This is a genomic window from Sphingomonas naasensis, assembly GCF_004792695.1.
In the GTDB taxonomy this organism is placed as follows: Bacteria; Pseudomonadota; Alphaproteobacteria; order Sphingomonadales; family Sphingomonadaceae; genus Sphingomonas; species Sphingomonas naasensis.
The window spans coordinates 228252-343594 of the sequence record NZ_SRXU01000003.1 but is presented as its reverse complement, the minus strand read 5'-3'; the positions used below and the strand labels follow the sequence as shown (position 1 = coordinate 343594).

Sequence of the window (115343 nt, the reverse complement as noted above, 5' to 3'; positions counted from 1 at the left end):
AGGGCGCGCGCAGCGGCGAGAACAGCGGGTTGGCGCGGACGCGCGTCGACGTCTCCGTGCGTCGCGCGGGATCGAGCTCTTCGCGCGTGGGCAGGGGATTGCGCGGGAAGTCCTGCGCCAGCGCAGCATCCGCACCGACGCAGCTCCAGAACAACATAGGCGCCAGCAACGCACCTGAACCGAGCGCGCGCGCTTGCTTGCATGAGCCGGCCACCGAAATCCCCCGAATATTCCAAACAATGCGCCGCCGAGCCTGAGTTCCTCGAATCGGCCGCACCGGCCTACGCGCCTCGGGGTCGGTCGCTTCGCGGCTTTCGACCGAAGTGGTTTTCCCATCGACGGAAGCGAATTGCGGAGCGTCCGGAACGTGAAGTCCGCACAAAGTCTTGGGAGCTGAAAGACTTGGCGAGTGCACGGCCGAGACTGCCCGCATTTTGGCAATGACGGGACCTTGCGGGCCCCGCGCCATTGTCGGAAACCGCTTTCAGCAATAATCGATCGGATGGTTCGTGGACCGGAGGAATGTTGCGGTGAAGACAATGGCCCGAGCCCGGACGATGGGCATATTGCTGCTGCTTGCCGTTTCGTCGGGAAGCGCCGCCGCTTACGCGCAGACGGGTGCTGCTCAAGCACCCGACCCGTCTGGCTTCGCGAGCGGCGCGGATGTCCAACGCCAGGTCGTCCAGATGCTCGGCGAAATGAAAGCCGATCAGGGGTTCATGTGGAGGCCGTTGGTCCGCGACGGCGCGACCGTGGCGGCGATCGAGATATGGAGGAAGCCGGGCCGCCCCGCGCTTCACCCGGCCGAGGCCGAATACGCGATCGTGCTGGAGGGCTCCGGCACGCTGGTTTCCGGGGGCACGATGGCCGATCCAAAGGCCAGCAAACCCAATTTGGTGGAGGGAAGCCGGATCGAGGGCGGCAACTCACGGACACTGGGTCCGGGCGACGTCATCCTGATCCCCGCGGGTGTGCCGCATTTTTTCGACATCACGGGCGATCGGCTGGTGCTGCTCGGAATCAAATTGCCCGGCGCGAAATGACCGATCCGGCGCCGGCGCCTTGATGATGGGGCCGGAGGGACAATCCGGGGTCGCGTCGGCGCTCAGCGCTGGGCGAGCGCGGCGTCGCTGGCGAGCTTGTCGGCGCGCTCGTTGTCGGGGTGGCCGGCATGGCCCTTGACCCAGACCCATTCGACCCGGTGCGGCTTCGCTGCGGCGAGCAGCCCCTGCCACAAATCGGCATTCTTGACCGGCTTTCTGTCCGAGGTCCTCCAGCCGTTCTTCAGCCAGCCATGGATCCACTTGGTCAGGCCGTCCATCACGTAGCGGCTGTCGGTCGACAGCGTGACGCGGCAGGGCCGCTTGAGCGCGTTGAGGCCCTGGATCGCGGCCATCAGCTCCATGCGGTTGTTGGTGGTGTGCGGCTCGCCGCCCGACAATTCCTTCTCGGTGCCGCCCATCCGCAGGACCGCCCCCCAGCCGCCGCGTCCCGGATTACCCTTGCACGCGCCATCAGTGGCGATCTCGACATGTTGCAGTTCGGTCATGCGAAAAGCGCGTTGCCGTTCGCTGCGTAGAAGTCCAGCCGGCGCAGATAGGCGAGCGGATCTTTCCTGGTGACGAGCGCGTCGGCGGGGGTGTTGAGCCAGTCCCAGGCGCGCGTGAGGAAGAAGCGCAGCGCCGCGCCCTCGGCGAGGATCGGCAGCGCGGCGCGCTCGGCATCGGTCAGCCCGAAGCTGGCGGCATAGCCTTCGACCAGGGCGGTGCCGACCGCGGGATCGAATGTCTCGCCCTTCGCGTCGAATGCCCAGGCGCCGTGCATCACCGCGAGGTCATAGGCGCGGATGTCGGTGCAGGCGAAATAGAAGTCGATCAGCCCGGTCACGCGATTGCCCAGCATCAGAACATTGTCGGGGAACAGATCGGCGTGGATCGCGCCGCGCGGCAGGTCGCTCGGCCAGCCGGCGAGAATCGTGTCGAGCGCCTTGCCGGCACGGTCGTAGAGCCCGGGCGCGATCGTATCGAGATCGCGGCCGCACCGCTCGAACAGCGGGCGCCATGCCGCGACTCCCATCGAGTTGGGTCGATCGCGCGCGAAATCGGCGCTCGCCTTGTGCATCTTGCCCATCGCCTCGGCGGCGGCGCGCGCCTGCAGCGGAGTCGGATGCGAGACCGAGACGCCCGAGAGGAACTGGATCAGACAGGCCGGCCGGCCTTCGAGCGCGTGGATCAGCGTGCCGTCGCGATCGGGGACCGCCGGCGGCACCGGCAGGCCGCGCTCGGCGAGATGATCGAGCAGCGCCATGAAATAAGGCAGGTCGTCCGCCGCGACGCGCTTCTCGTAGAGCGTCAGGATGAAGCGGCTCTTGCTGGTGTCGACGAGATAGTTGGAGTTCTCCACGCCCTCGGCGATGCCCTTGGCGGATACCAGTTCGCCGACGTCGAACTTCGCGAGGAAATCCGAAAGCGCCTCGGCCGAAACCTGTGTGTAGACCGCCAACCAAACCCCCTCTTCGTCATCCCCGCGAACGCAGCGACCCATCCCCTGGACGCGCCACGCTTACAAGCGCAGTTGTACTTGAGGCCGCCATAGCGGGCAGCGGGACGCGGGTCAGGCCGCCTCGAGGCCGCGCGGCAGCTTGAAGGCGATGTTCTCGGCGATCGTCTCGACTTCGCGCTCGGCGACCGCGAAGCGCGTGCCGAGCCGATCGACGACTTCGCGCACCAGCAGTTCGGGGGCCGAGGCGCCGGCGGTGAGCCCCACCCTGGTAACGCCCTCGAACCACGCGAAATCGATGTCGTCGGCGCGCTGGATCAGCGTCGCGCAGGTGCCCTCGCGCACCGCGACCTCGACCAGCCGCATCGAGTTGGACGATTTGGGCGAGCCGATCACCAGCACCAGATCGACCTGGCCGGACAGCGCCTTCACAGCGCTCTGGCGATTCGAGGTGGCGTAGCAGATGTCGTCGGCGCCGGGGGCGAGGATTGTCGGAAAGCGCCGCTTGAGCACCGCGAGCACCGCGGCGGTATCGTCGACCGACAGCGTCGTCTGGGTGAGGAAGGCAAGGTTGCCGGCGTCGGCGACCGCGACCTGCTCGGCATCGGGGACCGTCTCGATCAGCGTCATCGCGCCTGCGGGCACCTGCCCGAACGTGCCGATCACCTCGGGATGGCCGGCATGGCCGATGAAGAGGATGTGCCGCCCGGCGGCGACCAGCCGCTCGGCCTGGCGGTGGACCTTGGAGACGAGCGGGCAGGTGGCGTCGAGATAGGAGAGGCCGCGCTCGGCCGCCTTGGCGGGGACGGCCTTGGGAACGCCATGCGCAGAGAACACCACCGGCACGCCGTCGGGCACCTGATCGAGCTCCTCGACGAAGATCGCGCCCTTCGCCTTGAGGCTGTCGACGACATATTTGTTGTGGACGATCTCGTGCCGCACATAGACCGGCGCGCCGTATTTCTCGATCGCCAGCTCGACGATGCGGATGGCGCGATCGACTCCGGCGCAGAAGCCGCGCGGCGCGGCGATGAGCAGTTCGAGCGGCGGTTTGGCGGGCGCTTCCATGACAGGCCGCGCTCTACGCGATTGCTTGCGCGCGCGAAAGGCGGTTCCTATGGTGCGCGCCGTTTCCGGGCCACGCGCATGCGCGGCCCGTTGTTCCGTCTGAAAGGTGTACCGCCCGTGTCGCTCGCCAAGCTCGCCGTCCCCGCCCTGATCCTGCTGGCCGCCGGCGGCTGCTCCCGCACCGGCGAGATCGCCGAGGGCGGCATCACCGCGGTGCGCTCGGCCTGTCCGCATATCGGCGTCCCCGCCGGCACCGGCGACGTCACGTTGTTCAACCCGGCGAACAGCCGCGAGGCGAGCGCGATCGACGTGACCGCCGCGCTCACCAACCTCCAGTCGACCTGCGACGAGACCGGCGCGCAGGTGCTGAGCACCGTCAGCTTCGACGTGCTCGCCCGCCGCGCCCAGCCGGGCGCCGCCCGCGACGTGACCTTCCCCTATTTCGTCACGGTGGTGCGCGGCGGCACCTCGGTGACCGCCAAGCGGATCGGCCAGGTGACCGTGCACTTCGCCGAGGGACAGATCCGCGCCCAGGCGCATGCGCAGGGCAGCGCCAATATCGATCGCAGCGCGGCGACCCTACCCGAGGAGGTGCGCCGGCGGCTGACCGAGAAGCGCAAGGCGGGCGATCAGGCTGCGGCGATGGACCCGCTCGCCGATCCGTCGGTGCGCTCGGCGGTGCTCGCATCGACCTTCGAGGTGTTGGTCGGCTTCCAGCTCACCGAGGATCAGCTCAAGTACAACGTCACGCGCTAAGCATCCGATTCCCCTCCCGTGCAGGGAGGGGCGCAGGGAATGGCCGGTAGTTTCGCGATTGACTCGAATCATCCCCCCGGCCAAGGCTCGCCGCGTCGATTCCGGGCAACCGGTTTGGGCACGCGCGGGAGAGTGACGGTCCTTCGAGGGCCGTCCGCCGAAGGAGCAACCGCCCCGGAATCTCTCAGGCATCAGGGACCGCGCGTGCTGTGACACTCTGGAAAGCGCTGCCGAGGAGGCGGCCACCGAAGGGGTAACCCCGGGCGCGATCCCGGGGGAAAGCTCTCAGGTTCCGTGACAGAGGGGGCGAGCGATTGGCCGCACGCGTGCGGAGCAATGTCTCGTTTACCCCGCGCGGAGTGCACCGGAATGAGCGACCATCAGATCGAAGACGGCGAAGAGACGCTGGAGCTGCAGCAGCTTCCGCTCGACAGCTGGCACCGCGCGCGCGGCGGGCGGATGGTGCCGTTCGCGGGCTATGAGATGCCCGTCCAATATGAAGGCATCATGGCCGAGCATCTGTGGACGCGCGATCATGCCGGGTTGTTCGACGTCAGCCATATGGGCCAGCTGCTCTTCTCGGGCCCGCAAGTCGACGCGCAGCTGGAGACGCTGCTGCCGGGCGACATCAAGGGGTTGGGCGAGGGGCGGATGCGCTATTCGCTGCTGCTCGCCGAGAATGGCGGCATCCATGACGATCTGATGGTCACCCGGCTGCCTGGCGGGAACGGCTTCGAGACCGAGGCGGGCGACCTCTACATGGTCGTCAACGGCGCGTGCAAATGGGACGATATCGGCGTGTTCCGCGAGCTGCTGCCCGACGAGGTCGGCATCAGCCATCTCGACGAGCAGGCGCTGCTCGCGCTGCAGGGCCCCGAGGCGGTGAATGCCCTCGAGCGCATCGTTCCGGGTGTCGCGAGCCTCGTCGTCATGACCGCCGCGGCGTTCGAGTGGAACGGCAATCCGCTCTGGGTCAGCCGATCGGGCTATACTGGCGAGGACGGCTTTGAAATCTCGCTTCCGGGTGAGGCGGCCGAAGCCTTCGCCGAGGCGCTCTGCGCGCAGCCCGAGGTCAAGCCGATCGGGCTCGGCGCGCGCGATTCGCTGCGGCTCGAGGCGGGCCTGCCGCTCTACGGGCACGATCTCGATCTCGAGACCACGCCGGTCGCCGCCGATCTCGGCTTCGCGCTGTCGAAGCGTCGCCGCGAGGAAGGCGGCTTCCCCGGCCATGCCCGGATCATCGCCGAGCGCGAGGGCGCCGCGATCGTCAAGCGCGTCGGGCTGATCGTCGAGGGCCGCCAGCCGGTACGCGAGGGCGCGGCGGTGGTCGATGCCGACGGCACCGAGGTCGGCAAGGTGACCAGCGGCGGGTTCGCGCCGTCGGTCCAGAAGCCGATCGCGATGGCCTATGTCCCGGTCGCGCTCGCCGCGCCCGGCACCCGCATCACGCTCGCCCAGCGCGGCAAAGTCCATCACGCGGAGGTCGTCCCGATGCCCTTCGTCCCCCATCGCTACGTCAGAAAGGGAAACTGACCCATGAGCCGTTATTTCACTGAAGATCATGAGTGGATCCAGGTCGACGGCGAAGTCGCGACCGTGGGCATCACCGATTACGCGCAGAGCCAGCTGGGCGACATCGTGTTCGTCGAGACTCCCGAAGCGGGCAAGACCGTCTCCAAGGGAGACGACGCCGCGGTGGTCGAGAGCGTCAAGGCCGCGTCGGACGTCTACGCGCCGGTCGCCGGCACGGTGATCGAAGGCAATGCCGCGCTCGCCGACAACCCCGCGCTGGTCAACGAAGACCCCGAGGGCGAGGGCTGGTTCTTCAAGCTGACGCTCGCCGATGCCGGCGAAGTGAGCAGCCTGATGGACGAGGCCGCGTACAAGGACTTCGTGAGCAAGCTCTGACTTCTGCTCCCCTCCCTGCAAGGGAGGGGCCGGGGTTGGGTGCGAGCGAAGCGAGCCCTTCCTGCACCATCCCCAAAAAGCGACGCCGGAGGCATCGAGCCTCCGTCGCCGCTACCCACCCCCGACCCCTCCCTGAAAGGGAGGGGGGAGACGTTTCGATGCGCTACCTTCCCCTTACCCAGTCCGACCGTCAGGCGATGCTCGCCACGATCGGCGCCAAGTCGGTCGACGACCTGTTCGTCGACGTGCCCGCCGCGGCGCAGCTCGACGGCCCGATCCATGGCCTGCCGCTCCACGCGAGCGAGCTCGCCGTCGAGCGCCACATGTCGGCGCTGGCGAAGAAGAACCTCGCCGCGGGCGACGTGCCGTTCTTCCTCGGGGCAGGGGCTTATCGGCACCATGTGCCGGCGTCGGTGGATCACATCATCCAGCGCGGCGAGTTCCTGACCGCGTACACGCCGTACCAGCCCGAGATCGCTCAGGGCACGCTGCAGGTGATGTTCGAGTTCCAGACCCAGGTCGCACGGCTGCTCGGCTGCGACGTGGCGAACGCGTCGATGTACGACGGCTCGACCGCGTGCTGGGAAGCGATCGTGATGGCGCGTCGTGTGACCAAGCGCGGCAAGGCGATCCTCTCGGGCGGGCTCCACCCGCATTACGTGTCGGTCGCCAACACGATGGCGAAGTTCACCGGCGATCAGCTGGTCACCTCGCTGCCGACCTTCTCGCCCGAGCCCGACACGCTCGACCTGATCAACCAGATCGACGACGACACCAGCTGCGTCGTGGTCCAATATCCCGACATCCTCGGCCGGATCGAGGACATGAGCGCGCTCGCCGAGGCGTGCCGCGCGAAGAAGGCGCTGCTGATCGCGGTGGTCACCGAGCCGGTGGCGCTGGGGGCGATCAAGTCACCCGGCGAGATGGGCGCCGACATCGTCGTCGGCGAGGGCCAGTCGATTGGCGTCGGGCTCCAGTTCGGCGGGCCCTATGTCGGGCTGTTCGCCTGTTCGGACAAATTGGTTCGCCAGATGCCGGGCCGGCTCTGCGGCGAGACCGTCGATGCCGAGGGCAAGCGCGGCTTCGTGCTGACGCTGTCGACGCGCGAGCAACATATCCGTCGCGAGAAGGCGACGTCGAACATCTGCACCAGCTCGGTGCTCTGCGCGCTGGCGATGTCGGCGCACATGACCCTGCTGGGCGAAGCCGGCCTGCGCCGCCTTGCCGAGATCAATCATGTCGCGGCGAGCGCCGCTGCCGACCGGCTGGCCGAAGTCGATGGCGTCGAGCTGGTCACCGATCGCTTCTTCAACGAGTTCACGCTGAAGCTGTCGAAGGAAGCGCGCCCGGTCGTCCGTGCGCTCGCGGACAAGGGCATCCTTGCGGGCGTGTCGCTCGGCCGGCTCTATCCGGGTGCGGCCGAACTCCAGAACGGCCTGATCGTCGCAGTCACCGAAACCACCACTGAGGAGGACGTCGAGACGCTTGCCTCCGCGCTCGAGGAGGCGCTGGCATGAGCAACATCAACCAGTCGGGCTGGCGCCCCACCACCCCGCAGGCAGGCGAAGCTTCGGGCGGGACCTTCACCGGCAACCGTGCGCTGATGCTCGAAGAGCCGCTGATCTTCGAGATCGGATCGACCGAGACGACTGGGGTGGATTTCGGCGAGGCGCCGTCGGGCAAGTCGCGGCTGGGCGGGCTCGAGCGTTCGCGCACGATCGGGCTTCCCGGCCTGTCCGAGCCCGAGGCGGTGCGGCATTACACCCGCCTCAGCCGCCAGAATTACGCGATCGACCTCGGGCTGTTCCCGCTCGGCTCGTGCACGATGAAGCATAACCCGCGGCTCAACGAGCGGATGGCGCGGCTTCCCGGTTTCGCCGATCTCCACCCGCTCACGCCGGTCGATGCCTGCCAGGGCGCGTTCGAAGTGATCCACCAGCTCGCGCACTGGCTGGTGACGCTGACCGGCATGCATTCGGTGGCGATGAGCCCCAAGGCCGGCGCGCATGGCGAGCTGTGCGGCGTGCTGGCGATTCGCGCGGCGCTCGACGCCAAGGGGCAGCAGGCGCGGAAAGTGCTGCTGGTTCCCGAGAGCGCGCACGGCACCAACCCGGCCACCGCGGCATTCGCGGGCTTCTCGGTCGAGGACATTCCGGCGACCGAGGCCGGCCGGGTGAACCTCGAAGCGCTCAAGGCGCGGCTGGGGCCGGACGTGGCGGGGGTGATGATCACCAACCCGAACACCTGCGGGCTGTTCGAGCCCGACATGCGCGAGATTTCCGAGGCGGTCCACGCGGCGGGCGGCTTCGTCTATTGCGACGGGGCGAACTTCAACGCGATCGTCGGCCGGGTGCGCCCGGGCGATCTCGGCATCGATGCGATGCACATCAATTTGCACAAGACCTTCTCGACTCCGCATGGCGGCGGCGGGCCGGGCTCGGGGCCGGTGGTGTTCTCGGAAGCGCTGACGCCCTATGCGCCGCTGCCGTTCGTCGAGAAGCAGGGCGAGCAGTTCGTGCTGGTCGAGGAAGAGACCGCGGGCGAGCATCACGCGTCGAGCTTCGGCCGGATGGTCGCGTTCCACGGCCAGATGGGGATGTTCACCCGGGCGCTGACCTATATCCTCAGCCACGGCGCGGACGGGCTGCGCCAGGTCGCCGAGGATTCGGTGCTCAACGCCAATTACATCCTGCGCTCGATGGAGGATGTGCTCGACGCGCCTTTCGCCAAATCGGGTCCGTGCATGCACGAGGCGATCTTCAGCGATAAGGGATTGCCCGAGGGATTCTCGACGATCGACGTGGCCAAGGGGCTGATCGACGAGGGCTTCCATCCGATGACGGTATATTTCCCCCTCGTCGTACATGGTGCAATGCTGGTAGAGCCCACCGAAACCGAATCGAAGGCGACGCTGGATCAGTTCATCGGCGCCTTCCGTTCGGTTGCAGCGCGGGCGCGGAACGGCGACCCGACGGTCAAGACCGCGCCGCATCATGCGCCGCGCCGGCGTCTCGACGAGACGCTTGCGGCGCGCAAGCCGGTCCTTGTCTGGAAAGCGCCCGTACGGGCAGAGGCGGCCGAGTGAGCCGCTGAGGAGTTTTGAGTAGAGAATGAGTTACAACGATACGTTCAACGATCGCGCCAATCGCTCGGCTGAGGCCAAGAAGAAGGCGCTCGAGATGCTCAAGGCGAAGCCCAAGCTGAGCGAGGCCGAACTGGCCGAGCGCAAGGCCGCACGCCTCGCCCGCGAAAAGGCCGAGGCCGATGCCCGCGCGGCGAAGCTGGCATCGATCGAGGCCGACAAGGCTGCGGTCGAAAAGGCCAAGGCCGATGCCGAGGCGGCGAAGCTCGCCGCCGAGCGCGAAGCCGCCAACAAGGCTGCAGCCGAGAAGGCCGAAAAGGCCGCCGCGGCCGAAGCGGCGCGCGCCAAGCTGGCGGCGTCCTTCATGCTGGGTGGCAACGACAGCCGCTATCCGGCGCGCAAGGGCAAGAGCAAGGCCTGAGCCCGGGCTTGCACGGCCCGCCGCTTTCGGGAAGATCATGGGCATGAACCCCGCCCATGCTCCCTCCGATTGGGTTCGCTATGCGATTCCCGTCGCCGTCATCGCTGTGGTCATGGCGTTTCGCCTGCGCAGCGTCGGACGCGCGCGTCCGCTCAAGATCGAGCGGCTCTGGATCGTCCCCGCACTCTATATCGTGATCGCGACCGTGACCTTCCAGGCGCACCCGCCGATCGGGCTGGCCTGGCTCTGGTGCCTCGCCGCGCTCGCCGCCGGGATCGGACTGGGCTGGCAGCGCGGACGGATGATGCGGATCGAGGTCGATCCCGAGACGCATGCGATCTCGCAACGCACCTCGCCGGCGGCGTTGCTGCTGATCCTCGGGCTGATCGTGGTGCGCAGCGCCGCGCGCAACACCGCGCAATTCGGCGGCCCGGCGCTCGACGTGATGACCGTCACCGACGTGCTGATCGCGTTCGCGCTGGGGCTGCTCGCGACGCAGCGGCTCGAAATGTGGCTGCGCGCCCGCCGGCTGCTCGCAGCGGCGCGCGCGCTGTGAGCGCGCGGCGCCACGCCCCCGCGACCGCGCGCAACCGCGAGCCGATCGCCGCCGTCCTCGCCGAGGCGCTGCCGGCGCACGGCACCGTGCTCGAAATAGCGAGCGGCAGCGGCGAGCATTGCGCCTTCTTCGCCGAACGCTTCTCCGGATTGCGCTGGCAGCCGAGCGATCCTGATGCGGATGCGCTCGCCTCGATCGCCGATTGGTGCGCCGGGCTGGCCAATGTGGCGCCGCCGGTGGCGCTCGATGCGGCGCAGCCCGACTGGCCGATCGCCGCTGCCGACGCGATCCTCTGCGTCAACATGGTTCATATCAGCCCATGGGAGGCGACTCTCGGGCTGATGGCGGGGGCAGGGCGGCTGCTCGCACCGGGCGCGCCGTTGATCCTCTACGGCCCCTATCGTCAGCAGGGCGTGCCGACCGCCGAATCGAACGAGGCGTTCGACGTCTCGCTCAAGGGGCGCAACCCTGCCTGGGGGCTGCGCCATGTCGCGGACGTCTCCGCCGCCGCGCTGGCGCAGGGGCTCCGGCTCGAGCGGATCGTGCCGATGCCGGCGAACAATCTCAGCCTCGTGCTGCGGCGCTCATGAGGTCGCCGCGTCGGTGACGCTCTCGGTCTGGCGCAGATGGAGCACGCGCTCGCGCCAGACGATGTAGAGCCCGCTCGCGATGATGATCGGCGCGCCGATCCACGTCCAGGGCGTCGGCCATGCGCCGAAGATCAGCCACCCGTAGAAGGTGCCCCAGATCAGGCTCGAATAGTCCATCGGAATCACGGTGGCGACGGGCGCGAAGCGCACCGAGGCGGTGAGCGCGAGCTGGGCGACGCCGCCGACCAGCCCGATCGCGACGAGGTTCGCCCAGGTCAACCAGTCGTGCGACTGGAGCTGGAAGCTGTAGACGAGGCCGAGCGGCGGCAGCGACAGCACCGAGAACCAGAACACCGTGGTGCCGGCGCTCTCGGTCTTGCCGATCTGCCTGAGCGTGATCGCGACGATCGCGACGAACAGCGCCGCCATCAGCCCGACAAAGGCGCCGAACAGCGGGAATTGGCCGCTGCCCGGCTGGGCGACGACGAGCACGCCGACGAACCCGACGACCACCGCGCCCCAGCGGTGCCAGCCAGTCTTCTCGCGCAGCACCAGCGCGCCGAGCAGCGTCGCGAAAATCGGCACGGTGAAGTTGAGCGTCGTCGCCTCGGCGAGCGGCAGCAGCAGCACCGCGCCGAAGGTGAACACCATCCCGGTAAGCCCGATCGCGGTGCGCGTGACATGCGCGCCGAAACGCTGCGTGCGGATCGAGCCGAGCCCGGGCCCGATCATGATCCACGCCGTGACGATCGGCACGGCCCAGAGCTGGCGGTGGAACATCGTCTCGGCCAGCGTCGCGCCGCGCGTCTCGGCGAGCTTGATCAGCGCAGACATGGTCGACAGGCAGGCAACCGCGAAGAGGCGCAGCGCAAGGCCGGCGAAGATGCGTTCGTCTCTGGCGGGCATCGCGTTGCGCTAGGCGTTGCGGGAAGCGTTCACAAGCAGGGAATGGCCCTTATTTCAGACGCTTCTGGAGGATAAGCCATGCCGCGACGCGGTCCGACTGCTCGGCCGGCAATGTGCCGATCGCGTCGATCAGCCATTTGCCGACGGCGCATTGCTGCGCAGGTGCTGCACGCACCCAGAGCCCGGGTGTGCTGAAAACCTCGAGATCCCTGTCGTCCATACCCTGTTTTCGCATCGCGGCGACCAGCGCTTCCGCATCGCGCGGCGCGAGCGCGGCCCCCACCTTGCGCTTCACCGGCTGATCGCGCCCCGCGGCGGCGCCCCGCCACTGGGCGACGCCCATTTCGGCGAGCGCGATCCGGGCCTCCGGCGAAAGGACTTCGCCCGGCCCGAAACCGCGCATGATGTAGCGGGCGCAGAGCGTCAGATCGTCGGTCTCGAGGGCCGCGAGCATGCGCGATTCGGCGGCGGTGTACGCCGCGAGCTCGGCATGCGGCGCCTGGGCGAGCTCAGGGAGATGCGCGAGCGCGGCGTTGCGCATCAACTGGAAGGTCTCGACGTGCAGCGATGCCGGCGCCGCGCCGCGGCGGGCGCTCTCCGAGACGGCGATCCGGATCTTCGCATAATCCTCGGGATAGCTTTCCTGCATCGCCTCGATCATCGCGGCCGAATCGGGGTCCGCGGTCAGCGCCGTGTCGACCGCCTCGGGCGAGGTGCGCTTCGCGAAGCCGGTTTTGGCGAAATAGACCGCTGCGGTCACGCCGCCCGCGGTCAGCGCCAGAAACAGCAGAATCCCGAGCGCCACTGCCCAGAGCGGGTCTCCCCCGCGCGATCGTTCTGTCATGTGAATTCCCCCTCGAACCGCGGGTTAGACCATCGCCGACGCGGCCGCGCAAGCGCGCCGCCTTGACCGGCGGGGCATTGGCGCTAGTGCCCGGAGCATGATCAAGCACGCTCTCAACGTCACCCGCGAAGCCGATTTCGCGGCATGGTACCAAGCCGTCATCTCGGAGGCCGATCTGGCCGAGGAGAGCGGCGTGCGCGGATGCATGGTCATCCGGCCATGGGGTTACGGCATCTGGGAGCGCATCCAGCGCCTGCTCGACGATCGCATCAAGGCGACCGGCCATGAGAATTGTTATTTCCCGCTGTTCATTCCGCTCTCCTATTTCGAGAAGGAGGCCGAGCATGTCGACGGCTTCGCCAAGGAGATGGCGGTCGTCACGCATCACCGGCTGGTCCAGAAGGACGGCAAGCTCGTCCCCGATCCCGAGGCGAAGCTCGAAGAGCCGCTCGTCGTGCGCCCGACCTCGGAGACGGTGATCGGCGCGGCCTTCTCACGCTGGGTCCAGAGCTGGCGCGACTTGCCGGTGCTGATCAACCAATGGGCGAACGTGGTGCGCTGGGAGATGCGCACGCGGATGTTCCTGCGCACCAGCGAGTTCCTCTGGCAGGAAGGCCATACCGCGCACGCCAGCGAGGCCGAGGCGCGCGAAGAGACGCTCAAGATGCTCGAAGTCTATCGCAGCTTCGCCGAGGACTGCCTCGCGATGCCGGTGGTCGCGGGCGAGAAGCCCGAGAATGAGCGCTTCCCGGGCGCGGTCTCGACCTACAGCATCGAGGCGATGATGCAGGACGGCAAGGCGCTCCAGGCGGGCACCAGCCACTTCCTCGGCACCACGTTCAGCAGCGCGCAGAACATCCGCTTCCAGAACGCCGAGGGCGAGCTTGAGCTGGCCCAGACGACGAGCTGGGGCGTCTCGACCCGGATGATCGGCGGCGTGATCATGGTCCATGGCGACGATGACGGGCTGCGCGTGCCGCCGCGGATCGCGCCGTGGCAGATCGTGATCGTGCCGATGCTGCGCGATCAGCCCGAGGATCAGGCGATCGTCGATTATTGCAAGAACCTCCAGCAGCAGCTGTCGGTGCTCAGCGTGTTCGGCGAGCCGGTGCGCGCGCTGCTCGATCTGCGTCCCGCCAAGGCGGCGACCAAGCGCTGGGGCTGGGTCAAGAAGGGCGCGCCGATCGTGATCGAGGTCGGCGGGCGCGACGTCGCCGGCGCGAACGTCTCGGTGATCCGCCGCGACCGGCTCTATCGCGAGGACGGCAAGCTCGACAGCGCGATCGTCGCGCAGGCGCAGTTCGTCGACGAGGCGACGCAGATGCTGGAGAGCATCCAGCACGCGCTGCACAGCCAGGCGCGCGAGCGGATGGATGCCAACATCACACGCGGCATCACCGATTTCGCCGACCTGGAAAAGGCGTTCGACGGCGCGAAGCCGGGCTGGGTCGAAGTCAATTGGTCGAAGCCGGGCGGGGCCGAGCTCGACAAGGTCGTCGAGCGGCTCAAGGCATTGAAGCTCACCTTCCGCAACGTGCCGGGCGATGCTGCGGCGGCGGAAGGCGCGTGCATTTTCACCGGCGCGCCCGCGGTCGAGCGGATTTTGGTCGCGCGTGCATATTGAGGGGCACCACTTTACACCAGCATCGTCACCCCGGTCTTGTACCGGGGTCCACTGCGCCGCGCAGGCTGACTTCGCACCTCTTGACCACCGCTCGCCTCGCGGTGGACCCCGGCACAAGGCCGGGGTGACGGAGTAGGGAAGATGCGCACGCTCTTCTCCACCCTGCTCTATGAGCAGCCGCTCGGCGACGCCGCGCTGATCGAGGAGCTCGAGGCCTCGTGCCTCCAGCTCGCCGAGGACGATGTGGCGGGGCGGCGCTGGGCGAAGGCGCATGGCTATCCGGGCTATACCAGCTACGCCTCGCTCGACGATCTGCCGATCCGCGATCCGGCGTTCGCCGATCTCAAGCGGCTGCTCGACCGGCATGTCGCGTCGTTCGCTGCGGCCTGCGGGTTCGAGCTCGGCGGCAAGAAGCTCAAGCTCGACAGCCTCTGGGCGAACGTGCTCGACGGCAAGGGCGGGCACAGCGCGCACATCCATCCGCACAGCGTGGTCTCGGGCACCGCCTACATCGCGCTGCCGCCGGGATCGCGCGGGCTCAAGCTCGAGGATCCGCGCCACGCGATGATGATGGCGGCGCCGCCGCGGCGCCCCGACGCGCCGGAAAGCCTGCAGAGCTTCATCGAGGTCGTGCCCGAGCCGGGCACGGTGCTGCTCTGGGAAAGCTGGCTGCGTCACGAAGTTCCGGCGGGATCGGGCAAGGGCAAAAGGATCAGCGTGAGCTTCAATTATCGCTGGTAGCGGGGAGGGGTGATGATCGATCGACGGACGGTGCTCGCTGGCGCGCTGGTGCTTCCCGTCGCCGCGCGAGCGCAGAACGAACGCTGGGACGCGATCGTCGATCCGCGCACCGGCACGCTCGGCAAGGCGCTCGAAGCCGCCGCCGCGGCGGGCGGGCGGCCCTTCCGCATCCTCGTCCGCGAAGGCGTGCTGATCGAGAAGCTGACGATCGCCGTGCCCAATGTCACGATCGTCGGCAGCGGGCGCGGCACGGTGCTCAGCTTCGGCACCTATGCCGGTCTCAAGCATCCCGACGGCAACAATTGGGGCACCGGCCGCACCGGCACGCTGACCGTCTCGGCGCCCGGCGCGACGCTGCGCAACCTCACCATCCGCAACAGCTTCGACTATGTCGGCGCGAAGCGCGACAATGCCGGCAACGGCGCGCAGGCAGTGGCGCTGGTGATCGGGCGCGAGGCCGATCGAACGCTGGTCGAGCGTTGCTGGCTCGAAGGCTATCAGGACACGCTCTACGTCCAGGCGCGCGCGCGCATCGCCGATTGCCGGATCGTCGGCGGCGTCGATTTCATCTTCGGCGGCGCGCCGGCGTGGTTCGAGCGCTGCGAGATCGTGACGCGCTATGTGCCGGGCGCCGGGGAGTTCGGCTTCCTCACCGCGCCGAGCACGCCGCTGGCGCAGCAATTCGGGCTCGTCTTCTCCCGCTGCCGCCTGACCCGCGAGCCCGGCGTGCCGGCGCGTTCGACCTGGCTCGGACGGCCGTGGCGTGCCGGCGGCAACATGGACCTGACCGGGCAATCGGTGTTCCTCGATTGCTGGATGGATGCGCACATCAAGCGCGAGGGCTGGACGTGGATGGGCTATAAGGGCCCCGACGGCGAGCGCCGCCAGCTGACCCCGCAAGAGGCGCGGCTGTTCGAACATGCCAGCCGCGGGCCCGGCGCGGGCCCGGCCTCGCCGATGCGGCGGATGCTGAGCGCGGCCGACGCGGCGCGCTTCACGCGCGCGAACGTGCTTGGCGACTGGGACGGATCGGGCGGCTGAGGCTCGGAGGGCTCAGCAGATCACGAGAGTCAGCGAGCGCATCAGGCTGCGCTCGATCGGCGCATCGAAGCGGCAGCCGATGTGATCGCCATTGTTCCACACCACGGTGGCCGGGATCGGCAGGCTGTCCTTGAGGCGCAGCCAGACGCGCTCGCCTTCGGGATGCTCGGCGGTACAGGCGAGGCGGCAGCCATAGACCGAGAGATCGCGCAGGATCGCCTCGACCGAGCCATTGCCCTGCTTGCGGACGGTGGCGCGGGTGACGGTGATGCGATGCCGCGGCTCGCTGCGCTGCTCGACGAGCGCAGGCCCCACTGTCCGGAATTGCGATAGCCGCGTCGCCATAACCCTCCTGCCCCCGCAGAACTGCTAGGGGCGGAGTTATCAACAAATGGTTAAGCGAATGTTGCGGTCCACCACCGGGCAAAGGCGTCGCGCTCGGCCGCGTCCAGATGCAGCCCCAATTTGGAGCGGCGGAACAGCGCGTCCTCGGGGGTGCGCGCCCATTCGCGATCGTGCATCCAGCGCGCCTCGACTTCGGTCAGCCCCGCGCCGAACGCCGCGCCCATGCCCGCCTCGTCACGCACGTCGCGGAGCATCTCGCCGAGCAACGTGCCATAGCCATGCGCCATCCGCCGCGCGCGGTCGGCGCCGAGAAAGGGCCAGCGGGCCAGCACATGCGCGCAATGCAGCTCGAAATCGGCGATCATCCCGCCAGGAAAGGCGCGCGCCCTTGTCCGGCAGCGCGGTTCGATGCCGAGCAGCGAACTCATCTTCTCCATCGCCTCTTCGGCGAGCGCGCGCGCGGTGGTGATCTTGCCGCCGAAGACCGAGAGCAAAGGCGGTCCTTCGGTGTCGAGCTCGAGGACATAGTCGCGGGTCACCGCCTGCGCCTTGGCCGCGCCGTCGTCATGGAGCGGGCGCACGCCGGACCAGTTCCACACGACGTCGCCGGGCGCGATCTGGCGGGTGAAATAGCGGTTCACCGCGTCGCAGAGATATTGGACTTCCTCTTGCGAACAATTCGCATCTTCGGGGCGCTCGACCGGAACGTCGGTGGTGCCGATCTCGGTGAAACCGCCCTCATAGGGGATGGCGAAGACGATGCGGCGGTCGGGTTGCTGCAGGATATAGGCGTGCTCGCCCTCGAACAGCCTGGGCACGACGATATGGCTGCCTTTGACCAGACGGACCTGCGAATGAGTCGCAACAGGCGTGTTATCGATAATCGTTCGCACCCATGGACCGGCCGCGTTGACCAGCGCGCGCGCCTCGACGGTGCGTCCGTCGGACAGGTCGACTTGCCACATGTCGCCGGTTCGCCTCGCGGCGCGAAATTCGGTGCGCGTGGCGATCTCGGCATCGTGCGCGGCGGCGTCGAGCGCGTTGGCGAGGGTCAGCCGCGAATCGTCGACCCACGCGTCCGAATAGACGAAGCCGCGATGATCTCCCGCGAGCGGATCGGTGAACGCGGTGTCGCTGGCGTGCAGGCTGCGCGAGCGTGGCAGCGCGGATTTGCCGGCGAGCCGATCGTAGAGCCACAGCCCGGCGCGGACCACCCACCACGGGCGCAGCGCATGCGCGTGCGGCAGCACGAAGGTCATCGGGCGGATCAGATGCGGCGCGGCGGTCAGCAGCCGCTCGCGTTCGTGCAGCCCCTCATGGACGAGGCGGAACTCGTAAGTCTCGAGATAGCGCAGCCCGCCATGGATCAGCTTGGTCGAGGCAGAGGAGGTATGGCTGGCGAGATCGTCCTTCTCGACGAGCAGGACCTTGAGGCCGGCGAGCGACGCCTCGCGGGCGATGGCGCAACCGTTGATGCCGCCGCCGATGATCAGAAGGTCGTAAGGCACGATGCCAGTTACGCAGTTGGACAAGCCGCCGCGAGTCCCTATCTTCGGATTCAATGACAAAACCAAAACGAAGAGCAGGTCTGCCCACGCGTGAGCAGATCCTCGATTTCATTTCCACATCCACTACCCCCGCCGGCAAGCGCGAGATCGCCAAGGCTTTCGGGCTTTCGGCGCAGGACAAGATTGCGCTCAAGGCGCTTCTCAGGGACATGGCCGACGAGGGGCTGATCGACAGCGCCCCCGGCCGCGCCTTCCACAAGATGGGCGGGGTGCCCAAGGTGACCGTGCTGCGGATCACCGACGCCGATGGCGACACGATTTGGGCGGTGCCCGAGCGCTGGGAGGCCGAGGGCATCCCGGTACCGCGGCTGCGCGTGCGCGAGCAACGCGGCAAGCGCTCGGCGCTCGGCATCGGCGATCGCATCCTCGCGCGCACCGAAGAGGCCGGCAACGGTTGGATCGCGCACCCGATGAAGAAGCTCGCCGGCGGCGAGGAGCAGATGCTCGGCGTCGTCCACGAAGAGGGCGGGCGGCTCTATCTCCACGGCGTCGAGAAGAAGGAACGACGCAGCTATCCGATCTCCGAGCGCAACGGCGCCGAGCCGGGCGATCTCGTCCTCGCCAACAAGGCGGGCAAGCCGCCGCGGATCTTCGCGCATGTCGTCCAGCGGCTCGGCGATCCGTTCGCCCCGCGCAGCTTCTCGCTGATCGCGATCCATCGTCACGGCATCCCCAATGTCTTTTCCGACGAGCTGCTCGCCGAGGCCGAGCGCATCGCGAAGCAGCCGCTCGGCGAGCGCGAGGATTTGCGCCACCTTCCGATCGTCGCGATCGATCCCGCCGATGCGCGCGACCATGACGACGCGGTCTGGGCCGCGCCCGACGACGATGCCGGCAACGAAGGCGGCTGGAAGGCCGTGGTCGCGATCGCCGATGTCAGCTTCTACGTTCGCCCCGGCTCGCAGCTCGATCGCGAGGCGCGCAAGCGCGGCAACTCGGTCTATTTCCCCGATCGCGTCGTGCCGATGCTGCCCGAGATCCTCTCGGCCGAGGTCTGCTCGCTCAAGGAAGGCGAGGACCGTGCGGCGCTGGCCTGCCACCTGCAGGTCGGCAAGCATGGCGAGCTCAAGAGCTGGCGGTTCAGCCGCGCGGTGGTCAGCCTCGCGGCGAACATCGCCTATGACGACGCGCAGACGATCATCGACGGGCCGGAAAGCGCGCGCGCATTGCTCGACGATCGCTTCGCCCCGGGCGGCGAGAAGCGCGATGCGATCGAGCCGGCGCTTCGCCACCTCTGGGACTGCTGGCGCGCGCTCAACAAGGCGCGCGCCAAGCGCGAGCCGCTCGACCTCGACTTGCCCGAGCGGCGGATCATGCTCGACGAGATGGGTCGGATCCTCTCGGTCGCGCCGCGCGAGCGGCTCGACGCGCACAAGCTGATCGAGGATTACATGATCGCGGCCAATGTCGCCGCGGCCAAGGCGCTCGAGGCGAAGAAGGCGCCGGTGATGTACCGCGTCCACGAGCCGCCGGCGCGCGAGAAGCTCGTCGCGCTCAAGGAATATCTCAAGACCTTCGATCTCGAATTCGCGCTGGGTCAGGTGATCCGGCCGGCGACGTTCAACCATATCCTCGAGCGGGTCGGCGAGGCGGACTTCCGCGACGAAGTGATGCAGCAGGTGCTGCGCAGCCAGACCCAGGCCTATTACGGCCCCGAAAATGCCGGGCATTTCGGTCTGTCGCTCGGCAGCTACGCGCATTTCACCTCGCCGATCCGCCGCTATGCCGATCTGATCGTGCACCGTTCGCTGGTCGACGCGTACCGGCTCGGGCCGGGCGGGCTCACCCCCGAGGAGGCGGGGTCGATGGACCGGATCGGCGAGAGCATCAGCCAGCTGGAGCGCCGTGCGATGGAGGCCGAGCGCGAGACGATCGACCGCTATGTCGCCGCCTATCTCGCCAATCATGTCGGCGAAGTGATGGAGGCGCGGATCACCGGCGTGCAGAATTTCGGCTTCTTCGCGACGATCGAAGGCATCGGCGGCGACGGGCTGGTGCCGGTGCGCGATCTCGGCACCGAATATTTCCGCTACGACGAGGCGAGCCAGCAGCTGATCGGCGACGATACGGGGACGAGCTTCGCGCTCGGCCAGCGCCTGCCGTTGCGCCTCGTCGAGGCCAATCCGGTGTCGGGCGCGCTGCGCTACGAGCTGCCCGACGGCAAGGGCTCGGGGTCGAGCGGCGGCGCCCGCGACGAACGCCGCGGCCCGGGAGGCCCGCGCGGGCCGAAGCGCGAGATCAAGCGCCGCGGCCGCCCGGCCAACATCCGGCATCAAGGGCGCAAGCGATAAGCCGTTGAGCGTGCGCCGATTCCGTGCCAGCCTGTGGGCAGGCTAGGGGGAGCACGCCATGATCGCAGCGTCACCGGTTCCATCCATCGTCGCGGGTCTCGTCATGCGCGCCCGGCGCAGGATCGCCTCGCATTTCTTCGTGCATCACGCGACCAGCGCGGAGGACGCGGTCGCCTATGCGCCGCAAAACCATATCGAGCAGCGCCAGTTCGAGAAGATGCAGGGCAGGGGCGTGGTTCGCGAGGCCGGTGCGGGGCGCTACTGGCTGGACACCGCCGCCTGGCAGGCCGAGAGCGACGCGCGCCGGCGCCGGCTGATCCCGATCATCCTGCTGCTCGTGCTGATCGGCGCGGCGATCCCGCTGTTCTTCTACAAGGGCTGATCCCACGTCGTCATCCCCGCAAGCGGGGATGACGAGACGCGCTATTCGATCGCGAAGGTCAGCCCGGCATGCGCCTCGAGCCGCTTCTTGAGCGGCTCGGCCATCAGCGCGCCGGGAGTCCAGATGCCGCCTTCGCCCTGAACGTCGCGGATCAGGCAGAGCGCGCTCTCGGCGATCATCTTGCAGGTCGAGCCATAGCCGGGGTCGCGATCGCCCTTCACCGATGCGGTCAGCCGCTCGCCCGAGGGCATCTCGGCAATGAAGGCGATGTCGTAGAAGCCGGTGTCGCGCTCCTCCTTGCTCGGGCCTTCGCCGGGGGCGGGGCCCTTGTCCGAATTCATCGGGTTCATCTTCGCGATCGCCTCGGCGGCGGCCTTGCCCATCTCGCCGAGCCCCGGCGCGACCATCATCTCGTCATATTGGAAGTCCGCGCCATAGGGATGGCCGGCGAGGAAGTTGGTGCGGTGGACGTTCTTGGTGTTGATCACCGCCATCATGAACGGCGCGACCCAGCCGCCCACCGCCTCGTCATATTCGGGCAGCACGCCCTTGGGCTGGCTCGGCCCCGCGAAACCCGGGGTCAGCGCGAACGGATCGATCAGCGCCTTGAACACCGCCGGATCCTTCATCGCCGCAGCGGCGGTCGCCTTGCCGCTGGCGAAGGTGCCGCCCGAGAAGGTGCCCTTCATCGCGCGGACGCGGCCCTTCACCCGCGGCGCGGGCTTGCCGAACTTCGCGATCGCCGCCTGCTGCACGGTCCAGACGCCGAGATCGAACGGGATCGAATCGAACCCGCACGAGAAGACGATCCGCGCGCCGCTCGCCTTGGCCGCGTCCTGATATTTGCCGATCATGTCGCGCATGAAATTGGGCTCGCCGCACAGGTCGACATAAGCGGTGCCGGTCTCGACACAGGCCGCGAGCAGGGGCTCGCCGTGGAGCGTGTAGGGGCCGACCGTGGTGATCATCACGCGCGCCCGGGCCACCAGCGCGGCGAGCGCGGCGGGATCGTCGGCATTGGCGGTGAGCAGGGGCGTATCGGCGGGCGCGCCGATCGCGTCGCGGACTTCCTGCAGCTTGGTCAGCGAGCGGCCGGCCATCGCCCATGCGACGTCCGGATAGTGCGCCGCGAGATATTCGGCGACCAGCCGGCCGGTGAAGCCGGTCGCGCCATAGACGATGATATCGAACTCGCGGTCGGCCATTTCTCTCTCCATAGCGTCGGCTTGCCGCAGCACCCCGGCGCTGCCGCTTTGACCATACCCGATATTCTGAAATTTAGCGGAGCGCCAGCCCGTGCGCGCGCCGGACGCGGCGAGGGCGCGAAGCCTCTATAAAGGAGTGAACGCCAGAGATCCCCCGCGGCGACCGGAACAGCAGCAATATGAGCTTCGGAACCTTCATCGCGCCGTACGAGACCGCGCAGGACATCGCCGCGCTCGAGGCGCGGCTGCAGGGTCATATCGGCTGCGGCTATCGTGCGGTCTGGGGAAGCCGGGCGTTTCTCGGCCAGAACCGCATCTACGACCGCATCGTCGCGAAGATCGAGAGCCTCGACCTCGCCTATGAGGATCAGTGCTCGACCGAATATTATTTCGACCTCGTGCGCACGCTGCGCGACTTCAACGGCCAGTTCGATCGCGTCGTCGAAGTGGGCGTGTTCATGGGCGGCTCGACCGCCTATCTCGCCGGCTGCGCCGAGCCATTCGACTTCGACATCGATCTCGTCGACGTCAGCGCCTCCTATCTGCGCTTCGCCTACGAGCGCGCGCGGCGGATGTACCCCGAAGCCGCGAAGCGCATCCGCCTGTTCCACGGCGACTTGCCGACCTATGTCCGCGAAGTGATGCTCGCGGAGACCGATCGCCGCTCGATCGTCCATCACGATGGCTGCCACGAGTTCAACCAGGTCGTGAAGGACATGGGCGCGCTCTCCTATGTCCAGCAGAGCCTGCTCGCGGTGATCGCGCAGGACACGCATCTGCGCGGCTCGGCGAAATATCTGAACTTCGTCGATCTGGCGCTCTATGCGGTGTTCGGCACCGATCTCAAATTCGCGCCGATCGGTAAGGTTCTCGGCGAGCATGATCCGCTGACGCGGCCCGACCAGTATCACGGCAATTTCTTCATGGCCGGCGCGCCCGAGGGGTTGGTGCTGCCGATGGCGGCGAACCGCTTCGTCTATCCGCACCCCGCGCACAAGCTCGAGGATCTGCTGCCGAGCGAAGCGGAAATCGCCAAGGTCCTGGCCTTTTACGGCGACGACAATGCGGAGCATTGGACCGCCGCCGACGCCGCCTGACCGCGATCGTCCTGCCGCGAGGCGCCGGCCGATGCCCGGCGGAGGCGCTGCTCAGGCCTCGTTGAACTGCAGCGCGGCGAGCCGTGCGTAGAGACCGTTGGCGCCGACCAACTCGGCATGGTTGCCGGTCTCGACGATGCGGCCTTCGTCCATCACGATGATCCGGTCCGCCGCGCGCACGGTGGCGAGCCGGTGCGCGATCACCAAAGTGGTGCGGTTCGCCATCAGCCGCTCGAGCGCGTCCTGGACGAGCCGCTCGCTCTCGGCGTCGAGCGCCGAGGTCGCCTCGTCGAGCAACAGGATCGGGGCGTCGCGGAGCAGCGCGCGCGCGATCGCGATGCGCTGGCGCTGGCCGCCCGAAAGGCGCGCGCCGCCTTCGCCGAGAAAGGTCTCGAGCCCCTGCGGCAGCTCGCGCAGAAACTCGGCGGCGTTGGCCGCCTCGGCTGCGGCCCAGATCGCCGCGTCGCTCGCGTCCCACGCGCCGTAACGCAGATTGTCGCGCGCGCTGGCGGCGAAGATCACCGTCTCCTGCGGCACGATCGCCATGCGGCCGCGGATCTCGGCGGGATCGGCCTGGCGGATGTCGATGCCGTCGACACGGACGCAGCCCGTGTCGGGATCGTAGAAGCGCTGCAGCAGCTGGAAGAGCGTCGATTTGCCCGCGCCGGAAGGGCCGACCACCGCGACGGTCTCGCCCGGGCGCACGTCGAGCGAGAAGTCGGCCAACGCCGATACTTCGGGGCGCGTCGGGTAGCGGAAGGTCACGCTCTCGAACCCCACTGCGCCCTGCGGCGGCTGGGGCAACGGCACCGGGTTCGCCGGCGCGGCGATGTCGGGCTCCTCGCGCAGCAGCTCGGCGAGCCGGCTGGCGGCGCCCGAGCCGCGCAGCAGCTCGCCATAGACTTCGGTGAGCGCGCCGAACGATCCGGTGACGAGCCCGGCGGTGATCACGAACGCCGTGATCGCACCGCCCGAAATGCGGCCCTCGGCGACGCCGTACACCGCGTCCCACATGATCAGCGTGATCGCGGTGAAGAGCAGCCCGATCACCGCGGCGGTCATCACCGCGCGCAGGCCGAAGCGGCGCTGCGCCGCGGCGAAGCTGCGCGAGACCGCGCCTTCGAAGCGCTGGGCCTCGCGCTTCTCCTGCCCGAAAGCCTGGACGATGCGCATCGCGCCGAGCGTCTCGGAGGCGATCGCGCCGATATCGGCGACCCGGTCCTGGCTCGAGCGCGACAGCGAACGCACCCGGCCGCCCAGCCAGACGATCGGCAGCACGATCAGCGGGATTCCGACGATCAGATAGGCGGCGATCTTGGGCGCGAGCGTGAACAGATAGATGATCCCGCCCACGCCGGTGAGCAGGTTCCTCAGCGCAGTCGAGACGGTGTTGCCGACCACCATCTCGACGATCGCGGTATCCGAGGTCAGCCGCGAGGCGATCTCTGACGGGCGGTTTTCCTCGAACCATTTGGGCGGGAGGCGCAGCAGGTTGCGATGCACCGCCATGCGCATGTCGGCGACGGTGCGCTCGCCGACCCACGAGACGAAGAAGAAGCGCACCGCGGTGGCCACCGCGAGCGCGAGGACGACGAGCAGCAGCCCCTGGAAATAGACGCCGATCTTGCTGGTGTCGGCGCCCTGGGCGAAACCGTTGTCGACGATCTGCTTGAAGGTCCGCGGGATCCACAGCGTCGCCAGCGACGAGGCGACCAGCGCCAGCGTCGCCACCGCGAGCTGGAGCGGATAGCGGCGGGTGAAGCTCCAGATGACGAGCAGATTGCTGAGCTTGCGCCGCGGTTGCGGAACGGGCGCAGGCGGTACGGTTTCGGCCATGGCGCGCGGACTAGCGTGAATGGGCGGGGAGGGGAACCTCTCTTGCTCCCGCTCCCGCCGGGAGCGGGAAGGGGCCGGCTTGCGAAGCGAGTGGGAAGGGTGAGGGCAGCTTGCTCAAGTTTCTGCCCTCACCCTTCCGCCGGCTGCGCCGGTTCCCTCCCTCTCCCGACGGGAGAGGGAGTTGGGAACTCGTCTCATATTTGGAAGATTTGGTATGACAACGTTGCACCGCCCCGGGGCGCGCTATATTGATAAGACAAGTCGCCGCCGTTCCAACGGGTGACGGTGGAAGGAATGCAATGCTCTACGACGCCTACGAGATTCAGCGCTCCCTGCTTGCCGGCGCCAGTGCCTGGGCCAATTTCTCGGCCGGGCTGCTCAACAATCCGGCCAATCCCTTCGCCTATTTCGGCGGCGGTCCGGTGCTCGCCTCGGCGCTCGAGGTGTTCGCCCATGCCGCCGCGCCGCGCGGCAAGCCGAATTTCGGGCTCGATTTCACCACGATCGACGGCAAGCAGGTCGAGGTCCGCGAGGAGATCGTGCTGCGCAAGCCGTTCGGCCAGCTCAAGCGCTTCGTGCGGCAGGGCGTGGAGGGCGGCCCCAGGCTGCTGATCGTGGCCCCGATGTCGGGTCACTACGCCACGCTGCTGCGCGGCACGGTCGAGCGGATGCTGCCGGTCGCCGATGTCTACATCACCGATTGGCGCGACGCGAAGCTGGTCCCGCTCGCCGACGGCCGCTTCGACCTCGACGACTATATCGACTATCTAACCGAGTTTCTCGCCTTTATCGGCAAGGACGGCGATCCGCGCGCGCATGTGCTCGCAGTGTGCCAGCCTTCGGTGCCGGCCTTCGCGACCGCGGCGCTGATGAGCGCCGACAAGCATCCCAACCGCCCGAAGACGCTCACCATGATGGGCGGCCCGATCGACACGCGCGAGGCGCCGACCGCGGTCAACACGCTGGCGACCGAACGGCCGCACGCCTGGTTCGAGCAGAACGTCATCGCGACGATCCCGGTCACCTATCCGGGCGCGGGCCGGAAAGTCTATCCCGGCTTCCTGCAGCTTGCGGGGTTCATGACGATGAACCTCGGCAGCCACATGATCAGCCATTGGGAGATGTTCAAGCATCTCGTCCAGGGCGATGACGAGGGCGCTGAATCGACGATGTCCTTCTACGAGGAATATCGCTCGGTCTGCGACATGACCGCCGAATTCTACCTCCAGACGATCGACGTGGTGTTCCAGAGCCACGCGCTCCCGAAGGGCGAGATGCTCCATCGCGGCCGCCGGGTCGATCCTTCGGCGATCACCGACGTCGCGATCCTCGCGATCGAGGGCGAGCGCGACGACATCTCGGGGCTCGGCCAGACCAGGGCCGCGCTGACCATCGCCGACAAGCTGCCGGCGAAGCTCAAGCAATATCACATGGCGCCGGCCGTGGGCCATTACGGCATCTTCAACGGCTCGAAATGGCGGACGAAGATCGCGCCGGTGCTCGAGCAGTGGATCGCCGCGCACGATTGAGCCGCGGCGCGCTGCTCAGCCGTGCTGATAGCCGAGCGCGGTGAAGGTGCTGCTCAGCCAGAACCACGAAAGGCCGGCGCTGATCGCGACCACCGCCATCAGCGCCCAGCCCGCCGGAGTCAGCGTCTGCCGCGCGACGTCGCGGTAGGGCCAGCGCGCGCCGCCGATCAGCAGGAACAGCCCGAAGACGATCAGCAGCGGCACGATCGCGAAGATCGTCGTCTGGTAGCGCACCTCGGGCGCGTGCGCCCGCGCCGCCTCGAGCGGCAGCCAGATCTCGTGCCACGCCATGGCAACGCCCAGCACAAGCGCCAACAGCCCGCCAAGGCGGTTCCGCAGATCGTGACTCATCGTTCGCAAGGCTCCCTTTTGCGCCCGTTCGTGAAGCCGCAACATGACAGGATCGAGAATAGCCGCAACCCGGCGGCCGGTCAGTCGTAGGCCGTGACCAGCGCGCTCCACGCAAGCAGCGCGAGCAGTCCCCAGATCGTCAGCACGATCAGCACGCCGCCCCAGCTCACCGGCCGGCGCGTGGCGATCTCGGCCGCCGCTCTATGCTCGGCGAACTGGCCGGCGGGGATCATCTTCTCGAACAGCCAGATGCCGATCGGGATCAGGATCACGTCGTCGAGCAGTCCGATCACGGGGATGAAATCGGGGATGAGGTCGATCGGCGACAGCGCATAGGCGGCGACGAACAGGCCGAACAGCTTGGCATAAAGCGGTGTCCGCGGGTCGCGTACCGCGAGGTAGACGGCGTGCGCCTCGGTGCGGATGCGGTGCGCGAGCGATGGCCCCATGACCGATGGATCGCGCCCCGGGCGCACCCTGACAAGCCCTTATCGTCATTCCCGCGAAAGCGAGGACCCATCTCGTGCACGCGCAACGGGCACCGCCGGTGTATTCGCGTGCCGCGCGCCGTGGAGAGGGGGCTCCGCTTTCGCGGCGGTGACGGCATCATATCCGGGGGTCACGACTCCGCAGTGGTGCCCACCACGGCATGGCTGCCTTCCTCGCCGCCCTTGATCGTGCCGCCGAACAGCAGCTTGAGCTTGCCCGATACCGACATGTCGGTCTCCCACAGCTCGGCGGTGTCGATGTCGAAGCGCAGCAGCGCGAGGTTGGGATCGTCCTTGCCGCCCGGAAACCACGCCTCGACATGGCGGTTCCACAATTTCTCGATCATGCCGAAGTCGTTGTCGATCTTCGCGGTGCCGTCGAAGCAGGCGAAATAATCATGCCCCTTCGAGACGAAATGCGCCATCGCGCGCCCGCCCGGGGCGAGGCGATTGTCCTTGCCGATGAAGAAGAACAGCGTGTCGACCTGGTCGGGATCGAGCTGCGCGGTCAGCGGGATATGATGCTCGGGGCTGTCCATCAGCCCGATCATCACGAACGGGCTGTCGGCCAGCTTCTTCCACAGGTCCTGCTTGAGTTCGGCGGCGTCGGCCATGATTCACTCCCGGATTGCGTTCGGGAGAGTAACGGCGCGGGCGTTCAGGCGTTCCCCAGCGCAGCGGCGGCGCCGAGCAGCTCGAGGTCGGTCCGGTTGACCAGCGCGACGGGCACCTCGGAGAGCTGGCGGCGGAACGCGGCCTTGCCCTCCAGCCGGCGCCGGAAGCCGGGATCCATCAGCTGCGGATGCAGCGCGCGGGCGATCGCCCCGGTCAGGAACACCCCGTCCCACGCACCATAGGCCAGCGCGAGATCGCCGGCAAAGCTGCCGAGATGCTCGACGAACATCCGCACCACCGCAGTGCTCACCGGATCGCGCCCGACATTGCGCGTGACGTCCTCGGGCTTGTCGAGCTTCCTGCCGCCCGACAGCGCCTCATAGGCGAGCAGAAGCCCGGGGGCGCTCAGCAGCGTCTCGACATCGAACGGCAGGCCGCGCGCGGTGCAATGATCGGCGAATTTACGCTCGTCAGCGGTGCTCGCCGCGAACGACATGTGCCCCGCCTCGGTCTGGATCGCGCCGAGTCGGCCGTTGCTCGTCACCAGCGCCGCGACGCCGAGCCCGGTGCCGGTGCCGATCACGAGATAATTGCCGCCCGTCTCGACCAGCCGCGGCGTGGGTCCCTGCAGCGGTGTGAAGGCCGAAACCGGCAGCATGGTGAGCGCGAGCGCGTTGGCGGCGCATTCGTTGAGCGCGCGCGGGCGCGAGCGCAGCACCGCCTCGACGCCTGAAAGCGAGATGTACCAGCGGCTGCCGGTGAGGTTGATCAGGTCGCCGCGGACCGCACCGGCTACGGCGAGGACGCTCGGCAGCCGCGCTTCCTGCATGCCGACGCCGCTCAGATAGGCGACCAGCGCGCTGGTGAAGGTCGGGTGTTCGGCGGTCATGTATTTGCGCACGTCGCGCGGCATCATCCCCGCATCGCCGCCGGTCAGCCCGAATCGAACCGATTGGCGGCCGATATCGGCCACCAACGCCACGTCACCCGCCATTGCGGCCCCTCCTGTACGGCCCCCTTTTGGCGGAGGCTCCGGCACTGATATCGCTAACAGTCGTTACGGAAACAACAACGCCAGGCGATGGCAGCGTTGTCAAAGGCTAAAGAATGCAGCTTTGTTATGCAAGCCGTTGGGCAAACGACGGATTATTGCGCTGTCTGCAGACCGCCCGGCTGCGAGGGCAGGCGAGGATCGGGGCCATAGCGCAAGCCGCGTCCGGACGGCGGGAGAAAAACGATCGCGTAAAGGATGAGCACCGATGCGATCTGGAGCCGGCTTGCCCAGAGCGGCAGATCCGGGACGGTCGGCGACAGGAACGTCAGATGATGCCAATAGCTGAGAAACAGTGTGGCGGGCACCAGCGGCAGCGCGGGGAGACCCGGCAGCCCCGCATCATGCAGCCTCCGCGCAAGCAGCGTCGCGACCGGCGCGCAGGCGATCAGCTGGGCAGCGAACCGTGCGATGGTGATATCCCGGCCGGCCCCGAGCGGGTCGCGCAGATCCGCGGCCGGAAGCATCGCGACGACGCCCCCGCCAAAGTGACGACGATGAGCAAGCCAACAAAGGCGTTCGTGCGCGTCTCACGCCCGTGAAAGTCGAAGGCCTTGCGATAGGGCAAGGGTGATGGCGCCGAGAAACGCAACGCCCCGATTTGGCATGATCTCCATCCGGAGAGGGTGCCGCCGAGCGGCACCCTCGTCAACGCCTCAGAGAACCTCGAACAGTCCGGCCGCGCCCATGCCGCCGCCGATGCACATCGTCACGACGACGTACTTCGCGCCGCGGCGCTTGCCTTCGATCAGCGCATGGCCGGTCATCCGCGCGCCGCTCATGCCATAGGGGTGGCCGATCGAGATCGCGCCGCCATTGACGTTGAGCAGCTCGCCCGGGATGCCGAGCTTGTCCTGGCAATAGAGCACCTGCACCGCGAACGCCTCGTTGAGCTCCCACAGGCCGATATCGTCCATCTTGAGGTTGTAGCGCTCGAGCAGCTTCGGGATCGCGAAGACCGGGCCGATGCCCATCTCGTCGGGCTTGGTGCCGGCGACGGCCATGCCGACATAGCGGCCGAGCGGGGTGAGCCCGCGCTTGGAAGCGAGCGATTCCTCCATCAGCACGCTGGCCGAGCTGCCGTCCGAGAGCTGCGAGGCATTGCCGGCGGTGACGGTGCCGTTGGGCAGAACGGGATTGAGCCCCTTCAGGCCCTCCAGCGTGGTGTCGGCGCGGTTACCCTCGTCCTTTGCGAGCGTGACTTCCTTCTGGCTGACTTCCTTGGTCTCCTTGTTGACGACGTTCATCGTCGCGGTGACCGCGACGATCTCGTCGTCGAACTTGCCCGCGGCCTGCGCGGCGGCGGTGCGCTGCTGCGACTGAAGGGCATATTCGTCGCAGCGGTCGCGGCCGATGCCGTAGCGCGCGGCGACCACTTCGGCGGTCTGCAGCATCGGCATGTAGATGTCGCCGTGCATCGCGAGCAGCTCCCTGTCGGGCTCGACGCGCATCGCCGGAGTCTGGACGAGCGAGATGGACTCGACGCCGCCGCCGATCGCGATGTCCATATTGTCGACCACGATCTCCTTGGCGGCGGTGGCGATCGCCATCAGCCCCGAGGCGCACTGGCGATCGACCGACATGCCGGCCACCGAGACCGGCAGGCCCGCGCGAAGCAGTGCGGTGCGCGCGATATTGGCGGCCTGGCTGCCCTGCTGGAGCGCGGCGCCGAACACCACGTCCTGCACCTCGGCGGGATCGATCCCGGCCCGCTCGACCGCGGCGCGGATCGAGGCGGCGCCCAGCGTGGGGGCGGGAAGCGCATTGAACGCGCCGCGATAGGCGCGGCCGATCGGGGTGCGGGCGGTGGAGACGATGACTGCGGAGCGAGGCATGGGTTCTTCTCTCTTCTGCTCCCCTCCCTGCAAGGGAGGGGCTGGGGGTGGGTGCCGACGCGTCAGCGTCGGCTTCTTCTTCAGCGGAGGGAGGCTCGCCTGCGGCTCGCACCCACCCCCAACCCCTCCCCGGAAGGGGAGCGGCTTGTTGATCTCAAACGTAAACCAGCGCGATCCATTCGGCGATCAGCGCGGGCTTTTCCTCGCCCTCGATCTCGAGGACATATTGCTGGACCTGTTCCCAGACGCCGGGCTTGCGCTCGGTGAATTTCAGCAATGTGAAACGGCCGCGCACGCGCTTGCCGGAGCGGACCGGGGTCAGGAAACGAACTTCGTTGCCGCCGTAATTGACCCCCATCGTGGCGCCCGCGATCGACGGCGCGCCGGTCCTCGCGGCGAGCATCGGCATCAGCGAGAGCGACAGGAAGCCATGCGCGATCGTTCCGCCGAACGGCGTCTGCGCGGCGCGTTCGGGATCGACATGGATGAACTGGTGGTCGCCGGTCGCCTCGGCGAACTGGTCGATCATGCCCTGGGTGACCTCGACCCAGTCGGAGACGCGCTCGGTTCCGACGCTTTCGGCCATCTGCTGGACGCTGATCGTTTCCACCGAGACTATTCTCCCGCGCAATTTTCTTACATAGCCCGACCCCATCTAATGACCCCGGTGGGGCTCTCGCAAGCCTCACCCGACCGAGAATTTGAAAATGGCGACTGACGTAGCGTCCTCTCCTCGTGCAACCATGGCGAAGCTGCACCGCGCGGCCGAACCCGATGTTCTAAAGCCGCTGATCGAGCGCGCGCGGCTCACCCCCGAGTCGCGCGGACGGGTGATGGATCACGCGCTGGCGCTGCTCGCCGATCTGCGCGCGGCGCAGAATCGCGGCTGGGTGAACCAGTTCCTCCAGGAGTATCGGCTCAACTCGTCCGAGGGCGTCGCGCTGCTCAGCCTCGCCGAGGCGTTCCTGCGCGTTCCCGATCCCGAGACCGCCGACCTGCTGATCGCCGACAAATTGGGCGACGCCGACTGGAAGGCGCATGCTGGCCGGTCGAACTCGGCGCTGGTCAATTCGGCGACCTGGGGGCTGATGCTCGGCCGCGCGGTGGTCGGCGACAAGGAAGGCGCGCTGCGCCGGCTGATCAGCCGCGCCGGCGAGCCTTTCGTGCGCCAGGCGGTGGGCGCGGCGATGAAGATGATGGGCGAGGTCTTCGTGATGGGCCGCACCATCGACGAGGCGATGAAGCGGATGAAGAAACCCGAGCATCAGGGCTTCACCGCGAGCTTCGACATGCTCGGCGAGGCGGCGCGGACCAAGGCCGATGCCGAACGGTATTTCGAGGCCTATTTCGAGGCGATCCGCGCGGTCGGGCGCGATCCCAAGGCGGGGCATTCGATCTCGGTCAAGCTCAGCGCGCTCCACCCGCGCTACGAAGTCGCCCAATACGATAAATGCGTCCCCGAGCTCATCGACATGCTGGCGCAACTCGCTTCGGAGGCGTGCAGCCAGCGGATTCCGCTGACGGTCGATGCCGAGGAGAGCGAGCGGCTCGAGATGAGCCTCGACATCATCGGCGCAGTGGCGAAGCGGCCCGAATTGAAGGGCTGGGACGGGTTCGGCATGGCGGTGCAGGCCTATGGCAAGCGCGCCCGCGCGGTGATCGGCTGGGCCGATCAGCTCGGCCGGCCGATGCACGTCCGCCTCGTCAAGGGCGCCTATTGGGACAGTGAGATCAAGCGCACCCAGGTCGAGGGCCTGCCCGACTATCCGCTGTTCACCCGCAAGGCGGCGACCGACGTCTCGTACCTCGCCTGCGCGCGCGACATGCTCGACGCGAAGAACATCGTTCCCGCTTTCGCGAGCCACAATGCGCTCACCGTCGCGACGATCCTCGAATGGGCGGGCGAGAGCCGCGATTTCGAGTTCCAGCGGCTCCACGGCATGGGCGAGGGGCTGTATGAGCGGCTGGTCCGCGAGGAAGGCTATCATTGCCGGATCTACGCGCCGGTCGGCGGGCACCGGGATCTGCTCGCCTATCTCGTCCGTCGGCTGCTCGAGAACGGCGCCAATTCGAGCTTCGTCCACCAGCTCGCCGACGAGCATCTGAGCGAGGCCGAGCTGCTCGCCGATCCGGCCGAGAAGATCGCCGCGCTGGGCGGTTCGCGGCATCCGAGCATCCCGCTGCCGGTCGATCTGTTCGGTACGTGGAAGAACAGCGGCGGGATCGACTTGCAGGAGCGGGGCACGCTGCGCGACACCGCCGCGGCGATCGACATCACGCCGACCACGCTCACGGTCGCCAGTGCGAGCGCTGCGGATGCGAAGGCCGCGATCGATCGCGCAGCCGCGGCGGTCCCCGAATGGTCGGCCACGTCAATCGAACACCGCGCCGCGATCCTCGAGCGCCTTGCCGACAGCCTCGAGCACAATCGCATCGAGCTGATGGCGCTGGCGGTGAAAGAAGCGTTCAAGACGATCCCCGACGCGCTGGGCGAAGTGCGCGAGGCCGCCGATTTCTGCCGCTATTACGCCGCCCGCGCCCGCGCCGATCTGGCGACGGTGACGCTGCCGGGGCCGACCGGCGAGCGCAACGAGCTGCGGATGGAGGGCCGCGGCGTCTGGGCCACGATCGCGCCGTGGAACTTCCCGCTGGCGATCTTCCTCGGGCAGACAGTCGCGGCGCTGGTGACGGGCAACACCGTGGTCGCCAAGCCCGCCCCGCAGACTCCCCAGATCGCGGCGCTCGCGGTCAAGCTGGCTTGGGAAGCCGGCGTGCCCGAGGACGCGCTGATTCTCGTCCCCGGCGGGCCCGAGGTCGGTGCAGCGATCACCGCCGATCCGCGCATCGCCGGCGTCGCCTTCACCGGCTCGACCCCGACTGCGAAGAAGATCGCGCGCGCGCTGCTCGAAGGCGAGGATCGCCCGATCGTGCCGCTGATCGCCGAGACCGGCGGGATCAACGCGATGATCGTCGACTCGACCGCGCTGCCCGAACAGGTCGTCGCCGATGTGCTGACCTCGTCGTTCCGCTCGGCCGGTCAGCGCTGCTCGGCGCTGCGTCTGCTGCTCCTGCAGGAGGAGATCGCCGACACGGTGATTGCGATGTTGCGCGGCGCGATGGAGACGCTGGTGATCGGCGATCCCGGCGATCCCGCCACCGACGTCGGCCCGGTGATCGACCAGCCGGCCTATGACAGGCTGATGGCCTATCGCGAGAGCAGCAAGGGCAAGTGGCTCAAGACCCTGCCGGTGCCGGCCCAAGGCTTGTTCGTACCGCCAACGATGCTCCGGCTCGACTCGCTGGAGGCGCTGGACCGCGAATGGTTCGGCCCGATCCTCCATGTCGCGACGTGGAAAGCCGGCCAACTCGAGGAGACGATTGCCCGGGTCAATGCCAAGGGCTTCGGCCTGACGATGGGGCTGCACAGCCGCATCGCCCGCTCGGGCGAGATCGCCGAGGCGCGCGCGCGGGTGGGCAATCTCTATATCAACCGCTCGATGATCGGTGCGGTGGTTGGCTCGCAGCCCTTCGGCGGCGAGGGCCTGTCGGGCACCGGCCCCAAGGCCGGCGGCCCGCACTATCTCCAGCGCTTCTGCGCCGAGCGCTCGGTCTCGGTCGACACGACCAGCGCCGGCGGCAATGCGACGCTGCTTTCGCTTGACGAAGGCGGCATCTGACGTGCCAAATTCCCCCCGGGGCCGATTCCCGGCCCAAGGGGGAAGGGCATGGTGAAATGGGGGAGCAGCGCGGCGGCGCTGGCATTGATGTGCGTCGCGGTGCCGCTGGCCGCGAAGGACACGCCGAAAGGCGAGGCAGCCGCGGCGTCGCCCGGGCTGCCGCCGGCGATGGTGGCGCTCGAGAAGAGCCTGCATCCGCAGAGCGGCGACGTGCGCATCCCCGAGGCCAAGGCGGTGCTGCACCTCGGCGATCGCTATTATTTCCTGCCCGCCGCCGAGGCGAAGCGCGTGCTGGTCGAGGCGTGGCACAATCCGCCCGAGACCGGGGACGGCGTGCTCGGGCTCGTGCTCGCGAAGGACACGACGATCTTCGACAATGTCTGGGGGGCGGTGATCAGCTATGAGGACACCGGCCATGTCGACGATGCCGATGCGCGGAGCCAGGATTACGGCACCGTGCTCAAGGGCATGCAGGACGGCACCGAGCAGCAGAACGCCGATCGCAAACAGGCCGGCTATCCCGCGATGCACCTCGTCGGCTGGGCGCAGCCGCCCTCCTATGACGGCGTCAACCATTCGCTGATCTGGGCGCGCGAGCTCGCCGTCGAGGGCGATCCGGCCAACGGCCTCAACTACGACGTCCGCCTGCTCGGCCGCACCGGGGTGCTCAGCCTCAACATGCTCGCCTCGATGAAGGATATCGGCGACGTCCGTTCGGCGGCGCAGAGCTTCGGGCGTTCGGTGAGCTTCGAGCCGGGCGGCGGCTATAGCGACTTCAACGCGTCGACCGACAAGGCCGCCGAATACGGCCTTGCCGGGCTCGTCGCCGGCGGTGTCGCGGTCGGCGTCGCCAAGAAGGTCGGGCTGCTCGCGATCTTCCTCAAATTCGGCAAGGTGATCCTGCTCGGCGTCGCCGCGTTCGGTGCCGCCGCATGGGGCGCGGTGCGCAAATTCTTCGGCCGCAAGGACGAAGAGACGATCTAGGCCGGCCCCTCCGCGAGCGGCTTGTCGCCGCGCGCTGCGAGGTCGGCGAGCAGCGCGCGGATCGCCCAGTCGCAGGTGCGGGCGATATCGCCTCCGGAAAGGCCCCATTGGTCGCGCATCTCGAGCCATGCCGAGGTGTGGAGGAATTGCAGCATCGCGGTCGCGCGCACCCGATCCTCCTCGGGCAGCGCCGCGACCGCGTCGCGCGTGGCGGCGGCATAGGCAGCGACCCGCGCCTCGCGGTCGGCGAGCCGGGCGGCGCGGCCCTGCGGAGTCGAGCGGATCACCGTGGCGACCGGCGCGATCCGGTCGAACCCCTCGTAGATCGCGGGCAGAGTGGCGAGCAGTTCGTCGGTCGAGCCAGGATAATGGACGCCCGGCCCGGCCAGCGCGGTCACCCGTTCGCGCAACGCGCGCAGCAGCGATTCCTGATCGGGATAATAGCGGTAGACGGTGCGGCGCGACACTCCGGAGCGCGTCGCGACCGCGTCATGATTCACCCGCACATCCTCCGCCAGCAGCGCCACCAGCGCATCGCCGATCTTCGCGCGGGTATGGGCATTGTCCGGGCCCTCGGGCTTTGCCGGGTCGGCGAGCAGGAATTTCCGTTTGTGCATGGGACTCCCAATAGATGCGACACAAAATGTGTCAAATGCGAATTGACACGATTTGTGCCATGCGTATTAGCGGCGCCATACACGCAACAGGGAGTGTGCAATGCTGTTTCATCTTTCGATCGATGCCGATGATCCGCGACGCGTGGCACAAGTGATCGCCGAGCTGTGGGGTGGAGTCGCCAGTCCGTTTCCGCCCGTGATCGACGGCAGCTGGATCGCGATGGCGGGCGACGATCGCAACACCGCGGTCGAGGTCTACCCGCGCGGCACCGAGCTGGTCGAAGCCGAGGGAGACGCCGATGCGGTCGGCGCGATCGGAGGCAATGGCCGCCATTCGTCGACGCACTTCGCGATGGCGACCGCGATGGGCGTCGAGCAGGTGCTGGCGATTGCGAAGCGCGAGGGCTGGCCCGCCAAGTACCGCAAGCGCGGCGGCGCGTTCGGGGTGCTCGAGCTGTGGATCGAGGGCAGCCGGATGATCGAGGTGCTCACCCCCGAGATGCAGGCCGAATATCGCGCGACGATGACCGTCGCCGGCTGGAACGGTTTCCTCGCCTCGGTCGGGATGGCGAACGCGTGAGGCTCAGCCGCCGCCGTTGACGTGGAGGATGTTGCCGTCGGGATCCTTGAACCAGATCGCGCGGAAATCGCCCTTCACATGCACGCCGTCGCGGACCGCGTCGAACCCGTCGGGATATTCGTCGAGCGTCACTCCGGCGCCGCGCAGCTCGGCGGCGATCGCTTCGACATCTCCGCCGGCGCCCCATACCGCCGCATTGGCCTTGTTGGTGCCGGCGAAGTCGCTGCGATAGATGTTGAGCAGGCTCTCGCCGGTAGTGACGGTGAACACGTCGCCATGATCGGCGGCGAGCGGCAGGCCGAGCGTCTCCGTGTAGAAGCGCTTTGCCGCATCGATGTCGCTGCACGCGACGATCGCGGCCGAGGTCTTGTCCTTGAGCACGGCTATTCCTCCTTCTCCTGGATCGGCGGGAACGGGCGTTCGGGCGCGATCATGTTGAGCTGGGTCGGATAGGCGAAAGTGATCTTGTGATCGCGGAACCGCGCGAGGATCGCCGCGGCGACCTTGTCGCGGGCGTCGGCGGGGAAATCGATGCCGTTCGATTCGAACTCGACGTCATAATCGAGGCCGCTCGCGCTGAACCCGGTGATCCCGCCATGATTGAGCTTGTAGCCTTGGCCCTCGACGGCGTCGCGGAGCAGCCCGGGAAGCGAATCCACCACTTCGGGCGGCGTATCGAAGCCGAGGTTGAAGACGAATTTGAAGCGGTTGCGGATGCGATCGCTGGTGTTGAGGATCTCGTTGTCGAGCAGCTTGCGGTTCGAGACGATGCGCAGCTCGCCGGCGGCGCCGCGCAGCCGGGTCGATTTGAGCCCGATCTGCTCGACCACGCCTTCGCTCGGTCCGAACTTGATGTTGTCGCCGAGCCGGAACGGCCGGTCGAAGATGATCGACAGCGCCGCGATCAGGTCGCCGAAGATGCCCTGCGCGGCAAGGCCGATCGCGATGCCGCCGATGCCGAGGCCGGCGACGAGGCCGGTGACGTTCACGCCGAGATTGCTCAGCACCATCACCAGCGCGATCGCGAACAGCACGATGGTGACGAGCAGGCGGATGATGCCGAGCGCGCTGGCGAGGCCGGTCCCGGCATCGTCGCCATGGGTGCGGTGCTCGACCAGTCCGAAGATCACCTCGCGCACCCAGATCGCCGCCTGGAACACCGCGGCGATGGTGAAGAGGAACTGGATCGTGCTCTCGACGATCGGCGGCGCCCCCGAATATTTGGAGACCAGCCGCAGCGCGACCATGATGATGAAGAAGGTGCCGGTCTTGGCCACCGCGCGGCCGAAGATCGAATACCAGTTGGCGACGCCTTCGCCGCGCTTGCACAGCCGCAGGCCCCAGCTGCGCGCCGCATAGAGCGCGAGGATGATCGCGGTGGCGATGCCGGCCGCGATCAGGATATTGAGCCAGTGCGACTGGACCCAGATCGACGAATCCCGAACCAGAACCTCGGTCTGCGTCTGGAGATCATAGTCGGGGAGAAGCGGGGAGGTCTTGTTGGTCATGCGGTACTCAGGCTGCCTTGGCTCGGGGGGCGGCGACGTCCTCTTCGAGAAAGGCGATCAGACCGCGTTCGTAACGATTGAGGTAGCGGGTGGCGCGCGGCAGGTGCAAGCGATCGCGGAATTCGGCCTGCGCCGCCTTGTCCTTGGCCAGCTCGATCAGCCGCGGATGGACATAGGATTTGCGCGCGATCGAGGGCGTGTTGCCCAGCGCCTCGGTCACCGGCTCGAGCATCGTCTTGATGCCGAGATATTCGTCGGCGCTGGCGAGCGCGGCGAAGGCGATCACGCTGGCGCCCCAGGTGCGGAAGTGCTTGGCGGTGAAATCGTCCGCCATCGCCTCGCGGATATAGGCGTTGACGTCGGTCGAGGTGACCGGATGCGCCTCGCCGGCCTCGTCGAGCCAGCGGAAGAGATGCTGGCCGGGCAGGTCCTGGCAGCGCTTGACGAAGCGGGACAGCGACCGGTCGGTGATCGTCATCACCCGCAGCTTGCCCGATTTGGCGCGGAACTGGAGCTTGAGCGTCTGCCCCCGCACCTTGGCGTGGCGCTTGCGCAGCGTGGTGGCGCCGAAGCTCTTGTTCTCCTGCGCATAGGCTTCGTTGCCGACGCGGATCGTGCCGAGATCGAGCAGCCGCACCACCGCCGCGACCGCCTTGGCCTTGCACAGCCCGCGGAGCTTGAGATCGGCCTCGACCTGCGCGCGCAGCTTCGGCAGCTTGTGCCCGAAGCCGGCGCAGCGATCATATTTCGCCGCTTCCTGCGCCTCGCGGAATTCGGTGTGATAGCGATATTGCTTCCGCCCGCGATCGTCCCAGCCCACCGCCTGGATATGGCCATGGGGATCGGGACAGAACCAGGCGTCGCGATAGGCGGGGGGAAGGCCGATCTTGTTCAGCCGGTCGATCTCGTCGCGATCGGTGATCCGCGCGCCGTCCGGGCCCCAATAGCCCCAGCCGTGGCGCACCTTGCGCCGCGTGATTCCTGCTTCCTGATCATCGACATAGACGATGGCGTCGCGCGACATCCGGCCTCCTCGCTCGCCCCGCTGAATGCGCGGCCCGCCGCTTCGTTCCGGAACCTGCGAGGGGGTGAAGATGTTTGGCGGCGAACTCCCCCGGGAAAAAGAGGAACCCCTCGATGGTCGACTTGTCCAAGGCGCGTGTGCTGATGCTTGCCACCAACGGTTTCGAACAGTCCGAGCTGTTCGAGCCACGCCAGGCGTTGCGCGATGCGGGCGCGGAGGTGACGCTGGCATCGCTCACGCCCGATCCGATCACCGGCGAGAAAGGCGGGGAGAAAGGTGAGAGCATCACCCCCGACACGGTGATCGATCGGGTCGATACCGGCGACTATCAGGCGCTGGTGCTGCCCGGCGGCGTCGCCAATCCCGACAAGCTCCGCATGAACAAGCGCGCGGTGGAGATCGTCCGCGAGTTCGTCGATGCCGACAAGATCGTCGCGGCGATCTGCCATGCGCCGTGGCTGCTGGTCGAGGCCGATGTCGTCGACGGCAAGCGCGCGACGAGCTGGCCGTCGCTGCGCACCGATCTCGCCAACGCCGGGGCGAGCGTGCTCGACGAGGCCGTGGTGGTCGACGGCAAGCTGATCACCAGCCGCAAGCCCGACGACATCCCGATGTTCAACCGGGCGCTGATCCAGTGCCTCGAGAGCGAGTTGGTGACCGCCTGAACGCCAGCCCGTTCAGCCAGCGCTGCGCCGGCCGCTCGACCAAATGGTAGAGTGCCGCCGAGCCGGCGAGAACGAGCGCGCAATAGAGCGCGACGAACGGCCAGCCGATGCGGTGGCTGGCGTCGACAAAGGCGAGCTTGAAGGCGACCCACAGCAGGAAGTGGCCGAGATAGGTCGCGTAGCTGATCTCGCCGAGATAATGGAGCGGCGCAGCCTCGAGCGGGTTGCGGGCACGACCGGCGCTCAGCGCGAGCGCCAGCAGCAGCGCGGCGAAGGCGACGGGCACCGCCAGCGTTTCGGGCGCGCCCGCGGTCCAGCCGGCGAACGCGAGCGCCGCGATACCCGCGGCGGCCAGCGCTGGCACGCGCCACCGCGCGCGCCAGCGCAGCCACAGCGCGCCGATCGCGGTGCCGCAGGCGAATTCGAGGATGCAGCGGATCAGCCCGAGCCGCGGAATCTGCGCGCCGAGCGTCGCCGCGCCGAAGCGGTCGAAGATGAAATGGAGCAGCACCAGCAGCGCGGCGATCGCCCCGAGCACGGCTGCCGTCGGCACCCGCCGCCAGTCGATCGTCAGCACCAGCAGCGGGAACAGCAGATAGGCGGCGAGCTCGCACGAGATCGACCAGGCGGGGTCGTTCCATGCGAGCGTCCGGGTGAAGCCCCAATTCTGGAGCAGCGCAACGTGCAGCGGCAGCTCGGCGAGCGGGAATTGCGGCGTCTCGCGCCCGGTCGCGCGTAGCGCCAGCGCCAGTGCCAGCGCGACGCCGAGCATGAACAGATGCAGCGGCCAGATCCGCGCGACGCGCCGCCGGAGGAATTCGGGGATCGCGGCCATCCCGCCGCCGCGCACCCGCGCGGACCAGCTCATCCAGATCACGAAGCCCGAAAGCAGGAAGAAGAAGTCGACCGCCAGATAACCCTTGGCGAGCACCGCCTCGGCCGCGGGCGGCAGCCCGGCGATCGACAGGCGGACATGGTAGAGCACCACCAGCCACGCCGCGATACCGCGGACCGAGGTCAGCGCCCTGAGCTCGCTCTTCACGCGATCGCCGTCCGCGCCTTGCGCAGCGGCCGCCACGCGCTCTCGGCCCGCTTGCGCGCGCAATAGGTGTCGAGCCCGATCTGCGCGCCGATCAGCATGTAGACGAAGGGCTGGAAGGCGATCGCGATGAAGGTCGCGCCGAGCATGTAGACGAAATGCGCGTTCTGCAGCGCCGAGGCGAGCGGCGCGATCCATTCCTGCCCGGGCTCGGGCTTGCGATAGCGCCGGCGCAGCACTTCCATGCGGAACAGCCCGGCAAGGTTGATCAGCAGCCAGATCGCCAGCCCCGGATAGCCCTGCTCGCCGAGCATCTCGAAATAGGCGCTGTGATAGGCGCGGGCCTTGTCGACCTCGAGGTTGCGCTCGACCTTGGCGACGCCGCCGCCTTCGCCTTCCACCGCCACCTTCTCGTAGCGGATGCGGTTCTGGCGATAGGCCTCGAAGCCGCCGCCCATCGGGTGGGTCTTCACATAGTCCATCGTCCACTGCCAGACGGCGATACGGGTCGAGGCCGAGGCATCGGCCTGATAGGTCTTGATCGTCCCCATCCGCTCGGTGAACGACGAGGGGAGGAGGGGGATCGCCGCGAGCCCGAGGCAGCCGAGCGCGGTGAGGTAGACGAACTTGCGCCTGGTATCGCGGATCATCAGCAGCGCGAGCAGCCCGATGCAGAGCAGCCCGGTGCGCGTCGAGGTGCCGACCGGGATCAGCAGGCAGGCGAAGATCAGCGCATAGCTGAAGCCCTTCACGCGCCAGTCGGGGGCGAAGATCGTGCCGAAGCGGGTGAACCAGACGATCAGCGGGATGATCGCGATCGCCACGGTCGAGATCGTCGAGCCTTCGTAGAGCCCCGAATTGTTGGTCACCATCAGGTTGAGCTCGCCATATCCGCCGCCCGAGCCGAGCGTCTTGATCCCGCCGACGATGATGATCGACGCGGCCGAGAGGATCATGAACAGCAGCAGCGATTCGATGCGCAGGCGGGTGCGCAAGGTCAGCGGCAGGAAGGCGGCGAAGACCAGCGCTTTCCACACCCATTCCCATTTATCCCTCGCCTCGATCGGGAAATCGGCGTGGAGCGTGGTGTAGAAGCAATAGCCGAGCAGCAGCAGGATCAGGAATTGGCGCGGCGCGACGCGGACGTCGCGCTTGTCGTCGAAGGCGAGCCAGCCGAGCACCGCCAGCGCCACCGCGATCATCGAGATCGGCACCGAGTTGAGCAGCAGATAGGTCAGCCGCTGCGGCGAGACGATGTCGATATAGGCATAGGCGAGCACGAACAGGAACGGCCGGCGAAAGCCGGTGGCGAGCAACGCCGCGAGGAAGGCGATGAAGGCGAGATCACGCACCGGGCTTGCCCCAGCGGCGCTTCTTCGGATTGCCCGCCTGATCGCGCGGCCCGGGCTCGTGGTCGAGATCCGGCCGGCGCAGCAGCAGCAACGCGGCGAGCAGCATCAGCCCATGCGAGAGCCCGAGCGCAAAATTGTCGATCATGTTCGCCCGCGCGCTCCTTCCGGTGGCGGTGTAGCGCGGGTCCGGTTGACGCGGCGTAAACCGGAATTCGAAGATCGATAGTCGATCCGATTACCGACAGAATCGGCCGCTACGCCTATTTTCTCCGAGAGCCCAACAGCAGCGAGAAATGGACATGGCCCTGGCCGTCGATAGCGCCGGAACGCGAACCGCGCCGCCGCCTCCGCCGCCGACGACGCAGGCGCAGCGCCCGGCGCAGCTCGCCCAGGCGCCCGCGCAGGTTCCCGCCACGCCGGGCGGCCTCACGCCGCAGGCGCAGGCCGCGCGCGCCGAGATCGATCGCCGCCTCGACGGCACCGGGACGTTCGGGGTCCAGACGCATGGCGACGATCAGGCGATCGCCAGCACGCTCGCCGGGCTTTCGCCGAGCGACGCCAATGCGGTGATCGCCGACCTCCAGGCCGCCGGCAAGCTCGACGACCTCGCCGATACCGTCACCTCGGGCAGCCTGTTCACCGGCGCGCTCTCCGCCGACGAGCGCAAGCAGTTCTTCACCGATATGGCCGGCAAGCTCGATGGCACCAATCTCGCCCATCTCAGCCGCGCCTTCGATACGATCGGCGGCGACAATGGCCGCGAAGGCGCCGGCTATGTCCAGGATCTCGCCAATGCGGTGGCGGCGCATTCGAGCGCGCAGACCAAGATCGACTTCGTTCGCGCGCTCGCGCCCGACACCGTCGCGGCGGGCAAGGACTCGCAGTTCGACAACGGCCTGCTCAGCCGCACCAGCTACTACGGCAATCCGCAGGCGGTCGCGGTCGGCGAGGTGCTCAGCTCGCTGCGCGGCGCGCAGGCGCAGGAGGCGTTCAACGCGCTCGACAGTAACCAGCAGCGCGCGGTGTTCCAGGCCGCGATCGGCGAGACCTCGACGCATTATACCGGCCAGCAATCGGCCAATTGGACGCCGGGTTACGATACCCGCCTGTTCGGCGAGATCACCACCGCGCTGGCGACGATGCCCGACGCGCACCAGAAGGCGCAGGCCTTCGCGGTCGGCGCCGAGGTGATGCGCGGCGAGCGTCCGGGGAACGCCGCGGTGCTCACCGGCCAGAACACCAGCGAGCCCCAGCGCGCGATGCAGGAAATGGCGGCGGCGCTCGGCACCATCCTCGACAGCGATCCGAGCGGAATCGTCAACGATCTCTCGCAATTCCGCCAGCCGCCGGCCGGCTCGGGCGACGTCGCCACCGCCAATGGCAACGCGCTTTCCAGCTATGCGCGGGTGATGCTCGAAAGCGGCGAGGGGCCGCAGGGCCGGCTCGGCGCGCAGATGGCGCTGGTCGCCGCCGGCAGCGAGGGCCAGCCGACGCGCGACGCCGCCTTCGATCATGCCGTGGATGGCCAGTATCGCACCGCCACCGGGCTCGGCTATTTCATCGGCGCGGCCTCCGCCGCGGCCCGGCAGATCAAGACCGACAATGCCGAACAGAACCAGCTGATCGGCAACACGCTGGCATCGGGGCTGACCCTGCTCGACAAGTTCGGCATCGCCGCCAAGGTCGCCGCGGTCGCCAAGGACTGGGTCCGCACCGCGACGACCTCGCTCAACGGCGCCGGTGCGACCGATCCCACCCAGGCCTTGACCGACGCGGCGCTTCCGACCGACGCTGCCGGCAATGACTCCTCGCTCTCCAATTCGCGCTCGGCCTTCCTGTCGACGCTCAACTTCGTCTCGGCCAACGCCAAGCCGTAGCGCCATCGCGGCGCTCGGCCTGGCACTGATCGGCGCGGCATGCTCCCAGGCCGCGCCGATCGCCTCTCCGCGCGATCCGCCCGGCGCGGTGGCCGACGCGCGGATCCCTTTCGCCGATCCCTATCGTACCGATCTGGTGCAGAGCGCCGATCATTTGCTGCGCGCCGCGCGGGCACAGGGCGCCGAATGCGTCGAGGCGCGTTTCCTGCGCGTGCCCGCAGCCGATGCCGGCGACGCCCTTTCGCGCTATCGGACGCAGCTTGAGGCGGGCTGGAAGCCGGTCGAGTCCGCCGCGCCGCCTTTGACGCGCGCCGGCGCGTGGCGGAACGGCGATGCCTGGTTCGCCGCGGCGATCGCCGATCGTCCGCAAGGCGCGTGGACCGGCATGGTGATCGTCACCAACAGCTATTGGGACGCCCCGTCGCGTGATGCGCTTCTCCGCTGCCGCGCCGCGCAGGGGCGCTGAAACCCGCCTGCTCAACCCGGGTTGACTCTTAAATCTACATATGTTGCATTAGTCCCATGGTGCGAAAGCGGCAACCCTCGACGCAGATGCGTGTCCTCCTCGAGGCGATGTCGGCGCAGCGCCAGCAATGGCGGCACGGCTATGATCTCATGAAGGAGACCGGCCTGTTGTCGGGCACGCTCTATCCGCTGTTGATGCGGATGACCGATCAGGGGCTGGTCGAGGCGGAATGGCACGAGCCGGCGCAGCCCGGCCGGCCGGCGCGGCACGCCTATCGGCTGACCGCCGCCGGCTTCGCGCTCGCCCTCGGGCTGGCGCAGGGGCGCGGCGATCTTCCGTCCGACGGAGCCTTCGCATGAAGGCCGGCGTGGCGCGCGCGGTGATGGCGTTGGCAGTCTGCTGCTTTGGCGAGAGTCGCCGCGAATGGGCGCGCGCGATGCGGGCCGAGTTCGAGGCGGCGGCGGCGGACGGCCGGCCGTTGTTGTTCGCGCTCGGCTGCCTCGCGGCCGCTTGGCGCGAGCTGCTGACCCGCGAGGAGGGGCGCTTTGTCCTCACCAGCTACGCGCTGGCCCTGGGGCTGATGCTCCCGATGGCCGCGCTGCAGATCGGCTGCGCGGTGCTCGGCCTGCCTTATCTCTATGCGGGGCAGAACGGGCTTCGCGGCGCGCTGCTCGACGGCGGTACGCAGGAGCTTCTATTGCGCGGCGTCTATCAGGCGGCGGTGCCGTCGCTGTCGGTTCTGCTGCTGCTCGTCGGGGTGGGGCATCTCCGCATCGCCTGGGCGATGCTCGAGCGCGATTGGTCGCGGGTCACGCGCATGGGATCGCTCAGTCTCGCCGCCGCGGCGACGCTGATCCTGTTCATGGCCGCGCTGTTCCTCGACGGCAGCCAGGCGCTGTTGCAGGCGATGATCCTCGCGATCGAGCTGGCGACCGTATCGGTCGTGGCGCGCTGGCACGCCCAGCTTTTCCCGCCCCGCGCCGAAGAACCCGCCCGCTAGCCCCGCGCGCCCGCACCGAACCTTTCCCCTGCGACAACAGGAGTGACAACGCATGTCCAAGGCACATCCGCGCCGCCGCGCGCTATTGGGCGGATTGGCCGCCGCCGCGGCCCTGCTGGCCGGCGGCGCCGCCGCGCAGCCCGCCGGTCAGCGCTGCGCGACGCCGCCTGCCGCGGCCGGAGGACCGAGCAATGCGCATACGCGCCTTGTCGAAACCCAATTGCGCCCGCCGGTGATCCAGCACGGAGGGAGGCCTTACACCCTCGCCGAACGGATGCGAAGCTACGACGTGCCGGGCGTCGGCGTCGCGGTGATCCACCGCGGCAAGCTCGATTGGGCGCGCGGCTGGGGGCTGCGCGACGCCGCGACCTGCGCGCCGGTCACGCCCGACACCGCCTTTCAGGCCGCCTCGATCAGCAAGGTCGCCACGGCGATGGTCGCGCTGCGGCTGGTCGAGCAGGGAAAGCTCGCGCTCGATCGCGACATCAACGCGTTCCTGCGTTCGTGGCAGCTCCCGCGCGACGCGAAGCTGGCGCCCGACGGCGTGACGCTCCGCCAGCTGCTGAGCCACACCGCCGGGCTCGGCGTCCATGGCTTTGCCGGCTATCGCCCCGATGCCCCGCTGCCGACGCCCGCCCAAATTCTCGATGGCACGCCACCGGCCAACAGCGCCGCGGTTCGCAGCACCGGGGCGGCGGGCGCGCAATGGGTCTATTCGGGCGGCGGCTATGTGCTGGTCCAGCTCGCGCTGTCCGATGTCAGCGGGCTACCCTTCGCTGCGCTGGCGGAGCGCGAATTGCTGCGGCCGCTGGGGATGACGCGCAGCGGCTACGCCCAGCCGCCGTCGCCGGCGCTCGGCGCCGACATCGCTTTCGCCCATGCCCAAGGCGCGCCGATCCCCGGAAACTATCATGTCTATCCCGAGCTCGGCCCCGCGGGGCTGTGGACGAGCGCCGCCGATCTCGCGCGGCTGCTGATCGACGTGCAGGGCGCCGTTGCGGGCCGGCCCGGCCACCGCCTGTCGCCGGCGATGGCGCGCGCGATGCTCGCGCCGGTCAAGGGCAATTGGGGCCTCGGACCCGCGGTCTACCCGGACGGTGCCCGCCGCTTCGGGCATGACGGGCTGAACGAAGGCTTCCAGTCCTACATGATGGCCTATGCCGACAGGGGCGAAGGCATCGTCGTGCTCGTCAATGGCGGGCAGGGCCGGCGGCTGATCGACGAGATCGTCCGCGCCGTCGCCACCGACTATGGCTGGACCGATATCGCCGCGCCGGCCGTCGAGGAGCAGCTGCTGTCTCCCGCCCAGCGCGCCCGCGCCGCCGGTGCCTTCGAGGCCGACGGCCTCGCGGTCACGCTCGAAGCGCGACCCGACGGGCTCTTCGCCGAGACCGGCGATCCGCGTCCCGAGCGGCTGCTGGCGCTCTCCGCCACGCGCTTCGCCAGCGAGGCGCGCGGCATCGTCGTGCAATTCGCGCCCGACTTTGCCAGCTTCGACATCGTCGAGGGCGGTCCGCCGCTCCACTTCGTCCGCGCGAAGCCGCCCGGCCCGGCCCGGCCCTGACGCCCCGGAACCTCGGTTGACGCGCCTTTAACCGCTCGGGTGGCAGGGGAGGGGGATGCGGATCCTCCACATCCTCGATCACGGCCTGCCGCTGCACAGCGGCTATACCTTCCGAACCCGGGCGATCCTCACCGCGCAGATGGCGCGCGGCTGGGAGGTGGCGGCGGTGACGGGGTGTCGGCATGGCAAGTTCGACGCCGACGAGGAGACGATCGACGGCATCCGCTTCTATCGCACCCCGCGCGTCAATTCGGGCCCGCCGGTGATCGGTGAGCTGCGCGAGGTCGCCGCCTTTGCCCGCCGGATCGAGGCGGTGGCGCGGGCCTGGCGCCCCGACATCCTCCACGCCCATTCGCCGGTGCTCGACGCGATGGCGGCGCAGCGCGTCGCCGATCGGCTCGGCCTGCCGCTGCTCTACGAGATCCGCGCCTTCTGGGAAGACGCCGCGGTCGGCAACGGGACCGGGCGCGAGGGCAGCCTCAAATACCGCGCCATCCGCGCACTCGAGACCCGTGCGGTGCGCAAGGCCAATGCCGTCGCGGTGATCTGCGAGGGGCTGAAGCGCGATCTCGTCGCGCGCGGCGCCGATGCGGACAAGATCCTGATCTCGCCCAACGGCGTCGATCTGGGCCTGTTCGGCGAGCCGCTGCCGTACGATATGGCGCTCGCCGAACAGCTCGGCATCGCCGGCGCCGAGACGATGGGCTTCATCGGCAGCTTCTACGATTATGAGGGCCTCGACGTGCTGATCGAGGCGATGCCGGCGCTGATCGCCGCGCGACCCGCGCTCCATCTCGTCCTCGTCGGCGGCGGCCCGATGGAGGCGGCGCTGCGCGCGCAGGCCGCGGCCTCGCCGGTCGCCGAGTGCATCCATTTCGTCGGCCGCGTGCCGCACCAGCTGGTCGAGCGCTACTACAGCGTGATCGACGTGCTGGTCTATCCGCGCAAGCATATGCGCCTCACCGATCTGGTCACCCCGCTCAAACCGCTCGAGGCGATGGCGCAGCGCCGGCTGGTCGCCGCATCGGACGTCGGCGGACATCGCGAGCTGATCCGCGACGGCGACACCGGCACCCTGTTCGCGCCCGACGATCCCGCGGCGCTCGCCGCTGCCTTGGCGCGGCTCTTCGCCGATCGCGCGCAATGGGAGGCGCGGCGCGCGCGCGGCCGCGCGTTCGTCGAGGAAGAACGCAACTGGGCGGTCAACGTCGCGCGCTATCAATCTGTTTACCAACATCTGGCAGGGTCACGCGCCATGAAGGACTCGCGGTCGCACGCCTCTCCGGTGAACGCATGAAACTGCCCGGCGCACCCTTGGTCGGTGGCGTGCTCGGTGGTGCCGTCGCGCTCGTCGCGCTGGCGGTGCCGACCGCGACGCTCGAGTCGATGGTGATGGCCAGCGGCCTGCCTGCGATCTTCGCCGCGGCCGAACCGCCGCTCGGCTTCACCGCGCATCTCCTCGTCGCGCTCGCGGCGGGGGGCGCGGTCGGCCTCGCCGCGTGGTTCGGGCTCGCTTCGTGGCTCGACGCGCGGCGCCCGCAAGACGAAACGTTCGCCCGGCGCGCCGTCGCCCCGGTGATCCGCCGGGCCGATGCGCATCCCGATGCGCCGCCGCGCCCGCCGCTGCTCGCCACCCGCGATCTCGGCGCGCCGTTCCTCGATCCGCGCCCGGTCGCCGCCGATCCCGAACCTCTGGAAATCGAAGAGCCCGCGCCGCTGATCGTCGTCACGGTCGAGCAGGATCTGCCCAAGGACCTCGATCAGCCGCTCTCGGCCTATGATCCCGCCGCGGTCCCCGATGTGCCGATGCCCGCGCCCGAGGCGCTGCCCTCGCTCCAGCGCGCCCAGCGGCCCGCGGTGTTCGACGAGTCCGAGCGTTTCGAAGTGTTCGAGCTGACTCCGCCGGTTCGCCCCACGCCCTCGCTCGTCGTCGACGCCGAGCCGGCACCCGCACCGCGCGAAGAGGCGATCACCCGCCCCGAGACCGACGCCACGATCCATGCCCTGCTCGAGCGGCTCGAGCGCGGTGTCGTCCGCAAGGCGACTGCCGCGACGACGGAGGCCATGCCCGAGGTCACGCCGACGCCGATGCCGATCTCCGTGCCGGCGCCCCGCGTCGAGCGCCGCGCGCGCCCGCGCGGTCTCGAGGATACGCTGGTCACGCTGCGCAACCTCGCCCAGCGCGCCTAGCGCTCCTCCACGGTCAGCGCCTCGAGCGCGACCGTCACCACTCCGTCCTCGCGCGTCATCCGCACGACATGGATGTCGGCGACCAGCGTGCCGCGCAGCGCGAACTCGGCGTCGCTCAGCCCGACCAGCCATTGCTCGAGCAACGGGCTCGCCCCGGCGGTGAGCGTCAACGAATGCCGCGCGCCGGTGAAGGTCGCGCTCGCCCAGCGCGTCCAGTCGGCGGCGGTGACGGCGATCGGGCAGCCCGCCGCCGCGGCCGCGGCCACCAGCGCGCGCTCGAGCTGGGTCGCGGCGTCGGGCCCCCGGCTCATTGCTGCGCCTCCAGCGCGGCGAGGAACGCCTCGATCCGCGCCTCGGTCGGTGGACGCAATTCGCGCCCGTTGCGCAGATCATGGACGAGGCGTGGATCGCGTAGTGCCAGCCGGCCGAACTTGGTGGCGGGCATGTTCGTCCGCCGCAGGAATTTCTCGATCTTGCGATGCACCGACATGGCCCTTCTCCTCACGCGAGTCGCTCAATATGATCTTGTTTTGTTCTTCATTTCCTACTTGTCTAGGAAAAATCCTACGGGTATGAGAAGGCCATGGAACCGGCTGCGCAACGTGCCGCGCTGGAAGCGCTGATGGCGGAGCAGGGCGCCAGCTTCGCCGAGCTGTCGCGCGTGATCGGGCGCAACCCGGCCTATCTCCAGCAATATGTCCGGCGCGGGAGCCCGCGCGAACTCGCCGAGCGTGATCGCGCGCTGCTCGCGCGCTTCTTCGGCGTGCCCGAGGCGCGGCTCGGCGGGCGCGAGGCGGAGGGGGTGGTCGAGATCGCCCGGCTGAACATCGGCGCCTCGGCCGGCCCGGGCCGGATCGCCGAGGACGAGGCGCGGCGGCGGCCGGGCGCGCTGTCGCAGGCGCTGCTGCGCGAGCTCGGGGTGCGCCCCGCCGCCGCCTCGATGATCCGCGTCGACGGCGAGTCGATGGAGCCGACCCTGTCCGACGGCGACGAGATCCTCGTCGACCGCGATCGGCGCGAGGTGCGCGGCAAGGGCGGGATCTTCGTGATCCGGCTCGATGGCGTGCTGATGGTCAAGCGGCTCCGCACCGCGGTCGGTGGGCTCGAGCTGGTCAGCGACAACCCCGCCTGGCCGGTGCAGCTCGCCCGCGCCGACGAGGTCGAGGTGATCGGCCGGGTGGCGTGGCTGGGGCGGGCTTTGCGCTAGGCCGTGGACTCACAAAGCGGCCCGTCCGCTGGCGTCTCGATTGCGGACGTCGCCAAAATGACGGAAAGCCTCGGCCATGGGCTTCGTCTCCGCATTTTCTTTAATGGGGTTGCTTTCGAGTGCCTCTGCGGTTCCATCCGCGCAGAACCATGAAATCACCTATGGCGCGGCAGCGACTTTCTCAGATGGCAAATGTTGGTTTTGGACCGGGGATGTCGGACTAACAGCGCTTGAGTTCCAGAAGGACCTCGAAAGCCGGTTTGATCGGCGAGGCGCAATCATCATTTCGCACGCCGCAAACACACCAACTCGATGCGTCAAGATTGCCCGTCGTTCGGCGGTTCGTGCGGGGTTTAAGCTCGTAAAGACTGAAGTCCGGGCTGATACTGGTCCCATCGGGCCGCCCAGGAACGGCAGCTAATCACGCCTCGCGGATGTTCAGCCCTTGTGCCGAAAGCGGTCGTTCACGGGTCCCCGGCCTGAATCGACCCGGCATGTTCCTCCCGGCCTTCGCCGCGGCGCCGACGACAGGTGATCGCGTGGAGCCCCTGTTCGGCAAGATCCCGCTCGACCGGGCGGCCCGCGGACGATCACCGAGGCCGAAGGCAAGCTGCGCGACAAGCTCGCCCCGCGATCGCGGATTCGTCGGGCGCAACCCTTCAATGGCATCGCCGACGAGGCCTTTTCGGCCTCCGGGCAGCGCGGTCCCCCGCCCGGCTCACCGCGGAGTTCGGCGAGAACTGGACGAAGCGGCGCACTACGGCGCATGAAGGGCTGCCCGGCAACGGCGCGGTGCAGGAGGCGATGGACTTGTACAATAACGAAGTCGGTCGCCGCATCGCGGTCGAGCAGCCGAACGCCTCGCCCGAGGCGCTCGCCGGTCTCGTCCAGAAGGCGCTCGACAAGGGCGGGCGGATAGTGGTCGATCGCAGCGACGATGTCGCACGTGGCCGGCACGGCATGGCCGATCCGACACCGGCGAGCCGCGTCATCGCGACGTCGAAGGGGCGATGCGAGCGCCAACGGTTCGTGAGGCGCGGCGCGGTGCCTCTGGAGATCGCATTGGCGCTGGCGCTGGCCGGTTGCGGAGGGGGTTTCGACAAGGCGGGCTGGGCGGCCGAGCGCGGCAATTATGACGGGGAAAGCCGTCGCGGCGCGATGGTGACCACGCTCGACGAGGCGGGGATCGTCCCCGGAGCTTCGCGCGAGAGCGTGCGCGCCCAGCTCGGCGAACCCGATTCGAGCGGTCCCGCGGCCGACATCTATTATCTCGGGCGCAGCGCGACGGGCCCGAGCTTCGAGACCTATCGCATCGAATATGATGCGGCGGGCAAGGTCCGCGCGGCGCGCGTGCAGCGCGGCTGACCCGGGCTCAGCGCGCCTCGGCCTTGACCTTCGAATAAGGCACGAACTGGCCGAGCGTCACGAAGCCGCGCGGGAAGCGCGCGGTGCGATCGACGAGGTTGACCGAGTCGAGCCGGCACAATTGCGATCCGATCGTCCTGGTCACCAGCAGATCGTCGTCGCGCAGCGAGCTCGCGCCCGAGCGCGGCTCGTTGACGTAGAGCCGGCCGCCGACCTCGTAGACGATCGCCTTGCCGGGGATGACATGGCTCGATCGCGCGCTGGTCAGGCTTATGCAGTCGGTCGGCTGCCCGGCGACGCGGCCCTCGAGCAGCCTGGCGAGCTGCACCTCGGGGGTGTCCCGGGCGATTGCGGAAGCGGGCGCGACGGCGATGGCGGCGCCCAAAATCAAGCTGGGGATGAGCTTAGGCATGCGCCATGCTCTGCCACATCGTGCGTGAACGCAAGCTGAAGCGTGCCGCGTCAGCGCGTGCGGAGGCGGTCGATCGCCCAGATGCCGATCGCCAGCGCCAGCCCCACGCCGAGCCCCGCGACGAAGCCGATCGAGGCCTGGCCCTGGCCGGCGCCGAGCACGGTGCCGACGATCAGGCTGAGCGCGAGCAGGAAGCCGCCGGCCATCGGCGCGCGGGAAGGGGGATTCGCCATCGCCGTCCTCTATCGTCTCCTGCCGCGGCACGCCACCACCTGCTACCCTGCCGAAAATGGTTAGCGGCGCTTCACCTTGATGCGCCGCGAAAGCTTTAGATTCCTGTGGGATAGGAAGCCTCGTCGGTCCGCAGCGGCCGCGCGTAGCCGGAGTGTGCATGGAACATCTGCCCTATCTCGCCGATCGCCGCGAAGTGGCCGACGCCGCGGAGCTGATCCGTTCGTTCGGCGACGATGCCGGCTCCGAGGCCGCCGCGCGCGCCGATCGCAGCCGCGATCTCGGCAACCACATCCATTTCTGCCGCTGGCGCCAGATCGAGCGGCTGGTGCTGCTGCTGTCGATCCCGCGCGCGGTGGGGACGGTGCACTAGGCCGGTGCCGTCGCGATCCTCGGCGCAGAGGATCAGACGGCCATAAGCATCAGCACCCACGCCCGGACCGCGACGCCCGCCGCCGCACAATGCACGCCAAGCAGATCCCGGTAAGCGGCATAGTCCTCCGCATCGAAGAAGGTCTGCGCGCGGCCATTGCCACGCTGGGAATTACGGTGACAGTGCACTAATTTTGCCCGCATCGCGCGGTTTGCGGCCTCGCTTTCGCGGCGCGAGCTTTCGGCCGCTCTCGCGTTCCAGCCTCGCCAGAAATCCGCTATCGCCGATCGGCCGCCCGATGGTTTCGGCGCGGCGCAAGCGCGCGATGCGTTCGACGTCCTCGCCGGCACGCAGCAGCGCGGAGAGGTCCGGCGCCCGCGCGGCAACCGGGGCGGTGTCGGTCACGCCATCTGCGGCGCCGAGATGGGCGTGCACGCTCGACCACGGCCAGTCTTCCGCCCGCGCCACCAGCCGCGCCCGCACGGGGTTCAGCAGCACATAACCGATCGCTGCGGAAAGGTGCGCCTCGTCCATCGCCGCGCAGCCGAAGCGGCCCTGCCAGAAATGCCCGGTGCGCCGCAGTCGCGCATGCACCCGTCCGGCATAGCGGCGGTGCACCGGTGCCAGCGCGCGGCGGATGCCGTCCGCATCCCCGGGACACAGGATCAGATGGACATGGTTGGGCATCAGCACCCACGCCCAGACCGCGACGCCCGCCGCCGCACAATGCACGCCAAGCAGATCCCGGTAAGCGGCATAGTCCTCCGCATCGAAGAAGGTCTGCGCGCGGCCGTTGCCACGCTGCGTGACATGGTGCGGGTGCCCCGCGAAGACGGAACGTGCCAGACGGGCCATGCGGAGGAGGCTAGGCAGCCGCCGATCGCCCGTCAATTGGTGCACTGTCACCGTAATCCAGAAATGCCCGGTGCGCCGCAGTCGCGCATGCACCCGTCCCGCATAGCGGCGGTGCACCGGCGCCAGCGCGCGGCGGATGCCGTCCGCATCCCCGGGACACAGGATCAGATGGACATGGTTGGGCATCAGCACCCATGCCCCGACCGCGACGCCCGCCGCCGCACAATGCGTGGCGAGCAGATCCCGGTATGCCGCATAGTCCTCCGCATCGAAGAAGGTCTGCGCGCGGCCGTTGCCACGCTGCGTGACATGGTGCGGGTGCCCCGCGAAGACGGAACGTGCCAGACGGGCCATGCGGAGGAGGCTAGGCAGCCGCCGATCGCCCGTCAATTAGTGCACTGTCACCGTAATTCCGCGTCAATTAGTGCACTGTCACCGTAATTGTCCTGTCACCGTAATTGTCACCGTAATCTGTCACCGTAATCGGAGAGGGAGATCCTGTGCCTCCTTCAACAGGGCTTCTAAAATCGGACGATCCTCTGCGGCAAGTGGCAGGTCTATAGATAAAGCCTTTTTCCTGATATCGTTCAGGACGGTGTTTTTCAACGAGATGCTCGTATAAATATCCCAATCTCTGTCGCCACCCGTGCCATCCAAGAAGTCCCTGATGGATTTAACAGTTAAATCGCGCTCAGTTTCCGGATCTAGACCAAACATCTCTCACCTTTAATAATTGACCAATACGATCATGGAAGTAAGTCAATATGTGCCCACTTCCTCCCAATGCCAATTCTGTACACTGTCTCCCCACCCTCAGCGGTGCCTCTCCAAGCATAACCCATTCTCAGGTAGTTGTTGCTGTTGAGCAAGCCAGTTCCACGCGCGGTGAGCGCCGAAACCCCGGGGGCCAATGCCAATCCATATGCCGCGACCTCAAAGGCAACTATTCCATCAAGTCCGATGTCATACCAAGGCCGCTCATAATAGGGATTCTCTTGAATTACGGTGACAGTGCACTAATTTTGCCCGCATCGCGCGGTTTGCGGCCTCGCTTTTGCGGTGCGAGCTTTCGGCCGCTCTCGCGTTCCAGCCTCGCCAGAAATCCGCTGTCGCCGATCGGCCGCCCGATGGTTTCGGCGCGGCGCAAGCGCGCGATGCGTTCGACGTCCTCGCCGGCACGCAGCAGCGCGGAGAGGTCCGGCGCCCGCGCGGCAACCGGGGCGGTGTCGGTCACGCCATCTGCGGCGCCGAGATGGGCGTGCACGCTCGACCACGGCCAGTCTTCCGCCCGCGCCACCAGCCGCGCCCGCACGGGGTTCAGCAGCACATAACCGATCGCTGCGGAAAGGTGCGCCTCGTCCATCGCCGCGCAGCCGAAGCGGCCCTGCCAGAAATGCCCGGTGCGCCGCAGTCGCGCATGCACCCGTCCCGCATAGCGGCGGTGCACCGGCGCCAGCGCGCGGCGGATGCCGTCCGCATCCCCGGGACACAGGATCAGATGGACATGGTTGGGCATCAGCACCCATGCCCAGACCGCGACGCCCGCCGCCGCACAATGCGTGGCGAGCAGATCCCGGTATGCCGCATAGTCCTCCGCATCGAAGAAGGTCTGCGCGCGGCCGTTGCCACGCTGCGTGACATGGTGCGGGTGCCCCGCGAAGACGGAACGTGCCAGACGGGCCATGCGGAGGAGGCTAGGCAGCCGCCGATCGCCCGTCAATTAGTGCACTGTCACCGTAATCCCGACGGCCCGTCAATTAGTGCACTGTCACCGTAATTCCGTAATTCCACCGTAATTCGCTGTCACCGTAACTCGTAATTCCACTCGGTGGGGGCCGATCAGCTATTGCTGCCTCGATGCCTCGATGCCTCGATCTGAGATCTAATCTCTCGAACATTTTCCAGCATACCGTCAGACACAGGGAGCCCAAGGTCTGCGATCGTTATGCCGCCTTCCCATTTCAGCTTGCCCTCTCGATATTCATCCGAAAAGTATAAATCATTACTAGCATTGTAGAGAGCAATGCAAAGCGCTTGAAGAGCATCAATCCCAATGCCCTTTTTAATCCGCCCCTTACCAAATCCAACGATTTGATAATGACACCAAAACTCTTCGTTTGCTTCATCCACAGGAAAGGGTGCGCCTATCGCAATCGTGGCTTTGCACTCATTGTCCAAATAGAGATCGCGCATCGCTATTGGATTTTCCAAAACCTCATCTGCCACTTCACAGCTCCATTAATACTATGCGGACGAGGGGCTCATTGTGCCCCAAGCAAGCCGAGGCTTCCAAGCCCAAGAACGCCCAAGGCCGCAGCTCCACAAGGCTCGACAATAACGCATACGACGCCAGCGCCGCCCAAGATCAATCCTCCAGTCACCCAAGGATTTGGTGCGGAAGGGCGAGGAAGCGTAGGTCCTGGCACCGACGTGCGCCAAGTCACCAATGGCGGCAACGGACGGCCATCTGCACGGGCACCGCGCCGGTCTCCTGCACTAGCCCAACAGCGACCGCGTTGACCAACAGTAGGCAAAGATCGGCAGATGGCCTCATCTTTCTCGTTCTCGGCTTCCTGCTCATCCTCGCTCATTTTGGCAGTCATGCTCTGCCTATTTTGCGGCTTCGCCGCGATCACTGCAACTTCTCCCTCGTAGATATTGCCGAATGCATCGCGGAAGTGACTAAAGTCAAAGAATACCCCGGACGACGATTCTTTGGTTCTGCAAATGCCGAATTCGCCCTTTTCTACAGGTCCGCATCCACCGCCATTTGAAATAACGTTCGTTGTACTGCTGGCCGATGCCCAACTGCCTCCTTCAACGGCAACCTTCGCTGTGCCCTCCGCGGGCCAGAGGCTGCTATTCGCGTAGCCGCCACCGCAGTTGCCGTAGCATCTCCACGCGCTTTTATCGAGTTCGGTTCCTGTAGGATCCGCATGGTTCACTGGATCGCCCGCCACATAGTTGTACAGATTCATCCCGTCGCCGTACCCGATCGGATCGGTCTGCATGAATCGGCCCAGCGACGGCGAGTAGATGCGCGCCTTGTAGTAATACATGCCGAGATCGGGCAACCACGCTTGGCCGGTATATTGGAAACGGCCGATATTGGTCGCGGCGGGAATGCCATATTCGTCGTAGCGGTTGATGCCGATCGCATTGCCCGACCCATCGCTCACCGCCACTATCGAGCCGCGCTCGTCGGCGTGCAGCCAGCGCCGGTCGCTCGTGCCCGAACCTTCGTACCAGACGACCGGCTCGTCGGTGCCTGGGCCCGGCACATAGCGGCGCGTCATAGCTCCGGAAGGAACTACGATCTCGCCCACCATTTGCGAGCCCGACCAGACGAAACGCGTGTCAACGCCGGCACCGGTGTAGAGCTGGAGCAACTGGCCCCCGGCCGGTTCATAGGCCATGGCCACGCCACCGGGCGCCGAATACATGCGGTTCTCGGACGTATAAGCGTAGATCGACGCGCCCGAGCTCGTAAGGTTGCCGCGGCCGTCATAGCCGAGGCTCGTGGCTCCCGCCGTCGTCAGCTGGTTGCGACCGTTGACGCCATAGGGACGGTCGACATTGTAATGACCGGTCCACGCATAACTGTCATTGTTCCGCGTCAGCGACGCGATTTGTCCCGCGGGATTGTAACTGAACGAATGCGTGAAATCCTGCGCGCTGCCCACCAGATCCTGGCTCAGCGAGCCGAGCCGCGACGCCGCGTCATAGCCATAGCTCGTCGTCGTGCCATTGCCCCGGGTGATGCTCGTGCGGCGCCCGAGATCGTCATAGCCATAAGTCGCCAGCAGCCCCACACCCGAAGTCGCGCCGTTCTCGCGGATCGCCGTCACGTCGCCGGTGAGGTTGTAGTCGTAGTCGACATAGAAGCTGTCGCTCCAGATCAGCCGCGTGCGCCGACCTGCAAGATCCCAGACGTTGGAGGTAGTGCCGCCATAGTTCTGCTCGATCGTGATCCGTCCCAGCGCGTCGTAGCTGAAGGCATTGACAGCCCAGCCATTCCCCGTTGCGGTTTTGACCTGGCCGAGCAGATCATAGCCGTACGTCACGTCCCAGTCCTGATAGGCGCTTCCGGGCGTGACCTTGCTCGTCAAGCGGCTCAGATTGTCATAGCCGTAGGTGATCGTCTGTCCGTCGCGCAGGCGTCGGCTCGTGACGTTGCTCGCGGGGTCATAGCCGAGCTCCTCATAATCGCCTGGCGGCGTGCCCGCTGAGCTCGTGCCGGCACCCACGGCCGTCACCGGGTAGCGCGTCTTGAGCAGCCGATCGAAGCCGTCGTAGTCGTAGCTGGTCCTGTTACCCTCGCCGTCCGTGACGCTCGCGATCTTGCCGTTGCTGGTGTAGCTGTTCGCCACCTCGTCCGACTGGTCGGCAGTGCCATAGGCAGTCTGGACCTTGGTCAGCTGGTCAGCAGAGTCATAAAAGTTTCGCGTGATCCGGTCGGGTCCGGCGGCACCCGTGGTCGAGAGGGTACATGCGCTTGGCAGCGCGCTCCAGGTCGCGCTGTTCATCCGCACCGCCGTGCAGTCGAGCCGCCCGTCGCTGTCATAGCTATATTGCGTGACGCCGTAGGTGCCGCCGCCGGCGGCCAGCGTCTCCTGCACCTTGCGGTCGACGCCATCATAGCTGGTGGTAACCTGCTGCGCGCTGACGAAGCCGACCCAGTCGGCATCGCTCTGGCTGTTGACGTTGCCGATCTCGAGCTGCGTCGCCCGGCCCTTCGGATCATAGGTGATTTTCTGGGCACGTGGCTTGAGTGGGCCCGCACCATCTGGATCCGGACTCGTTACGCCGATCCGACGCCGGAGATTGTCGTAGCGATAGCGCGTCGTGTCGGCGCTTCCCGCCATCGGACCATCGACCGTCAGCAGGTCGCCAGAATCGTCATAAGTATAGCTGGTCGTGGCGAGCAGCGAGAAGCTACCCGAGCCCTTGATCACGGAAACCGGGAGCAGGTTGTTTCCCGTGCCGGCGACCTGGGGACCATAGGTGATGCTCGCCACGATCTCGTCGGACGTGCCGGCGCAGCTCGCAGTCGTCTGACAGGTCGATGTGCTGGTAAGCAACGTTACCGGCTGCCCCGACGCAGCCATCGAGCCGCTCGTGTTGAAATAGGCCTGCAGCGTCGAGTAGCCGTAGCGGACTTCCGGGCGGACCGCGCCGGAGGTGGCCGCCGGCGCGGTGACCGCAGTGACGCCGCCATGCGTCGCGTCGTAACTGTAGTTGGTGACGTTGCCGCGCGCGTCGGTCGTCGTGATCGGCTTGTTGCAGGTTGCCGGATTGCTGCAGCTCGCGGCGAAGGTCGCCGAGGTCACGATATCCGCCAGTCCGGAGCCGGCCTTCGCCACGTCGCGGCGCTCGGTCACATTGCCGCGGCCGTCATAGGTGATCTGGGTGTAGTTGCCCTCGGGGAGGGTGGTGCGCGTGAGCCGGCCGTTCGCGTCATATTGCCAGCTGGTCGTCCGGCTGAGCGGGTCGGTCATCGAGGTCATACGCGCCTTGGCGATGTCGAACACGTAGGTCGTGGCATGCGAGCCCGTGTCGGTCACCGTCACCGTCCGGGCCCCGCCCGCATCCGACGCCGAATAGTTCGTCGTCCCCGCCGCAGTCGTGACGCTGGCGACGCGGCTGCCGCTATAGGTGAAGGTCACGTCCTCGCTGCTGCTGCCGGGGCGCTTGATCCCCAGCATCTGGGCGCCGTTGGTGCGATAGACGGTCTGGCGACCGGCAGTGTCCTGATATGTCTGGTACGAATAACCGCCGCTCGCGCTGACGCTATGGTAGAGCGTGGCGACCACGGGGGACGACGGCCTTGCGAGGTTGCTGATCGTAGCACCGGTGACCGTCATCCAGCCCTCGAGATTGTTGGGGTACCCCTCGAGGAACTCGTCCTGGTAGGTGATGTTCAGCTGATAGCCATAGGCATTGGTCGCCGAGGTCAGGCGGAAAACCGGCGTGCTGGTCAGGCAGACCGGATCACCCGAGGTCTGCTTCCATGTCAGGCAGTAGTTTGCGGTTTCGTGGCCGAAGGTGACCTTCTCGCCCGAGGGGCTGGTGATATCCAGCGCCCGCCCTTCGCTCGAACCCGAATAGGCATTGCTCTTGAGATTCTTGCTGAAGCGCGCGACCGTGCCGTCAGAGCGCGTGTAGGTGTAGATGTTGGTGCCGCTGTTGAACGTCAGCGTCGCGCCATTGCCTTCTGTCGGCGTGTAGCTACCGCCGCTGTCGGTGAAGCTGTCGGCGACACGATTGAGATTGACGGTCACGGTGCTGCCGCTCTTGTCGAGCGCCAGCGAGAAATCGTCGGACCAGCCGAAGCCGCGCCAGAACCGCGCATAGGCGAGCCCGTTGCTCTGCTGGCCCGCGCTGATCGAGGGCGAGCTGATCTGCAACGTGCCGGTGAACAGGTCGACGCCGTTCCCGTCGATCGACGGGCGCACCGGTGGCGCGATGATCTGCTGCGCCTGCGCCGTCGGTATCGTCAGCGTGAGCAGGGAGGCAGATGCGAGCAGCGAACGGATCAGGAATTTGGCCGCGGCATTGCCGTTGCCCGGGCGCGACGCCCCGACATTGTCCAACATCTATTTCCCCCGATTGAAATGTCAGAAAAATATGCCCTGCTTGCCGAATGGGCAGCGCACGCCCCGCTCAGGGCACCGGATTGGACGAGCCGGTCACCTTGAGGTTGCGCCGGTTGTTGGCCTTGTCGTGGGTATATTCGTATTTCACGCCGTTGTTCACGGCGCCCGCGCGCTCGACCTTCACCAGTCGGCCTTTGGCGTCATAGGTGTAGGTGATCGTCTCGGCGGCGCTGGCCGGCATCGCGGCGAATACGCACGCGGCGGCGAGAAAGCTCGGCAAAATCACGCGCATGACGCCCCTCCCAAGACAAAATGCTGCAGGATCAGCGCGCCCTTTTCCCTCGGCGAATCGCGGATCGTGATCCAAGTGAACCCCAGGGTGCGGGGCGATGCAACATCTCAAAATGCTTTTTGCGTTATTAATTCGTCGAACTCCATTGTGGATGTTGTTCGGCTTGCGATGTAGGATTTGGCGTGATGTACTGACAGAGGCGCGGTGGTTCTGTGGCCGTTTCTGACGCGTCCGATTTCCAACATGCCAGGCGCAACAAAATATCGCCGCCGCACAATTCTACAGTCATTCTATCGCGACAAGTGCGAACCTGGGCGCGGCAAATCCTGCAGCAGGCAGGTTCCGACTCGGCTGCGGGAGCCTATCGCCGGGTCAGGGGTTGAGAATGTCCCTCGCAAGGTATCCTATCCACCCATGACGCTTCCCCAGATTTTGTCGGTCGCCGTGCTGACCGGCATGATGTTGCTCTTCATCTGGGGGCGGTTTCGCTACGATCTCGTCGCGGTGATGGCGCTGCTCGCGGCGCTGGCGCTCGGCATCGTCGATCCCAAACACGCGTTCAGCGGCTTTTCGGACGATATCGTCGTCATCGTCGCCTCGGCGCTGGTGCTGTCGGGCGCGGTGCAGCGCTCGGGGGTGATCGAGAGCGCGATGCTGGTGCTCCAGCGCCGGGTGCGCCGGGTGCGCTCGCAATTGCTGCTGCTCAGCGCCTCGGTCGGCTTCGCCTCGGCGCTGGTCAAGAATATCGGCGCGCTCGCGATGATGATGCCGGTCGCGTTCCAGATGGCCAAGCGCTCGAACACCAGCCCCGCGGTGTTCCTGATGCCGATGTCCTTCGCCTCGCTGCTCGGCGGGCTGATCACGCTGATCGGCACCTCGCCGAACATCATCGTCAGCCGGGTGCGCGAGGAGATGACCGGGCATCCGTTTGGCATGTTCGACTATGCGCCGGTCGGGCTCGGGCTGACATTGGTCGGGCTCGTCTTCCTGCGCTTCGCGTACCGCCTTCTCCCGCGCGAGCGCCGCGCCACCCCGACGCTCGGCGAGGCGATGGACATCCAGGACTATGTCACCGAGGCCGAGATCCCCGCCGGATCGCCCGCGGTCGACGAGACCGTCGCCGAGTTCCGCACCCGTCACGAGCACGAGGTCACCGTCACTGCGATCCTGCGCGCCGGCATCCGCAGCACGCCCTTCCCCGACACGACGCTCAAGCCCGAGGACCTGCTGATCCTCGCCGGCGCGCCCGACGCGCTCGAGCGCGTCATCGCCGCGGACGGGCTCGAGCTAGAAGGGCAGCATCGCGACCGGCCCGAGGGCTCGGGCCGCGAGGTCGGCGTGCTCGAGGCGGTGATCGGCACCGACAGCGCGCTGATCGGCCGCACCGCCGGCCGGCTCGGGCTGCACGAGCGCTTCGGAGTCAATCTCATCGCGGTCTCGCGCCAGGGCGAGCGGCTGGCGACCCGGCTCGGCGACATCGAGCTCAGCGCCGGCGACGTGATCGTGCTGCAGGGCCCGCTCGATTTGCTGTTCGAACGGTTGGGCGAGCTCGGCTGCCTGCCGCTCGCCGAGCGCACGCTGCGTCTGGGCAGCGCGCGCAAGGGGCTGTTGCCGCTGGCGATCCTCGCGGTGGCGATGTGCGCCACCGCGACAGGCCATGTCCCGGTGGCGGTGGCCTTCTTCGCCGCCGCCGCGCTGACGATCCTGAGCGGCGCGCTGCCGGTGCGCGAGGCCTATGACCATATCGAATGGCCGATCCTCGTCATGCTCGGTGCGCTGATCCCGGTCAGCGACAGCCTGCGCACGACCGGCACCACCGAGCTGATCGGCGACTGGCTCAGCCATTTCGCCGCGACCTTGCCGCCCTGGGGCGCCGTGGCGCTGATCCTCGCCGCGGCGATGGCGGTGACGCCATTCCTCAACAACGCTGCGACGGTGCTGGTGATGGCGCCGATCGCCGCGACCTTCGCGACCGGGCTCCACTATCGGCCCGAGGCGTTTCTGATGGCCACCGCGGTGGGCGCCGGATGCGATTTCCTCACGCCGATCGGCCACCAGTGCAACACGCTGGTGATGGGGCCGGGCGGCTACCGGTTCGGCGACTATGCGCGGCTGGGCGCGCCGCTGTCGCTGCTGGTGCTGGCGATCGGAACACCGCTCATCCTGTGGGTCTGGCCGGTCTAGGAGGCTGTCATGGAACGCGTCGCGAGGATCGAACGGACCGGCGGGCCCGATGTCATCGGCTGGCACGATGTGGTGCTGCCGCCGCCCGGCGCTGGCGAGGTGCGGATGCGCAACCGCGCGGTCGGGCTCAACTTCATCGACACCTATTTCCGCTCGGGCCTCTATCCGATGCAGCTGCCGAGCGGGCTGGGGCAGGAAGCCGCGGGCGTGGTCGAGGCGGTCGGCCAAGGCGTCTCCGGGTTCGCTGTCGGCGATCGGGTGGCGAGCTTCGGTCCGCCGATCGGCGCGTACGCCACCGCGCGCAATTTGCCTGCGGCCTCGCTGTTCAAACTCCCCGACGCCGTCGACGACGAGACCGCCGCGGCGATGCTGCTCAAGGGCTGCACCGCCGAGTTCCTCGTCGAGCGCTGCGCCCGGGTGCAGCCGGGCTGGACGGTGCTGGTCCATGCCGCTGCGGGGGGCGTGGGGCAGATCCTCGTGCAATGGCTGAAGGCCATCGGCGCCGAGGTGATCGGCACGGTGGGCGATGACGCCAAGGTTGCGGTGGCACGCGCAGCGGGGGCCGATCACGTGCTGCTGTCGCGCACCGATGACGTCGCCGCCCGGGCGCGGGCGATCACCGGCGGCGCGGGTGTCGCGGTGGCATTCGACGGGGTCGGCAAGGCGACATGGGAGGCTTCGCTCGCGGCGACCCGGCGGCGCGGGCTGATCGTCAGCTATGGCAATGCCAGCGGACCGGTCGAGGGCGTCCGCCTCGGCGCGCTTTCCAGCCATGGTTCGCTGTTCGTCAGCCGTCCAACCCTGTTCGACTATTATGCCACACCGGAGGAGCGCGTGGCGGGCGCGGCGCGGCTGTTCGCGATGCTGGAGAGCGGGGCCGTGCGCGCCACGATCGGCCAGCGCTTCGCGCTCGAGCAGGTCGCAGAGGCGCATCGCGCGCTGGAATCGGGCAAGACGACCGGCGCCACGCTTCTGCTACCGTGATCGCCGCGACGTGAGATCGAAAAAGGTTCGACTCCAATGATCTGAAGCAAACAAGAAGCGCCAAAATAAACGGCGCCCGCCATGACTGAAAATCGCGCTTTCTCCTCTACGCCCCAACGTATTTCTACGGAGCTCTCGCTTGTTGCGTGGGACGCCCTGTGCTACCCCTCAACATGGTGTCGCCGAGGGGTTTGACTGTTTCCGCTCGAACGGAGGCTGCAAACGCGCACGCTTAACGGGAGCGCCGACCGCTGATCACGGTCCGGCGGACGGGGGAACATCGATGCTTAAGTCCAGCAAGGCGCGGCTTTTTTCGACGTGCCTGACGGGAGCTATCCTCGCGGCGTCGGCGCCGGCCTGGGGGCAGACGAACGATGCCCCGGTCTGGAAACCCCGTGCCGAGGCCGAGGCGCAGGCCGGCAAGGACATCGGCGTATCGACCTCGCTGTTCGCCCCCGTCGCGCAGAACGACTCGGGTCTCGTCTATGTCGACGGCCGCATCGGCTATGACCAGCGCTTCGACCGCAACGGCTCGGCGACGGTCGGCGCCCGCTTCCGCACCGGCGAGGACACCGCGATCGGCGTCAATGTCGGCGCCGATTTCTATCGATCGGACATCGGCTCGCGCGATCAGGCGGCGGTGTCGATGGGGCTCGAGGGCTTCTCCTCGGTCTTCGACGTGCGGGTCAATTATCGCCTGCCGCTGAGCAAGGTCCAGACGATCGGCTTCATCGACCCCAACGCGACGACCGGTGCGGCGGCGCTGGTGCTCGAGAACAATCGGCTGATCGAGCGCCGCAGCGGCTTCCGGCTCGAGGCGATCCCGTTGCAGGGCTTCAATGGCGAGGCGGGCGTGCGCCTGCCGGTCGGCGACAATGCCAGCATCCGCGGCTCGGTCGGCGGGTTCGACTATTGGGATCGCAGGGCCGACGAGAGCTATCGCGGCGTCCGCGGCGGGCTCGAGCTCGACATCGAGGACAAGGACAGCGGCGCGCGCTTCACCTTTGGCGGCGTCGTCGAGCACGACAATCGTTTCGGCACCGATGCCCGCGCGCATGTCCGGCTGTCGATTCCGTTCGGCGGCCGCGCGGGCGACCGCGGTGCCGCGCCGACCGGCCTCGATCGCCAGATGGGCGACCGGGTGCGTCGCGACTATGTCGCGCGCTCGGGCAGCCGCTACTCCGATCTGACGACCACGCGCTTCGCGGTCGATGCGCGGACCGGCAACCAGTTCGGCGGCTTCTATTATGCCAACGGCGCCGGCGTCACCGGCGCGGCGGGCACGCTCGCCGCGCCGACGACGATCGCGGACGCCGTCTCGCGGGCGGGTGCGAACGGCGTGGTCGTCGCGCTCGGTAACGCCGGCACCATCAACACCGCCGGCGTGACTCTCGCGACCGACCAATATCTGCTCGGCGGCGCCAGCGCGGTCGATGTGCGGCTGGTCGACGGCAGCACGGTCCAATATGGCTTGGGCGGCACCAACGGCGTCGTCGTCGGCACCAGCGCCGCCGGCGCGGCGGTGACGCTCGGCCAAGGCTCGGTGATCCGCGACGTCACGGTGCGCGGCGCCGGCACCGGCATCGCCGCGAACGGGGTCGGCGGCTTCGCGATCGAGCGCGTGATCGTCGAGAACACCGGCGGCGCGGGCATCGCGCTCACCAACACGCTCGGCAATGTGGCGTTGACCGGCCTCACCGTGCGCGGCGGCGCGGGCGCGGGCGTGCTGGTCAACGGCGGCAGCAACGTCTCGATCGCCAACTCGACGATCTCGGGGGGTGCCGGCGCGATCGACATCAACGATGGCGGCGCAGACCTCACCACCGCGCTGTCGAACCTGACGCTGTCGGCGACCGGCGGCAACGTGCTCGACATCGACGGCTCGGGCGCCGGCACGGTCACCGTCACCGGGCTTTCGGGCATCACGATCCGCGGCGGCGCCGGCGAGACCGGCGGGGTCAGCGTCCGCTCGGCGGCCTTCGACGCGAGCACCGCCACCGCGGGCATCCAGGCGGTCAATGCCGGCCGGATGGAAGTCGGCACCACCGCGGCGCGTGTGAACGGGCAGGGCGTCTTCCTCACCGACGTCACCGGCAGCCTGAGCTTCACCGATCTCGATATCGTGAACAGCGGCGCCACCGGTCTTTACGTCGTCAATTCCAAGGTCAACGGCTTCACGCTGGCCACGCTCGACGGCACGATCGATACGGTGGGCGGCACCGCTGCGGATCTCGATCCGCTGGTGATCAACCTGACCTTCGCGACCGTCGGTTCGGCCGGCGCGGCCGGCCCGGGCGTGATCCTCAACACCGTGCAGGGCGGCGGCACCGGCGGCAACGCGCTGACGATCGGCACGCTGACCGTCTCGAACAGCGGCGGGGGTGGCCTCGTCATCCTCAACTCGACCGGGCTGGTCCGCATCAACGGCGGCACGATCACCAACAGCGGCGGCAACTCGGTCCAGATCGGCGAGCAGGGAGTCGCCGGCAGCGGCGGCACCGTCAATTTGACCTTCGCCGGGTCGATCACCGACAGCAGCGGCGCCGCGCCGATCGTCGCGATCTTCAATGCGGCCGGTACGATCAACTTCACCGGCCCGATCAGCGGCAGCGGCGGCATCGTCGTTCAGGATACGCTGGCCGGATCGGCGATCAGCTTCGGCGCGATCACGCTCACCGGCACCGCGGGCGACGCGATCGTGCTCGACCGGCTGGCCGGCTCGATCAACTTCGCCGGGCTGGTGACGATCGCCAATCCAGGCGCCAACGGCATCGTCATCGGCACCGTGCCGGGTGGCGTCACCTTCGGCGACGTCGACATCACCGGGCTCGGCAACTTCAACGGTGTCGACGTGCGCAACACGCACGGCACGGTGCTGTTCAACACGCTCGACATCACCGGCGACGGCAGCGGTACGGGCACCGGCATCAACGTCACCGGATCGACCAACGCCGGCAACGTGATGACGATCGCCGGCAGCGCGATCCAGGGCGTGGCCATCGGCGTCGATCTGACCCAGGCCAATATGACCGGGCAGTTCCGCTTCGGCGACGGCAGCGCGACGCCGATGAACAGCACGATCAGCGCCGCGATTCCGATCGTCATCGCGCTGATGAACGCTTCCAACGGAAGCTATAACTTCGCCGATGCCAATCTGGTGGGCGACACCACGAACCTCACCGGCGCCGGCTTCACGGCCTATTATGCGGCGGTCGGCGCGACCGGGGCGGGCACGCGCAACGATCCGGGCAGCCTCGCCGGGGCGGACGCCTCCACCGCGCAATATATTGTGCTGCTCAACAATCCTGCCGGCGGGCAGGACGTGTTCGATGCGGCGAGCGCGGGCGGATCGTTCGATCTCGCCGCCGGACAGTCGCTGGTCAGCTTCCTCAATGGTGATTTCTTCGCCGTCACCGGGGCAGGCATGCCCGCCAATCTGACCGTGAGCGGTGTCGGCCCCGCCGGCATCACCAATGTCTATGCCGGCTCGGGCGCGGCGGTGCTCACCACCAGCACCGCCGGCGCGGCGACGATCAACCTCGCCAGCAACAGCGCGATCGACGGCCTCGTCATCCGCAATGCCGGCGGCGATGTCGGCGTCGAGGGCAGCGGCGTTAGCAACGTTCGCATCCAGAATTCGGACATCGCCGGCGCGACCGGCGCGATCGCGATCAGCGACGGCGGCGCGACCAGCTCGGTCCAGCTGACGCATCTCGACCTCGCCTCGGCCTCGGGCACGACGCTCGCGCTGAGCGGCGCGGGCGCCGGCACGTTGACCGTCTCGGGCGCCGATATCGACATCGCCGCGACCGGCACGAGCGCGGCGCTGGCGCTGACCGACGTCACCTCGGGCGGGCTCGGCTTCGGCTCGGTGTCGACCGCCACCTCGGCCACTGGCGCGGTGGCCGTGCAGAACGTCACCGGCGGGAACCTCGTCTTCGGCAGCATCGCAGTCGGCGGGACCACCGTCGGCGAAGGCGTGTCGATCAGCGACAGCAGCAGCGCGATCAGCGTGCAATCGATCAGCGTGAGCGGCAGCGCCGCCGATGCGGTCCGGCTGGTGAACAACAGCGGCGCGATCAACATCGGCGCGATCAGCGCGAGCGGCGCTGGTGGCGACGGTGTCCAGCTGACCGGCAACGGCGCGGTGACGATCGGCAATCTGACCGTGAGCGGCGCCGGCAACACCGGGCTTGCGATCGAGAACAGCCTTGGCGCGGTGACGATTGGCGGCGGCGCGATCAGCGGGGTTGGCGGCGTGGGCGTCGGTGTCGACGGCGTGGCCACGGGCGGGGCCGTGACCATCGGCGCCCTCTCGATCAGCGGCACGAGCACCCTGGGCATCTCGCTCGCGGATGTCGATGGCAGTGTCACCTTCACGGGCACGACCAACATTTCGGGGGTCGGCACTTCGGGCATCTTGCTCGGCGCCGCCAGCACCGGCACGATCAGCTTCGGCGACGTCAACATCAGCGGCCTCGGTGCCGGCCGCACCGGCGTGATGGCGCGCGCGGCCTCGGGCACGATCAGCTTCAACACGCTCGACATCACCGGCAGCTCGACCACGGGCACGCGCGGCATCGATCTCACCGGCGCGACCTTTGCCGGCAGCATTACCACGGTCGAGAGCGGCAGCATCACCGGCGTCGGCATCGGCGTCGACCTGACCAACGCCGCGATCACCGGCAGCTTCCGCGACGGCGACGGCTCGAGCACCGACGCCGACGGTGCCGCATCGACGATCAGCGCGCTGATCCCGATCGAGATCACCGGCCTCAACGGCGCGGTCGGGACCTATAATTTCGCAGATGTCGCCCTGACCGGCGACACCAGCCGGCTGGTGACCTCGGCGACGACCTATTTCGTCGCGGCGGGCGCCGCGGGCGTGGGGACGATGGCCAACCCCGGCAGTCTGTCGGGCGCCGAGGCGTCGGGCGCGCAGATCATCGTGCTGCTCAACAACCCGGCCGGCGGCCAGGACGTGCTCGACGCGGCGAGCGCGGGCGGCTCGTTCGATCTCGCCTCGGGCCAGCAACTGTTCGGCTTCCTCAACGGCGACACGCTCACGCTGCCGGCGGGCGGCCCCGCCAATCTCATCCTGTACGGGCTCACCCCGGGCCTGATCACCAATCCCTTCGCCGGCTCGGGCGCGCCGATCCTGACCACCAGCGTCGCGGCCGCCAACACGGTCACGCTGGGCGGATCGAACACGCTTGCCGGCATCGTCGTCCAGACGGGCGCGGCCGGTGGCGCCGGCGTGTTCGGCAGCGGCGTCGCCAACATCGTGATCCGCGACAGTGATATTTCCGGGCAGGGCGGGGCGATCCATCTGATCGACAACGGCGCCGCAGCGAGCGTCGCGCTCAGCGGGCTGCGCCTCGCGTCGAGCGGCGGCATCGTCGTGAATCTCGATGGCAGCGGCGCCGGCACGCTGGCCGTGACGGCGCTCAACGACATCACGATCGCAGGCGGCAATGGCGAGACCGGCGGCTTCTCCGCCAACGAAGTGCTGTTCGACGCCGATCTGGCGGCCGCGGGCGCGCAGACCGTGACCGGCACGGTTGCCGTCGGCGCTGCCGGTGCGCGCGTCGATGGAGTCGGCTTCAGCCTGTTCGGCGACGGCAGCCTCGATCTCACCAGCCTCAACGTGGTCAACGCCAATGACGTCGGCGTCGCGCTGATCGGCAATGGCGCGCTCACCGCGATCGTCGGCGGCGGCACCATCGACACGCTCGGCAATACCGCGCTGGCCGGGCAGAATGCCGCGCTGACGCTCAATTTCGGCAGCATCACCGCCACCGATGGCGGCATCTTCATGATCGGCAGCACCGCAGCCGACGCCGGCATGCCGGTGCTCAATGTCGGCAGCCTCGATCTCACCGATGGCGGGCTGATCCTGAGCGGCAGCGGCGATTACGTGTTCGCCAATGCCACGATCACCGACACGGTCGGCGTCGCCGTCCTGTTCGGCGATCAGGTCAATCTCGATTATGCCGGCGACATCACCAGCGGCACCGGCGCGAGCGCCACGGTGGTCGCGTTCGGGCACACCGGCACCGCCAGCTTCCACGACGGCACGATCGACGTCACCGATGGCGACGGATTCCAGTTCATCGATGCCGACGGCACCTATTCGTTCACCGGCACGGCGACGCTGCATGGCGGCGACGCCGGGATCAACGTCGCCAATGATTCGTCGGGCAATTTCTTCTTCGGCGCCGGGACCAGCGTCGCGAACGGCGCGGTCGCCGGCTTCGTGCTGCAGAATTCGAATGCCAACGTCACCTATCTCGGCAGCCTGACCCAAGGCCTGACTACCGACAATTTCGTCGTCTCCGGCCAGACCGGCGGCGTGCTCGATTTCTCGCAGGCGACGATCAGCGCGAGCGCGGGTTCGGGCGTGCTGTTCCTCGACGCCGACGGCACCACCATGCTGGGCGATGTCCAGCTCTCCGGCGGGGCGGGCATCGCCATCGTCGGCGGTTCGGCCGGCGCGATCAGCTTCGGCAATGTCGACATCACCGGCGTGAGTGCCGGGCAGACCGCGGTCGACCTGACCGGGGCGACCGGCAATGTCAGCTTCCAGACGCTCGACATCTCGGGCACCGGCGGCACCGGCATCGATCTCAGCGGATCGACCACCGCCGCGAACATCATCGTCAGCGAAAGCAGCAGCATCACCGGCCTGGGGATCGGCGTCGATCTGACCACCGCCGCGATCACCGGCACTTTCCGCTTTGGTGACGGCTCGAACGCCGACGCCGACGGCGCTGCCTCGACGATCAACGCGGCAGTGCCGATCGAGATCGCCGGCCTCAACGGCGCGGTCGGGACCTATAATTTCGCCGACGTCACGCTGACCGGCGACACCAGCCGGCTGGTGACCTCCGCGACGACCTATTTCGTCGCGGCGGGCGCTGCGGGCGCGGGCACGATGGCCGATCCGGGCAGCCTGTCCGGCGCCGAGGCCTCGGGCGCGCAGATCATCATCTTGCTCAACGATCCGGCCGGCGGCCAGGACACGCTGGATGCGGCGAGCGCGGGCGGCGCATTCGATCTCTTCGCCGGCCAGCAACTGCTCGGTTTCCTCAACGGCGATACGCTGATGCTGCCTGCGGGCGGGCCGAGCAATCTCATCCTCTTCGGGCTCACCCCCGGCCAGATCGTCAATCCGTTCACCGGCTCGGGCGCGCCGCTGCTCACCAATTCCGGGGCGGGCAACACGCTCAACCTCGCCTCGAACACGCTGGTCGACGGCGTCGTCGTCGACGCGTCGAACGGCTCGGGCATCGTCGCGGTGCAGGCCGCCAACGTCACGATCCGCAACAGCATCGTCAGCGGCAGCCAGAGCGCGATCCGGCTCAGCGACGGCGCCGCCAACGCCAGCGCCGCGCTCAGCAACCTTCAGCTCACCGGCCATAACGGTGCGGTGCTCGATCTCGACGGCACCAATGTCGGCACGCTCACCATCACCACGCTCGACAACATCACCGTCCGGGGCGGCAATGGCGAGTTCTTCGGCATTCGCGGCAATGGCGTCACCTTCGACGCCGACCTTGCGGCCGCCGGCTTCCAGACGGTGATGGGTTCGCTGCAGGTGGGCACCGCCGCGGCGCGGATCGGCGGCTTTGGCGTCATCCTCGAAAATAGCGAAGGCGCGGCCGACTTTGCGGTCGATATCGCGACCGACGGCGGCGCGGGCCTCTCCGTCACCGGTGGCGCCGGCGGGATGCGTCTGGGCACCTCGGGCGGCACGATCGACGCGATCAACGCCGCCGGCAGCTACGGGCTGTACCTGCGTGACCTCTCGTCCTTCGTGGCGCTCGATTCGATCAGCCTGACCGGCGGCACCGGGGTGGGCATCCAGAACGTGACCGGGGTCGGCGCGGGCGGAAACGCGCTGATCGTCGACAATCTGACCGTCGCCGCGGGCGCCGCCGGCGCCATCACCATGACCGGCAGCGCGACCGGGAGCTTCCTCTTCGGTCAGAGCTCGAGCATCGGCACCACCACGGGTTCGGCGATCGTGCTGTCGAACAGCGGCGCGAGCAGCTTCACCTATAGCGGCGACGTGGATTTTGCCGGCGCCAACGCGGTGCTCAACGTCAGCGGCGGGCATAGCGGCAGCGTCACCTTCGATCTCGGCACGCTGACCGCCACCAGCGGCCTCGGGCTGGTCTTCGACAATGCCGACGGCACCTATGATTTCAGCAGCAACGCCGATCTCGCGGCGGGTATCGCGATCCGCAACGGATCGTCGGGCACGTTCACCTTCACCAACATGGCGATCACGAATCCTTCGGCTTCGGCGCTCGATGTCCGGGATTCGACGGCCTCGGTCTCGTATTCGGGGGCGATCACCTATTCGGCGCCCGTCACGCCCGCGGTCTATGTCGCCAACCACGCGGTCGGGACGATCGCCTTCGGCGCCGGGTCGCTCACCACCACCGGCGGCAACGGCCTCAGCTTCGTCAACGCCGACGGCACCTACAGCTTCGCCAACACGATCGACATCGATGCGAGCGTTGTCGGCATTGCGATCGGCGGCGGATCATCCGGCACCTTCGATTTCAGTTCGGCGGCTTCGGTGGTCACCGCTGGCGGCGCGGCGATCGATGTTTCGAGCTCGACGGCGAGCATCGATTATCGCGGCTACGCCTACGCGTCCGGCGGCAATGGGATCAAAGTCAGCGATCACAGCATCGGCACGATCGATCTCTCCGCCGCGACGCTCGCTCTGAACGGCGGCACGATCGTCCGCTTCGACAACGCCGACGGCGTTTACGACTTCGGCAGTTTCGCGACTGCCGGCGGTTCGGGCGTTGCGATCCTGAACGGCTCGGCGGGTGCGTTCACGTTCGGCGACGTCGACATCGCCGATCTCGGCGCCGGCCAGACCGGTGTGAACCTCACCGGGGCGACCGGCAACGTCAGCTTCCAGACGCTCGACATCTCGGGCACCGGCGGCACCGGCATCGATCTCAGCGGATCGACCACCGCCGCGAACATCATCGTCAGCGAAAGCAGCAGCATCACCGGCCTGGGGATCGGGGTCGATCTGACCAACGCCGCGATCACCGGCACTTTCCGCTATGGCGACGGCTCGAGCACCGACGCCGACGGCGCCGCCTCGACGATCAGCGCGGTCACGCCGCTGGTCATCACCGGGCTCAATGCCGGCGGCACCTATGATTTCCGCGATGTCGTCCTCACCGGCGACACCAGCACGCTCCAGACCAGCAGCACGATCTTCTGGGTCCAGGCCGGCGCGGCCGGCACGGGCACGCGCAGCGACCCGGGCAGCCTCGCGGCGGCCGAGGCGTCGGGCGCCGACGTCATCCTGCTGCTCGATACGCAGGGTGCGGGTCAGGACGTGATCGACGGCGCTTCGGCCGGCGGCGGGCTGGACCTTGCGGCCAATCAGCGGCTGCTCGGATTCCTCAACGGCGATACGGTAACCGTCGGCGGCGGCGCGCCGGCGAACCTGCTGCTGTTCGGCATCGCCGGCGGCACGGTGACCAATCCCTATGCCGGCTCGGGCGCACCGCTGCTCACCACCACCCAGGCCGGGGCGAACACGGTCACGGTCGCATCGGGCAGCGTGATCGACGGCGTCCAGATCGGCAATCTCGATGCGAAGGGCGTGTTTGGCCAAGGCGTCACCGGGGTCGCGATCCGCAACAGCACGATCTTCGGCAGCGTCAACGCGATCCAGATCATCGATGGCGGCGTGGCGGCGGACGTCGCGCTGAGCAACCTGACGCTCAACGCGAGCACCGGCGCGGTGCTGTCGTTGATCGGCACCGGCGGCGGTCAGCTTTCGGTGACCGCGCTCAACAACCTGGTGATCAATGGCGGCAGCGCGGGTGTCGACGCCCAGACGGTGACCTTCGACGCCAATCTGGCCACCGGCGGCATCCAGACCGTGGCCGGCTCCTTGTCCATCGGCGGGACCGCGCGCCCGCAGGACGGCTTGTCGCTCAGCCAGGCGAGCGGCGCGCTGTCGCTGGCGCTCGACGTGCGCAACGACCAGGGAGTCGGCGTCTTCGCATCGGGCACGCCGGGCTTCGCGTTCGCGCTCACCGGCGGCACGATCGACACCATCAACGGCACCCTCACGTCCAAGGCGCTGATGCTCGACGGCATCTCCGCCGACGTCACGCTGTCGAGCATCGGCTATGCGGGCCTCGACATCGCGGTCTTGCTGAACAACGTCGCCGGGATCGGCGCGGGCGGGCGCACGCTCGACGTGACTACGCTTACCGTCGCCGGCGGCGCGACGATGGGCGTCTCGGTGAACGGCACGACCGGCGGCAATATCGGGTTCGGGGCGGGATCGTCGATCACCGCTTTGGGCGGGGTCCAGCTGGTCAACACCGGTGCCGGCACCTTCACCTATGCCGGCAGCATCACCAGCTCCGCCAGCGCGCTGGTCCTCGCCGGCCTCGGCCATTCGGGCACCGCGACCTTCACCGGGAGCCTCAACGCGACCGGCGGCACCGGGCTGCAGTTCGACAACGCCGACGGCACCTACAGCTTCACCGGCACGACGACGCTCAACGGCGGCGACGCGGGCATCGACATCTTCAACGGCTCGGCCGGCACCTTCACGTTCGGAACCGGCACTGCGATCACCAGCCCGAGCGGCACCGGGATCAGCATCGCCGACTCGACAGCGGCCGTCACCTATTCGGGTAGCATGACCTACGCCACCGCCGGCCAGGCGGCGATCGAGGTGGTCAACCATTCGGTCGGCACGGTCACCTTCCAGACCGGCGCGATCAGCGCGACCAACGGCACCGGGCTGCAGTTCGACAATGCCGACGGCACCTACAACTTCACCGGCACGACGACGCTCAACGGCGGCGATGCCGGGATCGACATCGTCAACGGCTCGGCCGGCACCTTCACCTTCGGGGCCGGCACTGCGATCACCAGCCCGAGCGGCACCGGGATCAACATCGATTCCTCCACCGCGTCGCTCACCTATTCGGGCGACCTCACCTACGCGACCGCGGGCCAGGCCGCGGTGAATGTGGCCAACCATTCGGTCGGCACGGTCACCTTCCAGACCGGTACGATCGGCGCGACCAACGGCACCGGGCTGCAGTTCGACAATGCCGACGGCACCTACAACTTCACCGGCACGACGACGCTCAACGGCGGCGATGCCGGAATCGATATCGTCAACGGCTCGGCCGGCATCTTCACCTTCGGGGCCGGCACTGCGATCACCAGCCCGAGCGGCACCGGGATCAACATCGATTCCTCCACCGCGTCGCTCACCTATTCGGGCGACCTCACCTATGCGACCGCGGGCCAGGCCGCGGTGAATGTCGCCAACCATTCGGTCGGCACGGTCACCTTCCAGACCGGTACGATCGGCGCGACCAACGGGACCGGCATCCGCTTCGACAATGCCGACGGCACCTACAACTTCGCCGGCACCACGACGCTCGCCGGCGGGTCCGAAGGCATCCGCATCGCCAACGGATCGTCGGGCACCTTCGATTTCGGTGCCGCCACCAGCGTCACCGTGACAACGACCGGCCTCTCGCTGCTCGGCTCGACGGCGGACGTCACCTATGCCGGCACGCTGACCGCGAGCATGCCGGGGATCCCCTCTGCCTTCAGCGCCGTCGGCGACCAGAGTTCCGTCGATCTGACGTCCGCGACGCTGAACATCACCAACGGCCTGGGGCTCAATTTCGACGATGCCGACGGGACCTACAGCTTCGGCGCGTTCGCGCTCTCGGGCGGCGCCTCGATCACGGTGGTGAACGGATCCTCGGGCACGCTGACCTTCGGCGATGTCGACATCACCGGAATCGGCCTCGGCCAGACCGCGGTGAACCTGACCGGGGCGAACGGCGACGTCACGTTCAACACGCTCGACATCACCGGGGCTTCGGTCACCGGCACGCGCGGCATCGACCTGACCGGCAATACCGGCGCGGGCAACATCATCGTCACCAACGGCGGCGCGATCAGCGGGGTCGGCACCGGCGTCGATTTGACCAACGCGGCGCGCACCGGCCTCTTCCAATATGGCGACGGCGACGCGACGGTGCTCAATTCGTCGATCGGCGCCACGGTGCCGATCGTCATCACCGGACTGAACGGCGCGATCGGCACGTACGACTTCGTCGACGTGGCGCTGACCGGCGACACCAGCGCGCTGGCGACATCGGCGATGGTCTATTACGTGCTCGCGGGAGCGACCGGCAGCGGCACGCTCAGCGATCCCGGCAGCCTCGCGGGTGCCGAGGCGGCGACCGCCGACATCATCGTCCTGCTCAACAATCCGGCCGGCGGGCAGGATGTGCTCGACGCGATCGGCAGCAACGGCAACGACAGCCTCGTTCTCGACGTCAACCAGCTGCTGCGCAGCTTCCGCGACAGCAACGTCATCGCGCTGCCCGGCGGCCCGCCGGCAAATGTGATGTTGACCGGCGTGACGGGCGGGCAAGTGACCAATCCCTATGCCAGCTCGGCGCCCACGGCTGCCGATCGCGCGCCGATCCTCACCACCACCGGCGCGGCCAACACCGTCACCCTCGCGAACGGCAGCGGCATCGACGGCGTGTTCGTGCAGAGCGTGATGGCCGGCACGGCGGTGTTCGGCTCGGGCGTGTCGGGCGTCACGCTTTCCAATTCGACGCTGTTCGGCGCGGGCGGCGGGCTCGGCCTGATCGACAATGGCGCAGCGGCTTCGGCGACGCTGACCAACCTGACGATCTCGGTCACCAGCGCCACCTCCGCTTTGGGCCTTTCGGGCGCCGGCGCGGGGACGCTCACCGTGGCGGGGGCGGGGGTCAACATCTCGCAGGCGGGCACGGGTTCGCTGGTCACGATCGCGGACATCGCGGTCGGCGGCGCGGGGCTCGGCTTCGGCAACGTCGTATCGACCGCGCTGGGCAACGGCGTCGAACTCGGCTCGGTGGCCGGGGCCGGCACGCTCTCCTTCGCCAACATCACGATCGCGGGCGCGACGGGATCCGGCGTCGCGCTTCACAATTCGAGCGCGACGGTCAATCTCGGAAACATCACCGTATCCAGTGCGGCTTCCGCGGGGATCGCGCTGACCTCGAACAGCGGCGCCACTACCATCGGCACCGTCGCGATCACGACCAGCGGCACCGGTATCTCCGCCGGCGGGCTGACCAATACGCTGACCGTGGGCGACGGCACGATCGACGGCGCCACCGTCGCCGGCATCGTGTTCGGCACGGGCAACACCGGCACGATCAGCTTCGGCAACATCGACATCACCGGTGTGCCGACCGCCGCCCGCGGCGTCGACGCGCGTGACGTCGGCGCAGCCGACATCACCTTCGCGACGCTCGACATCACCGGGGCTTCGGTCACCGGCACGCGCGGCATCGACCTGACCGGCAATACCGGCGCGGGCAATATCATCGTCACCAACGGCAGCGCGATCAGCGGGGTCGGCACCGGCGTCGATTTGACCAACGCGGCGCGCACCGGCCTCTTCCAATATGGCGACGGCGACGCGACGGTGCTCAATTCGTCGATCAGCGCCACGGTGCCGATCGTCATCACCGGACTGAACGGCGCGATCGGCACGTACGACTTCGTCGACGTGGCGCTGACCGGCGACACCAGCGCGTTGGCGACCTCCGCGACGGTCTATTACGTGCTTGCGGGGGCGACCGGCAGCGGCACGCTCAGCGATCCCGGCAGCCTCGCCGGCGCCGAAGCGGCCGCGGTCGACTTCATCATCCTGCTCAACAATCCCAATGGCGGCCAGGACGTGCTCGACGCGCTCGGCACCAACGGCAACGACACGCTGGTGCTCGACGCCAACCAGGCGCTGCGCAGCTTCCGCGACGGCAACGCGATCGCGCTTCCGGGCGGCGCGCCCGCCAATGTGATCGTTACCGGCGTGATGACCGGATCGGTCACCAATCCCTATGCCGCCTCGGCCACGACTCCGACCACGCGCGCGCCGATCCTGACCACCACCGGCGCCGCCAACACCATGACGCTGGCAAGCGGCAGTAGCGTCGATGGCGTGTTCGTGCAGAGCGCGAGCGGGTTCGCCGCGATCTATGGCAGCGGCGCGGTGGGCGCGACCGTCTCGAACGCCACGCTTTCGGGCGCGGGCACGGCGCTTCGCCTGCTCTCCGGCGGCGCCTCGGCCAGCGCGACGCTCACCAATCTCAGCCTGTCCGCCAGTGGCGCCAACGCCGCGGCCGAGCTGAGTGGCGCGGGTGCGGGATCGCTGACGCTCGCCGGCTCGGGCATCGACGTGACGCACAGCGGCTCGGGCGCGCTGCTGCTGATCGACGACGTGCTGATCGACGGCGCCAATCTGAGTTTCGGCGCGGTGACGTCGACTGCCTCCGGCGCCGGCGTCGATCTCGGCGGCATCGTCGGCTTCGGCGACCTAAGCTTCGGCAGCATCACCGTCGCCGGGTCGAGCGGCAACGGCGTTGCGCTCCACAATAGCGGCGTGATCGTCGATCTCGGCGACGTCACCGTCTCGGGCGCGACTGCCGCGGGCATCGCGCTCAACGCCAACAGCGGCGCCACCACGATCGGCGCGATCGACATCGCCTCGAGCGCGGTCGGCATCACCGCCAGCGGGCTCACCAGCACGCTCACCGTCGGCGACGGCACGATCGACGGCGCCACCACCGCGGGCATCGTCATCGGCGCGGGCAACACCGTCCTGCTCGACTTCGGCAATATCGACATCACCGCGCTCCAGGCCGGTGCCCGCGGGGTCGATGCGCGCGTGATGGGCAGCGGCAACGCCTATTTCGAGACGCTCGACATCGCCGGCGCTTCGGCGGTCGGCACGGTGGGCATCGATCTTTCGGGCAACAATGGCGGCGGCGCGTTCACCGTCAACGAGAGCAGTGCGATCACCGGGGTCGACATCGGCGTCGATCTCAGCAACGCCAACCGCACCACCAACTTCCGCTATGGCGACGGCTCGAACGTCGATTTCGATCTCGCAGCCTCGTCGATCAACGCCACGATTCCGATCGTCATCACCGGCCTCGCCGTCACCGGCAATTACGACTTCCTCGACGTCACCCTCACCGGGGATACCAGCCAGCTCGAGGCGGACGCCTTCTTCGTTCAGGACGGCGCCACCGGCGTGGGCAGCGCGACCAATCCCGGCAGCCTCGCCGCCGCGCAGGCCTCGGGCGCCGCGTTCATCGTGCTGCTCGACAGCCAGGCCGGCGCGGGTGCGTTCGACACGATTACCGGCACGCTCACCCTCGCCGACGGCCAGACAGTGCTCGCCTTCCGCAATGTCGACAGCTTCAGCGTTGCGAGCGGCGCGCCCGCGAACGTCAAGCTGTTCAACATCACGACTGGCTCGATCGAAAACCCCTTCGCCGGTTCCGGCGCGCCGCTGCTTTCCTCGACGGATGCCACCGGCACGATCCAGCTCGGCGGCACCAACCTGATCGACGGCGTCGTCGTCTCGAACACGGGGACGGGCGCCGCCATCTACGGCAATAACAGCGCCGGCACCGCGACGATCCGCAACAGCGCGATCTCGGGCGGCGGCGCGGGAATCGACATCCGCTCGGGCGCGTTCGCGCGGGTCGTCGACCTCCAGAACCTCGCGCTGCGCAACGCCGGCAACAATGCCGGGGCGCTGCTCAACCTCAACGGCACCGGCGGCACGCTCACCGTCACCGGCATGGCGAACTTCGCGATCGACACCAGCGGCGGCGAGACCGCCGGGCTGATCTTCAACACCGTCACCTTCGACAGCGACCTCGCCACCGCGGGCATCCAGGCGGTCAATGCCGGTGCCTTCACCGTCGGCACGTCCGGCGCGCGCGTCCAGGGCGACGGCGTCAGCCTCACCAACGTCTTTGGCGCGCTGACCTTCACCGATATCGACATCGCCAACAATGGCGGCACCGGTCTGCGCGTCGCGAACTCGAAGGCGAACAACTTCCTGCTCACCACGCTCGACGGCTCGGTCGACACGACCAGCGGCACCGCGGTCGACCTCGACCCGCTGGTGGTCAACATGACGTTGGCGAGCGTCGCTGCGAGCGGCGGAGCCTATGGCGTGCTGCTCGATCAGGTCGAGGGCAGCTTCACGGTCAATGGTGCCGTGAACGTCACCGGCGCCACCACCGCCGGCATCGCGATCCAGGACAATACTGCCCAGACCACGCCGCTCGCGGCGCTGTTCAACGGCACGGTCAGCATCAACAACACCAGCGGCGCCGGGTTGTCGTTCACCAACAATGCTGGCGCGACGGTCAGCTTCGCCGGCGGCGGGACCGGCGTCGACGTGGTCACCACCAGCGGCGCGGCACTCACCGCCAGTGGCGGCGGCACGATCGTCTTCGCCGGCAGCGGCAACACGCTTCAGACCGCCACCGGCCAAGTCGCCAATGTCGACGGCGTCACCGCCGGGGCGGGCGGCATCGCCTTCGCCTCGATGGCGAGCACCGGCGTGGTCGCGAGCGCCACCGCGATCAACCTCAACAATCTCGACGGCGGCGCGTTCAACGGCGGCACCGTCTCGATCGCCGGCACCAGCGGCGCGACCAGCGACGGCATCTGGATCGGCGGCGGCTCGAGCTCGGCGATCAGCTTCGGCACCGCGACGATCGCCGGCACCGGCGACGAGGGGCTCGAGATCAACGGCGCCGGGAACGGCGCGATCAGCTTCCTGAGCACCAACATCGACAATACCGGCGGCGACGGCATCCGTATCACCGGTTCGACCGGAACGGTGACGGTCAGCGGCGGCGACATCGGCAACCTCAACGATCCGACCGGTACCGGCGTCGTCGTCGACGGCGGCAGCGGCGCGATCACGATCAATGCCGGGATTCTCAAGACCACCGCGGCCCGCGCGGTAGAGGTCAGCAACCGCACCGGCGGCAGTGTCGACTTTGGCGGATTCATCTCTTCGGGCGGCTCGGCCAGCGGTTGGTTCCTCAACAGCAACAGCGGCGGCACAATCACCTTCTCGGGCGCGAAGACGATCAACGCGCCGGGCGCGATCGCGCTCGAGCTGTTCAACAATGCCGGCGCGACGATCAACTTCACCAATGGCGGGCTGGCGATCACCAGCGGAGTCAGCGGCCTCGTCGCCACCGGTGGTGGCGTGCTCAACATCAGCGGTGCGGGCAACACGATCAGCGCTACCGGAAACTCGGTCATCGAACTGAACGGCGTGACGATCGGCGCCAGCGGCATCAACTTCGCGAGCGTGAGTTCGACCAACGCCAGCGTCGGTATCGGGCTCACCAACATCGTCGGCGGCGGCGGCGCGATCACGCTCGGCACCGTCAACCTGCAGGGTATGTTGGCCCGCGGCATCGACATCAACGGCACGCTCGGCGCGGCGCTGACGATCACCGATCTCGATATCGGTCTTACCAATGCCGGCGCCGTTGCGCTCGACCTCAACAACGCCGCGCTGTCGGCGGCGATCACCACCACCGACTTCGACGTGACCTCGTCCTCGGCGGCCGGCACGATCGCAGTCGATCTGCGCGGTGCCACCGGCGCGCAAGTGATCCGGCTCGGTGATGCGGCCGTCGGCGGTGGCAGCGCCACGATCTCGGGAGTCGGCACCGGCGTCTGGCTCAATGCGACGACCAACGCCACCTTCACTTATGGCGATGGCGAGTCGGCGACCGACGGCACGTCCACCCTCTCCGCGGGGACCGGCATCAATGCGGCCGCGGCGCCGACGCTCGGCACCTATAATTTCGCCGACGTCACTTTCGGTGCGAGCCCGGGCCTCGGCTTCGGGGTTGGCCGCACCTGGTTCGTCGATTCGAACGGCGCGACCGGCGGCGGCAACGGCTCGGGTGCCGACGGCGCCAATCCGATGACGCTCGCGGCTGCCGAACTGGCGCTGGCGTCCACCGACGTGATCGTGCTGATCAACAACGGCAATGCGATCAGCGCCGCCGGATCGAACGGCAACGACACGCTCGCGCTGATCGCCGATACCCAGGTGCGCGGCTTCGGGCAGGGGCCACTGGCACTTGTGCTCACCGTGCCTTCGACGATCATCCTGTCGAGCAACACCATCAACATCGCCGATCCCACCGCCGCCGGCGCGGCGACGCTCACCTCGGCAGCGGGCGCGAACGTGATCACGCTCGGGGCGAGCGGCAACCGGATCTCGGGCTTCATCCTCGATGGTTCGCCGGCGGGGGCGCTGCGCGGCATCGTCGACACGGCCGGCGCCACCGGCACGCTCGTCGACTTCATGACGATCCGCAATTTCAACCAGGTCGGCGGCTATGGCGTCGAGATCACCCCCTCGACCAACACGACGATCGACAACGCCACCTTCACGGGCAACACCAACGATGTGCTGCTCAATGCCGCCGGCAGCACGATCTCGAACGTGACGGCGACCGGCGCGAGCGGCACCTCGATCACGCTGAACAACGCCACCGGAACAACCACGCTGACCAACGTCAACATCAGCGGCGCGGCGACCGGGCTTTCCTTCACCACGCCGGGCGGCACGATCAACGCGACCAATGTCGATGTCGCGGGGGCGGCCGCGTCGGCGCTCACCATCGGCGGCGGCACCGCGAGCTTCAACTTCGATGCGGCGAGCTCGATCACCCAGGCGGCAGGCGGGCTGGTGCTCAACTTCACCGGCAATCACACGCTGGGCACCGTCGCTTATGCCGGCACGATCAACGCGACGAGCGGCGCCGGCATGCAGTTCAGCAATGCCGACGGTACCTATAACTTCACCGGCACGACGACGCTCAACGGCGGCAATGCCGGCATCGACATCTACAACGGCGCTACCGGCACCTTCGCCTTCGGCTCGGGCACCGCGATCACGCACAACGGCGCGGGCAACGCCTTCTCGCTGCTGAGCAGCGCCAACCTGACCTTCGACGGCACGATCACCGACAATGACGGCACCGCGGTCGAGATCGACGCACATGATGCGGGTACCGCGACCTTCAATGGCGCGATCAGCAGCAACCTCTCCAATGCCAGCACGGTGATCTCGGTCATCAACAGCAATGGCGGGGCGATCGCCTTCAACGGGCAGATGAGCATCGCCAGCACGGGGACGGTGGTCAGCCTGTCGGGCAATGATGGCGGGACGATCACGTTCAACGCGGGGGGGACCGGTCTCGACATCACGGGCACCACCGGCACCGGCATGCTCATTACCGGCGGCGGCACGGTGAACGTCCAGGGCAGCGGCAACTCGATCGTCACGACCAGCGGCACGCTGCTCAGCGTCACCAATACGGGCGCGACGACGACCACCGCCAATCTCGCCTTTGCCAGCGCGAGCAATACCGGTGGCGCGAACGGCATCTCCGTCCAGCGCACCGCCGGCACGCTCGGCGGCACGGTGAACATCGCCGGCGGCGCGATCACCGCGACCAACCGCGGCGTCTCGCTCGCCGGCGATGCGCTCACCTTCAACTATGGCGGCACGGTGACCACCAGTGGCGCGGCATCGCGCTCGGTCGAGGCGACCAACCGCACCGGCGGCACGGCGACGCTTTCGGGCAACATCACCGATACCAGCCTCGGCATCAGCGCGTCGAACAACGTCGGTGGCACCCTGGCCTTCACTGGCCAGACGATCAGCCTCACCACCACCGCGAACAACGGGGTAACGCTCACCAACAACACCGGCGCGACGATCAGCTTCGCGCCCGCCGCCGGCGGCAACGGCCTCGACATCGTCACCACCAGCGGGACGGGCTTCAGCGCGACCGGCGGCGGCACCGTGGTCGTCACGGGTGCCGGCAACAGCATCCAGACCGCGACTGGCCAGGTCGCCAATCTGAGCGGCGTCTTCGCGGGCGCGGGCGGTATCAATTTCGCCTCGCTCCAGAACACCGGCACGGTGGCCGGCATCGCGATCAACCTCACCAATCTCGACAGCAGCGGCGGCGGGGCGTTCAGCGGCGGCACGACCAGCGTCGCGGCCACGAGCGGCGGCAACGACGGCATCTTCGTCGGCAACGGCTCCACCGCCAATGTCAGCTTCGGCGCGACGACGATCGGCACCGGCACGATCAGCGGCGACGGCATCGAGGTCGACGGCTCCGGCAACGGCACGGTTACCTTCGCCTCCGTCACGATCAACAACACGACCGGCCACGGTGTGTCGATCATCGGCGCGGCGGGCGCGACCGGGGCGATCTCGATCAACGGCGGCACGATCGCGGCGACCGTCGGCGGCGATGGTGTCAACATCACCGGCGGCAGTGGCAGCGTCACCGTCGCGGCGGCGATCAGCAAGACCAGCGCGGGCAACGTCGTCGAAGTCGCGAACCATACCGGCGGCGCAATTGCCTTCTCGGGCAGCCTCTCGGCGACCGGCGGCAACGCCAATGGCATCCTGCTCAACAACAACAGCGGCGGGACGATCGCCTTCTCGGGCGCGACCAAGACGCTCAGCACCGGCATCACCAACGCGGTCCAGTTCGACAACACCAACGCCACCGGCGCGGCCGTTTCGTTCACCGGCGGCAATCTCGACATCGATACGACGACCGGACGCGGCATCACCGCGACTTCGACCACCGCGGGCGCAGGCTCGCTGGCGATCACCGGCAGCAACAACACGATCACCTCTGTGGGCGGGATCGCGCTCAACCTCGTAAACACCAACATCGCCGTAGGCGGGCTCAACTTCCTGTCGGTCTCGGCGAACGGCGGCACGCGCGGCATCGTGCTCAACAATACCGGGTCGGCCGCCGGGCTCGCCATCACGGGCTCCGGCACCACCGACGGTTCGGGCGGCACGATCACGAACATCACCCAGCGCGGCATCGAACTGCTCAACACCGCGCTAGTGAATATCGCCAATCTGAACCTGACCAGCGCCAGCACCACTGGCCAGGCGGCCGGGCAGGATCTCGACCTGACCACGGCGAACGGCGCAATCTATATGAGCACGGTCGCCACTGCGGTGTTCGAGAACATCAACATCACCGGCACCATCGCCGACAACGGCATCACCGGGATCAATGTGAGCAACTTCCAGCTCAACAACAGCCTGATCGACGGCGCCGGCGACGGTGCGAACGAGAGCGGCATCGAGTTCAACAACCTGTCGGGGACTTCGTCACTGACCAATACCGAGATCCGCTTCTCGGAGACCAACACCCTCGACATCGTCAACACCAATATGAGCCTCAATCTGACGCTCAACAACGTGATCTTCCGCGATACCCAGACCGTGTCGTCGGGCGGCGCGGTCAGCAGCACTGGCGAAGGCGGCCTCCAGTTCCGCGCCTTCGGCACCGGCACGACGAACATCGACGTCGTCGACAGCGACTTCCTGCGCCTGCGGACTCAGGGCATCCAGATCATCGGCGAGGACACCTCGACGGTGAATGTCGACATCGTCAACAACGTCATCGACAGCCAGGCCGATATCGGCGCGGGCATCGACATCAACGGCAACGACAGCGCGAACGTCAATTTCAACATCAACACCAACACCATCCAGTCGCGCGGCGGGGCGTCGATCAACATCACGTCCTTCCTCGACGCCAATGTGATGGGCCGCATCGCCGGCAACACCCTCACCGCGAACGGCAGCGGCGCGGGCGGATCGGGCGTGCGCGTGGTCGCGCAGGAGACCTCGCAGACGATCGTCGCCATCAGCAACAACAACATCACCGCCGGTGCGGCGAACGGCAGCTCGATGATCGACATGCAGGCGCGGTTCAATACCGCGCGGCTCGACGCGACGGTGAACGGCAACACGATCAACTCCGATACGACCGCGGTGGCGGACATCAACATCATCTCGGGCTCGTCCACCGCGGGCGAGTCCAACCAGGTCTATGCCGACATCGCCAACAACACGATCGCCGCCGGCGGGCCGACCAACGTGCTGCGCCTGCGCGTCTCCGACGTGACCAACACCAACCGGCTCTTCCTGACCGGCTTCGTCGAAGGGGGTGCCGGCGCCGATGACGATGCCGTCGCGACGTGGAACGCGAAGGGCAACACGCCAGTCGCCAGCGCGGCCACGGTCAATGTCAGCCTGACGGGGTCGGCGGTGGCGCCGCTGGCAGGCACCGCGCAGACGCCGACCAACCCGCTGCCCTGATCGCGGTTCCCGCGGCGGCGGCGTCCGCGCCGCCGGTCAGCGGGGCGGGGAGGCCGGCGCGGGAGTCGCGGGAGCAGCCGGCCGCGGTGAAGGCGGAAGCGGGCTCTTGTCGAGCGCGGCCAGCCCCGTCGGGAAATCGCGCAGCGTCACCGGAACGACGATCCGCTGGCCATTGCCCGCGGTGAAGCCGATCTTGAGCGTCTTGCCGGCGCGCAACGCCCCGAGCAGCACCGCATCGACCGGAGTGCCGGTATAGGCACCGTTCTGATCGCTGGTCTGCACCGCGAGCGGCTTGGTGGCGGCCTCGTCCACCTGCAGGCTGACGCCGGCGGGGAACAGTACGCCGTGCGGCAGCGCGATCGTCATATTGTGCCCGGCCTGCGGCGTGCGCTGCAGGATCACGGTGAGCAGCCGCTGCTTCTGCTCGCCGGCGAGCAGATTCTGCACGAGGCTGCACGGTTGGGAGGCGGCAGGCGCAGTCGCGGGGGTTCCGGAGGCGGCGGGGGCGGGGCTGCAGACCAATTGCCAGGCCGGACCCGCGGCCTGCGCCGCAGGTGCCGCGGCCGGCGCAGCCGGCGCGGTTTGCGCCTGCTGGGCGATGGCCATCCAGCTCGCGCCGGCGGCGAGCAGCGCTGCAATCGTCTCCATAGCAACCTCCAAACTGTTTCGGTCAGCCTAGTGCGCCCGTGAAACCGGTCAACGGCGATGTCTGCGGCGCGCCGTTGACAGCCGCCGGCTTTCCCCTCATTCATCAGACAATTCATAAAGGAGAGAGTGCTTGGCGGGCGTTCAGCTGGCCGAGGTCGGCAAGGCATATGGCGCCGTCACGGTGATCGAGCGGCTGTCGCTCGACATTCCGGCGGGCGAGTTCATGGTCTTTCTCGGGCCCTCGGGATGCGGCAAATCGACGCTGCTGCGGATGATCGCGGGGCTCGAGACGATCGACGGCGGCACGATCCGCATCGGTGAGCGACGCGTCGATACGCTGCCGCCGGGCGAGCGCGGCGTCGCGATGGTGTTCCAGCATTATGCGCTCTACCCGCATCTCAGCGTGCGCGAGAACATGGCGTTCGGATTGCGCAACCTGCGCGTACCCGCCGCCGAGATCGCCGCCCGCATCGCCGCCGCGGCCGCCAGCCTCGAGATCGAGGCGCTGCTCGAGCGCAAGCCCGGCCAGCTCTCGGGCGGCCAGCGCCAGCGCGTCGCGATCGCCCGCGCGATCGTCAAGCAGCCCGAGCTGTTCCTGCTCGACGAGCCGCTGTCCAATCTCGATGCCGCCCTGCGCGTCCGCACCCGGCTCGAGCTCGCTCAGCTCCATCGCCGGCTCGGCACCACGATGATCTTCGTCACGCACGATCAGGTCGAGGCGATGACGCTCGCCGATCGGATCGTCGTGCTCAATGCCGGCGGGATCGAGCAGGTCGGCACGCCGATGGAAATCTATCTGCGTCCGCGCACCCAGTTCGTCGCCACCTTTGTCGGCTCGCCACGGATCAACCTGCTGCCCGTCGCGATCGAAGAGGGGCCCGCGGGCAGCGCCCGGGCGCGGCTGGGGGACGGTACGATGCTCGACACCGCCATTCGCTTCGCCGGGCTGCCGCAAGGCGCGATGACACTCGGCCTGCGCGCCGAGACGGTGTGCGTCACCGCCGGCGACGATGCCGCGACGCACGGCACCGCCGAAGTCGTCGAGCGGCTCGGCGAGCGCACGCTGGTCCACACTTTGCTGTCCGACGGTTCGCGGCTGGTCGCCGAGGATGCCGGCGTCTCGGCGGTCCGGCCCGGCGACCGGATCGGGCTGACGATCGACGCTGCCGCGGCGCACCTCTTCGACGCGACCGGACTGGGGCATCACCGGGCCGAGACCGCCTGATGCCGAGCGTCGCCGTCGAGCCCGCTGCAGCGTTCACCGTGCCGGTGCCGAGGGGGCGGGGCAGGCAGGATTGGCGCAGCGCCTTGTTCGTAGCGCCCTATCTGCTCGTCTTCGTCGCGATGCTCGTCGTGCCGCTGGCGATGGGGATGTGGCTGTCGACCACCAAAGGCGATCTGTTCGGCACCGAACGCTGGGTCGGCCTCGCCAATTTCGTCCGGTTGTTCGGCGACGCGATCTTCCTCAAGGCAGTCGCAAACACCTTCTATTTCGTGCTGCTGACGGTGCCGTTCCTCACGCTCGCAGGGCTCGGTCTCGCGCTGGTGCTCAACCGGCAAGAGCGCTGGGCGGCGGTGCTGCGGACGATCTTCTTCGCCTCGACCGTGCTGTCGGTGACGGTGGTCACGCTGGTCTGGCGGCTGGTGTTCCTGCCCGATGGTGGGTTGCTCGGCGTGACCGCGGAGGCGCTGGGCAAGACGCCGATCGCCTTCCTCAATGACGAGAGGCTGGCGATGCCGGCGATCGCGGTGACCACCATCTGGTGGTGCATCGGGCTGCCGATGGTGCTGTTCCTCGCCGCGCTCCAGCAAGTGCCGCGCGATCTCTACGAGGCCGCCGCGCTCGACAATGCCTCGCGCTGGACGACGCTGACGCGGATCACGTTGCCTGCGATCAAGCGGACCTTCTTCCTAGTGATCATCATCGAAGTGATCCTGCAATTCCAGCTGTTCGGCCAGCCGCAGCTGATGACGCTCGGCGGCCCGAACAATTCCACCCGCCCGATCGTGCTGTTCATCTACGAGGCCGGCTGGCGGCAATGGGAGCTGGGCTATGCCGCCGCCGCGGCGCAGGTGCTGTTCGCGATGATCCTGATCGCGGCGATGGTCCAGTATCGCCTTTCGTCGGGGAAGGAAGCGGCATGACCCGCAGCCGCCTCGCCACCGGCCTCGTCATCCTTGCGGCAGTGCTGATGCTCGTGCCGCTGCTCTGGGTGCTCGCGCTGTCGCTCAAGGACAATGCCGAGCTGATGACCGACACCGCCTCGGTGTTCAACGGCCGCTTCACGCTGGAGAATTACCGCAATCTGTTCGGCAACGGCGACGTGTTCCGCTGGATCGCCAACAGCCTGATCGTCTCGTTCGGGATGACCGCGGGCGTGCTGATGCTCGCGTCGCTCGCCGGCTATGGCTTCGCGCGGCTCGAATTCCCCGGGCGCAACCTGCTCTTCGTCGTGGTGCTGCTCGGACTCGCGGTGCCCGAGCAGGCGGTGATCATCGCGCGGCATCAGATGTTCAGCTGGCTCGGCATGCACAACAGCTATCCGGCGCTGATCCTGCCGGGTCTCTCGGCGCCGTTCGGGGTGTTCCTGATGACGCAGTATTTCCGCGCCATCCCGCGGGACATCGATGAGGCGGCCCTGCTCGACGGTGCCTCGCGCTTCACGATCTTCTGGAAGCTGCTGCTGCCGCTGACGATCCCTGCGCAGGCGACTTTGGGCATCTTCACCTTCCTGTCGGCATGGAACGATTATTGGTGGCCGCTGATCTCGGCGACCAACAAGGACATGTTCACCCTCACCGTCGGCATCGCCTCGACCCAGATGAACTTCGCCCAGACCGAAGGGCTCGGCTTCCTGATGGCGCAGGCGGTGTTCGCCGGCGCGCCGATGCTGATCGTCTATCTCTTCTTCCAGAAATACATCGTCCAGGCGGTGGCGGGGGCGGCCGGGCGATGAGATGGGGTTGGCTATTGCCGCTGGCGGCGCTGCTCGCCGGCTGCTCGGACGCGAAGCCGGACAAGACCCGGCTGGTGATCCAGCGCTTCTTCGGCGCGTGCGAGGCCGAATATGGCCGTGTCACCGATATCGCCGCGGCCGAGGGCGAATGCGGCATCATGACCGCGATGATCAATCGGTTCGAGGCCGAGAACCCCGATATCGACGTCGTCGAGAACATCGTGTTCTGGCCGGGCTACGACCAGCTCACGGCGCAGCTCGCCGCCAACGACGCGCCCGATCTGGTGACGATGCACGGATCGGTGATCTCGGACTATCAGGCGCGCGGCCTGCTCGAGCCGCTCGACGCGGACCTCACCGCGATCGGCGCGCCGCCGGCGAGCTTCACCAGCGCCGCGCGCGCCGCGGTGACCGTCGACGGCCATGCCTGGGGTCTGCCGATCGATACCTGGGCGCCGCTCTGGCACATCAACATGAACCTGTTCCGCAAGGCAGGGCTGGTACGGGGCGGCAAGCCGGTGCTGCCGCGCTCGCCGCAGGAGCTGTTCGCGCAGGCGCAGCAATTCCGCGCGCGCACCGGCAAGCCCTATCTCGTTCAGGGCACCGCCAACGAATATGCCGGCTTCACCCGCAACTTCTACACCTTCGTGATGCAGCAGGATGCCGCGCCGTTCGAGGGTGGCCGCGCCAATTTCCGCACGGCAGCGGGGCGCAATGCGCTCCAGCTCTTCCGCACGATCTACGAGCGCGATTTCACCACCAAGAACCAGGATTACAGCGCCGCGGTGGCGGGCTTCCTCAAGGGCGACGGCGGGGTGTTCCTCGTCGGCACCTGGATGGTCGGCACGTTCGACGCGGAATCGCGCAAGACCAGCGGCGCACTCGCCAATGGCGGCTATACCGTGGTGCCGTATCCGAAGCTGTTCGCGCGCGAGACGACCTTCGCCGACGGGCACAATTGGGTGATGCCACGCAATAATCGCCGCACCCCGGAGGAACGTGCGGCCGGGGTGCGCTTCCTCAAGTTCTTCGCCGGCCACGCCAGGCACTGGGCGCGTACCGGCCATCTGCCGGCGTTTCAGGCGATCATCGACAGCCCCGAATGGCGGGCGCTGCCGCACCGCGACAATCTCGCGACGCTCGCCACCACCGCGCAACCCTTGCCCAAGGACGTGCGCCGCCAGTTCCCGATCGAGACGATCGTCGGTACGGAAGCGGCGGCGGCAATCTCGGGCGCCAAGCCGATCGACCAGACGCTTTCCGACATGGAGCGCCGCGTCAACGCGGTGCTCGACAATCTGTGATCCCAAGAGGCCGACCATGCTCACGTCCCGTGTAATCGCCGATCCCGACTTCGTCGTCGCCCCGCTCGATCGGCGCATCTTCGGCACCTTTGTCGAGCATCTCGGACGCTGCGTGTATGGCGGCATCTATGAGCCCGGCCACGCCACGGCGGATGCGAACGGCTTCCGCCGCGACGTGCTCGATCTCACCCGCGAGCTCGGCGTGACGATCGTCCGCTATCCGGGCGGCAATTTCGTCTCGGGCTATGATTGGGAGGACGGGGTAGGGCCCAGGGAAGAGCGGCCTGTCCGGCTCGATCTCGCCTGGGGCTCGACCGAGACCAACCAGTTCGGCACCAACGAGTTCATCGACTGGTGCCGCCTCGCCGGGCTCGAGCCGATGTTCGCGGTCAATCTCGGCACGCGTGGCCCCGCCGAGGCGCAGAACTTCATCGAATATTGCAACCACCCCGGCGGCACGCACTACTCGGACCTGCGCCGCAGCCACGGCTATGAAGCGCCGCACGACATCAAATTCTGGTGCCTCGGCAACGAGATGGACGGGCCGTGGCAGACCTGCGCCAAGACCGCGCAGGAATATGGCCGGGTGGCGAAGGAGACCGCCAAGGTGATGCGTTGGACCTCGGACGGGCTCCAGCTCGCCGTCTGCGGCTCGTCGGCGCGCGACATGCCGACCTATGGCGCATGGGAATATACCGTGCTCGATCATTGCTTCGAGGACGTCGACTTCATCTCGCTCCACCAATATTTCACCAACCACGAGAACGACGTCGCGCGCTTCCTCACCGCGATCGACGGGCTCGAGCGCTTCATCGTCGAGGTCGCGGCGATCGCCGATGCGGTCGCGGCCAGGCGCCGCAGCACCAAGCGGATCATGCTCTCGGTCGACGAGTGGAACGTCTGGTACCGCGCGCGTGCGGGCGAGCAATTGCGCGGTGTCGGCTGGCCCGAGGCGCCGGCGTTGCTCGAGGAAATCTACAATTTCGAGGATGCACTGATCGTCGGCGGGGTGCTGCTGACGATGATGAACCATGCCGATCGCGTGAAGTCCGCCTGCATCGCCCAGCTGGTCAACGTGATCGGTCCGATCATGACCCAAACCGGCGGGCCGGCCTGGCGCCAGACGATCTTCCACCCCTTCGCGCAGGCGGCGCGCTACGGCCGCGGCAATGTGTTGCGCGCGACGGTCGACACCGGCAGCTTCGCGGCCGGCGACGAGACCGAGGCGCCATTGCTCGTCCAGTCGGTGGTACACGATCCCGAGACCGGCGACGTGACGGTCTTCGCGCTCAATCGCAGCCTCGATTCCGAGATGGCGCTGACCGCCGAACTGCGCGGTCTCGGCACCCGCCGGTTGGCCGAGGCGTTCGAGCTGCACCATGCGGATCTCAAGGCGATCAACAGCGTCGACGCCCCCGACGAAGTCGCGCCGGCGCAGCATCCGCGGGCCGATTTTACCGACGGGGTCCTCAAGGCTGTCCTGAAACCGCTCTCGTGGAACGTTTTCGTCACCCGGAGCGCGTGATCGACCAGTTGTACCCGGCCCCTCCGCAGCGCTAGGATCGAGCGATGGTTGCAAAGGTCAAGACTGCCAAACCGCTCAACGTCCGCGCCCGGCGCAAGTCGCTACGCCTTCACGGCACGATCGCGCGCGATCTCGGCATCCTGATCGTGTCGGGGCGCTACAAGCCGGGCGAGGTGCTCAACAACGAAGTCGCGGCGAGCGATCGGCTCCACGTCTCGCGCACCGCCTATCGCGAGGCGCTGCGGATCCTCGCCGCGAAGGGGCTGGTCGAGAGCCGTCCGCGCACCGGCACGCGGGTCAGCGACCGCGAGAAATGGCATCTGCTCGATCCCGACGTGCTGTCGTGGATCTTCGAGTTCGAGCCCGATGACGAGTTGCTCTACAGCCTGTTCGAGCTGCGGAAGATCTTCGAGCCCGAGGCGGCGGCGCTGGCGGCCGAGCGGCGCAGCGATGCGCAATTGAAGCGCATGGCGGCGGCGCTGGAGGGTATGGCGAAGCACACGCTCGCGGTGGAGGAGGGGCGGATCGCCGACCAGGACTTCCACGCCGCGTTGCTCGAGGCTTCGGCCAACCCCTTCATCACCTCGCTCACCACCAGCGTCAGCGCCGCGGTGGCGTGGACGACGATCTTCAAGCAGCGCAACAGCCCGCTGCGCCGCGATCCGGTTCCCGATCACCAGCGCGTGTTCGACGCGATCGCCGCGGGAGATCCGGAGGGCGCCCACGCGGCGATGGCGCACCTCGTCGACATGGCGTTCCTCGACACGACGCGCAGCAAGGGGCCCAAGCTCAAACTGGCAAGGGGTTCCCGCGGCGAGACTGTGGCGGGATGAATTCTCCTCCCCGGGGCGGGTAGGGTAAGAAAAAGGCCGGGCTCGATGCCCGGCCTTTCTGTATTCCAGACGGTTCGATGGGCGCTTCCGCGCGCGCCCACCTCCGGCCCCTCCTTGCAGGAGGGGAGTCAGCCTTACCCGGCCGCGGTCACCGGCGCGTCGGCGACCGCGTTGGTCACCTTGCAGCCCCAGACCGCGTAGAACAGGACATAGGCCGCGCACGCCGCCGTCACCAGGAAGCCCCAGTGCAGCCCGAACGCGTCGCCGATCTTGCCCTGGAACGCGGCGAGCGCGCCGCCCGCGATCGACATGATCAGCAGGCCCGAGCCTTCCTCGGTCAGCGGTCCGAGCCCACGGATCGCCAGCGCGAAGATGGCGGGGAACATGATCGAGAGGCCGAGCCCGACGACGATCAGGCCGTACATCGCGGCCGGTCCGGTCGCGAACACCGCGGTCAGCGAGCCTGCGATCGCGATCAGCGCGAAGATCGCCAGCACGCGCTCCGGTGCGATCCGCTGCATCAGCGCCGCGCCGGCGAACCGGCCGACCATCATCCCGCCCCAGAAGAGCGTGAGGTAGGTCGCCGCATGCTCCTGCGTCAGATTGGCGACGTCGGGCTGCGAGGCGAAGTTGATGAAATAGCTGCCCACGCCGATCTCGGCGAGCACGCACAGCGCAATGCCGACGCAGCCGAGGATCAGGTTGCGGTGGTTGAACAGCGAGAGGCCGCGGCGCGCCTCTGCCGAAACGCGCGAGGTCGCCGATCCCAGCGCAGGAAGCTTGGCGCGGGCGATCATCACGGCGAGCGCGGCCAGCACGATCGCGACGATGAAATAGGGAAGCTGGGTCGCCTGCGCGTCGGCGATCCGCTGCTCGGCGGTGAGCTGGGTGCCGTGCGCCGTGGTGCCGGCGGTGGTGCGCGCGAGGATCAGATACTTGCCGAACAGGATCGCCAGCACGTCGCCGGTGGTGTTGAACGCCTGCACCAGAGTGAGGCGCCGCTCGGCGCTCTCGGGCGGGCCGATCACCGCGACATAGGGGTTGGCCGCGACCTGCAGCAGCGCGATGCCGCACGAGACGACGAACAGCGACGCCACCGTCACGAAGTAGGAGATGAGATACGCCGCGAGGATCATGCCGAGCGACCCGAGCGTCATGACCGACAGGCCGACGGTCAGCGCGCGCTGATAGCCGATCCGCTCGATCAGCTTCGCCGCGGGAATCGACGCGAGCAGATAGCCGATGAACCAGACCGATTCGATCAGCCCGGTCTCGAAATAGCTGAGCTCGAACACGCTGCGCAGGTGGGGCAGCAGCGTGCCGTTGATGACGCTGATGAAGCCCCACATGAAGAACAAGGTGGCCAGCATCGATAGCGCGGCGCGGTACGGTACGCCGGCGACCGACGGGGCGCCGGGCTGGGGTGGGGCGGAAACGGCTGGCATGGGCTTGTTCTTCTCCTGCGAAGGCGTGTTCTAGAGTGCGACCGGCCAGCCATCGTCCGTCCAGCCGAGCGGCTGGATGCGGAGCGTCGGCACGCCGCGCGCTTGCGTATCATAAGCGTGGTAGACGATGTAATCCTGCTTCGGCTCGCGCAGGATCGCGATGTGTCCCGGTCCGACAAAGCGCTTCGCGGGATCGAGATCGGCGTGGAGGACGAGGAAGCCGCCGCCGTCGGTCATCTTCTTGCCCTTGCGATCGAGATAGGGCCCTTTGGGGTCCTTCGAGCGCCCCACCACGGTGTAATAGGTGCTCGCCGCGCCGCGGCAGCAAAAGTCGAACGAGGCGAACAGATAGTAGAAGCCGCCGCGGCGGATCACGAACGGCGCCTCGATCGCGCCGGGGCTGGAACGGCCGGCGATCGCATGGACCTTGCCGTCCTCGGCCGAGCGCAGCCCGGTCTTCGGATCGAGCCGGATCAGCTTGAGTCCCGACCAGAAGCTGCCGAACGCCAGCCATTGCCGGCCCTCACCGTCCTCGAAGGCATTGGGATCGATCGCGTTGAAGGCGTCGCTGGAGCCGGACGCGATCACCAATCCCTTGTCGGTCCAGACGGGGTTCTCGAGCGAGGGCGTCGTCACCAGCCCGATCGCCGAGCGGTTCTTCCCGAAGGTCGAGACCGAGTAATAGACGCGGTATTCGCCGTGCGAGAAGCTCACGTCGGGCGCCCAGATCCCGCGCGCGCCGGGCACCGCATCCTTCGTCCAGGCCGGCAACGCCGCGAACACGGCCGGCGCGTGCGTCCACGTCACCAGATCTTTCGAGGTGCGGATATGGATCAGCCCCTTGCCGTCGCGGTCCTGGCTGGTGGTGGTGAACAGATAGAAGGTGTCGCCCCGCCGGATGATCGCCGGATCATGGACGGGCGCGATGTCGCCGGCGAGGCGCGTATTGAGTGAGACCGGCGCAGACGAAGTCGTCTGCGCCGGTGCCTGCTCCCCCGCCGTCCCGGCGAGAAGCGCCGGGATCAGGAGGCCGAGGCGGGAGATGCGAATGGCGCTTCCCCCGCGCTTGTCAGTCGAACGAATAACGCAGCCCGAGCGCGAAGGTGCGCCCGAGGATCGACGAGCCGAAATTGTCGGTGTCGGGCCCGCCCGCATCGCCAAAGGCGTAATAGGACTGGCTCAGCTCTTCGGTCAGGTTGACTGCGTCGAGCGTCACGGCGAGCCGATCGTTGACCTTGGCGGTGAGCTGAAGGTCGAGACTCTTCTCGGGCCGCCGCCAGATGCCGATCGGGTTGGCGAACAGCGAGGCTTCGTTGTTGTTGAGGAACTCCTTGCGCCAGACATAGGAGAGGCGGGCGCCGACCGGGCCGTTATCATAGGCGAGCGTGACGTTGTACGAGAGGTCCGACACTCCGAAGAACGAGGTCTCGACTTCGCCGGTGGTGTTGCCCGCGGCATCCTGGATCGGGATGTTCTGCTTCGAATCGAGGAAGGTCACACTGCCCTGTACGCCGAGCCCGTTGAGCAGGCCGGGGAGGGTGGGGAAGTAGACCAGCCCGATCTCCGCGCCCTTCAGCACGCCTTCCGATGCGTTGGTCGGGCGGTTGATGATGAAGGTCGTGGTGTTGAGCCCGGTGCCGGTGACTTGCTCGATGCTGCGGAACGGCACCACCAGCCCGTCGATCTCGCGGCGGAACAGCGTGGCGTAGATCGCGCTGTCGTTCTCGAAATACCATTCGGCGCCCAGATCGTAATTGGTCGCCCGCGTCGGCCGCAGATCGGGATTGCCGCCGCTGCCCGAGCCATAGCCGACATTGGTCAGATCGCCGGTGAGCGTCAGGTTCGGATTGAGGTCGACGAAGTTGGGGCGGCGCAGCGTCTTGCCATAGTTGAAGCGCAGCCGGAGATTGTTGGTGATGTCGTAGCGTAAGGTCACGCTGGGCAGGAATTCGTCGGTGCTCGCCGAGGCAGCGGTGGCGTTGCCGCTGATCGCATCGAGGAAGTTCATTTCGGTTTTGACGTTGACGTAGCGCACGCCGGCCTGCAGCCGCAGCGGCCCGAGCTCGAAATCGCCCTGGAGATAGGCGGCCCAGGTCGTCTCGTCGATGTTGAAATTCTCGTTGAGCGAGAGCGTGTCGCTGGTCTCGATGCCCGGATCGACGGTGCTGCGATACAGCGCGCGGACATCGTCGGCATGGTCGAACAAATAATAGCCGTTGGCCACCACCCAGGTGCGGGGCACGTTCGAGCGACCGTCGAAGAAGGGCTTGTTGTAGAACTGGAAGCCCGGATCGAGCGAGGTCAGCGGCCGGCCGAGCGCCGGCGCGTCCTGCCCGCGTGACGCCTCGCTGGCGTTGCGCTTGTCCCAGCGCGCGCCGAAGCTGATCGTCTTGAGGAACGATCCGACATCGTAATCGCCGTCGATCGAGGCGGTCCACGCATTGCCCTTGTTGCGATTGGCGTTGTCGTAGAACTCGCCGACCGTCCATTGGTTGGGATCGCGCAGCAAGAGGTTGTTGTCGAACTGGAAGGCAGTGAGCCCGCCGCCCTGGTTGAAGTCCACGGTCACCGAATTGGCCACGCGCGTGGTGCGCATCGCGAGGAACGCGGTGTTGAACTCGCTCTTCTGGTATGAGGCGTCAGCGGCCAGCTTGAAGCGCTCGCCGATGTTCCATTCGCCGTTCAGCGCGTAAACGAAGCTGTCGGTGCTCTGCTTGGTCGCGTCGCCGCTGTTGAACTCGAACGGCGCGCCCACCGTGCGCGTCTTCATGATGTTGGTGTCGGGATAGAGGGTGAAGCTGCCCGCGGGATTGGGCCCGAGATTCCCCCACCAGTCGACGAAGGTGAAGAACAGGTTGTTGAACGTCGTGTTGCGATAGCCGTCCCAGAAGAACTCGAACGTGTATTTCGAGCTGTCGTTGGGCGCCCATTGCAGCGCCGCGTTGACCGCCGGCCGCTCGCGCTCGCCATAGAGATCGCTCATGAACACGGCGTCGCGCGAGAGATAATAGGGTACCTGCGCGCCGTTGATCGTCAGCGTCGAGCCGGGGGCGCTGGGCAGGCCCGGCTGGAGGCCGGGAGTCCAGAGCTGCTGCCCGGGCGCGCGCCCGTCGGTCGGCTGGATGCGCTCGAGCGGAGTCCAGCCCGCAGGCGGATTGGTCGCCGTCGCGAACGGCACCATCGCGCCCGCGGTCACGCTCTGGTCGCGATATTTGGTCTTGGCGTAGCTGACATTGACCAGCACGCCGATATCGCCTGCGCCGGTTTCCCAGCGGTTGCTGATCAGCGCGCTGATGTTCGGGTTAAACGTGTCGGCCTGTTCGTTGTAGATGCCGCGCGCCACGGCGGAGAAGGCGAAGCCGTCGAAATCGAGCGGGCGGCGCGTGAACACATCGACCTGGCCGGCGATGCCGGTCTCGATCTGCTCGGCCGCGCGGGTCTTGTAGACGTCGATCCGCTTGACGAGGTTGGCCGGGATGTCGGCCAGCGCGAACTGGCGGCCCGAGGCAGTGAAGATGTTGCGGCCGTTCCACGTCGTGGTGATGTCCGGCAGGCCGCGGATCGAGATCGCCGATGCCTCGCCGCCGGTGCGGTTGGTGACCTGCACGCCGGTGACGCGCTGCAGCGCCTCGACGACGTTGTTGTCGGGAAGCTTGCCGACGTCCTCGGCGACCACCGATTCGATGACCTGGGTGGCCTCGCGCTTGTTCTGCAGGCCTTCGATGAGGCTGGCGCGAACGCCGGTGACGACGATCTCGTCATTCTGCTGATCGGTCGTGTCAGCGGTCTGCGAGGGAGCCGGGTCGGTCTGCGCGGCGGCCGGAGCCGCGAACGAGACAAGGGCGACGAGCGACGCCGAACAGAGAATCCTGCGCTTCAGAGCCATATTTTTTCCCCTCTCCAGTCGTGCTCCCCGACGGGTAGGCCCGTTCTGACGAAACACGCGTGATTAGTCAGACAAAAATACGAACCGCGTAAATTCGTGCAAGCGCTTTGTGGCGGGATGCCTCGGCATTCGGGCAAGTCGCGCAGAAATCGTGGCTTTTTCATCGCACTTGACGTGGTGCGCGAGGGGGCTAGCTCGGGCTTCGGATGGATTGATCCGGCCGCAAGGCCCATATAAGTCTGACTAATACCGAATCGGAAGAGGATCCCTAGATCATGGCGTTCAGGCTCGTGCAGTTTCGTGATTCCACCGGCGGACGAGGCGTCGCGGCGTTCCTCGACGACGGCGCTGCGGTGCGGCTGAACGGCGTGACCACCACCTACGAGCTCGCGCTCGCCGCGATCCGCGCAGGCGAATCGCTCGAAGGCGCGGCGCGCGCCCGGGCAGGGGAGGCGATCGACCTCGCCACGGCCGAGGTCGAAGGCCGGCTGCTCGGCCCGATCGACCATCCCGATGCCGCGCATTGCTACGTCACCGGCACCGGGCTCACCCATCTCGGCTCGGCCGAGGGGCGCGACAAGATGCACAAGGCGGCAGCGGGCGGCACGCTCACCGATTCGATGCGCATGTTCAACATGGGGCTCGAGGGCGGCAAGCCGACCGACGGCACGCCCGGCGTCCAGCCCGAATGGTTCTACAAGGGCGACGGCTCCTCGCTGGTCGGCCCCGGCGAGCCGCTGCCTTCGCCTGATTTCGCGCTCGACGGCAGCGAGGAGCCCGAGATCGCGGGCATCTACATCATCGATGATCAGGGCCGCCCGCGCCGGCTCGGCTTTGCGCTCGGCAATGAATTCTCGGACCATATCACCGAACGCGGCAACTATCTGTGGCTCGCCCATTCGAAGCTGCGCCACGCGTCGCTCGGCGCCGAGTTGCTCGTCGGCGAGCTGCCCGCCGACGTGCGCGGCACCAGCAAGATCGTCCGGAACGGCGAGACGATCTGGGAAAAGCCCTTCCTGTCGGGCGAGGCGAACATGTCGCACGCCATCAGCAATCTCGAGCATCACCATTTCAAATATGGACTTTTCCGTCGTCCGGGCGATCTCCACGTCCATTTCTTCGGCACCGCGACCTTGTCCTTCTCCGACGGGGTGAAGACCGAGGAAGGCGATGTCTTCGAAGTCCTCGCGGCGCCGTTCACGCTGCCGCTGCGCAATCCGCTGCAAACCGTCGATGGCGGCAACGCGCGCGTGATTCCGCTTTAAATCGCGTTCCGACTCGGATTAATAAGACAAATCACAAACGGCCGCCGCGCCGACGAAGAGGGGAGAGTTGCATGAAGCACTGGAAACAGGGCCTGGTGTCGGTCGCGGCCACGATCGCGTTCGCGGCGCCGGCGCTCGCGCAGGCGCCCGTCGCCGTCACCGTGACGGTCGATACCGCGAAGGCGGGGCCGAAGATCGAACCGGCGATCTACGGTCAGTTCGCCGAGCATCTCGGGCGGGGCATCTATGAGGGCGTCTGGGTCGGCCCCGAGTCGCCGATCCCCAACACCAACGGCTATCGCAACGACGTGCTCGCCGCGCTCAAGCACATCAAGGTGCCGGTGGTGCGTTGGCCGGGCGGCTGCTTCGCCGACGAATATGATTGGCGCGACGGTATCGGCCCGCGCAGCAAGCGCCCGGTGCGGATCAATCGCCACTGGGGCGGCGTGACCGAGGACAATGCCGTCGGCACGCATGAGTTCATGAATTATTCCGAGATGCTCGGCGCCGACGCCTATGTCGCCGGCAATATGGGCTCGATGAGCCCGCGCGACATGAGCCAGTGGGTCGAGTACATGACTGCCGAAAAGGGCAGCCTCGCCGAGGAGCGCAAGAAGAACGGCCGCGCCGAGCCGTGGACGGTCAAATATTTCGGCGTCGGCAACGAGACCTGGGGCTGCGGCGGCAGCATGCGTCCCGAATATTCGGCGGACCTGCATCGCCGCTATCAGGAATTCGTCAACGCGCCGGCGGGCAAGCCGAGGATCGTCAAGGTCGCCAGCGGCGCCAATGCCAGCGACTATAACTTCACCGACGTGATGATGCGGCAGGCAGGCGACCGCATGAACGCGCTCAGCGTCCATTACTACACGCTGCCCACCGGCAAGTGGGACAAGAAGGGCGCCGCCACCGGCTTCAACGAGGACGAATGGGCCTCGACGCTCGGCCGCGCCACCTTCATGGACGAGCTGATCACCAAGCATGCCGCGATGATGGACAAGCATGATCCGCAGAAGCGGGTCGGCCTCTATGTCGACGAATGGGGCACCTGGTACGATCAGGAAGCCGGCTCGACTCCGGGCTTCCTCTATCAGCAGAACAGCCTGCGCGACGCCGAGGTCGCGGCGCTGACGCTCAACATCTTCCACCGCCACACCGATCGCGTGCGCATGGCCAACATCGCCCAGATGGTGAACGTGCTCCAGGCGATGATCCTGACCGACAAGGGCCGGATGGTGCTGACGCCGACCTATCACGTCTTCGACATGTACGTGCCCTTCCAGGGCGCGACGCCCTACGAGGCGGACGTCAAGGGGCCGAGCTACGAGCGCGCCGGGTTCAAGGTGCCGATGGTCGACGTTTCCGCCGCGCGCGGCACCGACGGCCGGCTCTATCTGTCGCTCACCAACACCGATCCGAACAAGCCGGCGCGGGTGACGACCAATTTGTCGGGCACCGCGCGCGGCCGGATCCTCACCGGCCCGTCGATCGACACGCACAACACCTTCGACAAGCCCAACACGATCCAGCCCGCGCCCTATTCGGCGCGCAGCTCGGGCGGCAAGCTGACCTTCGACCTGCCGGCCAAGTCGATCGTCGTCGTCTCGGTCGAGTGAGGTGCTGACGCGGCGGTTGTTCCTCGGTTCGGCGAGCGTTCTGGCGCTCGCCGGCCCGGCCTTCGCCCGGATCGTCGTCGACGAGAAGCCGATCAGGGCCCGGCCGCTGCCGCTCTCGGCGGTGCGGCTCGGGCCCTCGGTCTATCGTGACGCGGTCGAGACCAATCGTCGCTACCTTCTGTCGCTCTCGCCCGAGCGGCTGCTGCATAATTTCTACAAGAGCGCGGCGCTGCCGACCAAAGGCGAGACCTATGGCGGCTGGGAGGCACGCGGGATCGCCGGCCATTCGCTCGGCCATTATCTCTCCGCGCTCTCGCTGATGGCCGCGCAGACCGGCGATACCGCGGTGCGCGAGCGTCTGCGCCACACCGTCGCCGAGATGGCGCACGTCCAGGCCGCGCACGGCGATGGCTATGTCGGAGGCACCACCGTCGAGCGCGACGGCAAGGTGATCGACGGCAAGATCGTCTTCGAGGAGATCCGCAAGGGCGACATCCGCACCGGCGGGTTCGACATCAATGGCGGCTGGGTGCCGCTCTACACCTGGCACAAGGTCCATGCGGGGCTAATCGATGCGGTGCGCCTCGGCGACGTGGCTGAAGCGATGCCGGTGATGCTCGGCGTTGCGGGCTATCTCGGCACGATCCTCGAAGGGCTCGACGACGCGCAAATGCAGAAGCTGCTCGCCGCCGAGCATGGCGGATTGAACGACAGCTATGCCGAGACCTGGGCGCTCACCGGCAACCCGCGCTGGCGGCGCATTGCCGAGCGCATCTATCATCGGAAGGTCCTCGCGCCGCTCGCCGCGGGCAAGGACGACTTGCCCGGCCTCCACGCCAACACCCAGATCCCCAAGCTGATCGGCCTCGCCCGGCTCTACGAGCTGACCGGCGAGCAGCGCCACGCCGATGCCGCGCGCTTCTTCCACCAGACCGTCGCGCAGCATCACAGCTATGTGATCGGCGGCAATAGCGAGCGCGAGCATTTCGGCCCGCCCGATCAGATTGCGACGCGGATCACCGAGCGCACCTGCGAGGCCTGCAACAGCTACAACATGCTCAAGCTGACCCGGCACCTCTATGGCTGGGCGCCGGACGCCGCGCTGTTCGACTATTACGAGCGCATCCACCTCAACCATCTGCTCGCGCACCAACATCCGGGCACGGGGATGTTCGTCTACTTCATGCCGCTCAGCGCCGGCGCGAAGCGCACTTATTCGACCGCCGAGGACAGCTTCTGGTGCTGCGTCGGATCGGGGATGGAGACGCACGCCAAGCATGGCGAGAGCATCTACTGGCATGACGATGCGACGCTGTTCGTCAATCTGTTCATTCGCTCGACCGCCGCGTGGAAGGAGCGCGGGCTCGAGGTGGCGCTCGACACGGGCTATCCGTTCAGCGAGCAGGTCAGCTTGCGGGTGACCCGGGCGCCACGGCGCGCGACGGCGATCGCGCTGCGCGTTCCCGGCTGGTGCGACGCGCCGGTGCTGACGCTCAACGGCCAGCCCCAGCCGCTCGAGCGCGCGACCGGCTACGCCAGGCTCGACCGCCACTGGCGGGCAGGCGACCGGATCGACCTCACCTTGCCGATGCGCGTGCGCACCGAAGCCACGCCGGACGATCCGCGAATGCTTGCCTGGCTGAGCGGCCCGCTGGTGCTAGCCGCCGATCTCGGCCCGGCCGACAAGCCGTTCGACGGACCGGAGCCGGCGCTGGTCACCGAGGATCCCGTCGCGGCATTGACCCCGGTCGATGCCGCCGGGCACCGCTTCCACCTCGCCGATGCGCGGCCGCAGGCGCTGACGCTGGTTCCTTTCTTCGCCCAGCATGATCGGCGCACCGCGGTCTATTTCCCCCGCTTCACCGAAGCGCAGTGGAAAACCGAGGAAACGGCCTTTCGCGCCGAGGCCGCCGTCCGCGCCGCGCTCGAGAAGCGCACCGTCGACGTGGTCCAGCTCGGCGAGATGCAACCGGAGCGCGATCACGATTATCGCGCCAACCATAGCGACCTTTTCTCCTGGGGCGGTCGCAGCGCGCGGCAATTGCCCTGGGGCGTCGGCAACTACATGGAGTTCACGCTCGCGGTGCGTCCGGGGCCGATGCTGCTCAGCGCGCTGTATTGGGGCGAGGAAGTGGCCAAGAATTTCGACATCTCGGTCGAGGGTGCAAGGATTGCCAACGAACGTCGCGCCGCAGCGCCAGCGAAGCGCTTCGTCGCCGTGGAATATCCGATCCCCGAGGCGCTTACGCGCGGCAAGGACAAGGTTATCATCCGCTTCGAGACCAAAGGCACCGACGCGTTCGTCTATGAAGTGCGGACGCTCGCGCCTGCCGACGCCTGAAGGTGGCGCGCGGGCGATTTTCGCCGCGCGCCACTATCCTGCGGGCCGTCAGCTCTTCTCGTCGCCCTTGCACTCGCCGGTGCGGTGCGATTCCATCTTGAGCGTCATCGTGCCCGCCGACATCGGCTGGCCGGCCACGCCCGCGCTCTTGCTGGTCATCGTCATCGCGAAATTGTCGCTGGCGAATTGACCGGACATCGTCGCGTCGGTGGTAACGCCGCCATTCTTGCACTGCATCTTCGCGTCGATGCGGCCGTTCGCCATGGTGAAATGATCGTAGCGGCAATTCTGGTTGTCGCCCGAGAAGAAGTCCGCGGCCGGCTTCCTGGCCTGTTCGGGCGTGAGGCAGCTGGCGAACTTGTGCGCCTTGGCCAGCCCTTCCTTCATCTTCGCGGCGACCTCGGGCGGCACGCCCGGCATTTCCAGGTTGGTGACCGTCGCGGTGCCTTCCCAGCGGCCGGGCGACAGCGAGATCGCGCCGCCGCTCGCGGCGACCTTCTCCGCGACTTCCTTGGCGCTGGCATTGGTCGCCTCGACGCTCGGGCCCGAATTACAGGCGGACAGCGCCAGCGGCGCGAGCAGCAGCAGCTTCTTCATCGAAATCCTCCCCGTTGAACGCCGGCAGCATATGGACGCGGCACAAACGGGGCAAGCGCAGGTGCACCGGACAAGGACTGCGCCGCGACGAACTCAGCGCGGCTCGTCGCCCTTGCATTTGCCGGTGCGGCGCGCATCGAGTTTGATAGTCATATTATATGCCGACATCGGGCGGTTGGGCGTGCCCGGGGACTTGCTGATGATCGTCAGTTGAAGGCTGTCGCGCGTATATTGGCCGGCTGTCGTTTCGTGGACGACGAGGTCGCCAACGCGGCATTGCGCCCTGGCATCGACATGGCCGTTCGCCATCCCGAAATGCTCGTAGCGGCAATCCTTGCCGCCGCTGAAAAGATCCGCGGGGGGGCTGCTGGCTTGGGCGGGGGTGAGGCATTTGGCGAACACATCGCCCCTCGCCAGCGCCGCCCTTACCTGCGCCGCCGCTTGGGCAGGCGCGCCCGGCATTCCGAGGTCGGTGATCGTGGCGCGGCCTTCCCAGCGTCCGGGCCTCAGCACCGCCGGGCCGCTGCGCGCAGGGCGCTCGTTGGTGCCGGGCGTGGTCATGATAGCGGGACTCGACAGGCCGGCGGCCTGAAGCAAGGCGAGCAGCGCCAGCCACTTCATCGATTTCCTCCCCGTTCAACGCCTGCCAGCATAGGAACGGGAAGGAAGGGCGGCAATCGCGCATCGGCTCTCCCTGCCGTCGCACCCGCGCACGGCCGGAGCGGCGCTCGAGGGCAGGGGGCAGTGTCCGGTCAATGGTTGTGCCGCGGCACCCCGAAGGTCTGCGCCAGCTTCTGGTACTTCACCGCCGGCTCGAGCACCGCGCCGGTCTCGGCCTGGCCGACCACCGCGCGTTGCATCTCCTGCCACGGCGTCTGGCTTGCCGGGAAGGCGAAGCCGCCCTGCGCCTCCAGCGTCTTGCGGCGCTCGCCCAGTTCCGCGTCGGAGACGAGCATGTTGGCGCTGCCCTTGCGCAGATCGATGCGCACCCGGTCGCCGGTCTGGAGCAGCGCGAGCCCGCCGCCCGCAGCCGCCTCGGGCGAGGCGTTGAGGATCGAGGGGCTGCCGCTGGTGCCCGACTGGCGGCCGTCGCCGATGCAGGGCAGCGCATGGATGCCCTTCTGGATCAGCTGCGCGGGCGGGCGCATGTTGACCACCTCGGCAGCACCCGGATAGCCGATCGGCCCCGCGCCGCGCATGATCAGCAGCGTGCGCTCGTCGATGCCGAGCGCGGGATCGTCGATGCGGTGGTGATAATCCTCGGGTCCGTCGAACACCACGACCGGGCCTTCGAACGCATCGGGATCGTCGGGATTGGAGAGATAGCGGTCGCGGAATTCGTCCGAGATCACGCTGAGCTTCATGATCGCGCTGTCGAACAGGTTGCCGCGCAGCACCGAGAAGCCGGCCGCTTCCCTGAGCGGTGCCTCGTAGCGGCGGATGACCTTCTCGTCCTCGATCGTCGCGTCGCGGCAATTGTCACCGATCGAGCGCCCGTTGACGGTCAGTGCGCCCTCGAGGATCAGCCCCTGGCGCATGAGCTCGGCGACCACAGCGGGCACGCCGCCGGCGCGATAATAATCTTCGCCGAGATATTCGCCGGCGGGCTGGAGGTTGACGAGCAGCGGCACGTCACGGCCGTGCGCCTGCCAATCGTCGAGATCCAATTCGACGCCGATGTGCCGCGCGATCGCATTGAGATGGATCGGCGCGTTGGTCGAGCCGCCGATTGCCGAATTGACCCGGATCGCATTGAGGAACGCCTCGCGGGTCAGCACGTCGCTGGGCTTGCGGTCGGCTGCGACCATCTCGACGATCTGCAGCCCGGTCCGATACGCCGATTCCTGGCGGTCGCGATACGGTGCCGGAATCGCCGCCGAGCCGGGCAGCGACATGCCGAGCGCCTCGGCCAGCGAGTTCATCGTCGTCGCCGTGCCCATCGTGTTGCAATAGCCGGTCGACGGCGCCGAGGTGGCGACCAGCTTGATGAAGCCCTGATAGTCGATCTCGCCGGCGGCGAGCAGCTCGCGCGCCTTCCACACGATCGTCCCCGATCCGGTGCGCTCGCCCTTGTGCCAGCCATTGAGCATCGGCCCCACCGACAGCGCGATCGCGGGGATGTTCACCGTCGCCGCTGCCATCAGGCAGGCCGGGGTCGTCTTGTCGCAGCCGGTCGTCAGCACCACGCCGTCGATCGGATAGCCGTAGAGCGTCTCGACAAGCCCGAGATAGGCGAGGTTGCGGTCGAGCCCCGCGGTCGGGCGCTTGCCGGTCTCCTGGATCGGATGGACGGGGAATTCGATCGCGATGCCGCCGGCCTCGCGAATGCCCTCGCGCACGCGCTCGGCGAGCACGAGATGGTGGCGGTTGCAGGGAGAGAGGTCGCTGCCGGTCTGCGCGATGCCGATGATCGGCTTGCCCGATTGGAGCTCGTCGAGACTGATGCCGAAGTTCATGTAGCGCTCGAGATAGAGCGCGGTCATGTCGGCGTTCGACGGATCGTCGAACCACGCGCGGGAACGAAGCTTGCGCGGCGGAATGCTGGAATCGTACGTCATCGGATGCGGTAGAGCCCTCGGGCAGCTTTGAGCTGATTAGTCAGACTATTGGCAAGAATCCGGTCGCGCGGCAAGCGGAAACGCGGGTTTTGTTATCGCTAACGCCAGCGTACCGCCAGCGGATTGCGCATCCAGGGATGGAGGATCGTCGAGAAACTCCACGGCAGCTGGTCGAGCAGGATGTCGAGCACCCGCGTCTCGACCTCGAGGCTCCAGCGGTGCTCGCTCCGGGTCAGCCTGCCCTCGCGCTGGAAGAAGGTTTCGCGCAACGCCGCGATGCTGCTCCCGGCGAGTGGCGGCCAGCCCGAGAGAATTCGCGCCAGCAGCGATTGTGCCCTGTCGCGTTCGTGTCCGGTCAGCGCCACGCTTGCCGCCACCGGGTCGGCGGGATCCAGCCCGCACAGGATCTTGTTGAGCGCGAGCTGCGGCTCGGGCGCGTCGGAGCGTTCGTCGGCCAACCATTGCAGCAGATGGACGGCGCGGCCCGGGCAGTCGGTGTCGGTCCACCGCCAGCCGGTATCGGTCTCCTCGGCATAGTCGAGCGACTGGAACAGGCGGGGGAGGAATATGGCCGCGAGGACCAGCCCGGCATTGTGGATGTGCATCGTCACCGGCATCCCGCTATCGGTCTCTGCTGCCTCGGTCACGCGCGCCCTGCGCTCGCGGGCGCGCAGATCGAGCGCCATCCTGAGCGGCGCATCCCGCATGCCTTCGAGCGCGGCCACCAGCAAGGCCTCGCTGCGCTGGCGGGCGGGAGCGGGGGGCGGCGGCGCGTCGTCGGCGCCATCGAGGAAGGCGCTGGCGAGATGCGGGATCGGACGCGCGCTCGCCGCTGCGCCGAGGATGCAGTGCCATTGCGCGGCGCGATCGATCGGCGCGCCGCCCGCGCGCCGTGCTGCCGCCAGCCGCTCGGCGGCATGGAGCAGGCCGCCGGCCGCTGCGGGCGTCAATGCGGCGAGCAACCGGACGAGCTCCTCCTCGCTCGAGGCGCGCGCGAGCCGGGTGCGCAGCCGCGAGTCGGCGAGCGCGCGCAAAATGGCGCCGGTCGAGGCGCGGGGCTGCAGCCCCAGCAGCGCGCGCGCCCTGTCGAGGATGCCGGGACTGGAGCGGCGGGACGGCGTCGTTGCGGCATCCCGCGCTTCCACTCCCGTGTCGGGCGCGAGATCCCCGAGCAGGCGTCGCAACGCAGCCTGTTCCGAAAGGCTGGCGAGCCCCGCCAGCTGCGCGCGCCATTCATCGGCCAGGCCGCGCCCCGCGGCGGCGCGCCAGTCCCGCGCCGCCGCAGCACGCGCGAGCGCGCGGGCGACCTTGGCCGGGGCGATCGCCAGCCGGCCCCTGCGCCCGGTCAGCAGGTCGAGCAGTCGCATCAAATGCGCCCGCTCCTCGCGCGCCATCGCCGCGAACAGCAATGGCGCCCGGTGCGGATCGTGCAGCAACGGTATCGGCGCCGCGGAGGTCTCGTCCGGATCCGTCAGGAGGCGCAGTGCGCCGAAGGGGCGCAACCGCATCATCGCGGCAATCCGCAGCCGTTCCCGCACGCCGCCTCCGATCAATACCTCCGCCGGATCGATCGTCGCCGCCCGGCGGAAATCGGTCCCGAAGACTTGCGGGGTCTTCGACACGCGTGGATCGGGCGCCCGCCGGCCCGGCGACATGTCGCCGAGAACGCGGCCGGCGATGCGCGCGGCGAGGCGGTTGGGTGCCGCATCGCGCAAATCCTGCTTCGGAATCGCGAAGAGCAGCGCGAGGCGCCGCAAGGCGAACGGCGGCAGCGCCATGAGCAAGCCCCGCGCCGCGATCGACGCCGCCGTTCCGGCAGGCAGCCGCATCTGCAAGCTCGCGCGATCCGCCCCGGACAGGGCCGGAAGCAGCCCGACCAGCGTCGCCACGCGCTCGTGCAAGGCAAGTCCGCGCATTTCGCCGCAGACCAGGGCGAATTGGTCGAGCGCGCGATGCCGCGTCGCGAGCCGTCGCGTCGCCTGCGGGTGCGGCATGCCGAGCGATGCCAGCAGCGCGGTTTCCTCCGGGCTCGGGGCGGTCGCGGCATGCTTCAACCGCGCGACGAACGCTGCCGGCGTCACGGCGCGAGACCGTGCCAGCGCGGCCAGCGCCCGGGCCAGCAGGGCCTCCGGCAATTCGGCGTCGCGTGCGCTTGCGGCGACCGCCAGCAGCGCGCGGCGCTCGGCGGCGGTGCAGCCCGCGATGCGATCGAGCGCCGCGAGGCCGGCGGCGAGATGCGCGGGCAGCAACCACGCCGCCGCCTCGCGGAAAGCCGCCCCGCCGCCGAGCAGCCTGGCAAGCCGATCCGGCTCCGCCGTGGCAAAGCGCCGCATCAATCGACGCGCAGCATATGGGTCGGTGTGCATGGCGTCGGCGAGGATCGCGTCGAGGCCGGCCATCTCTCCCGGACGGGCCGGGGCCGCCAAGGCGGCAAGGGCCGCGGCGAGCCGGTCCACCGGATCTTCGCGCTCCTCCGGTTTCGCGTGGCGCCGCGGTGCGCGAAGCGAGCGGGGGCGATCATGGGGTGCGCGGCGAAGCGCAACGATCCACGTCCCCGCCGGCGCATCCGCTGCTCCCGGTCCATCCGCCGACCCGGCGGAGAAGTGCGGCGGCGCGACAAATGGGGCGGCCGGCAACACGCTCTCGATCGCCATCGCCACAGTCAGCGGATCGCCGGCGCCGAGCCGATCCAACAGCGCGCGCAGCCGCCGCGGCCCGACGGTCGCGGCCAATCGCCGCGCCGTCGCGCGCTCGCGCTCGGAAAGACGCGGCGCCCTTCCGAGCAGCGACGCCAGCGCGCCGAGCGCAGCACCGTCGTCGGTCAGCTCGGGCGCCTCGGCGATCAGCTCCTCGAGGATCGCGACGAGCGAACCCGGCGCCTTTCGGCGCGCGAGGGTGCGCGGCAGACCGCGCCGCAATTGCGCGACCAGCGCGGAGAGTCGCGCCCCCGCGCTGCGCGCGAGCTGGCCGAGCAGCCGGCGCAAGAACGCCTTGCGGTTCGCCTGCAGCCCGGCTTCCTGCAGCGCGTCCCGCAGAACGATCGTCCACAGCATCTCGGTGAGCTCGGCCGGACTGGCCGCGATCAGCCGCTCCGCCGCGTGACTTTCGCAAACCTCCGCCAGATAGTTCAGGACATAGGCCGCGTGCACGGGCTCGAGCCGATGCAGCAGCCGGGCGAGCAACCGATCCGGCATCTGGCGCACCAGCCGGCGCAGCACCGCCCCGCCGGGCCCGCGCCGCCGCAGCATCGCCACCAGCGCGAGCGGGTCCCCCTCGAGCAACGTCTCGAGCATCTCCGCGGGCGACGTCGCCGGCGGGATCGCCCGATTGCTCGGCCACGCCCCGTGCAGCAGATAATGCTCGAACGCCGCCACGAGGGCATGCCGCTCGGCGCTCGCGACGCCGCTGCCCGCACGCAGCGCCGCGGCGAGCGCCTCGCGAAGCCGCGCGCGGAGCACGGCCTCGACGCGATCGAGCGCGTCCGGCTCGAAGCGGCCGAGCGCCAGATGGAGGGTTCCGATCGAGACGAGTTGGCCGGGCAGCGCGAACTCGTCGAGCACCTGCGCGATCGCCGGAACCAGCCGGCGGCGGTTGATCTCGCCGATCCTGTCGAGCAGCACCGGCCCGGCGAGGTGCGGGGCGACATCGATCTGCAGGCGCTGCTCCTCGATCAGGTGAGCCAGCCGCATCAGCCGATCACGCGCCCGCTGTTGGCCAGCTCGCGCGCGATGGCCTCGGACAAGCGGTCCTCGGGAACATAGTCGTCCGCGTCGATCAGCGCGTGCACGCTCAGGCGGCGCAGCACGTTGATCATCTCGCCGCCGCTCAGTTCGTGGCGCCGTGCGAGCGCCTCGAGCGACACGCCCCCGGCCAGCCGTGCGCGCGGGGCGGCGAACGCCATGCGCCACAGCTTCAGCCGCGCGGTCGCATCAGGCATCGGGAAATAGATCATCGCCTGAAAGCGCCGGGCGAAAGCGGCATCGATATTGCCCTTGAGGTTGCTCGCGAGGATCACGACACCGGGACAGTCCTCGATCCGCTGAAGCAGATAGGCGATCTGCTGGTTGGCGTGGCGGTCGTTCGCGCTCTGCGTGTCGCCGCGCCGGCCAAACAGCGCGTCCGCCTCGTCGAAGAAGAGCAGGATGTCGCCCTCCGCCGTCTGGTCGAACAGGCTGCCGAGATTCTTCTCGGTCTCGCCAACCCATTTGCTGACCACCCGCGACAGGTCGACCCGATAGACGGGCAGGTCCAGCGCTTTGCCGATCACCGCGGCGGTCATCGTCTTGCCGGTGCCCGGCGGGCCATGAAACAGCGCGCGGTAGCCGGGCTTGACGTGCTTGCGCAGGCCCCAATCGTCCATCAGCAGCCGTTCGTTGCGTACCCACGCCAGCAACGCGTCGAGCTCCTCGCGAACGCTGCGCCCGACGACGAGATCGTCGAGCACATAGGGCGTCTGGAGCAGCTGCGCCGGAAAATGCGGCGTCGCCTGCAGGCACGCGGGCGGGCTGCCAGTGAGCCGCGCGAGCCAGCGCCGGCTGACGGTCAGCGGCGCCCACGGCGCGATTTCTCCCTGGTCCTCGGCGGTGTCGAGGATTCGGCGCTTGTAGAGGGAAGCGTCGGGCGCGAGCAGCCGCGCCGCAGCCAGCCGCCTGTCCATGTTCTCGCCGGCGAGGAGGAAGAGCGCTGTCTCGCGGGTCGGGCGAAAGCCGTGATGTCCCCCGTCCACCCCGCCGAACTCGGTAAAGCGACGTCCGGTGGCCTCGTTGTGGAGGAGCAACAGATCGAGCGCCTGCGGCCGCAGATGCGGCAGCAGCGCGAGGAGCAGCATCAGCCGTTCGGGTGGCGAGAGCGCGGCATCCGCGATGCCCTCGGCATAGGCCGATCCGGCAACGAGCGGCGGTGCGGGCGCAAGCGCCAATAAGTCTCCGTCGGCCTCGTTGGCATGGAGATCGAGGCGGCGATCGAGCGCGCGGCGAAACCAGCCGATCTCGGCTTCGATCGCGGTGCCGTCGCCCGTCATGCGCCACCTCGCTCGCGTCGGGACCAGCGTTCGAGCAGATTGCGGAGTTCGACGGCGAGCTGGTCGGCGGCGTGCCGCTCGTCGAGCGCGAGGGACGCGCGCCACAGATGCCGCAGGTCGTGCAGCCGGCGCCAGCGCCCCGGGTCGACGAAATGCAGGTGCAGTCCGATATGCGCGGGCAGCTCCGCGCGGAGCATCGCCTGCACCTCGGCGCGATACTGCGCATCGGCCCGCTCGTCTTCGTGCAGCGCGACGGCGGCGCTGACCGCCATCGCATAGCGGTAGCGGCTCGCCTCGCAGGCCCGGCGTTCGCGCCCCCGGGGACGAAGCATCATGTGCTCGATCAGGCAGACGCGCGCGTGGCGGCCGGGCGCCTCGCCGAGCAGCAGGTTGCCGCGCAGCTCGGCGCCCGAGATCCGCCGGGTCCGGCTTCTCGCCGCCGGATCGAAGCCGCGGCCGTTGCGTCTGGCAAAGGTCGCGCGATGATCGAGCAGCGATTGCTTGATCGCGACACGATACCGCGCCGCCGCGGCCGGGCGCAGGCGAAGGCGCGGCGGCAGCGGGATGCAATCGGCGGCGACTCCGTAGAGCGCCAGCAACAGGTCGAGCAGCTTTTCGCGCTCCACCGGTGACAGCGCCGGCGGGATCGCGCCGGCGACAAGCGTATCGATGCTTCCCAGCCGCGCGCAGAAATCCGCCATGACGCCTTCGAAGATGCCGAGAAAACCGGCTAGCTGCGCGGCGGCGGGTCCGTCCGGCCTCCCGGGCTCCGCGAGTCCATAGACGCGGGGCAATTGCGGACCCAGCGGCGCCAATGCAGTAAGCGTTCGCACGCGGCCGCGGGGCAGGGGGAACGCCGCACGGCTGGCGGCCTTGATCGGGCTGCGGGCGCGGTGCGTCTCCCAACGGCGCAGCAGCCGGCGAAGCACCTCGCCGCGATCGACCGGGCAGGCACGCCCGCCGACGGAGAGCGCGAGCGGCAGCGCGTCGCTTTCGATCCCGGCGTCGAGGCTGCAATAATCGTCCGCGCCGACGCGACAGACGCCCTTGCACAGCCCGGTCTCCTCGATCCAGAGGCGCAGGTCGGTCACCCGCAGCACGCCCGGGATGGCGCGCAAGATATCGGCGAGCGCTTCGGGATCGACGACCGCCGGCTTGTCGGCCAGCGCGTCGGATGCGATCGCGCCGTCGCGGAGCAACGGGCCGTCGAACGCGCTTGCCGGGTCGTCCGCGTCCAGCCCGGTGCGATGCGGCTCCGGCGCGAGCGTGAGCGCGAGGCGGAACAGCGCTTCGGCCAACACGCCCTCGGCGCGCGCCGTGGTATCGATCTCCAGCCCGGCGCTGACGATCGTGCGCAGCGGACGCAGCACCCGGATCGAGCCGATATCCTCGCACAGCGGCCGGTGACGCAGGAACGCGCGCCGCGTCCGCTGCACGAGGTCGCGATAGCGATGACGCCCTTCGGGATGCACGCCGGGCAAAGGCAGGACGGGATGAAGCCGAATATCGTACAGTCCGGGCACCGCATCGGCGGCGCGGCGCGGCGTGAGCCAGACATTCGCGAGACCCTCCACCCGGTCGAGCAGCAACCGGCGGAAATCGACGATCGTCACCGGCGGCGAAGGCAGGGCGCGCCACGCCGGATAAAGGCCGGTCGGGCCATCCGGCTTCACCGTGGCGAGCAGGTCCTCGATCGGGAGCGCCGCACGATAGCCGAGATCGGTCAAGGCGTAGCTCAGCAGCTCGAGCAGCGTCACGCCGGGATCGTGCGCGTTATAGTCGGTCCAATGCCCGCACAGCTGCTGGAGCAGCGCGACACCCTCGGCCTTGAGCGCGTCGAAGTCCTGCGCGCCGGGGAGCACGGGGTTGCGCGGCAACGCCGCCGGAGCGCCGGTCGCTACCATCCCGCCACCGCGCAGGCGGTGACGCCGGCGACTTCGATCGTACCGGCGACAGGGATGCGCCAGCCGTCATCCGGCCCGTCGAGCGTCACCACGAGGCTCTCGACCGCCATGACCTCCGGATGATCGCGCAATCGCGCGACCAAGCCGGCGCGCAGCGAGTCGACGCCGGCATCGTCGGCGAGCGCGAGCGCGAGCGCGGTCTCGGCGAGCGGCGAGAGCCAGGCGACCAACGCCGCGCGGACCGGCCCGGAGTCGGGTTGCGCGAGCACGAGCCGCGCCGTGACGTCGACGCTGACGCGGATCGGCTCGACCACCCTGATCCGCGCGAACGGGCTCGCCAGCATCGCGAGGTGCGTGGCGATCGCGCCGCGGCGTTGCGGCGGGAGCCTGTCGCCGTCGCCGCAAACCGCGACGACGGTCACTGCATCGTCGAACGAAGCCAGTGCCGGATCGCCGGCGGCGAAGATGCGCACCGCCCCCAGCTCGGGGAAGTCGGCGAGAAGCAGCCGTTCCATGTCCCACGCGGTCAGCGCCCGCCCGCGATGACGCGTGCGTTCGGCCATGCGCGCGCGGCGCTGCGTGTCGGGTTCGCGGCTGCGGCCACCCGCGGTGTCGATCGGCTGCACGGCGCGCGCGAGGCCGGACAGCTTGGTCACCGTGCCGGCGGGCACCGGCAGCATCGCGCCGTCACCAGGCGCGTTGCACCGCGTCGCAGCGACAGCGTCGGGCGTGACCGCGACGATGGCAGGGAGCGGGCCCGCGCCGTCGGGAAAGGTCAGCCTCAGCGCGAGCGGCGTCGCCGCGTCGGCAGGGATGGCGAGACGGATGATGCCGGTGGCGGTGAGGCCCGCGCTCTCGTCGACCGGAAGGGCATCCGAGGGGAGCGGCCGCCAGCCGTTGCGCGCACGATAGCGATAAGCAGGTGCCGATCCGGCGGCGCCGTCGGGCGCGAGCCGCACGAGCAGCGCGAGCTTGTCGCCGGGCAGCACGCCGTCGAAACAGAGATCGACCGCCGGACTATCGACCCCCGCCGGGAAGAGCGGGCTTCCCGCGATCGGCACCGGCACCGGTGCCTCGAACGGAGCGGCCTGATCGAAGCGGAGACCATCCGCCTCGACGGTTTGCGCATAGTCGAGGCTGATGCCCGAGAGCAGCGGCTGGAAGGGCGGGTTGGGAAGCAGCACGGGAACGGGGTCGGGGGACGCGGGCTCGGCCATGTCGACGCCCTCGAGCTTGCGGAGCAGCTTGCCGGGAAAGCCGAGCACGGCGCGCACCAGCCGACGCAGCCAGCCCGGACGTGCCGGCGGGGGGGCGTCGCCGCGAGGGATCGCCTCGGTGGCATATTGCACATTGGCGGCGTGGAGCGCGTGGCCAAAGCCCTCGGTGGGGGCGGCAAGCGTGACGCAGATATGATCGGGCGCGACGCCGCCCGCATCGCTCGCCGCCGCGGCGAGCCATGATTCGGGGGCGAGCGGGCCGCGTTCGGGGAGGAGCGGCGGCGCGGGATCGAATGTGGTGGCGAAGACGTTGGGCGCCGCCGCGGCCGCGACCGGCGGCATCGAGCCGAGGCTGGCCGGGCCGAACAGCGGCAGGCGGCGGGTCTCGTCCCAGCCATGGACCGGCGCGGCGAGCGTGACCGCGAAGGCGGCGTTGTCGAACGGCACGCGATCGAACAATTGGCCC

The 115343-nt window shown here is 68.0% G+C and carries 87 protein-coding genes and 1 riboswitch (2 of these 88 cut by a window edge); of the genes, 42 read left to right on the top strand and 45 right to left on the bottom strand.

The features are described from left to right. Positions 1–157 carry the start of a ShlB/FhaC/HecB family hemolysin secretion/activation protein gene (locus E5A74_RS09485; RefSeq protein ID WP_166745715.1) on the bottom strand. It extends 1490 nt beyond the left edge of the window, so only the first 157 of its 1647 coding nucleotides appear in the window; it begins with the start codon at positions 155–157; the stop codon falls past the left edge of the window. A 400-nt stretch (positions 158–557) separates the two neighbouring features. On the opposite strand from E5A74_RS09485, the gene E5A74_RS09480 reads away from it, so the two are divergent. Further along, on the top strand, positions 558–1043 hold the full coding sequence (locus E5A74_RS09480; RefSeq protein WP_206365820.1) for a cupin domain-containing protein: 486 nt from the start codon (positions 558–560) through the stop codon (positions 1041–1043). Positions 1044–1105: 62 nt separating this feature from the next. On the opposite strand, the gene rnhA is transcribed toward E5A74_RS09480, so the two are convergent. From rnhA to ispH, 3 genes are all read right to left on the bottom strand, one after another. Then, the gene (rnhA, locus tag E5A74_RS09475; protein WP_135984155.1) at positions 1106–1549 is read right to left on the bottom strand and encodes a ribonuclease HI; all 444 of its coding nucleotides are present in this window, start codon (positions 1547–1549) and stop codon (positions 1106–1108) included. Beyond that, positions 1546–2502, bottom strand: coding sequence for a homoserine kinase (thrB, locus tag E5A74_RS09470; protein ID WP_135984153.1), 957 nt, complete (start codon positions 2500–2502; stop codon positions 1546–1548). Before thrB ends, rnhA begins: the two co-directional genes overlap by 4 nt. A gap of 111 nt (positions 2503–2613) precedes the next feature. Further along, positions 2614–3567: a 4-hydroxy-3-methylbut-2-enyl diphosphate reductase gene (gene ispH / locus E5A74_RS09465; protein ID WP_135984151.1), complete on the bottom strand. Its 954-nt coding sequence runs from the start codon at positions 3565–3567 to the stop codon at positions 2614–2616. Positions 3568–3684: 117 nt separating this feature from the next. Between ispH and E5A74_RS09460 the strand changes: the two genes are divergently transcribed. From E5A74_RS09460 to E5A74_RS09425, 8 genes are all read left to right on the top strand, one after another. Further along, the gene (locus tag E5A74_RS09460; RefSeq protein ID WP_206365819.1) at positions 3685–4323 is read left to right on the top strand and encodes a hypothetical protein; all 639 of its coding nucleotides are present in this window, start codon (positions 3685–3687) and stop codon (positions 4321–4323) included. 115 nt (positions 4324–4438) lie between these two features. Next, positions 4439–4534: riboswitch (glycine riboswitch) on the top strand. Between the two features lie 158 nt (positions 4535–4692). Further along, on the top strand, positions 4693–5856 hold the full coding sequence (gcvT, locus tag E5A74_RS09455; RefSeq protein WP_135984149.1) for a glycine cleavage system aminomethyltransferase GcvT: 1164 nt from the start codon (positions 4693–4695) through the stop codon (positions 5854–5856). Positions 5857–5859: 3 nt separating this feature from the next. Further along, on the top strand, positions 5860–6231 hold the full coding sequence (gene gcvH, locus E5A74_RS09450) for a glycine cleavage system protein GcvH (protein WP_135984147.1): 372 nt from the start codon (positions 5860–5862) through the stop codon (positions 6229–6231). 158 nt (positions 6232–6389) lie between these two features. Then, positions 6390–7748, top strand: a complete 1359-nt coding sequence (gene gcvPA / locus E5A74_RS09445) for an aminomethyl-transferring glycine dehydrogenase subunit GcvPA (protein ID WP_135984145.1) — start codon at positions 6390–6392, stop codon at positions 7746–7748. After that, positions 7745–9316 carry an aminomethyl-transferring glycine dehydrogenase subunit GcvPB gene (gene gcvPB / locus E5A74_RS09440; protein WP_135984143.1) on the top strand — a complete coding sequence of 524 codons (1572 nt, stop codon included), beginning with the start codon at positions 7745–7747 and terminating at the stop codon, positions 9314–9316. Before gcvPA ends, gcvPB begins: the two co-directional genes overlap by 4 nt. A 25-nt stretch (positions 9317–9341) precedes the next feature. Beyond that, positions 9342–9734 carry a hypothetical protein gene (locus E5A74_RS09435; RefSeq protein ID WP_206365818.1) on the top strand — a complete coding sequence of 131 codons (393 nt, stop codon included), beginning with the start codon at positions 9342–9344 and terminating at the stop codon, positions 9732–9734. A gap of 37 nt (positions 9735–9771) precedes the next feature. Then, on the top strand, positions 9772–10290 hold the full coding sequence (locus E5A74_RS09430) for a CcdC protein domain-containing protein (protein WP_240699749.1): 519 nt from the start codon (positions 9772–9774) through the stop codon (positions 10288–10290). Beyond that, positions 10287–10880, top strand: coding sequence for a DUF938 domain-containing protein (locus E5A74_RS09425; RefSeq protein ID WP_135984139.1), 594 nt, complete (start codon positions 10287–10289; stop codon positions 10878–10880). The genes E5A74_RS09430 and E5A74_RS09425 overlap by 4 nt, the downstream gene beginning before the upstream one ends. Here the strand turns inward: E5A74_RS09425 and E5A74_RS09420 are convergent. Both E5A74_RS09420 and E5A74_RS09415 read right to left on the bottom strand, forming a co-directional pair. Continuing rightward, entirely contained in the window at positions 10875–11786 is a 912-nt protein-coding gene (locus E5A74_RS09420) for a DMT family transporter (protein ID WP_135984137.1), read from the bottom strand. The two genes, E5A74_RS09425 and E5A74_RS09420, sit on opposite strands and share 6 nt — an antisense overlap. Before the next feature lie 49 nt (positions 11787–11835). Then, positions 11836–12630, bottom strand: coding sequence for a hypothetical protein (locus tag E5A74_RS09415; RefSeq protein ID WP_135984135.1), 795 nt, complete (start codon positions 12628–12630; stop codon positions 11836–11838). Between the two features lie 97 nt (positions 12631–12727). Between E5A74_RS09415 and proS the strand changes: the two genes are divergently transcribed. From proS to E5A74_RS09400, 3 genes are all read left to right on the top strand, one after another. Beyond that, positions 12728–14254 carry a proline--tRNA ligase gene (gene proS / locus E5A74_RS09410; protein ID WP_135984133.1) on the top strand — a complete coding sequence of 509 codons (1527 nt, stop codon included), beginning with the start codon at positions 12728–12730 and terminating at the stop codon, positions 14252–14254. A gap of 141 nt (positions 14255–14395) precedes the next feature. Beyond that, positions 14396–14995: a TIGR02466 family protein gene (locus E5A74_RS09405; protein ID WP_135984131.1), complete on the top strand. Its 600-nt coding sequence runs from the start codon at positions 14396–14398 to the stop codon at positions 14993–14995. Between the two features lie 12 nt (positions 14996–15007). Further along, the gene (locus tag E5A74_RS09400; RefSeq protein WP_135984129.1) at positions 15008–16036 is read left to right on the top strand and encodes a pectinesterase family protein; all 1029 of its coding nucleotides are present in this window, start codon (positions 15008–15010) and stop codon (positions 16034–16036) included. A gap of 12 nt (positions 16037–16048) precedes the next feature. Here the strand turns inward: E5A74_RS09400 and E5A74_RS09395 are convergent, their stop codons facing one another. Both E5A74_RS09395 and glpD read right to left on the bottom strand, forming a co-directional pair. Then, positions 16049–16351 carry a PilZ domain-containing protein gene (locus tag E5A74_RS09395; protein ID WP_166745714.1) on the bottom strand — a complete coding sequence of 101 codons (303 nt, stop codon included), beginning with the start codon at positions 16349–16351 and terminating at the stop codon, positions 16049–16051. Between the two features lie 80 nt (positions 16352–16431). Continuing rightward, positions 16432–17889 carry a glycerol-3-phosphate dehydrogenase gene (gene glpD / locus E5A74_RS09390; RefSeq protein ID WP_135984125.1) on the bottom strand — a complete coding sequence of 486 codons (1458 nt, stop codon included), beginning with the start codon at positions 17887–17889 and terminating at the stop codon, positions 16432–16434. A gap of 53 nt (positions 17890–17942) precedes the next feature. Here glpD and rnr point away from each other — a divergent pair, with 53 nt between their 5' ends. Beyond that, entirely contained in the window at positions 17943–20240 is a 2298-nt protein-coding gene (gene rnr / locus E5A74_RS09385; RefSeq protein WP_135984123.1) for a ribonuclease R, read from the top strand. Between the two features lie 58 nt (positions 20241–20298). After that, positions 20299–20622: a hypothetical protein gene (locus E5A74_RS09380; protein ID WP_135984121.1), complete on the top strand. Its 324-nt coding sequence runs from the start codon at positions 20299–20301 to the stop codon at positions 20620–20622. A 41-nt stretch (positions 20623–20663) separates the two neighbouring features. On the opposite strand, the gene E5A74_RS09375 is transcribed toward E5A74_RS09380, so the two are convergent. Continuing rightward, positions 20664–21827 (bottom strand): saccharopine dehydrogenase family protein, encoded by a 1164-nt coding sequence (locus E5A74_RS09375; protein WP_135984119.1) that lies wholly within the window; start codon positions 21825–21827, stop codon positions 20664–20666. Between the two features lie 179 nt (positions 21828–22006). On the opposite strand from E5A74_RS09375, the gene E5A74_RS09370 reads away from it, so the two are divergent. Continuing rightward, the gene (locus E5A74_RS09370) at positions 22007–22924 is read left to right on the top strand and encodes a class I SAM-dependent methyltransferase (RefSeq protein WP_135984117.1); all 918 of its coding nucleotides are present in this window, start codon (positions 22007–22009) and stop codon (positions 22922–22924) included. 51 nt (positions 22925–22975) lie between these two features. On the opposite strand, the gene E5A74_RS09365 is transcribed toward E5A74_RS09370, so the two are convergent. Then, positions 22976–24760: an ABC transporter transmembrane domain-containing protein gene (locus E5A74_RS09365; RefSeq protein WP_135984115.1), complete on the bottom strand. Its 1785-nt coding sequence runs from the start codon at positions 24758–24760 to the stop codon at positions 22976–22978. Positions 24761–25059: 299 nt separating this feature from the next. On the opposite strand from E5A74_RS09365, the gene E5A74_RS09360 reads away from it, so the two are divergent. Continuing rightward, positions 25060–26289, top strand: coding sequence for a polyhydroxyalkanoate depolymerase (locus tag E5A74_RS09360; RefSeq protein WP_135984114.1), 1230 nt, complete (start codon positions 25060–25062; stop codon positions 26287–26289). Between the two features lie 15 nt (positions 26290–26304). Here the strand turns inward: E5A74_RS09360 and E5A74_RS09355 are convergent, their stop codons facing one another. The 7 genes from E5A74_RS09355 to E5A74_RS09325 form a co-directional block, all read right to left on the bottom strand. After that, positions 26305–26640 (bottom strand): hypothetical protein, encoded by a 336-nt coding sequence (locus E5A74_RS09355; protein WP_135984112.1) that lies wholly within the window; start codon positions 26638–26640, stop codon positions 26305–26307. Between the two features lie 80 nt (positions 26641–26720). Continuing rightward, entirely contained in the window at positions 26721–27089 is a 369-nt protein-coding gene (locus E5A74_RS09350) for a YkvA family protein (protein WP_135984109.1), read from the bottom strand. A gap of 170 nt (positions 27090–27259) precedes the next feature. Beyond that, positions 27260–27742, bottom strand: coding sequence for a pyridoxamine 5'-phosphate oxidase family protein (locus E5A74_RS09345; protein WP_135984107.1), 483 nt, complete (start codon positions 27740–27742; stop codon positions 27260–27262). A gap of 44 nt (positions 27743–27786) precedes the next feature. Continuing rightward, positions 27787–28737, bottom strand: a complete 951-nt coding sequence (locus E5A74_RS09340; protein WP_135984105.1) for a glucokinase — start codon at positions 28735–28737, stop codon at positions 27787–27789. Between the two features lie 152 nt (positions 28738–28889). Then, complete coding sequence (locus E5A74_RS09335) at positions 28890–29261, bottom strand: DUF805 domain-containing protein (RefSeq protein WP_135984103.1); 372 nt, start codon at positions 29259–29261, stop codon at positions 28890–28892. A 189-nt stretch (positions 29262–29450) separates the two neighbouring features. Next, entirely contained in the window at positions 29451–30629 is a 1179-nt protein-coding gene (locus E5A74_RS09330) for an acetyl-CoA C-acyltransferase (RefSeq protein WP_135984101.1), read from the bottom strand. 154 nt (positions 30630–30783) lie between these two features. Then, on the bottom strand, positions 30784–31239 hold the full coding sequence (locus E5A74_RS09325) for a MaoC family dehydratase (RefSeq protein ID WP_135984098.1): 456 nt from the start codon (positions 31237–31239) through the stop codon (positions 30784–30786). Positions 31240–31372: 133 nt separating this feature from the next. Between E5A74_RS09325 and E5A74_RS09320 the strand changes: the two genes are divergently transcribed. Both E5A74_RS09320 and E5A74_RS09315 read left to right on the top strand, forming a co-directional pair. Beyond that, positions 31373–34306: an L-glutamate gamma-semialdehyde dehydrogenase gene (locus E5A74_RS09320; protein ID WP_135984096.1), complete on the top strand. Its 2934-nt coding sequence runs from the start codon at positions 31373–31375 to the stop codon at positions 34304–34306. 48 nt (positions 34307–34354) lie between these two features. Next, complete coding sequence (locus E5A74_RS09315; RefSeq protein WP_135984094.1) at positions 34355–35290, top strand: DUF2167 domain-containing protein; 936 nt, start codon at positions 34355–34357, stop codon at positions 35288–35290. Here the strand turns inward: E5A74_RS09315 and E5A74_RS09310 are convergent. Further along, the gene (locus E5A74_RS09310) at positions 35287–35907 is read right to left on the bottom strand and encodes a TetR/AcrR family transcriptional regulator (protein WP_135984092.1); all 621 of its coding nucleotides are present in this window, start codon (positions 35905–35907) and stop codon (positions 35287–35289) included. The two genes, E5A74_RS09315 and E5A74_RS09310, sit on opposite strands and share 4 nt — an antisense overlap. 100 nt (positions 35908–36007) lie before the next feature. Here E5A74_RS09310 and E5A74_RS09305 point away from each other — a divergent pair, with 100 nt between their 5' ends. Continuing rightward, positions 36008–36487, top strand: coding sequence for a hypothetical protein (locus E5A74_RS09305; protein ID WP_135984090.1), 480 nt, complete (start codon positions 36008–36010; stop codon positions 36485–36487). 3 nt (positions 36488–36490) lie between these two features. Here E5A74_RS09305 and E5A74_RS09300 read toward each other — a convergent pair whose 3' ends face one another. Genes E5A74_RS09300 through E5A74_RS09290 form a run of 3 tightly spaced genes read right to left on the bottom strand, consistent with a single transcriptional unit; the run spans position 36491 to position 39019 of the window. Further along, complete coding sequence (locus E5A74_RS09300) at positions 36491–36868, bottom strand: VOC family protein (protein ID WP_135984088.1); 378 nt, start codon at positions 36866–36868, stop codon at positions 36491–36493. Positions 36869–36870: 2 nt separating this feature from the next. Then, positions 36871–37995, bottom strand: coding sequence for a mechanosensitive ion channel family protein (locus E5A74_RS09295; RefSeq protein ID WP_135984086.1), 1125 nt, complete (start codon positions 37993–37995; stop codon positions 36871–36873). Positions 37996–38002: 7 nt separating this feature from the next. Next, positions 38003–39019 (bottom strand): DNA topoisomerase IB, encoded by a 1017-nt coding sequence (locus tag E5A74_RS09290; RefSeq protein WP_135984084.1) that lies wholly within the window; start codon positions 39017–39019, stop codon positions 38003–38005. A 113-nt stretch (positions 39020–39132) separates the two neighbouring features. On the opposite strand from E5A74_RS09290, the gene E5A74_RS09285 reads away from it, so the two are divergent. Next, complete coding sequence (locus E5A74_RS09285) at positions 39133–39684, top strand: type 1 glutamine amidotransferase domain-containing protein (protein ID WP_135984082.1); 552 nt, start codon at positions 39133–39135, stop codon at positions 39682–39684. Here E5A74_RS09285 and E5A74_RS09280 read toward each other — a convergent pair. From E5A74_RS09280 to E5A74_RS20900, 3 genes are read right to left on the bottom strand one after another with little or no spacing between them, the layout of a single operon-like run. Then, positions 39635–40726, bottom strand: a complete 1092-nt coding sequence (locus E5A74_RS09280; RefSeq protein ID WP_135984080.1) for an acyltransferase family protein — start codon at positions 40724–40726, stop codon at positions 39635–39637. The two genes, E5A74_RS09285 and E5A74_RS09280, sit on opposite strands and share 50 nt — an antisense overlap. Further along, positions 40723–42075 (bottom strand): putative O-glycosylation ligase, exosortase A system-associated, encoded by a 1353-nt coding sequence (locus E5A74_RS21120; RefSeq protein WP_135984077.1) that lies wholly within the window; start codon positions 42073–42075, stop codon positions 40723–40725. Before E5A74_RS21120 ends, E5A74_RS09280 begins: the two co-directional genes overlap by 4 nt. Beyond that, a complete protein-coding gene (locus E5A74_RS20900; RefSeq protein WP_166745712.1) occupies positions 42068–42220 on the bottom strand; it encodes a hypothetical protein in 153 nt (50 codons plus the stop codon). Before E5A74_RS20900 ends, E5A74_RS21120 begins: the two co-directional genes overlap by 8 nt. 154 nt (positions 42221–42374) lie before the next feature. Here E5A74_RS20900 and E5A74_RS09270 point away from each other — a divergent pair, with 154 nt between their 5' ends. From E5A74_RS09270 to E5A74_RS09240, 7 genes are all read left to right on the top strand, one after another. Beyond that, on the top strand, positions 42375–43952 hold the full coding sequence (locus E5A74_RS09270) for a hypothetical protein (RefSeq protein ID WP_135984075.1): 1578 nt from the start codon (positions 42375–42377) through the stop codon (positions 43950–43952). A gap of 88 nt (positions 43953–44040) precedes the next feature. After that, entirely contained in the window at positions 44041–44418 is a 378-nt protein-coding gene (locus E5A74_RS09265; protein ID WP_135984073.1) for a hypothetical protein, read from the top strand. An 86-nt stretch (positions 44419–44504) separates the two neighbouring features. Then, positions 44505–44777 carry a PadR family transcriptional regulator gene (locus E5A74_RS09260; protein WP_135984071.1) on the top strand — a complete coding sequence of 91 codons (273 nt, stop codon included), beginning with the start codon at positions 44505–44507 and terminating at the stop codon, positions 44775–44777. After that, positions 44774–45418, top strand: coding sequence for a hypothetical protein (locus tag E5A74_RS09255; protein WP_240699748.1), 645 nt, complete (start codon positions 44774–44776; stop codon positions 45416–45418). Before E5A74_RS09260 ends, E5A74_RS09255 begins: the two co-directional genes overlap by 4 nt. A 52-nt stretch (positions 45419–45470) precedes the next feature. Then, positions 45471–46982 (top strand): serine hydrolase domain-containing protein, encoded by a 1512-nt coding sequence (locus E5A74_RS09250; RefSeq protein ID WP_135984070.1) that lies wholly within the window; start codon positions 45471–45473, stop codon positions 46980–46982. Positions 46983–47037: 55 nt separating this feature from the next. Further along, a complete protein-coding gene (locus E5A74_RS09245; protein WP_135984067.1) occupies positions 47038–48279 on the top strand; it encodes a TIGR04063 family PEP-CTERM/XrtA system glycosyltransferase in 1242 nt (413 codons plus the stop codon). Continuing rightward, positions 48276–49172: a hypothetical protein gene (locus E5A74_RS09240; RefSeq protein ID WP_135984065.1), complete on the top strand. Its 897-nt coding sequence runs from the start codon at positions 48276–48278 to the stop codon at positions 49170–49172. The genes E5A74_RS09245 and E5A74_RS09240 overlap by 4 nt, the downstream gene beginning before the upstream one ends. Here the strand turns inward: E5A74_RS09240 and E5A74_RS09235 are convergent. Together E5A74_RS09235 and E5A74_RS09230 are read right to left on the bottom strand one after the other, a co-directional pair. Continuing rightward, entirely contained in the window at positions 49169–49483 is a 315-nt protein-coding gene (locus E5A74_RS09235; protein WP_135984063.1) for a hypothetical protein, read from the bottom strand. The two genes, E5A74_RS09240 and E5A74_RS09235, sit on opposite strands and share 4 nt — an antisense overlap. Then, entirely contained in the window at positions 49480–49662 is a 183-nt protein-coding gene (locus tag E5A74_RS09230) for a hypothetical protein (protein ID WP_135984061.1), read from the bottom strand. Before E5A74_RS09230 ends, E5A74_RS09235 begins: the two co-directional genes overlap by 4 nt. Positions 49663–49755: 93 nt before the next feature. Between E5A74_RS09230 and E5A74_RS09225 the strand changes: the two genes are divergently transcribed. Further along, positions 49756–50379, top strand: a complete 624-nt coding sequence (locus E5A74_RS09225) for a S24 family peptidase (protein WP_135984059.1) — start codon at positions 49756–49758, stop codon at positions 50377–50379. A 531-nt stretch (positions 50380–50910) separates the two neighbouring features. Continuing rightward, on the top strand, positions 50911–51744 hold the full coding sequence (locus tag E5A74_RS09220) for a DUF6973 domain-containing protein (protein WP_420822493.1): 834 nt from the start codon (positions 50911–50913) through the stop codon (positions 51742–51744). A 7-nt stretch (positions 51745–51751) separates the two neighbouring features. Here the strand turns inward: E5A74_RS09220 and E5A74_RS09215 are convergent, their stop codons facing one another. Together E5A74_RS09215 and E5A74_RS09210 are read right to left on the bottom strand one after the other, a co-directional pair. Then, positions 51752–52156: a hypothetical protein gene (locus E5A74_RS09215; RefSeq protein WP_135984055.1), complete on the bottom strand. Its 405-nt coding sequence runs from the start codon at positions 52154–52156 to the stop codon at positions 51752–51754. Between the two features lie 50 nt (positions 52157–52206). Next, positions 52207–52389, bottom strand: a complete 183-nt coding sequence (locus E5A74_RS09210) for a hypothetical protein (RefSeq protein ID WP_135984053.1) — start codon at positions 52387–52389, stop codon at positions 52207–52209. A gap of 158 nt (positions 52390–52547) precedes the next feature. On the opposite strand from E5A74_RS09210, the gene E5A74_RS09205 reads away from it, so the two are divergent. Further along, complete coding sequence (locus E5A74_RS09205; RefSeq protein WP_135984051.1) at positions 52548–52760, top strand: hypothetical protein; 213 nt, start codon at positions 52548–52550, stop codon at positions 52758–52760. 171 nt (positions 52761–52931) lie between these two features. Here E5A74_RS09205 and E5A74_RS09200 read toward each other — a convergent pair whose 3' ends face one another. The 6 genes from E5A74_RS09200 to E5A74_RS09170 form a co-directional block, all read right to left on the bottom strand. After that, positions 52932–53969 carry a transposase gene (locus tag E5A74_RS09200; protein WP_206365817.1) on the bottom strand — a complete coding sequence of 346 codons (1038 nt, stop codon included), beginning with the start codon at positions 53967–53969 and terminating at the stop codon, positions 52932–52934. Between the two features lie 120 nt (positions 53970–54089). Then, complete coding sequence (locus tag E5A74_RS09190) at positions 54090–54332, bottom strand: hypothetical protein (protein WP_135984049.1); 243 nt, start codon at positions 54330–54332, stop codon at positions 54090–54092. A 283-nt stretch (positions 54333–54615) separates the two neighbouring features. Continuing rightward, on the bottom strand, positions 54616–55299 hold the full coding sequence (locus E5A74_RS09185) for a transposase (protein WP_135984047.1): 684 nt from the start codon (positions 55297–55299) through the stop codon (positions 54616–54618). Between the two features lie 155 nt (positions 55300–55454). Next, a complete protein-coding gene (locus tag E5A74_RS09180) occupies positions 55455–55841 on the bottom strand; it encodes a DUF6968 family protein (RefSeq protein ID WP_135984045.1) in 387 nt (128 codons plus the stop codon). Between the two features lie 35 nt (positions 55842–55876). Then, the gene (locus E5A74_RS09175) at positions 55877–60211 is read right to left on the bottom strand and encodes an RHS repeat domain-containing protein (RefSeq protein WP_135984043.1); all 4335 of its coding nucleotides are present in this window, start codon (positions 60209–60211) and stop codon (positions 55877–55879) included. A 67-nt stretch (positions 60212–60278) separates the two neighbouring features. Next, a complete protein-coding gene (locus tag E5A74_RS09170) occupies positions 60279–60503 on the bottom strand; it encodes a hypothetical protein (RefSeq protein ID WP_135984041.1) in 225 nt (74 codons plus the stop codon). Positions 60504–60917: 414 nt separating this feature from the next. Between E5A74_RS09170 and E5A74_RS09165 the strand changes: the two genes are divergently transcribed. From E5A74_RS09165 to E5A74_RS20895, 3 genes are all read left to right on the top strand, one after another. Then, positions 60918–62687 carry an SLC13 family permease gene (locus E5A74_RS09165; protein WP_135984039.1) on the top strand — a complete coding sequence of 590 codons (1770 nt, stop codon included), beginning with the start codon at positions 60918–60920 and terminating at the stop codon, positions 62685–62687. A gap of 9 nt (positions 62688–62696) precedes the next feature. Continuing rightward, positions 62697–63671 carry a quinone oxidoreductase family protein gene (locus tag E5A74_RS09160; RefSeq protein WP_135984037.1) on the top strand — a complete coding sequence of 325 codons (975 nt, stop codon included), beginning with the start codon at positions 62697–62699 and terminating at the stop codon, positions 63669–63671. Positions 63672–63954: 283 nt separating this feature from the next. Next, positions 63955–85761, top strand: a complete 21807-nt coding sequence (locus tag E5A74_RS20895; protein ID WP_168355592.1) for a right-handed parallel beta-helix repeat-containing protein — start codon at positions 63955–63957, stop codon at positions 85759–85761. 36 nt (positions 85762–85797) lie between these two features. Here the strand turns inward: E5A74_RS20895 and E5A74_RS09150 are convergent, their stop codons facing one another. After that, on the bottom strand, positions 85798–86409 hold the full coding sequence (locus E5A74_RS09150; RefSeq protein ID WP_135984035.1) for an invasion associated locus B family protein: 612 nt from the start codon (positions 86407–86409) through the stop codon (positions 85798–85800). 130 nt (positions 86410–86539) lie between these two features. Between E5A74_RS09150 and E5A74_RS09145 the strand changes: the two genes are divergently transcribed. The 6 genes from E5A74_RS09145 to E5A74_RS09120 are packed head-to-tail and all read left to right on the top strand — an operon-like array spanning position 86540 to position 93028. Continuing rightward, positions 86540–87634 (top strand): ABC transporter ATP-binding protein, encoded by a 1095-nt coding sequence (locus E5A74_RS09145; protein ID WP_135984033.1) that lies wholly within the window; start codon positions 86540–86542, stop codon positions 87632–87634. Continuing rightward, positions 87634–88554 (top strand): carbohydrate ABC transporter permease, encoded by a 921-nt coding sequence (locus E5A74_RS09140; protein ID WP_135984031.1) that lies wholly within the window; start codon positions 87634–87636, stop codon positions 88552–88554. The genes E5A74_RS09145 and E5A74_RS09140 overlap by 1 nt, the downstream gene beginning before the upstream one ends. Continuing rightward, entirely contained in the window at positions 88551–89366 is an 816-nt protein-coding gene (locus tag E5A74_RS09135; RefSeq protein WP_135984029.1) for a carbohydrate ABC transporter permease, read from the top strand. Before E5A74_RS09140 ends, E5A74_RS09135 begins: the two co-directional genes overlap by 4 nt. Continuing rightward, complete coding sequence (locus E5A74_RS09130) at positions 89363–90670, top strand: extracellular solute-binding protein (protein ID WP_135984027.1); 1308 nt, start codon at positions 89363–89365, stop codon at positions 90668–90670. The genes E5A74_RS09135 and E5A74_RS09130 overlap by 4 nt, the downstream gene beginning before the upstream one ends. Before the next feature lie 16 nt (positions 90671–90686). Beyond that, positions 90687–92195 carry an arabinosylfuranosidase ArfA gene (arfA, locus tag E5A74_RS09125; protein ID WP_135984025.1) on the top strand — a complete coding sequence of 503 codons (1509 nt, stop codon included), beginning with the start codon at positions 90687–90689 and terminating at the stop codon, positions 92193–92195. A gap of 44 nt (positions 92196–92239) precedes the next feature. Continuing rightward, entirely contained in the window at positions 92240–93028 is a 789-nt protein-coding gene (locus tag E5A74_RS09120; RefSeq protein WP_135984022.1) for a FadR/GntR family transcriptional regulator, read from the top strand. 134 nt (positions 93029–93162) lie between these two features. Here E5A74_RS09120 and E5A74_RS09115 read toward each other — a convergent pair whose 3' ends face one another. From E5A74_RS09115 to E5A74_RS09105, 3 genes are read right to left on the bottom strand one after another with little or no spacing between them, the layout of a single operon-like run. Further along, a complete protein-coding gene (locus tag E5A74_RS09115) occupies positions 93163–94473 on the bottom strand; it encodes a sugar MFS transporter (protein ID WP_135984020.1) in 1311 nt (436 codons plus the stop codon). Between the two features lie 30 nt (positions 94474–94503). Beyond that, entirely contained in the window at positions 94504–95523 is a 1020-nt protein-coding gene (locus tag E5A74_RS09110) for an arabinan endo-1,5-alpha-L-arabinosidase (RefSeq protein WP_420822494.1), read from the bottom strand. Between the two features lie 19 nt (positions 95524–95542). Continuing rightward, complete coding sequence (locus tag E5A74_RS09105) at positions 95543–98359, bottom strand: TonB-dependent receptor (protein WP_135984015.1); 2817 nt, start codon at positions 98357–98359, stop codon at positions 95543–95545. 275 nt (positions 98360–98634) lie between these two features. Between E5A74_RS09105 and araD1 the strand changes: the two genes are divergently transcribed. The 3 genes from araD1 (at position 98635) to E5A74_RS09090 (ending at position 103581) form a co-directional block, all read left to right on the top strand. Further along, a complete protein-coding gene (gene araD1, locus E5A74_RS09100; protein WP_135984013.1) occupies positions 98635–99624 on the top strand; it encodes an AraD1 family protein in 990 nt (329 codons plus the stop codon). A 71-nt stretch (positions 99625–99695) separates the two neighbouring features. After that, the gene (locus E5A74_RS09095) at positions 99696–101240 is read left to right on the top strand and encodes an alpha-N-arabinofuranosidase (RefSeq protein WP_135984011.1); all 1545 of its coding nucleotides are present in this window, start codon (positions 99696–99698) and stop codon (positions 101238–101240) included. A 1-nt stretch (position 101241) separates the two neighbouring features. Further along, positions 101242–103581, top strand: a complete 2340-nt coding sequence (locus E5A74_RS09090) for a glycoside hydrolase family 127 protein (RefSeq protein WP_135984009.1) — start codon at positions 101242–101244, stop codon at positions 103579–103581. A gap of 48 nt (positions 103582–103629) precedes the next feature. On the opposite strand, the gene E5A74_RS09085 is transcribed toward E5A74_RS09090, so the two are convergent. From E5A74_RS09085 to E5A74_RS09055, 7 genes are all read right to left on the bottom strand, one after another. After that, complete coding sequence (locus tag E5A74_RS09085) at positions 103630–104178, bottom strand: DUF3617 domain-containing protein (protein WP_135984007.1); 549 nt, start codon at positions 104176–104178, stop codon at positions 103630–103632. Positions 104179–104271: 93 nt separating this feature from the next. Continuing rightward, positions 104272–104799, bottom strand: a complete 528-nt coding sequence (locus E5A74_RS09080; protein WP_135984005.1) for a DUF3617 domain-containing protein — start codon at positions 104797–104799, stop codon at positions 104272–104274. A gap of 131 nt (positions 104800–104930) precedes the next feature. Further along, complete coding sequence (locus tag E5A74_RS09075; protein WP_135984003.1) at positions 104931–106736, bottom strand: IlvD/Edd family dehydratase; 1806 nt, start codon at positions 106734–106736, stop codon at positions 104931–104933. Between the two features lie 98 nt (positions 106737–106834). Continuing rightward, positions 106835–110425, bottom strand: coding sequence for a contractile injection system tape measure protein (locus E5A74_RS09070; RefSeq protein ID WP_135984001.1), 3591 nt, complete (start codon positions 110423–110425; stop codon positions 106835–106837). Next, entirely contained in the window at positions 110425–111756 is a 1332-nt protein-coding gene (locus E5A74_RS09065) for an ATP-binding protein (protein WP_135983999.1), read from the bottom strand. The genes E5A74_RS09070 and E5A74_RS09065 overlap by 1 nt, the downstream gene beginning before the upstream one ends. Then, on the bottom strand, positions 111753–113660 hold the full coding sequence (locus E5A74_RS09060) for a hypothetical protein (RefSeq protein WP_135983997.1): 1908 nt from the start codon (positions 113658–113660) through the stop codon (positions 111753–111755). Before E5A74_RS09060 ends, E5A74_RS09065 begins: the two co-directional genes overlap by 4 nt. Next, positions 113654–115343 carry the end of a hypothetical protein gene (locus E5A74_RS09055; RefSeq protein WP_135983995.1) on the bottom strand. The gene runs 1733 nt beyond the window's last position, so the window shows 1690 of its 3423 coding nt (coding positions 1734–3423); its start codon lies beyond the right edge, outside the window; the stop codon is at positions 113654–113656. The genes E5A74_RS09060 and E5A74_RS09055 overlap by 7 nt, the downstream gene beginning before the upstream one ends.

Excerpts from the sequence above, each read along its gene's own strand:
- E5A74_RS09480 (WP_206365820.1), top strand. The coding sequence starts at position 558 with ATGGGCATATTGCTGCTGCTTGCCGTTTCGTCGGGAAGCGCCGCCGCT.
- rnhA (WP_135984155.1), bottom strand. The coding sequence starts at position 1,549 with ATGACCGAACTGCAACATGTCGAGATCGCCACTGATGGCGCGTGCAAG.
- ispH (WP_135984151.1), bottom strand. The coding sequence starts at position 3,567 with ATGGAAGCGCCCGCCAAACCGCCGCTCGAACTGCTCATCGCCGCGCCG.
- gcvT (WP_135984149.1), top strand. The coding sequence starts at position 4,693 with ATGAGCGACCATCAGATCGAAGACGGCGAAGAGACGCTGGAGCTGCAG.
- gcvH (WP_135984147.1), top strand. The coding sequence starts at position 5,860 with ATGAGCCGTTATTTCACTGAAGATCATGAGTGGATCCAGGTCGACGGC.
- gcvPA (WP_135984145.1), top strand. The coding sequence starts at position 6,390 with ATGCGCTACCTTCCCCTTACCCAGTCCGACCGTCAGGCGATGCTCGCC.
- gcvPB (WP_135984143.1), top strand. The coding sequence starts at position 7,745 with ATGAGCAACATCAACCAGTCGGGCTGGCGCCCCACCACCCCGCAGGCA.
- E5A74_RS09435 (WP_206365818.1), top strand. The coding sequence starts at position 9,342 with ATGAGTTACAACGATACGTTCAACGATCGCGCCAATCGCTCGGCTGAG.
- E5A74_RS09430 (WP_240699749.1), top strand. The coding sequence starts at position 9,772 with ATGGGCATGAACCCCGCCCATGCTCCCTCCGATTGGGTTCGCTATGCG.
- E5A74_RS09420 (WP_135984137.1), bottom strand. The coding sequence starts at position 11,786 with ATGCCCGCCAGAGACGAACGCATCTTCGCCGGCCTTGCGCTGCGCCTC.
- E5A74_RS09415 (WP_135984135.1), bottom strand. The coding sequence starts at position 12,630 with ATGACAGAACGATCGCGCGGGGGAGACCCGCTCTGGGCAGTGGCGCTC.
- proS (WP_135984133.1), top strand. The coding sequence starts at position 12,728 with ATGATCAAGCACGCTCTCAACGTCACCCGCGAAGCCGATTTCGCGGCA.
- E5A74_RS09405 (WP_135984131.1), top strand. The coding sequence starts at position 14,396 with ATGCGCACGCTCTTCTCCACCCTGCTCTATGAGCAGCCGCTCGGCGAC.
- E5A74_RS09400 (WP_135984129.1), top strand. The coding sequence starts at position 15,008 with ATGATCGATCGACGGACGGTGCTCGCTGGCGCGCTGGTGCTTCCCGTC.
- rnr (WP_135984123.1), top strand. The coding sequence starts at position 17,943 with ATGACAAAACCAAAACGAAGAGCAGGTCTGCCCACGCGTGAGCAGATC.
- E5A74_RS09380 (WP_135984121.1), top strand. The coding sequence starts at position 20,299 with ATGATCGCAGCGTCACCGGTTCCATCCATCGTCGCGGGTCTCGTCATG.
- E5A74_RS09375 (WP_135984119.1), bottom strand. The coding sequence starts at position 21,827 with ATGGCCGACCGCGAGTTCGATATCATCGTCTATGGCGCGACCGGCTTC.
- E5A74_RS09370 (WP_135984117.1), top strand. The coding sequence starts at position 22,007 with ATGAGCTTCGGAACCTTCATCGCGCCGTACGAGACCGCGCAGGACATC.
- E5A74_RS09365 (WP_135984115.1), bottom strand. The coding sequence starts at position 24,760 with ATGGCCGAAACCGTACCGCCTGCGCCCGTTCCGCAACCGCGGCGCAAG.
- E5A74_RS09360 (WP_135984114.1), top strand. The coding sequence starts at position 25,060 with ATGCTCTACGACGCCTACGAGATTCAGCGCTCCCTGCTTGCCGGCGCC.
- E5A74_RS09355 (WP_135984112.1), bottom strand. The coding sequence starts at position 26,640 with ATGAGTCACGATCTGCGGAACCGCCTTGGCGGGCTGTTGGCGCTTGTG.
- E5A74_RS09350 (WP_135984109.1), bottom strand. The coding sequence starts at position 27,089 with ATGGGGCCATCGCTCGCGCACCGCATCCGCACCGAGGCGCACGCCGTC.
- E5A74_RS09345 (WP_135984107.1), bottom strand. The coding sequence starts at position 27,742 with ATGGCCGACGCCGCCGAACTCAAGCAGGACCTGTGGAAGAAGCTGGCC.
- E5A74_RS09340 (WP_135984105.1), bottom strand. The coding sequence starts at position 28,737 with ATGGCGGGTGACGTGGCGTTGGTGGCCGATATCGGCCGCCAATCGGTT.
- E5A74_RS09335 (WP_135984103.1), bottom strand. The coding sequence starts at position 29,261 with ATGCTTCCGGCCGCGGATCTGCGCGACCCGCTCGGGGCCGGCCGGGAT.
- E5A74_RS09330 (WP_135984101.1), bottom strand. The coding sequence starts at position 30,629 with ATGCCTCGCTCCGCAGTCATCGTCTCCACCGCCCGCACCCCGATCGGC.
- E5A74_RS09320 (WP_135984096.1), top strand. The coding sequence starts at position 31,373 with ATGGCGAAGCTGCACCGCGCGGCCGAACCCGATGTTCTAAAGCCGCTG.
- E5A74_RS09315 (WP_135984094.1), top strand. The coding sequence starts at position 34,355 with ATGGTGAAATGGGGGAGCAGCGCGGCGGCGCTGGCATTGATGTGCGTC.
- E5A74_RS09310 (WP_135984092.1), bottom strand. The coding sequence starts at position 35,907 with ATGCACAAACGGAAATTCCTGCTCGCCGACCCGGCAAAGCCCGAGGGC.
- E5A74_RS09305 (WP_135984090.1), top strand. The coding sequence starts at position 36,008 with ATGCTGTTTCATCTTTCGATCGATGCCGATGATCCGCGACGCGTGGCA.
- E5A74_RS09295 (WP_135984086.1), bottom strand. The coding sequence starts at position 37,995 with ATGACCAACAAGACCTCCCCGCTTCTCCCCGACTATGATCTCCAGACG.
- E5A74_RS09290 (WP_135984084.1), bottom strand. The coding sequence starts at position 39,019 with ATGTCGCGCGACGCCATCGTCTATGTCGATGATCAGGAAGCAGGAATC.
- E5A74_RS09285 (WP_135984082.1), top strand. The coding sequence starts at position 39,133 with ATGGTCGACTTGTCCAAGGCGCGTGTGCTGATGCTTGCCACCAACGGT.
- E5A74_RS20900 (WP_166745712.1), bottom strand. The coding sequence starts at position 42,220 with ATGATCGACAATTTTGCGCTCGGGCTCTCGCATGGGCTGATGCTGCTC.
- E5A74_RS09270 (WP_135984075.1), top strand. The coding sequence starts at position 42,375 with ATGGCCCTGGCCGTCGATAGCGCCGGAACGCGAACCGCGCCGCCGCCT.
- E5A74_RS09260 (WP_135984071.1), top strand. The coding sequence starts at position 44,505 with ATGCGTGTCCTCCTCGAGGCGATGTCGGCGCAGCGCCAGCAATGGCGG.
- E5A74_RS09255 (WP_240699748.1), top strand. The coding sequence starts at position 44,774 with ATGAAGGCCGGCGTGGCGCGCGCGGTGATGGCGTTGGCAGTCTGCTGC.
- E5A74_RS09250 (WP_135984070.1), top strand. The coding sequence starts at position 45,471 with ATGTCCAAGGCACATCCGCGCCGCCGCGCGCTATTGGGCGGATTGGCC.
- E5A74_RS09245 (WP_135984067.1), top strand. The coding sequence starts at position 47,038 with ATGCGGATCCTCCACATCCTCGATCACGGCCTGCCGCTGCACAGCGGC.
- E5A74_RS09240 (WP_135984065.1), top strand. The coding sequence starts at position 48,276 with ATGAAACTGCCCGGCGCACCCTTGGTCGGTGGCGTGCTCGGTGGTGCC.
- E5A74_RS09235 (WP_135984063.1), bottom strand. The coding sequence starts at position 49,483 with ATGAGCCGGGGGCCCGACGCCGCGACCCAGCTCGAGCGCGCGCTGGTG.
- E5A74_RS09230 (WP_135984061.1), bottom strand. The coding sequence starts at position 49,662 with ATGTCGGTGCATCGCAAGATCGAGAAATTCCTGCGGCGGACGAACATG.
- E5A74_RS09225 (WP_135984059.1), top strand. The coding sequence starts at position 49,756 with ATGGAACCGGCTGCGCAACGTGCCGCGCTGGAAGCGCTGATGGCGGAG.
- E5A74_RS09215 (WP_135984055.1), bottom strand. The coding sequence starts at position 52,156 with ATGCCTAAGCTCATCCCCAGCTTGATTTTGGGCGCCGCCATCGCCGTC.
- E5A74_RS09210 (WP_135984053.1), bottom strand. The coding sequence starts at position 52,389 with ATGGCGAATCCCCCTTCCCGCGCGCCGATGGCCGGCGGCTTCCTGCTC.
- E5A74_RS09205 (WP_135984051.1), top strand. The coding sequence starts at position 52,548 with ATGGAACATCTGCCCTATCTCGCCGATCGCCGCGAAGTGGCCGACGCC.
- E5A74_RS09200 (WP_206365817.1), bottom strand. The coding sequence starts at position 53,969 with ATGGCCCGTCTGGCACGTTCCGTCTTCGCGGGGCACCCGCACCATGTC.
- E5A74_RS09190 (WP_135984049.1), bottom strand. The coding sequence starts at position 54,332 with ATGTTTGGTCTAGATCCGGAAACTGAGCGCGATTTAACTGTTAAATCC.
- E5A74_RS09185 (WP_135984047.1), bottom strand. The coding sequence starts at position 55,299 with ATGGCCCGTCTGGCACGTTCCGTCTTCGCGGGGCACCCGCACCATGTC.
- E5A74_RS09175 (WP_135984043.1), bottom strand. The coding sequence starts at position 60,211 with ATGTTGGACAATGTCGGGGCGTCGCGCCCGGGCAACGGCAATGCCGCG.
- E5A74_RS09170 (WP_135984041.1), bottom strand. The coding sequence starts at position 60,503 with ATGCGCGTGATTTTGCCGAGCTTTCTCGCCGCCGCGTGCGTATTCGCC.
- E5A74_RS09165 (WP_135984039.1), top strand. The coding sequence starts at position 60,918 with ATGACGCTTCCCCAGATTTTGTCGGTCGCCGTGCTGACCGGCATGATG.
- E5A74_RS09160 (WP_135984037.1), top strand. The coding sequence starts at position 62,697 with ATGGAACGCGTCGCGAGGATCGAACGGACCGGCGGGCCCGATGTCATC.
- E5A74_RS20895 (WP_168355592.1), top strand. The coding sequence starts at position 63,955 with ATGCTTAAGTCCAGCAAGGCGCGGCTTTTTTCGACGTGCCTGACGGGA.
- E5A74_RS09150 (WP_135984035.1), bottom strand. The coding sequence starts at position 86,409 with ATGGAGACGATTGCAGCGCTGCTCGCCGCCGGCGCGAGCTGGATGGCC.
- E5A74_RS09140 (WP_135984031.1), top strand. The coding sequence starts at position 87,634 with ATGCCGAGCGTCGCCGTCGAGCCCGCTGCAGCGTTCACCGTGCCGGTG.
- E5A74_RS09135 (WP_135984029.1), top strand. The coding sequence starts at position 88,551 with ATGACCCGCAGCCGCCTCGCCACCGGCCTCGTCATCCTTGCGGCAGTG.
- E5A74_RS09130 (WP_135984027.1), top strand. The coding sequence starts at position 89,363 with ATGAGATGGGGTTGGCTATTGCCGCTGGCGGCGCTGCTCGCCGGCTGC.
- arfA (WP_135984025.1), top strand. The coding sequence starts at position 90,687 with ATGCTCACGTCCCGTGTAATCGCCGATCCCGACTTCGTCGTCGCCCCG.
- E5A74_RS09120 (WP_135984022.1), top strand. The coding sequence starts at position 92,240 with ATGGTTGCAAAGGTCAAGACTGCCAAACCGCTCAACGTCCGCGCCCGG.
- E5A74_RS09115 (WP_135984020.1), bottom strand. The coding sequence starts at position 94,473 with ATGCCAGCCGTTTCCGCCCCACCCCAGCCCGGCGCCCCGTCGGTCGCC.
- E5A74_RS09105 (WP_135984015.1), bottom strand. The coding sequence starts at position 98,359 with ATGGCTCTGAAGCGCAGGATTCTCTGTTCGGCGTCGCTCGTCGCCCTT.
- araD1 (WP_135984013.1), top strand. The coding sequence starts at position 98,635 with ATGGCGTTCAGGCTCGTGCAGTTTCGTGATTCCACCGGCGGACGAGGC.
- E5A74_RS09095 (WP_135984011.1), top strand. The coding sequence starts at position 99,696 with ATGAAGCACTGGAAACAGGGCCTGGTGTCGGTCGCGGCCACGATCGCG.
- E5A74_RS09085 (WP_135984007.1), bottom strand. The coding sequence starts at position 104,178 with ATGAAGAAGCTGCTGCTGCTCGCGCCGCTGGCGCTGTCCGCCTGTAAT.
- E5A74_RS09080 (WP_135984005.1), bottom strand. The coding sequence starts at position 104,799 with ATGAAGTGGCTGGCGCTGCTCGCCTTGCTTCAGGCCGCCGGCCTGTCG.
- E5A74_RS09075 (WP_135984003.1), bottom strand. The coding sequence starts at position 106,736 with ATGACGTACGATTCCAGCATTCCGCCGCGCAAGCTTCGTTCCCGCGCG.
- E5A74_RS09070 (WP_135984001.1), bottom strand. The coding sequence starts at position 110,425 with ATGCGGCTGGCTCACCTGATCGAGGAGCAGCGCCTGCAGATCGATGTC.
- E5A74_RS09065 (WP_135983999.1), bottom strand. The coding sequence starts at position 111,756 with ATGACGGGCGACGGCACCGCGATCGAAGCCGAGATCGGCTGGTTTCGC.
- E5A74_RS09060 (WP_135983997.1), bottom strand. The coding sequence starts at position 113,660 with ATGGTAGCGACCGGCGCTCCGGCGGCGTTGCCGCGCAACCCCGTGCTC.